A 115,343-nucleotide genomic window follows, 5' to 3' on the forward strand; every position below is an offset into this window, starting at 1 on the left:
GGAGCAGAGCGTGATCCAGCAGATGCAGTTTGGCGGCATTGACTTCTCCCGCGTGTCCCTCAGCCAGCTGGCAGAGTACGAGCCGGCGCTGAGCGTATTGCAGCTGCCGTACCTTTACACCGACGCTGACCAGATGTGGCGCGTACTGGATGGGACCATCGGCGACGAATTTCTCTCCATGCTGGAGTCGCTGGAGCTGACGGGACTGTCGTGGTTTGATGCCGGTGTGCGCAGCATCTACACTCGGCAGAAGGTGACAGGCCTTGCGGATCTGCAGGGTCTGACCATCCGCGTGCAGGAATCGGACATGATGAGCGAAATGATCACCGACCTCGGCGCAAAGCCGGTAAAGGTGGTGTATAGCAAGGTGTATGCCGCTCTGCACAACGGCGAGATCGATGGTGCGGAGAACAACTGGCCCAGCTACGAAGCCATGGGTCACTACGAGGTGGCACCGTATTTCCTGAAGGACGAGCACACCCGCGTGCCGGAAGTGCAGCTGGCAAGCCCCATGGTGATGGAAAAGCTGGCCGAACTGGGTGAGAGCTATCCGGAGATGATCCGCATGTGCGCCCGGGAGAGCGCCAAGGTGGAGCGGAAGCTCTGGGCGCAGCAGGAAGCGGAATCCGAAGAGAATATGCGTGCGGTCGGTATTGAAGTGACCGAGCTGGATGAAGCGGAAAAAGAAAAGTTCCGCGCGGCGGTTCAGCCCATGTACGACCTGTTTGCGGAGCAGAGCGGGCTTATCGCCCGCATCCAGCAGGCATGAGCCTCACAGCAAAGCCCGGAAAAGATGGGCAAAGAAATCAGGAAAACAGAATAAAGAACCGGCAAAGTGCTGTGTGCTCTGGACCCAAAAGGGGAGGGCATCCAGCACTTTGTTTTTCTATTGAATACAGGAATGTATCCATCTATTAGGAGAAGGTGCACAAATAAAAAGTAAAGCGTTTGGCGTTTTTCACAAAAGAAATTCTGACATTTTTTCAAAAAACAGGACATTTTTTGAAAGCCCTTGTTTCAGTTAAAAAAATTTGCTAAAGTGTGTACAGTAAATGAACAGCATCCGGGCCCTGTGCAGGCCGTGCTGTTCGGGAGATTTAAGGAGGACTTACTTATGAAAAAGATTTCTCGTCGTAGCTTTCTGGCAGTTGCAGGTGCAGCTGCCGCTGCTGCCGCTCTGACCGCATGCGGCGGTTCCAGCAGCTCTACTGCTGCATCCACCGCTTCTTCTGCAGCTGCTTCCGCTGCCGGTGATGCTACTGCTGCTGCAAACGATCCCAAGGTGACTCTGGTTTACGCCGAGGTCAACCCGCTGGATACCATCGTTGGCCAGACCGCTACCCACTTCAAGGAGAAGGTAGAAGAGCTGACCGGCGGTTCCGTCGTCATCGATGTGCAGGCTTCCGGTGTTCTGGGCTCTGAGAACGACGTTCTGGACGCAATCCTGGGCGGCTCTACCTCCATTGATATGAGCCGTATCTCCGCATTTGCACTGACCAGCTACGGCTGCAACAAGTCCAAGCTGCTGTCCATCCCCTTCACCTTCGAGAACCGCGCACACTTCTGGAACTTTGCCAACAGCGATCTGGCACCTGAGTTCCTGAACGAGCCTCAGGAGCTGGGCCTGCCCGTTCGTGGTGTCTTCTACGGCGAAGAGGGCTTCCGTCACTTCTTCACGGTCAACCCTGTTTCCGGCATTGATGATTTCAAGGGCCTGAAGCTGCGCGTGTCCAACGACCCCGTCATGAACGGCCTGGTCGAGGGTCTGGGCGCTAACCCCACCGTCGTTTCCTTCGGTGAGCTGTACAGCGCACTGCAGACCGGCGTTGTGGATGGTGCTGAGCAGCCCATCGCAAACTACAAGTCCAATGCATTCCCCGAGGTTGCTAACAACCTGATCCTGGACGGCCACACTCTGGGTGCTGTTCAGGCTGTTATCACCGATAACGCATGGGGCAAGCTGACCGAGAACCAGCAGGCTGCCATCATGGAGGCTGGTGCTGATACGCAGGCCTTCAATGCAGACCTGTCCGAGACCGCTGAGAACAAGGTTCTGGATGAGCTGAAGAGCTCCGGCTGCAATGTTGTGGATGTTGACGACAAGGCACCCTGGCAGGAGGCCTGCGCTAAGGTCATCAGCGAGAACACCTCCGATCAGGCTGAGCTGTATCAGCAGCTGCTGGACATGAAGGCATAATTGAAAAAGCCTTTCCTGTTCTGAGATAGTACATAGCCCGGCGGGGGACTACGGGATACGCCCGCAGACCTGCCGGGTTTTTTATATGGAGGAATTCATATGCCGAAAATCTTTACCACTCTGGATAAGATCAAGCCGGCGTACGACATCACCTACAAAGTGGTTCTGTTTATCTGCAAGCTGTTGCTGATCGCAGATATCCTCATCACTACCATGTCGGTCATCGGTCGTTACGTCTCGTTCATCCCGGACCCGGCATGGTCGGAAGAAGTTGTGCTGACCTGCATGAGCTACATGGCTGTGCTGAGTGCTGCTCTGGCCATCCGCCGCGGCGCCCATATCCGCATGACTGCGTTTGACGTGTATCTGCCCAAGATCGCCGTCAAGGTGCTGGATATTCTGGCCGACCTTGCCGTGTGCATTCTGGGCGTCATCATGATGGTGGTCGGCTGGAACTATGCCACTACTCTGGGCGGCCGCGGCTTCTACGTGTCCATGCCCTGGCTGAGCCGTTTCTGGATGTACTTCCCGGTGCCGCTGGCCGGTGTTGCCATGATCATCTTCGAGATCGAGGCACTGTACAACCACATCAAGAGCATTTTTGTAAAGGAGGAAGTGTAATATGACAGTTCAGACACTGGCAATCATTGTCCTTCTTGTCAGCTTCTTTGTAATGATCTTCCTGCGTTTCCCCATTGCATACGCCGTTGGCCTTTCCAGCGTGCTGTGCCTGATGGTGCAGGGACAGGCACTGACCGATGTCTGCCGTCTGATGGTCAAGGGCATCTCTTCCTTCAGCCTGATGGCCGTGCCGTTCTTCATCACCATGGGCGTGCTCATGGGCTCCGGCGGCATTTCTGAAAAGCTGATCGCTCTGGCTGACGCCTGTGTAGGCTGGATGCGCGGCGGCATGGCAATGGTCAACATCGTTGCATCCTACTTCTTCGGCGGCATTTCCGGTTCTGCATCTGCAGATACCGCTTCCATCGGTTCCATCATGATCCCCATGATGGTCGATCAGGGCTACGACGCCGACTTCTCCACCGCTGTTACCATCACCTCTTCCTGCGAGGGCCTGCTGGTTCCTCCGAGCCACAACATGGTCATTTATGCCACCACTGCCGGCGGCATCTCGGTCGGCAGCCTGTTCCTGGCAGGTTATCTGCCCGGCGCTCTGCTGGCCATCGTCCTGATGATCGGTTCCTACATCATCTCGGTCAAGGAGAATTACCCCAAGGGCTCTCCGTTCAGCATCAAGGGCTTCGTTAAGCAGCTGGGCACTTCCATCTGGGCACTGGCCGCTGTTGTCATCGTTGTGTTCGGCGTTGTTGGCGGTGTGTTCACTGCTACCGAATCTGCAGCTATTGCAGTTATCTACTCTCTGTTCGTGTCGGTGTTCATCTACAAGGGTCTGGACTGGAAGGGCGTCTGGCATGCACTGGATGAGTGCGTGAACACTCTGTCCATCGTGCTGATCCTGATCGCTACCTCTGCGGTCTTCGGCAACTGCCTGACCATGCTGCATGTGCCGGATCTGGCTGCAAATGCCATCACCAGCGTCACTGATAACCCCTACATCATTGCTCTGTTGATCGACCTGATCATTCTGATTCTGGGCTGCATCATGGATATGGCTCCCATCATCCTGATCGCTACCCCCATCCTGCTGCCCATCGCAACCTCCATCGGCATCGATCCCATCCAGTTCGGTATCATCGTGGTCCTGAACTGCGGCATCGGCCTGCTGACTCCTCCTGTCGGCGCTGTGCTGTTCATCGGCTCTGCCGTTGCAAAGCGCCCGATGGAAAAGGTCGTCAAGGCGACCCTGCCGTTCTACCTGTGCATGTTCGTTGCACTGCTGCTGCTGACCTTCGTGCCCGATATCAGTCTGGCAATCCCCAAGCTGCTGGGCGGCTACGTCAGCCCCATCACCAACCCGCTGGGCCCTGTGTTCATCCACTGATGGCCTGACGGTGTAAGGCAAAACTGCAAAAGTCCTCTGCATGAAAGTGCAGGGGGCTTTTTGTATGCAAAAAACTTTATTTTCCCTCTTGCATTCTGCCGGAATCGTGCTATAATAGTAAGGCAATCGTTTCCAAGGCCGCTCGACGGGGTAGCCGATATTGAAGGTTGTGATGGGCACATACATTTACAATATGGCCCCGATAAGTCAGAACCAGAAATGAGGTGAAAAGAATGAAACAGGGTATCCATCCGAACTACGTTGACTGCACCATCACCTGCGCATGCGGCAACGTCATTAAGACTCGTTCCACCAAGCCTGAGATCCACGTCGAAGTTTGCTCCAAGTGCCATCCTTTCTACACTGGCAAGCAGAAGCTGGTTGACACCGGCGGACGTGTTGAGCGCTTCAACAAGCGTTTCGGCCGTAAGTAATTATGGTTTTCTGAGCACCGTTTCCTTCGGGAGACGGTGCTTTTTTGATTTGTTTTGCATACAGCGCTGAGGACTTAATGATTCTTAAGAATTCTTTTGGCCTCTCACCACAGGATTGTCTCAATTTTTACACATTTTCCGTCTAAAATATACCAGCACTGAATTAGACGAATAAAGGAGCGTTTGCTGTGATCGAAGTATCTCATCTGAGCAAAAAATACGGCACACACCCTGCCATTGAGGATCTGTCCTTTACAGTGGGGGACGGTCAGATCTTCGGCTTGCTGGGGCCCAATGGCGCCGGAAAATCTACGATTATGAATATCCTCACCGGCTACCTTGCACCCACCAGCGGCGAAGTTAAGGTGGCGGGCTTTAGTCTGCCGGAACAGACGCAGCAGGCCAAGGCCTGTGTGGGCTACCTGCCCGAGCAGCCGCCACTCTATCCGGAAATGACCGTGCAGGAGTATCTGGACTTTGCGGCAGAGCTCAAGGGCGTCAAAAAGAAAGCAGAGCGCAAAGAACAGGTGCTGCGCGCCGCCCGCCGCACCGGGCTGGAGGATGTTCTGCCCCGGCTCATCCGCAGCCTGTCCAAGGGCTACCGCCAGCGTGTGGGCATTGCGCAGGCACTGCTGGGTGCGCCGCAGCTCATCATTCTGGATGAGCCCACCGTGGGCCTTGACCCTGCGCAGGTCATTGAGATCCGCAGACTCATTCAGGAACTGGGCAAGACCCATACGGTCATTCTGTCCAGCCACATCCTCAGCGAGGTGCAGGCGGTGTGCAGTCAGGTACTGATCTTGTCCAAGGGGCATCTGGTGGCGGTGGGCGCACCGGAACAGCTGGCCGGTATGCTGGATTCCGGCAGCTGGCTGCACGCTACCGTGCTGGGCGAAGGCAAGGCCGTGCTCAAAGCAGTGGGGGAGATTCCGGGCATCCGCAGGGTAGCGCTGGAAAGTGAAGCTGACGGTCAGGTGACCTTTACCGCAGAAAGCGTGGATGCTGCCGATCGCCGTGCTGAGGTATCCCGGGCTCTTTCGCGGGCCGGATGCACGGTGCTGGCCCTTGCCGCCGAGAGCAGGACGCTGGAAGAGATCTTCCTTGCCCTGACCGAGGGTGAGTCCGATCAAAACGATGAAGAAGAGGAGGGAAAGGCTGAATGATCGCCATTTTCAAACGCGAGGTCCGCAGCAGCTTTCATGGCATGATCGGCTATGTGCTCACGGCCTTTATGCTGGCAGCAACGGCCATCTATTTTATAGCCCTGAATCTGGGCTATGGCCTGACGGATTTTGGTTACTATACGCTGTGCCGCACGGTTTTTGTGCTGCTTTTGTATATCCCGGTGCTGACCATGCGCTGCTTTGCGGAGGAACGCCGCACCCGCACCGACCAATTGCTGCTCACAAGTCCGGTATCCGTGTGGGGTATCGTGCTGGGCAAGTTTCTGGCACTGTGTGTCATTTTTGCGCTGCCGTGCCTTGTGGATGCAGTCATGATCCTGGTACTGGCTGCACTGGGCGCATCCGGGATTGCTACAGCGGCAAATTTTGCTGCACTGCTTTGCTATTTTCTTATGGGCTGCGCGGCCATTGCCATCGGCGTGTTTCTTTCCAGTCTGACCGAAAATCAGATCATTGCCGCCGTGGCAGGTGTGGCTGCGCTGCTGCTGGCCTATATGATGCCCAGCCTGCGCAACCTGTTTACTGCCGGCAGCGCGGTGGCGTTGGCCCTGTTTACCGCGATCGCGGCAGTGCTCAGTGTGGTGGCTGGTCTGCGCACCCGCAGCTTCACGCTGGGCTGTCTGACCTTTGCAGGCTGCTGTGTGGTGCTGACGGCACTGTTTCTGCTGCAAAGCAGCTGGCTGACCGAAGCCTTCAGCGCAGTGCTCAGCGCGCTGTGTCTGTTCACTCCCTTTGAAGAGTTCGTCAACAACAGCTTTTCCATTCCGACACTGGTGTATTACCTCACCGTGATCGTACTGTTTCTGTTTTTTACGGCGCAGGGACTGGAAAAACGCCGCTGGAACTGAGAGGAGGACAATGATATGAAAAAATTCAAGCTCACTTCCTCCGCAAACGGCAAAGTGTTCCGCAGCGGGCTGTATTCCACGGCCATTCTGGCGGCAGCGATCGTGCTGGCGGTACTGGTCAACCTGCTGGCAGGTGCGATTCCGTCCAAGTACACCGAGTTCGATCTCTCTGCCGCCAAGATGTATACTCTGGGCGACAGCTCCAGACAGCTGATGCAGAGCCTTGATCAGGATGTGACGGTCTACTACCTCTGCGAGACCGGCGGCGAAGACGCCATTGTGAGCAAGCTGCTGGATCATTATGCCGATGAGAGCAGCCGTTTCCACTGGGAACAGAAAGACCCCACCCTCTATCCGGCCTTTGCGTCCCAGTACGGTGCAGAGAATGTATCCACCGGCAGCCTGATCGTGGTCAGCGGCGAGAACAGCGTGGTGCTGGACGCCGCTGAGCTCTACGAATACGACTACTCCGATTACTACACCACCGGCTCTGCAAATGTGACGTTTGCAGGCGAAAAGCAGATCAGTTCGGCCATCTACAAGCTGACCTCTGGGGCAGAAAGCCATGCCTTCTACACCACCAACCACGGTGAGCAGGCCCCTACTTCCTCGCTGACCGAAGCGCTGGAAGCCCAGAACATCGACCTGCAGCCGCTGGATCTGCTCACAGGCACCATCCCGGAAGACTGCGGACTGCTGATCATCAATGCGCCCGCTTCGGATTTTGCCTCCGACGGTCTTGTGGACGAGATCGCGCAGCTGCAGGCCTATCTGGAAAACGGCGGCAAAGTGCTACTGATGACCAGTGCCTTTGTCGATACGCCGAATCTGGACGCTGTAATGACACAGTTCGGCCTTGCCCGTGAGCCGGGCATCGTGGTGGAGGGCGATGCCGGCCATGCACTGTACGGCTACCCGTATTCGCTGTTTCCGGATCACGCCTCCGACGATGACGAAAGCACCGTTCTGGACGGTGTGAGCCAGAATACCCATGTCATGCTTTCGGTGGCACAGGGCATCACCATTGCCGAAACGGACGGCGTTACGGCAGAATCCCTGCTGAACACCACCGGGGACGCCTACAGCAAGCTGAACTATAATGAGGCGGCCACCACTGCCAAAGAATCCGGCGATACGGATGGCCCCTTTGCGCTGGCCGCGTGGGCACGCAATGAGTCTGCCGGTTCGGAGGTGATCTGGGTGGGCTGCCCCAATGTGGACAGTGAGCAGGTATACCAATCCATCCCGGGCAACCTGACCTTCCTGCAGAGCTGCGCCGCTGCGCTGGTGGGACAGAGCATGCTCATCGATACAAAAGCACTGGAAGCAGCCCCCATCACAGTGGCAGCTTCCACTTCCATGGCGCTGGCCATGGTGTTCGTGTTCGTGCTGCCTGCAGCGGTGCTCATTGCGGGTGCCGTGTTCGTGCTGCTGCGCCGCCGCAGATAAGGGGGCCACAGCATGAAAACGAAACAGCGCTCGTTGGCCGTTCTTCTGGCAATGGTGCTTGTGCTGGGCGGGCTGCTGTGGCTCATCACCCGCAGCAATGCTGCAGAAGAAGCAGCGTCCAGCGCTGCCGCAGAAGGCAGCATTGTGCTTTCTTCTTTTGCGGCGGGTGATGCGGAGCAGATCCGGTACACTTATCAGAATGAGACGATTACCCTGAATTGTGATTCCGGAAGCTGGACGCTGGCGGATGACCCGGGCTATCATCTGGATGCATCTGCCTGCAACACCATGGTCACAGCGCTGGCATCCCTGAACGCTAAGCGCCAGCTCACGGCTCAGCCCGGTGAGGACTACGGCCTTGCAGACCCGGTCGTTACTGTCACGGTAACAGCGGCAGGCGAAACAAACACCTTTGCCTTTGGCAGCCAGAACCCTGTCACAGGGGATCTGTACGTGCAAAAAACCGGAGATGATGCCATTTACACCGTCTCCGGCAACAAGGCAGCCTGCTTTGAACAGACCAAAGCGGATCTCTTTGGCGCGTTCAACCCGGCAGGACTCACAGCTTCTGTGCTGGAGAGCGTCTCCATCGCAACAGATGCAGGAACACTCTCGCTGACAGCCGTATCGGAAACGGCGGAAACGGACAGCAATTCAGCAGATGCTTCTTCCGAAAGCGCCGCTGCTTCCACTGCCTACCAGACGGTCTGGCGGCTGACCGATGACCCGGCGGCTGAATTGGACGAAGCCAAGCTGCAGAGCATCCTGTCGGCCCTTGGCGGATACGTCTCGGCGCAGGTGACGAATGCTGACCCTGCCGCTTACGGCTTTGATGCACCCCTTGCAACGGTGCGGGCCGCCTCTGCCGATGGGAGCGTGACCCTCCACTACGCCGAAAATGCAGACGGCTGCTGGATGATGGTGGATGGGGACAGCTCCGTCTATGCGGTTGACCTTGACACTGTACAGGCCCTTCTGATAACAGCTGCCGAGCTGAAAACAGAATGAAAAATCCATGTACGCCGTATGCGGAAACTCCGCTGCGGCGTATGTTTTTTTGCTGCAGCGTGTAAAGTTTCGGCAAACAGCGGCAGAGTGATTGACTTTTCAGCAAAGATTGATTAAGATAGACGGGACAGGGTAGAATAACTGCGCAATGTTTTTGTATTTTTAAGGTTCGTCATGGAGGTTGTGCGGGGTCGAGTCTGCTTTTACCGCCAAAGTGTGATGGTTGGGCAAGCAGACTCCAAGTCGCCCTGGTACGAGGGATGGGGCAGAGCCCTGTCTTTTTTCGTATCTGAGTTACAAGGAGGATGTAGTAAAAAATGGACAACTCGGTGATCGTTTCACTGCGTGATATTGTAGTGGAATTTGATGGTCAGCGCATTCTGGATGGGCTGAATCTGGACATCCATGACAAAGAGTTCGTGACCCTGCTGGGTCCCTCCGGCTGCGGCAAAACCACCACTCTGCGCCTGATCGCGGGTTTTCTGGAGCCGAATGCCGGCAAAGTGCTGCTGAAAGGTGAGGACATCACCGGCGTGCCGCCCTATAAGCGCCCGGTGAACACCGTTTTCCAGAAGTATGCACTGTTCCCGCACCTGAATGTGTTCGAGAACGTGGCCTTTGGTCTGCGTCTGAAAAAGCTGGACGAAGAAACCATCCGCCGCAAGGTGCGCAATATGCTGGAAGTCGTGGGACTGAAAGGCTTCGAGCGCCGCAGCATCAGCCAGATGTCCGGTGGTCAGCAGCAGCGCGTTGCCATTGCCCGCAGTCTGGTGAACGAGCCGGAGAATCCTGCTGCTGGACGAACCCCTTGGTGCGCTGGATCTCAAGCTGCGCAAGGAAATGCAGCTGGAGCTCAAGCGCCTGCAGCGTGAAATGAACATTACCTTTGTTTATGTCACCCACGATCAGGAAGAAGCCCTGACCATGTCCGACACCGTTGTGGTCATGAACGGCGGCAAGGTGCAGCAGATCGGCACACCCGAGGATATTTATAATGAACCGAAGAACGCCTTTGTGGCAGACTTTATCGGGGATTCCAACATTGTGGACGGTGTGATGCACCGGGATTTTCTGGTGTCCTTCTCCGGCGTGGACTTCCCCTGTGTGGACCGCGGCTTTGCCCGCGAGCAGAGCGTGCAGGTGGTAGTGCGCCCCGAGGATATCGAGGTGGTATCGCCTGTGGAAGGTCAGCTGGTGGGCGTTGTGAACGACGTCATTTTCAAGGGTGTCCACTTTGAAATGCATGTGGAATGCGAGGGCCGTGAATGGCTCATCCACTCCACCCGCGCCTGCACACCCGGTGAGACCATTGGTATGCGCATCGGCCCCAACGAGATCCATATCATGGCGCGTTCGGAGGGGTGAGCCGCGATGATGAAGATTTACGATAAAAAACTGGCTTATCCCTACTTCGTGTGGATGGTGCTGTTCACGGTGGTGCCGCTGATTATCGTTGTGTATTATGCGTTCACTGATGCAAACGGTGCATTTACGCTGGACAACCTCACCTCCATCAGCGGCTACGGCTCGGTGTTTGCCCGCAGCCTGCTGCTGGCCCTCATTGCCACGGTCATCTGTCTGGTCATTGCGTTCCCGGTGGGCTATTTTCTTTCCCGCCTGCGGGTGAACAAACAGCACATCATGCTCATGCTGGTCATGCTGCCCATGTGGATGAACTTCCTGCTGCGGACCTATGCATGGATGGGCCTGCTCAGTGTCAACGGCCCCGTGAATGCCGTGCTGGGCGTGTTCGGCCTTGGCCCCTTCAATATGCTCAACACTTCCGGCGCGGTGGTGCTTGGCATGGTGTATAACTATGTGCCCTATATGATCCTGCCGCTGTACACCAGCATGACCAAGATTGACCAGAGCCTTGTGGAAGCTGCGCAGGATCTGGGCGCTTCTACCACCAAGACCCTTGTGCGGGTACTCATCCCCATGAGCGTGCCCGGCATCAGCACCGGCATCACCATGGTGTTTGTCCCGGCGGTGTCCACCTTTGTCATCAGTCGTATGCTGGGCGGCGGTTCCAATCTGCTGATTGGTGATCTGATCGAAATGCAGTTTCTGGGCAACAGCTACAACTTGAACGTAGGCTCTGCCATGAGCCTGGTGCTGATGATCATTGTGCTGCTGTGCATGAGCTTTACCTCCAGCTTTGATGAAGATGAAATGGAGGGCGTGTCCTGATGAAAACGAAACATCTGCGCCTGATGCAGCGTGTCTATATTATTCTGTTTTTCTGCTTCATGTATCTGCCCATCGCATACATGATCGTATTCAGCTTCAACCAGTCCAAGGGCTATTCGCTCTTTACCGGTTTTACCCTCAAGTGGTACTCCAGCCTGCTGCACAACTCCGCTATCCTGCATGCGCTGCTGGTCTCGCTGGAGGTGGCTCTGATCTCTGCGGTCATTGCCACTGTGCTGGGTACAGCGGCAAGTCTGGGCATTGCGTCCATGGGCCGCAAGAGCCGCCTTGTCGTCACCAACATCACCTATATCCCGGTGGTCAACCCGGAGATCATCACCGGCATTTCGCTCATGCTGCTGTTCGTAGCCTACCAGCGCTTCGCCGGCGGCGTCTCATGGCTGCCGGATACCATCATGGGCTTCCCGACATTGCTCATTGCACATATCGCGTTCAATGTGCCATATGTTATCTTCAACGTGACGCCCAAGCTCAAGCAGCTGGACATCAAGCTGTATGAGGCTGCGCTGGATCTTGGCTGCGACCCCAGACAGGCCTTCTTCAAGGTCATTCTGCCGGAGATCAGCCCGGCCATCCTGTCCGCTTTCCTGATCTGCCTGACCTACTCCATCGACGATTTTATGATCTCCTACTTCAACTGTGGCACGGTGGAGACCCTGCCCATCGCCATCTATTCCATGACCCGTAAAAAGGTCAGCCCGGAGATCTATGCACTGTCCACCATTATGTTTGTGGTCATTCTGTGCATCATCCTGTTCTCCAATGCGATGGAAAGCCGCAATTACCGCCGCGATCAGAAGGCGCTGAGAGGGGAGGGCGTGTGATGAAACGTTTTGCTGTTTTGCTGCTGGCGCTGGCAATGACGGTCTGCTGTGCACTGCCCGCCTTTGCTGCCGGCACCATCGAAGTCACGGAGGACGTCTCGGTATCGGATGATTACGATTGGACCCGCTTCAAGGGCCAGAACGTGGCCATCAACGTTTACAACTGGGGCGAGTATATCTCCAACGGTTCGGACGACAGCGTGGATGTGGTGTCTGCGTTTGAGCAGCTCACCGGCATCAAGGTGAACTATACCACCTTTGACTCCAACGAATCCATGTACGCCAAGCTCAAGTCCGGCGCGGCCAACTACGATGTGGTCATTCCGTCGGATTACATGGTGGCGAAAATGATCTCCGAGGGGATGCTCAAGCCTCTGAACTACGACAATATCCCGAACTTCAAAAAGATCGATCCGGAATATGTGGATCCGGATTACGACCCGCAGAATGCATACACCGTGCCCTACATGCTCTGTACCACCGGCATCATTTATAACACCACCATGGTGGACGAAGCACCCACCAGCTGGGCTGATCTGTGGGACGAGCAGTACGCAGGCAATATCCTGATGTTCAACAACAGCCGCGATGCCTACGCCATAGCTGCGTTTAAGAGCGGCCACAACATCAACCCGCAGTCCACCGAAGAAGTGGACGAGGTGGTGGAGGAACTCAAGGCGCAGAAGCCGCTGGTGCAGGCATACGTCATGGACGAGATCTTCGATAAGATGATCGGCGGCGAGGCAGCCATCGGCGTGTACTACTCCGGCGATGCCATCACCATGATCGATGACAACCCCGACCTTGCATGGGTGTTCCCGGAGGAGGGCAGCGTGCTGTCTGTGGACTGCATGGCCATTCCTGCTGCCAGTGAGCATCAGGAAGCTGCAGAGATGTTCATCAACTTCATGTGCGAGACAGATATCGGCAAGGCAAACGCCGAGTACATCGGCTACACCACCCCCATGCATGATGTGTGGGAGGTGCTGGACGAGGATCTGAAGGAGAGCGAGATCGCTTATCCGCCGGAGGAAGCTGCCGCTAAGGAAAAGGTGTTCACCGCCCTGAGCGACGATGTGAACAGCGAACTGGATGTAAAGTGGAGCGAAATGAAGAGCTACGACGAGGGCGGCAGCAGTCTGCTGTTCCTTGCGCTGCTGGCAGCTATGGTGGCACTGGCCTGCTTCAACATCTGGCGCAAGGTGCGCAGGCGTGCCCGCAATCAGTATTGAGGAATCGTTTTCATAAGTATTGCCCACTGCATGAAGGGCCTTTTGAGCCAATACTGCTTACGAAAACAGGTTCTGAATGCAAAGGAGGCTGCTGCACAGAACAAGGTGCGGCAGCCTTTTTTATAGAAAGAGGGAAAACCATGGAACAATATTTTTACACGGAAACGATGACCGTTATGAATGCAGACGCCGACTTCCGCAGCCTGCTCAAGCCCAGCGCCCTGCTGCGCTATGTGGAGCAGATTTCGACAGACCACGCCCGCGCCTTTGGGATGGATGACCAGTTCTTCAAAGATCGCGGCGTGGCCTTTCTGGTGGGCAAACAGGCTCTGAAGTTCAGCCGTGTGCCGCAGCGTGCCGAAACACTGACCCTTACCTCCCGGGCGCAGGTCAGCAAACACGGTTCCGTCAAACGCATCACCACCCTTACCGATGCCGAGGGCAAAGAGGTGGCAATGGTGGATTGCCGCTGGATCGTGGTCAGCCTTACCGAGGGCCACATCCTGCGGGAGCCGGGCTGGACGGTGGAAGGTTTCTGGAACGACACCGTAGAGGACGAACTTCCTTTGCTGCTGCATAAGTGCAAGGACGGTCTGATCAGCGCAGGGGAGTGGACGGCGCATTATTCCCAGTGTGACTTGAACGGCCACCTGAACAATGCCTTCTATCTGGATCTTGTCTGCGACGCCCTGCCGCTGGAAATAGTGCGCAAGGCCCCTGTTACCTTTGCCTCTATCAATTATCACCGGGAAATTCCTCTGGGGGAGACGGTAGAAGTGCTTTACGCGCCCTCCGCAGACGGCTGGTATGTTATCGGCAGGCATAACGGCCAGACCAGCTTTGAGTGCTATCTGGAGGTGGGAAAGACAAACGTGTAAATCGTTGATTTCTCAAGAGAACCGCTGCGTCGCTTTTAGCTGAAAATAAGCGAGCAATGCAAAAAATCGTCACCCGTGCAGAAAAAACGGCGCATTTTGAGAATTGCATCCTCTGAGGAACAGGGAGTACTCTTTTATTAGAAGGATCTTCTGATTGTCCAAAGGAGGATAAACCAAATGAAAAAACATCTCCGAGTCCTTGCGGCCGTTCTGGTACTGTGCTTCAGTCTGCTGTGCCCGGCGGCATCTGCCGCCAGTGTACAGACTGCGGCCTGCAAGCCGTCCACTGCAGCCGTTCAGACCATTTCTGCCGGCAAAAAGACGGAGCAGATGGTCTGGGTCCCAACGCACGGCGGAAAAAAATATCACAGCAAGTCTACCTGCAGCAATATGAAAGACCCGAAAAAGGTTACATTATCGAAAGCAAAAGCGGAAGGCTTCACTGCTTGCAAAAAGTGCTATTAAGAAAATAAATAATGATCCGCAAAGCCCTTGCCGGAAATTTTCTGGCAGGGGTTTTATATGTGTCTACAAAAAGTTAACAAAAGAAATTACAGAAAAATTACAAAAGCCTATTGCAAATTGGTTTCAAAAGAGTTACAATATGGTTACAGCAAGGGCACAAGCCCAGCTGAGTGTGAAATCTTTTTCTTCTTGTTTTAGGGATATCGGGCACAGGTTCTCCTCCTCCGACTGTTCTCCTTCACAGTTCGTGAGCCATGTGCCGCACAGGCGGTATCCCGCTTCGTGTGCAAAAAAGCTCGTCCGTTCTGGACGAGCTTTTTTGCATCCTCTGCACCCTCAAAATGACTTCCCGTGCGGGAAAGTATGACCTTACCTCATTTTGGTGGTCAATTTGTCTGTTTTTCCGCAAAGGACATTTACAAAGTTTGGCGCGGCAGGGGTTTGTATTCTGGCTGGCTTTGTGGTAAAGTATATTCAATCAATTTATACACCGCAAACATGAAATTCGTTTTATGCTTTTGCTGTCTTCCGTTTTTGATGCGTTGAGAGAAAAGGAGTTTGAACATGGCTTATTTCTATGAAGAACCTTCCCGCACTTTCGGTGAATACCTGCTGATCCCCGGCTATTCCTCCGCTGAAAACGTTCCCACTGCTGTCAGCCTCAAGACCCCTCTGGTCAAGTACCGCAAGGGTCAGGAAGAGTGCCCTCTGCAGATGAATATCCCCATGATCAGCGCCATCATGCAGTCGGTCTCCGGCGATAAGCTGGCCATTGCACTGGCTCGTCAGGGCGGTGTGTCCTTCATCTATGGTTCTCAGAGCATTGAAAACGAAGCCGCTATGGTGCGCCGTGTCAAGAGCTTCAAGGCTGGTTATGTCGTGTCCGACTCCAATCTGGCCCCCACTGCCACCCTGCACGATGTGCTGGAGCTGAAGGCACGCACCGGCCACTCCACCATTGCCATTACCGCCGACGGCACCCCGGGCGGCAAGCTGCTGGGCATTGTGGCATCTCGTGACTACCGCATCAACCACACCCCGGATGATGCCCCTGTCACCACCTTCATGACCCCGCTTGAAAAGCTGGTCACCGCTCCGGAGAATACCTCTCTGCACGATTGCAACAACATCATCTGGGACAACAAGATCAACACTCTGCCTCTGGTGGATGCTGAGGGCAACCTGAAATATATGGTGTTCCGCAAGGACTACGATTCCCACAAGAAGAACGCCAACGAGCTGCTGGACGCCAACAAGAGCTATGTGGTGGGTGCCGGCATCAACACCCGCGACTATGCCGAGCGCGTGCCTGCACTGGTGGAAGCTGGTGTGGATGTGCTGTGCATCGACTCTTCTGAGGGCTATTCCGAGTGGCAGAGCCGCACCATTGGCTGGATCCGTGAGCACTACGGCGATACCGTCAAGGTGGGCGCAGGCAATGTTGTGGATGCCGAGGGCTTCCGCTTCCTGGCCGAGGCAGGCGCAGACTTTGTAAAGATCGGCATTGGCGGCGGCTCTATCTGCATCACCCGCGAGACCAAGGGCATTGGCCGCGGTCAGGCTACCGCTGTCATCGAGGTAGCAAAGGCTCGTGACGAGTACTTCAAGGAGACCGGTATCTATGTGCCGATCTGCTCCGATGGCGGTATCGTTCACGATTATCACATCACGCTGGCTCTGGCTATGGGTGCCGACTTCGTCATGCTGGGCCGTTACTTCGCCCGCTTTGACGAGAGCCCCACGAACAAGGTTCGCATCAATGGCCAGTATATGAAGGAGTACTGGGGCGAAGGCTCCAACCGTGCCCGCAACTGGCAGCGCTACGATCTGGGCGGCTCCACCAAGCTGAGCTTTGAGGAAGGCGTGGACAGCTACGTGCCCTATGCCGGCCCTCTGGCTGATGGCGTGCAGACCACTCTGTACAAGGTCAAGAGCACCATGTGCAACTGCGGTGCACTGTCCATTCCCGAGCTGCAGCAGAAGGCCAAGCTGACGGTTGTTTCTTCCACCTCCATTGTGGAGGGCGGCAGCCACGATGTCGTGCTCAAGAATGCTACCCCCAACATCATCAATGGCTAAGCTTTTTTGATTGCAAAGCCGCCTGTGCCGTCTGGCATGGGCGGTTTTTTGCATAAAAACTCTTGAACAAGCCCGCATTTGGTGATATCATGATAGAAACGCACTGTCAAGACAGGCAGGCATGCAAACCTTCCCACAAGGAAGAGGAACGGCAAAGGCCGGAGGAAGCCTTTGTCAGGTGCAAAGAAGAGAGGATACTATTCATGGACGAAATCAAGGTTGTGCCTTATATCCCGGATGAGGACTACGACAACCCCGCAATGGTCGTGGATTTTTACGAATTTACTATGGCCAACTGCCTTTTCCTGCACGGATTCAAGGATACTACACTGGTGTTTGATATGTTCTTCCGCAAGAACCCGGACAATCAGGGTTACTCCATCAGTGCCGGCCAGCGCAAGCTGACCCGTTTTCTGCTGAATTATCATTTCAATGCACAGGATATCTGGTGGCTGCGCACCAAAGGCATGAGCGAGGAATTCTGTGAGTATCTGCGCACGTATCAGTGGAAGGGCGATATGTATGCACTGCCCGAGGGCACGGTGGCCTACCCGCATGTACAGATGGTACGCATTGAGTGCGACCTTGTGGGTGCGATCCTGATCGAGACCTACCTGCTGCAGACCATGAACTTCCACAGCCTGATCGCGACCAAGGCCACCCGTGTCACCGGCCTGAACACCCATACGCCCCGCAGCGTCATGGAGTTCGGAACCCGCCGCGCACAGGGCAAGAGCGCTGGCAACGATGGCGCATACGCTGCTGTTCTGGGCGGCTGTGTCGGCACAGCCAACTGTCTGGCGGAGATGAAGTTCGGCGCAGACGTCAAGGCCGTTGGCACTGTGGCGCACAGCTTTATTGAGTTCTTCCCGACTGAGTTCGACGCTTTCAAAGCATTTGCAGATACCTATCCGGATTCGGTCAGCCTGCTGCTGGATACCTACAATATTATGGAGAGTGGTCTGCCCAATCTCATTAAGCTGGACGATTACCTCATCGAAAAATATCCCAACGACCCGAACCGTCGTGTCAAGAGCGCCCGCATCGACTCCGGTGACCTTGCCCGCGGCTCCAAGCGCCTGCGCAAGGCGCTGGATGCAGCAGGCAAGCCCTACATCAAGCTGGTGGCGTCCAACGGTCTGGATGAGAAGAAGATCGCCAACATGGAGCTGTACGAACACGCTCATTTTGACTCTTACGGCGTGGGCGAAAACCTGATCACTTCCGCTTCCGACCCCGTGTTCGGTGGTGTGTACAAACTGGTGGCAGTCAAGAAGCCGGATGGCAGCTATACCCCCAAAATGAAGTGCTCGGATTCTGCCAGCAAGGCCATCATTCCGGGCAAGAAGATGCCGTGGCGTCTCTACGATGAGAACGGTCAGGCGCAGTGCGACCTGATCGCTATGGATGATGAGGTCATCGAGGCCGGCAAACCCATCACCATGGTCAATCTGGACTCGGATGCCATCGAGCGCACCGTGACCATCACACCCACCAAGGTCAAAAAGCTGCTGGTGCCCCACATCCTGAACGGCCAGCTGGCCATTGAGCTGCCCTCTATTGCAGAAAAGAAGGCCTACATTGCAAAGCAGCTCACCGAGGAGACTTGGGAAAGCGAACTGCGTCTGGAATGCCCGCATAAGCACTATGTGAATATGACGCCGGCTGTGGCCGAGTGCCGTTCCAAGATGTATGCAGAGCTGCATGGCGGTAAGGTATAAAAGCTTTTCTTGACAAAAAAGCAAGCCTGTTGTATTATAAGAGCTGCCGTTTGAAAAGACGGTGGCTCTTCTTATGCCGCTGTGGTGAAATTGGCAGACACGAGGGACTTAAAATCCCTTTCTGGAGACAGAGTACGGGTTCGACCCCCGTCGGCGGCATGGACAAAAAGCACCTGAAATCGCTTGATTTCGGGTGCTTTTTGTTTGCCCAAAACCCGCCGGATAACCCACTTGCAGGAAATGATATACTAAAGCAGCCCCGAGGGACCGTCAGGCTCCCCGGGGCTGCTGCGATGTATGGCTTTTTCGGCCGGGCATTTTACTTTTCCTGCGCTTTCCGCTCTGAAGGGGCGAGGGGTGCTTTTTGCAAGCCACAGTTCTATCTGCCCGGGACAGGCATATACTCATAGCAAGCTGGCAACCCCAAAAAGGAGGAAGAAATTGTGGACGAGTATTACCGTGCAGTACGGCAGCTGCCTTCGTGGCTGGCACAGCCTTTGGGGCAGCTTCCGACATCAACAGCGGCACAGATCCATGAGCTGCGATTCCGGACAGGGCATGGCATTTTTCTTACGATGTCAGGTCGGCAGGTCTGCCTGAAGGAACTTTCTGAGTGTCCGCAGTCACTGCGGGAATGCATACTGGATCAGCTGCAGCTCGAAGAGATCTTTCACACTCTGTGCGGTGGTGCGGTCCATGCACATCAGAACGAACTGACGCAGGGGTTCCTTACCACACCGTCCGGCTGCAGGGTCGGAGTTGCCGGCCGCTATGTGGACCGCGACGGGCAGATGATCCTGCAGCAGGTGCTGGCGTTGAATCTGCGGATCGCGCGTGCAGTTCCTCTGATGCTGCCGGACAGGCTTTGCGAGATCCTGCAAAGGCATTTTATCGGGATGCTTGTAGTCGGTGAACCGGACAGCGGCAAAACAACATTTCTGCGGCAGATCGCTCAAAGCCTTGCCGGAATGCAGCGGAGAGTCTGCGTGGTGGACGAGCGTGGTGAAATTTATCCGCAAGAACTTTCAGGTCCGGATCAGCAGCTACCCGCGGTGGATACCCTGTCCGGCATTCCAAAGGAGCATGCCGTGCAGATGGCACTGCGCACTCTTTCACCGCAGGTGATCGTTCTGGACGAGCTGGGTTCACTGGCTGAAACAGCAGCGCTGGAGCAGGGCTTTTTCAGCGGGGTGGATTTTATTGCAAGCGTTCATGCCGCAAGTGCGGAGGAAGCAGTCAGACGACCGCAGGTGAAGGCTTTGCAGCAGCAGGGAATGCTGCGTGTACTGGTGCTGCTGCAAGGCTGCGCCGAGCCGGGCAGGGTCCGGCAGATCGACGAGTTATGATCCAACTGTTTCATTGGATGGGAGCAGCGCTGCTTCCGCTGTGCGGATGGCTGACCGGAGCAGCCCTTCAGGCAGGAAAAGAGCAGCATATCCTGCAGCTGCGGCATACTGTGGAATTGCTGCGGCGCATCCGGCAGGAAGTGGCATACCGCAGGCCGGATATGGAGCTGCTCTGCCGCTGTCTGATACAGGAAGGGCTGCTGACGCCTGCGGAAAAATTGCAGGCTCTCGCGCCGCCTGCAAGCTTCCGCGCCGAAGAGCAGCTTTGCTTTGAACAATGCTTTTCCGGCCTCGGCCAGTGCGAAGCTGCGCAGGAGTGTGAACGACTGGACTACTATACCGCGCGCTTTGAAGCGTTTCTGCAGCAGGCTCAGCAGGAAGCAGCCGCCTGTGCTGGCCTGTCCTGCAGGCTGGGGCTTGCGGCAGGAGCTGTTCTGGCACTGATTTTTTTGTAAGCGCAGGAGGATGCAGAATTGGAGATCGATCTTGTTTTTAAAATTGCAGCCATTGGCATCATTGTGGCGGTGCTGAATCAGCTGCTGATCCGTTCCGGACGGGAGGATCAGGCCATGATGACCACTCTTGCGGGCCTTGTCGTAGTGCTGTCCATTCTTGTCAAGCAGATCAGCGTCCTGTTTGTCACCATCAAGTCGCTGTTTGCGCTATGAGTACCTCCGTTTCCATCCTTGGGGCGGCAGTCGTTTTTGCGGCAGCACAGCTTTTGCTGCGCAAGGATTCTCCGTCTTATGCATTTTTGCTTTCGATCGGTGCCGCAGTATTTATACTGCTGAGGCTTGGCGCGGCTGCGCAAGATCTGATGCGGGGAGTATGGGCACTCAGCCGCCGGGTGGATGGTACTGCCTTTTCCTGTTTGCTGCGCTGTGCAGGGATCCTGCTGATCACGGATTACGCCCGGACACTGTGTGAAGAAGCAGGCGCAGATTCACTGGCGTGGTGTACAGGTTTGGCGGGGAGGCTCCTTGTTCTGGCAGCGGCATTCCCCTTGCTGGAGGAGATCTGTCAACGGATCTGGGGGCTTGCTGCATGAAATTATTTCAAAAGGCGTCCGCTGCTGTGCTTGCCGTCTGCGGAGTTTTGTCTGCGGTCTCGGGTGCGCAGGCGGCCGGGCTGCAGGTCTGCCCGGGCAGGAGCTCTGGCAGCCCTATCTGAATGCTGCGCCGCAGGATGCGGATTCATTTGTCCACGATCCGGTCGGAGCGCTGCTTTCCCTTTTGCCGGCTTCTCCGCTGGAAATGATCCGGCAGATGGCGCATTGCTATGCAGACGTCCTGCTGTTCCTGCTGCTTTTGATCCTGCTTTCTTTTCTGGTCGGAGAAGCGGCAGACAATGCGCTTTTGGAACTGGCAGCGGCTGTAGGGTGCGGCACTCTTTTATGGGGCGACCTGATGACTCTCGCGCAGCAGGTGTGCGAGCGGATGACAGGATGGAAAGACTACCTTCTGGGGTTCCTTCCGGTCTACAGCGGGGTGCTCACCGCAGGAGGAGAAGCAAATGCCGGTGCAGCGGCAAGCGGTCTGCTGTTGACAGGGCTGTGTTTCCTTGCACAGTGCACGGCTACGGTCGTCAGTCCGCTGCTGCAAAGCTATCTTGCGGTCAGCATGGCGTGCTGCATCAGTACCCAGAGAGGGCTTTCCGACACCTGCCGCGCCACAGGTGTACTGCTGCAAAAAGGGCTGCGCTGGGCCGGCCGCCTTTTTGCAGTTTTACTGGGGCTGCAGCGTGCAATAACGGTGCAGTTGGATCGTTCGGCGCTGCGGCTCGGAGAGCTGTTCACCGGCAGTGTGCCGGTCATAGGACAGGCTCTGAGCGATACGGCAGAGGTCTTTCTGACCGGAATGGGGCTGCTGAAAAGCAGTCTGGGCCTTGCGGCGCTCATGGTGATCGGTGCGGAGTTTTTGCCGCTGTATGTGCAGCTGATGCTCCATCTGGCGTTCCTCACAGTCTGTAGCCTTTTGTGCGGGCTTGCGGCGAACAGCCGCTGTCAGGCGCTGTTCGCCTGTATGGCAGAAGCTGTAAAATGCATGGCTGCCATCACAGCATTGTATTTTGAACTGCTGACGGTGGGCGTCGGGCTTTTGATGATGACAGGAGGCGGATGAAGTGCAGGCATTCCAAAACGCTGCAGCTGTATTTTGCATCGCCTGCATCTGCGCAGAGGTCACTGCTTTGCTGACAGGCACAGGCTGGGCGGGCAGATGCATAAAAGCAGTTGCCGGGCTATATATTCTAGTAGTTCTTTTTCGGCTGGTACCGGGTGTGAAGCCGGAACTGAAAAGCGCCATGGAGGCGGTACCGTCCTCTGTCCGTATCCAGAGTGCCGAAATATCGATCCTGCAGAAAGCGCAGGAGCGGCTGGAAAGCTCCCTGCGGACAGAGTGTATGCAGCGCTTTGGGGTACCGATAGAGCTGGACATCACGCTGACGCAGGAGGGGCAGACCGTACAGGCTGGATCTGCAGGTTTTACCATCCTATCAGAATGTACCGACGCAGAAAAGCAGCAGGTCGCCGCATATCTGCAGGAAGCACTCGGCACGGCATCGGTATGGGAGATTCAGGAGGAAGTCGGATGAAAGAAACAGAGGGCTTTTCCATCCGTCTCTTTGCCGAAAAATGCAAAGGAAAGCAGGGCAGGGCAAGGCTTGCGGCTGCAGTAGGATTGCTGGCGATGCTGTTGATCCTGCTGTCGGAGCTTTTCCCGCAGCCTTCTGCGGCAGGCAGCACCCAGAAAGCCAAAAGCACACAAAGCAGCACCGAATATCAGGCACAATTGGAGGAGCGGCTGGAACGGCTGATCTCTCATATGAGCGGTGCGGGCAAGACCACTGTGATGGTCACACTGGGGACCGGGGAGGAAATGATCTATGCATTGGACACGCAGTCCGGAGATATGCAGTCGCAGCAGACGCATGTCTTGCTGGAGGATGGTTCTGCCCTGACTGAGACGGTCTGCGTGCCGCAGGTCTGCGGCGTGGCAGTGCTGTGCGAGGGCGGCGGTGATGTCCGGATCGCGGCCCGGATCACAGAGCTGGTGAGCGCATTGCTGGATCTGCCGTCCAATCACATTTGTGTGGAGCAGCGCAAGGGCTGAGTCCCGGAAACTTTTATAAGGAGGAACGATCTATGAGAGCACTTTCTGGAAATACCCGCAAAGCTACTGCCGTTACACTGGCCGCAGCGCTGGTGATCGCCGTGTACTTAAACTGGCAGTATGCCCGCAGCGATGTACCTGCGAAGCTGGAAAGCACTGCTGCTGTCGCGGCGCAGGTGGAGGATGTTCCGGTGCAGGCCGATGCCATTCTGGATGAACTGCCTACCGAAGCGGAAGCGGTTTCCAGTGCAAATAAAAATTATGGCGAGGCGCAGCTGGTAAGTGTTGCCAGCGACAGCGGTGCAAAGTTCTTTGAGCAGGCCCGTCTCAAACGACAGAAAGCCCACGATGAAGCGATGGACTCCATTAAAAAGACGATGAAGGCTTCCTCTCTTTCCGCAGAAGAAAAGAAGGAATACACCTCCCAGCTGACAGCGAATCTGGAAGACCTGAATGCAGAAAATGAGATCGAGACCCTGATCAGAGCCAAAGGCTTTGCCGACTGCCTGTGCTTTTTGCAGTCCGGCCGGGCAGATCTGACCGTTATGACCTCCGGTCAGCCGCTCACTGCCGCGCAGGTGGCACAGATCCGCGATGTGGTGCTGAGCAAAAGCAGTGTGACGGCACAGAATATCACAGTGGTGGAGGTCAAATAAGACACAGTCCTGCCATTTTGTCCCAGCATAGCTGCAGAAGGCAGAGTTTTCCCAAACAAGTATTGAAATCACCCCCGCTTTGATGGTATAATAACTCTATCAATCAAGCATGATGTTGTCCTGCGTATGGCATTGATCGTTTCAGGCAGGACCATTTTAAACAGGAAAAAGCAGGCGGACTGCCCGCTTTTGGATGGAGGACAACACAATGGATTTTCAGAATACGAATCTTCAGGGCGGCAGCCTTCAGATCTCCACCGAGGTTATTGGCAAGATCGCACGCTGTGCAGCGTTGGAAATTGACGGCGTTGCTGAGGTCTCCTGCGGCAAGCAGAATAAAAAGCTCAAGGATCTGCTGGAAGCTTCCAGCATCCAGTCTCCGGTCACGGTGGAGATGCGGGATGGTACCGCAAGCATCACCCTGAACCTGATGGTAAGCTTTGGAGCACGAATCCCTGCCGTGGCAGAAAAGGTACAGGAAAACGTGAAGACCGCTGTGCAGAACATGACCAATGTTACGGTGAGCCGGGTCAATCTGGTCATTGCCGGTCTGGCAGATGCTGCAGCAACGCAGGAATAAAACAAAATCAAACAGGAAAGACCGATCCTCTCTGCCGCTTCAGGCAGAGGGGGTTCGTGTTGCGAGAGGAACATTATGGAAAATATTTTGCCCCGTAGAGAAGCCCGCGAGAATGCATTTTTGCTGGCATTTTCGCAGACCTTTGGTGATATCCCGCTGGCAGAAGCCATCATCAACCACGAAGAAAACGATGAAGAACATCCGGTGGATGGCTTCAGCAAGCATCTGCTGAATGCATACTACGATCATTCTGCCGAAGTGGACGACGAGATCCGCGCACATCTGCGCAACTGGACCATGGAGCGTCTGCCCCGGGTGAGCCTGACAGTTCTTCGTCTGGCAATTGCAGAAATGCTGTTTGGCGGTGAGAACAAGCCCGGCGTCGCCATCAACGAGGCGGTCGAGCTGACCAAAAAGTATGGTGCAGACGAAGATTACCAGTTCGTGAACGGTCTGCTTGGCGCAGTGGCCCGGGATCATGGTCTGGATGCAGATGCCGCAGCGGAGCAGGCCGAACAGTGAGCCGCTATACGCTTGGCATTGATACAAGCAACTACGCAACCTCTCTGGCAGTGTTTGATACAGCTGGAGAGGTTGTTTGCGCAAAAAAACGTTTTCTGCCGGTAAAAGAAGGCCAGCTGGGCCTGCGGCAGAGCGATGCACTGTTTCATCATACGGTCGCGCTGCCGGAAATGATGCAGGAGCTTGCGCAGGAATTTGATCTGACAAAGATCGATGCTGTCGGAGTGTCGCAGAAGCCGCGCCCAGTGGAGGGCAGCTATATGCCATGCTTTCTGGCGGGCGTCAGTGCGGCTGCAGCCTTTGCGCAGGCAAAGGGCATCCCTCTTGTGCGGACCACCCATCAGCAGGGTCACGCTGCGGCAGCACTGTTTGCAGCCAAGGGGGAACAGTTGTTTGCTGAAAAAGTTCTGCTGTTCCATATTTCCGGCGGTACGACGGACCTGCTGCTCTGCGATCAGGTGCGTCAGATCACGACTCTTGGCACCAGCACCGATCTCTACGCCGGACAGGCTGTGGATCGTGTGGGGGTCAAACTGGGCTTTGGATTCCCGGCGGGTGCTGAAGTTTCCCGTCTGGCTGCGCAGTGCGGGGAAGAGATCCGGCCGAAGTCCAGTGTAAAGGGAATGCAGTGCAGCCTTTCCGGGCTGGAAAACCAGTGCAACGGTTTGCTGGCCGCAGGCAAAACGCCGGAGTATGTCTGCAAATATTGTTTGCTCTGTGTGGCAGATACAGTGGTCAAAATGACAAAGGCCGCGCAGAAGGAATACCCCGGTCTTCCGGTGGTCTGTGCCGGCGGCGTGATGAGCAGCGATATCATCCGCGCATGGGTGAACAAGCGGCTGCCGCAGGTGTATTTTGTGCCGGGAATGTATTCCAGCGATAATGCCATCGGCGTTTCGATCCTTGCAGCACGGGAGGCCGGATTATGGCTGAAGTGATTACCGTTTCGGCCCTGAACCACTACGTTAAAATGCTGCTGGATGCAAACGACATCCTGTTTGACATTGCCCTGCGCGGTGAGATCGCAAACTTTGTACAGAACGCACGCAGCGGCCACTGCTATTTTTCCCTGCGGGATGAAGCCAGCAGTGTGAAGGCTGTAATGTTCCGTGCAGATGCCCGCCGTCTTGCCTTCCGCCCGGAAGAGGGGATGCGCGTTGTGGTACGCTGCCGTGCGACCCTTTATGAGCGTGACGGTGCCTTTCAGCTGTATGTGAACGATATGTTTCCGGATGGCGTTGGTGCCGCACAGCTTGCATTGGAGCAGCTCAAAGCAAAGCTGGAGCAGGAGGGCCTGTTTGCCCCGGAACATAAAAAGCCGCTGCCGGCATTCCCTAAATGCATTGGTGTTGTCACCAGCAAAACGGGAGCCGCATTGCAGGATATCCGCAATGTACTCACCCGGCGCTGGCCCTCGGTACAGCTGCTTTTGTGTCCGGTAACGGTGCAGGGCTTTGAGGCAGCACAGCAGGTCGCAGATGCAATCCGGAAGCTGGACCAGCGCAAAGAGGTGGACGAGATCATCGTGGCCCGCGGCGGCGGCAGCAGGGAAGAATCTGTGGGTGTTCAATGCTGAAGTGATCGCACGGGCGGCCTACCGCTGCAAAAAACCACTGATCAGCGCGATCGGCCATGAGATCGACTATACGATCCTGGACTTTGTAGCCGACCGGAGAGCCCCTACACCTTCCGCTGCGGCAGAGCTTGCCGTGCCGGATCGGGAAGAGCAGAAACGGATATTACTGGATTTGCAGCAAAATATTCGTAAAAATATGCAAAATCGTTTCGATTTATGCTATAATGGTCTGGAACAATACAACTTTGTGTTGGAGCAGGGGCCTGCACACCAAAGCTGGCAAAAAAAGCATGACCTGCTGCAGCAGGCGAAAGATGAGATCCGGCAGCAGATGCAGACGCAGCAGAATGATGCAGAGCTTCAGCTCCAGCATGCCGCAGCGCTTGCCGGGTCACTGAACCCCTATAAGGTGCTGGCCCGCGGCTATGCTATGGTCACAACAGCAAATGGAGCCATTCTGGATGCAGAAAATCTGCAGCCGGAAAAAACAATATATGTTCGCAGCGTTTCTCACCGGGCAAAATGCCGGGTAGAAGCGGTGGAGGAGATCAATGAGAACACCCAAAAGTTTTGAAGAGGGCATGGAACGGCTGAATACGATCCTTGTTCAGATGCAGAGTGAAGAAACCACCCTTGCAGATTCGGTCAAGCTGTACGCAGAAGCAGCTTCTCTGATGGAGTATTGCCATGCTGCATTGGAAAAGACATCTCTGCAGATCAGCGAGATCGATGCAAAGCTTGCAGGTACAGTGCAGGAGGAAAGCTGATGAATCACAAAGAGCAGTATCAGAGTTACCTTGCACAGGCAATGTCCGCACTGGAACATGCCTGTGCCCACTTTCTGCCGGAAGAGTCTGAGGTGTGCCGTGCAGCACGCTACAGTCTGATGGGCGGCGGCAAGCGGGTCCGCGCCGTTCTGGTGCTCAGTGTCTGTGATATGCTGGGCGGTAATATGCAGGCGGCAGAGCAGTTTGCGGCTGCAGTGGAAATGCTGCATTGCTACTCGCTCATCCATGATGATCTGCCCTGCATGGATAATGATGATCTGCGCCGTGGCAGACCTTCCTGCCATAAAGCTTTTGACGAGGCGACCGCTATGCTGGCCGGCGATGTTCTTTTGACAGAGGCGTTTGAAGTGATTGCCAATGCCCCGGCAGATGCCGATGTCTGTGTACGGGCCGCAGCTGCACTGAGTGCAGGTGCGGGCAGCCGCGGTATGGTCTATGGACAGGAGCTGGATCTGAAGTACGAAGCGCTGGCCGCTACGGAAGAGCAGCTCCGGCTGATCCACCGCAACAAAACGGGCGCACTGATCAATGCGGCGGTTCAGATGGGTGCTGCTGCTGCAAGGGCAGATGACGCTCAGTGCCGGGCGCTGGAGCACTATGCTTACGGTCTGGGGCTGGTTTTTCAGATCGTGGACGATGTGCTGGATGTTACCAGTACTCCGGAACAGCTGGGCAAGCCCATCGGCAGCGACAGCGAGAATGGCAAGACTACTTTCGTGACCCTTTATGGCGCAGAAGGAGCTATGCAGCTTGCACAGGATCTGAACAATGAGACCTGTACAGAGCTGCGCCGGAACTTTGGCGGCAAGGCTGCATTTCTGGAACAGCTTGCACAACAGCTTCTTGTGCGCAAAAACTAAAACGATCCATACAGAATAAAGGAAAAAGACTATGCAGTTTATTCAAAACATCCTGTCGTTCAATCAGATCCTGACGGTTTCCCTGCTTGGCTGGTTTGTGGCCCAGGTGCTCAAAACCGTTATCAATTTTATCCTGCTGGGTAAATTCCAGCTGGAGCGCATGTGGGGCGATGGCGGCATGCCCAGCGCGCACAGCGCAACGGTCTGTGCAATGGTTATTGCTACCGGGCGCTGTGTAGGTGTTGATTCTGCTATTTTTGCCGTGGCGAGCGTTGTGGCGATCATCACGATGCACGATGCAATGGGCGTGCGGCATGAGACCGGCGAGCAGGCCAAGGTGCTCAATCAGATGATCGATCAGTGGATCGACATCAGCGAAAAGAACGCACCGTTCCTTCAGAATATGCATCTGAAGGAAATGGTCGGCCATACACCGCTGCAGGTAGTGGCAGGCGTTCTGGTGGGTATAGCAGTTGGTTTTCTGTATCCGCTGGTGTGATGTATGGCATCGGCCTAGACTCTGCATTTGAAGGACGTGTGATTTTATGGGAGTATTGCTGCTGGACAGCATCAATCAGCCCGCAGATTTAAAACAATTAAATGAAAAGCAGGTAGAACAGCTTTGTGAGGAGATCCGCAGCTTTCTGCTGAAAAACATCTCTAAAACCGGTGGACATCTGGCGTCGAACCTTGGTATGGTAGAGCTTACAGTGGCATTGCACCGCGTGCTGGAGACCCCGCAGGATAAGATCGTATTCGATGTGGGCCATCAATGCTACACCCATAAGATCCTTACAGGACGGCGCGGACAGTTTGAGCAGCTTCGTCAGTTGGACGGCATCTCCGGATTTCCAAACCCGAACGAAAGTGTGCACGATGCATTTATTGCCGGGCATGGCAACACAGCCCTTTCGCTTGCTATTGGCATGGCATGGGCCAAAAAGCTGCATCATGAGCAGGGGCTTGTTGTGGCAGTGATCGGCGACGGCGCCTTTACCGGCGGCATGGTCTACGAGGGCATGAACAACATCGAGCATCTGGACAACCTGCTTGTGATCCTGAACGACAATAAAATGTCGATCTCTAAGAATGTTGGTGCGCTTGCCCGTTATTTGACCCATCTGCGTACGACCACCGCCTATGTGGATGCCAAGGATAATGTGCGCAGTTTTTTGGATGCCGTTCCGCTGGTGGGCACCCCGCTGAAAAAAACCCTCACCGATTGTAAAACGCTCCTGCGCCGTGCGATGTACCACTCCACGATGTTCGAGGATATGGGGTTCCAGTATCTTGGCCCTGTGGATGGCCACAATGTGGAAGAGCTGGAACGCACACTCCGCACGCTCCGCAGTCGGCCGGGACCGCACTTTTTGCATGTTATCACGAAAAAAGGTAAGGGCTATCAGCCCGCCGAAGTGAATCCCGGCAACTATCACGGAGTTTCTGCTTTCGATCTGGACGGGATGCCCGACCCGGAAGTGGCGCCCAAGGAGTCATTCTCAACTGTATTTGGCAAAGCACTCGTGACAGAAGGGGAGAAAAATCAGAATCTCTGTGCCATTACAGCAGCGATGAAATATGGCACCGGTCTTCAGTTTTTTGCACACAGCCATCCAACACGCTTTTTTGATGTCGGAATGGCAGAGCAGCACGCTGTCACCTTTGCAGCAGGCCTTGCAAGTCAGGGAATGCTGCCGGTAGTCTGCATTTATTCCACCTTTCTGCAGCGCTCCTATGATCAGATCATTCACGATGTCAATTTGCTGCAGGAAAATGTGGTGTTTGCGATCGACCGCGCAGGCTTTGTTCCCGGGGACGGCGAGACCCATCAGGGAATCTATGACCCGGCTTTTCTGAGCCAGATCAATATCCCGTTGTATGCACCTTCCAATTACCAGGAACTGACCTACTGGCTGCAGCAGCTGCTGAGCGACCGCTTCCATGGCCCGCGTGCGATCCGTTATCCGCGCGGTGGACAGGACGCTGTGCTGGCAGGATTTGGCTGCAGCGGTCAGGAGTATGATTATCTGCATAAGAACGAGAATGCAACAATCGTTCTGGTGAGTTATGCGGATGAATTGACCGATGTTTTACAGGCTGCACAGGAACTGAAGCAAAAAGATATCGTGTGTGACGTGCTGAAGCTTGTAAAGCTATATCCCTTTACAGAAAAAGTTCTCGATGAACTGATAAAATATCAGAAAATACTGTTTGCGGAAGAATGCATTGCAAACGGAAGCATCGGTGAGCATTTGGAGTGTGCTTTGCAGCAAAAAGGATGGAATGGATGTTTTATCCATCTTTCTGTGCGGGATGTGCGTCTTCCTCATGCCAGTGTGGCGCAGATCAAACAGGCAACAGGACTGGATGCTGCCAGCCTTGTACAGACGGTTCAGATGGCCGTGACGAAAGGAGAAAGTTTATCGTGAAGATTCGGTTGGATCAATATCTTGTTCAGCATGGCCTGACACAGAGCCGGGAGCGTGCAAAGGCATTGATCATGTCCGGCATCGTATTTGTCAATGAACAGAAGGTGGACAAGGCCGGCGAAATGATCAAAGAGGATGCCAAGGTAGAAGTGCGCGGACATGATATCGGTTATGTGAGCCGCGGCGGTCTGAAGCTGGAAAAAGCCATGCAGTGTTTTCCGCTGACGCCGAATGGTAAAGTCTGCATGGATATTGGTGCATCTACAGGCGGCTTTACGGACTGTATGCTGCAGAATGGTGCCACCAAGGTCTATGCCGTGGATGTCGGCTATGGTCAGCTTGCATGGAGTCTGCGCACCGATGAACGTGTTGTGAATATGGAACGCACGAACATCCGCAATGTCACGCTGGAAGATCTGGCAGAGCCCATCGAGTTTTTCAGTGTGGATGTCTCTTTTATTTCACTGCATCACATTTTCCCGGTGGCACAGGCCATCACCACACCGGATGCCATGGGCGTTTGTCTGGTTAAGCCTCAGTTTGAGGCAGGCCGCGAAAAAGTGGGCAAAAACGGTGTTGTGCGCGACCCGGCTACCCACCGTGAGGTTCTGCACAATGCAATGGGTTATGCTGCTGCAAACGGCTTTGTTGTGCGCGGGCTGGATTTCAGTCCGGTGAAGGGCCCGGAAGGCAATATTGAATATTTGATGTTCGTGCAGAAGAGTACAGAGCCTGCCGTGCTGGACGACAGTGCTGTAGAACAGGTAGTAGCTGCAAGCCACAGTACGCTGGACCGCTGAGGGATACGCAAAAAATTCAAATGCAAAAGGAGCTTCCGGTATGACGATCTATATTTCGCCGAACCCCGGCAAAACTTCTGCCAATGAGATCGCGCTGCGTGCGGCACAGATCCTGTTGACGCATGGTGCGGCTGTTCTGATGTGCAAAGAATTGTGTGCGGAATGCAGTACCGCGGGTGTGGTCTATCTGCCGCAGGAGGAATGCCTTGAGCGCTCAGATGTGATCCTGACCATCGGCGGTGATGGCACAATTTTGCATGAGGCAAACCTGTCGCTCCGGTATGCAAAGCCGATCCTTGGCATCAATTTGGGACGCTGCGGTTTTCTGGCAACTTGTGAGGTCAACGAAATGGAGACCAAACTCTCCGCTGTTGCCAGAGGAGAGTTCAGTCTGGATCACCGGATGCTGCTGTATGTGCATGTTCTGGGCCATGATGGCTGGGAGGGACATGCACTGAATGACGTCGTGGTCACAAAAGGCCGGTTGCAGCAGGCGATTGATTTCAGCATCTACTGCGATGATATCCTTGTGGAGCACTACCGCGGGGATGGCGTCATCGTTGCTACGCCTACGGGTTCCACCGCGTATTCACTGGCAGCGGGCGGCCCCATTCTGGATTCACAGACAAAAGGCGTCGTCGTAACGCCGATCTGTCCGCACAGTCTGGCAAGCCCGGCCATGGTTTTTGCGCAGGAGCGTAAATTGAACATCTGTGTCGGGCAGGTGGCAGACGATGAGGTTTTTATCAGCTGTGATGGAGCAGCCGGTTATCCACTCAAAGCCGGCGCAACAGCTGAAGTCCGGCTTTCGGATCAGGTGGTAAAGCTGATCACCTTCGGAAAAGCCGATCAGTTTCAGGCAATCGATCAGAAGCTTCGCAGCAGACGATAAACGGGAGGCGAGTTTGATATGGCGCGCAGCCGCAAAGATGATGTAAGAAGTAAAGGAGAACGTCAGCAGGCGATCCTTCGACTTGTACGGGAGTACCCGATCAGTCGGCAGGAAGTTTTGTTGGACTATCTTTCCAAAGAAGGCTTTGAGGTAACACAGGCCACAGTTTCCCGCGATATCCGGGAGCTGTGTCTGGTAAAAGCCGCGACGGCCGAGGGATACCGCTATGTTTCCAGCCGGAACGAAAGTTTTAACCCCAAGGCACAGGGCCGTTTTGAAACGATCTTTCATGAATCTGTGCTGGGCGTGGATTATGCCGGGCATGTTGTACTGGTAAAGTGCTACTCGGGCATGGCCAATGCGGCCTGCGAAGTTTTTGACGCACTGCAGTGGAAAAATGTGGTTGGCACTCTTTCAGGCGATGACACGTTCCTGATCGTTGCGCGGTCAGAGCGCGACGCAAAAACGATCTGCTCAGAGCTGATCCGGCACATCGTACAAAAATAATGCGGGAGAGAGTATATGCTAAGCAGCCTGCAAATTGAAAATGTTGCAGTTATCCAGAAGGCTGAAGTGCATTTCAAGCCTGGTTTGAATGTCCTCACAGGTGAAACCGGTGCAGGTAAGTCCATCCTGATCGATTCCATCAATGCCATTCTTGGTAACCGCACTTCAAAAGACCTTGTGCGCACGGGCGCATCCAAGGCCGTCATCCGTGCTGCCTTTGAACAGGTGCCGGATGCCGTGCTGAACAGTCTGGAGAAGGCGGGGTACGAACGTTCGGATGCGCTGATGCTCAGCCGTGAGATCACCGCCGAGGGCAAGAGCACCTGCCGCATCAACGGCATGCCCGCGACCGCGTCCGTCCTGCGGGAGCTGTGCGGCGGACTTATCAACATTAACGGTCAGCACGACTCCGTGGGACTTCTGAACCCGGCAAGGCATCTGGGGATTCTGGATGATTATGCACAGAACGACGCAGAATTTCAGGAATACTATGTGCTGTACAGGGAGCTTGTGCGCATCAAGCGAGAACTGGATGCCATGATCACCGACGAGGCCGAAAAGCAGAGAAAAATCGATCTGTTGAGCTATCAGGTACAGGAGATCGAAGATGCCGGGCTGACGGCTGGCGAGGAACAGACCTTGGAAGGCCGCAGAAAAATTCTGGCCAATGCATCGGCTATCCGGGATAAGATCGCACAGAGTTATGCTCTGCTTTCGGGCGATGACGAATCGTCCGGTGCTGTCGATCTGCTGGGCGAAGCCTCCCATGCAATCGACACAGCAGCGCAGCTTGACGATGCACTTGCTGCTGCATCCAGCCAGCTGCTGGATCTTTACTATAATGCAAAGGATGTTGCTGCTGACCTGATCGGCCGTTTGGACTCCTACGATACCAATGACGCTGAGCTGGATGAGATCGAGCAGCGGCTGGATCTCATCTATAAGCTCAAGCGTAAATATGGTGATACGGTAGAAGATGTGATCGAATTCGGACAGAATGCAAGGGAGGAACTGGAACGCATCCAGTCCTCTCAGGAACGGCACGACCATCTGCAGGCAGAAAAGCGGCGTCTTTATGCGCTGGCTCGTGAAAAGGCAGAGGCCTTGACCCAGACGCGGCTGAACGCTTTTGAAGCGCTGAACAAACGCATTTCCGGCACGCTGGATTTTTTGAATATGCCGGGTGTACGCATGACATTGCGGCACACCCGCGGCCCGTTGGCCAGCCATGGACAGGACAGCATTGAGTTCTACATTTCCACAAATCCCGGTGAGGCGCCCAAACCCCTTGCAAAAATTGCGTCTGGCGGCGAGCTGAGCCGTATTACGCTGGCCATCAAGAACGCAATGGCAGATAAAGATGCTGTGCCTACGGTGATTTATGATGAGATTGACAGCGGTGTTTCCGGCAAGGCTGCTGGGCGCATCGGCGAAGTTCTGCGTCAGAGTGCGCAGGGCCACCAGATTTTGTGCATCACCCATACAGCCCAGATCGCTGCACTGGCCGACTGCCATCTGCTGATCCAGAAAAATGTGGCCAATGACCGCACCTATACCGAAATTCACCCGCTGGATGAGGAAGGCCGTGTGGAGGCGCTGGCCCGCTTGATCTCCGGTGACCATGTGACCGACATTTCCCGTGCAAATGCCCGGGAAATGCTGGGTCTCGGAGCGCAGTAAGCCTGTTTCGGCTGCTGCTGGAGACAGGGGTTGACAAGTATCCGGTATTGTGATAAAGTAGCTATTGTTAATGGCGTTGAAGGGAACAAGTACCTTGAAGCGCTCTGCCCAGAGAAGTCCCGGTTGGTGCAAGGGGCTGCAGAGCAGCAGGGGAAATACCTCCCGGAGCTGCAGGTCGAATGCCTTTACAAGGCTAGTAGGCTGTGCCGCGTGCGAGCGTTACAAACGCAGGAGTGTCACTCTACTCTGGGGTGTGCACTCGTGAGGTCGTTTCTGTGAGGGAACGGCAAACAGAGGTGGTACCGCGATTTTTCTCGCCCTCTGCCAAATTTATTTTTGGCAGAGGGCGTTTTATTTTCCCTCTGCCCATACAAACAGGAGGAAATGATTATGACTCTGTACGAAGAACTCAAGGCTCGCGGGCTGGTGGCTCAGATCACCGATGATGAGATCATCGACCTGATCAACAACGGCAAAGCAACCTTCTATATCGGTTTTGACTGCACTGCCGACAGCCTGACCGCTGGCCATTTCATGGCCCTGACCCTGATGAAGCGCCTGCAGATGGCAGGCAACAAGCCCATTGCGCTGATCGGCGGCGGCACTACCATGATTGGTGATCCTTCCGGCCGTACCGACATGCGCAAGATGCTCACCAAGGAAGACATCGCTCACAATGCGGCCTGCTTTAAAAAGCAGATGGAAAAGTTCATCGATTTTTCCGATGGCAAGGCCCTGATGCTGAACAATGCTGACTGGCTGCTGAACCTGAATTATGTTGAACTGCTGCGTGACGTGGGTGCCTGCTTCTCTGTGAATAATATGCTGCGCGCCAAGTGCTACGAGCAGCGCATGGAGAAGGGCCTGTCCTTCCTCGAGTTCAACTACATGATCATGCAGAGCTACGACTTCTACTATATGTTCCAGCACTACGGCTGCAACATGCAGTTCGGCGGCGATGACCAGTGGAGCAACATGCTGGGCGGTACAGAGCTGATCCGTCGTAAGCTGGGCAAAGACGCTTATGCCATGACGATCACCCTGCTGACCGATTCTCAGGGCAAGAAAATGGGCAAGACCGCCGGCAATGCAGTCTGGCTGGATCCCAATAAGACCAGCCCCTTCGAGTTCTACCAGTACTGGCGCAATGTGGGCGACGCCGACGTGATGAAGTGCATCCGGATGCTCACCTTCCTGCCGCTGGAGCAGATCGATGAGATGAGCACATGGAAGGATCAGCGCCTGAACGAGGCCAAGGAAATTCTGGCTTACGAGCTGACCAGCATGGTTCATGGCAAGGAAGAAGCCGAAAAGGCTCAGAACGCAGCCCGCGCTCTGTTCAGCGGCAACGCCATGGATACCGAGCACATGCCTTCCACTCAGCTGACCGAGGCCGACCTGACCGATGGCTCCATCGGCATCCTGACCCTGATGGTCAAGGCTGGTCTGGCTGCATCCAACGGCGAGGCACGCCGTCTGGTGGTGCAGGGCGGTGTGCTGGTGGACGGTGAGAAAGCCGCAGCTCCTACTGTAAGCTTTACTGCTGAACAGCTGGCAAAGGGCATTGTGATCAAAAAGGGCAAAAAGATCTATCATAAGGTCACCCTGTAATGAAAACATCCTGAAAGAATCAGCCTGCATACCGGTAAAAACGGTGCAGGCTGATTCTTTCATAGAACAAAAGGCGCAGGTGAGTTTGTTGACTCATCTGCGCCTTTTCATGTTTACTGTATCAAGAAAACAGCTTACAGCTCATAAGCCTTCTTCAGAGCCTCATAAGCGGCATCCTCGTTTTCTGCATGGACCAGCAGGGAAATGTCCAGATCACTGGTGGTAATGAGCAGGACCTCAATGCCCGCCATTGCAAGAGCATTCAGGGCACGGGCGGCCACGCCGCAGCTGGTGACCATTTCCTCTCCAAACAGGTTCAGCTTGGAGTAGCCCACGCTGATCAGCGGGGAAGCCTTGGCATCCTTGTCCAGGTTTGCAACGGAAATGGCCTTCATCACCAGCGGAAGATCACTGCTGGAAGCGGTAAAGCTGAAATCAATGGTAGTACCATGGGGTGCACTCTGGCTGATCATATCTACGACCACGCCGTTATCCGCAAAAATCTGCAAATACCGTGCCAGACTGTTGCCCTTGAACTCCACGTCCTGCACACTGATCATCATCAGGCTAGTCTCAATGCTGATCTTCGATACTCCGTACATAAAGAACCTCCGTTCTGCCCGAAAAGCGGGCTTCAACAACGTAAAATTCACTCAGGTAAGCTGCAAAAATTCCGGGTCTATATTTTTCCGGGCAACCGTCCGGATCCACTCCAGACTGAAATCCGGGTAGTCATTCCGCACACCGTGCGCTTGAGCAAGCGCAGCAGTGTAGTCCTGAAGCAGATAGGTGCGCACATTGGATTTGCCTGCGTCGTAATGCGTTACAGTCGGCCAGAGTCTGGGATCCAGCACTGTGCAGTGAACAGAGCCATCAGGTTCTGTTGTTTTCTCAAGCTTCACGGTAAGAAGTGCGCCCACCAGTTGATCCGGCTTTGCCTGTGTGCTGATAAAATTTCCCAGAGAATAGGCGGTGAATACCTTTCTGCCATCTGCCGCAGTCAGCCATTGAGCGTTCTGCAATACATGCGGATGCGTACCTACGATCAGATCCGCGCCCCAATCCGCAAGGCTTTGTGCCAATGCACGCTGCGCATCCACAACGGTATGACTGTTTTCCACGCCCCAGTGCACACCCACCACTACAAAATCTGCCAGCTGGTGCGCTGACCGGACCTGTTGTTCGATCACATCCGTCTGACTGGTGTAGATGATGTTGGCCGTCATGGCTTTGCTCTGTGGAATACCGTTCGTATGCTCTGTATAGGAGAGATATGCAATGGTCACACCGTTGACCGTCTGCATCGGGATGCGGCCGTAGTCGCTTTCTCCCTTCCACAAACCGGTCGTTACAACATCCTCCGGCATACTGTCCCAGAACCGCAGCGTAGCAGCAATGCCGGAAGCGCCTTTATCGTAAGTGTGATTGTTGGAAAGGCTGAACACCCGTACACCAGCCCGATAAAGCGCCCGTGCGCAATCGCCCGGAGTGGAAAAGCACGGGTAGGTGGATGGCTCCAGCTCGTCCGTACAGAGCGTTTCCTGATTGATCCAGTTCACGTCCTGCTGCGCGTAGAAGGGAGCGATGTGTTCATAGCAGTAATCAAAGCTGTAGCCTTCTGTTCCGGCAGCCCGGCGCTTTGCCTGCTTGTAAATAGGGGAGTGGATCAGATTATCGCCGGTGGCAGAAAAGTGTACCGTCTGCACGACTGGCTGAGGCTCTGGTTCTGCCGCTGGCGATGCTGCAGCCGGACTGGGAGGCGGCTCTGGGATAGCTGTCACAGAACCGGCAGACGGAAGCAGATCCCGCGGAAATGTCCATGCAAGGAAGAAAATGCAGAGCAGAAACATGGCCAGAACAGAGACCACCATTTGAAACGCATGTTTCCTCATACGCCGCCTTGTAGGAGGCCGTCGCCGATAATGCTGAGCGGGAAGCTTGCTCATTCAGGGCCACATCCTTTCATCTGGGTGAATCGTTGTTTACAGTGCAGCGATCATATCACCCATATTGTACAGGCCTGGCTCCTTTTTTGCAAGGTAAACAGCAGCATTTACCGCGCCGTTTGCAAAAATATTGCGGGAATAAGCGGTGTGCTTGAGAGTGATCACTTCATCCGGACCGCAGAACAGCACTTCGTGATCACCCACGATGCTGCCGCCGCGCACAGAGCTGATACCGATCTCCTTCGGGTCGCGCTTCTGACGGACGGAGGAACGATCGTACACATAGTGATATTCGCCATTATTCTGCTCGTTGATGGCATCAGCCAGCATCAGTGCAGTGCCGCTGGGAGCATCCAGCTTGTTGTGGTGGTGCTGTTCCACGATCTCAATGTCGTAATTCGCGCCCAGAATCGCCGAAGCGCGCTTGCACAGCTCAGACAGCACATTGATGCCCATGGACATGTTCGCGCTTTTGAACACCGGAACGGTGCGGGACAGCTGCACCACCTTGAGCTGCAGCTCTTCCGAAAGGCCGGTAGTGCATACCACAATGGGCAGCTTGTGGGCCTCGCAGTAGGGCAGAGCCTTTTCTACAGCCGCAGGGGAGCTGAAATCGATGACCACATCGCCCTTGCCGTTCAGCTTTTCCAGACTGTCGTACACGGGGATACCGTTCTGATCGCCGTCCTTCAGGTCGATGCCGGCGATCACGCGGCAGTCCTCACGCTGTGCGATCATATCACACAGCACATGGCCCATACGGCCGCCAATGCCCTGAATCACAATATCTGTCATATTTTTTATCCTTTCCTGCCCGCTTTGCATATCGGCATATCGCAAAATGCCCGGACAGAGCGCTCCGCCGGGCATTTTGCAGCCAAAAAACTTATTCCTTAATAAGACCCTCTGCACGCAGAGCCTTTTCAATCTGCTCCTTGTGGGCGTCACTGGGCTCCACCAGAGGCAGACGGCACTCGCCGGCCTCCCAGCCCAGCACGTTCATAGCATACTTCACCGGGATGGGATTCACTTCACAGAACAGCGCATCAGCCAGCGGCAGCATTTCCAACTGCAGCTGACGTGCCTTGGCGGTATCGCCGTCAAAGAAAGCCTTGCAGCAGTTGTGCACCAGCTCAGGCTTGACATTAGAGACAACACTGATGACGCCCTTGCCGCCCAGAGAGAGCAGGGGAACCACCTGATCGTCATTACCGGAATAGATGTTCAGCTCGTCTCCGCACAGCTGGGCGATCTTTGCAACCTGAGAAATGTTGCCGGAAGCTTCTTTGATGCCGTTGATCAGCGGGTGCTTGCTCAGCTCCAGTGCAGTTTCGGGTGCAATATTCAATCCGGTGCGGGAGGGCACATTGTACACGATCACCGGGATACCGCCAGCCTCAGCCATGGCGGTGAAGTGAGCCACCAGACCAGCCTGAGAGGTCTTGTTGTAGTAGGGTGTTACCATCAACAGAGCGTCCGCGCCGCATTCGGCAGACTTTGCGGCCAGTGCGCAGCCGTGGTCGGTATCGTTGGAGCCGGCACCGGCAATGACGGGCACACGATGGTTTACAACGTCCACGGTATACTTGATAGTAGCAAGCTGTTCCTCGTCGGTCATGGTGGAGCACTCGCCGGTGGTACCGCAGATCACGATAGCGTCGGTACCGTGGGCGATCTGGTCCTCAACAATGCGGCCCAGCTCGTCAAAATTGATGCTTCCGTCCTCGTACATCGGGGTGATAATGGCAACACCCGCGCCGGTAAAGACAGGATTCTTCATAGACTAAAAACTCCTTTTGATGCGTTTGCACGCAAAATATACTCAGTCAAAATAGCCCTTTGCGGCCAGCAGCTCGGCCAGCAGAACACCGCCGCCGGCGGCACCGCGCAGAGTATTGTGGCTCATGCAGGCGAACTTGTAATCAAACAGGGTATCCTCGCGCAGACGGCCGATGCACACAGCCATGCCGTTCTCGGTGTTGCGGTCCAGCTTGGGCTGCGGGCGATCCGGCTCGGTAAAGTAATGCAGGAACTGCTTGGGTGCGCTGGGCAGATTCAGCTCCTGTGCGGGGCCGCGGAAGTTTGCCCATGCCTCCAGGATCTGCTCCTTGGTGGGCTTCTTATCAAAGCTCACGAACACGGCAGCCGTGTGACCATCCGAAACAGGCACGCGGAAGCACTGTGCAGTGATGGTGGGCTTCTCGGCGTTGACGATGTGGTCGCCCTCAATGTGGCCCCACAGCTTCAGCGGCTCGCGCTCGCTCTTTTCTTCCTCGCCGCCAATGTAGGGGATCACATTGTCCACGATCTCCGGCATACGGTCGAAGGTCTTGCCTGCACCGGAAATAGCCTGATAGGTGCACACCAGTGCCTTGCTAACGCCGAAGTCCTTCATCAGCGGGTGCAGTGCGGGAACATAGCTCTGCAGGCTACAGTTGGACTTGACTGCAATAAAGCCGCGCTTGGTGCCCAGACGCTTGCGCTGTGCGGGGATGATTTCGATGTGATCGGCGTTGATCTCAGGCACCACCATGGGCACGTCCGGGGTGAAGCGGTTTGCACTGTTGTTGGACACCACCGGGCATTCAGCCTTGGCATAAGCCTCTTCCAGAGCCTTGATCTCGTCCTTGGGCATATTGACTGCACAGAAGATGAAATCCACCTGCGAAGCAACTTCCTCTACCTTGGAAGCGTCCAGAACCATCATCTTCTTCACGCTCTCCGGCATGGGGACAGTCATAGCCCAGCGGGAACCGACAGCTTCCTCATAGGTCTTGCCGGCGCTGCGGCCGGATGCGGCCAGAACGGTCAGCTTGAACCAGGGGTGATTTTCCAGCAGCGTCACAAAACGCTGACCGACCATACCAGTCGCACCTACGATACCCACTTTATACTGTTTTTCCATTTCCAGCACCTTTCCTTTCGTGAAAGCGAACTCAATCAATAAATATTTCTATTACATAGATTCACGGCTTGCAAACCGGACAGCAATGCAATATAATAGATACTGTTTACACAGATTTTATGATATCATTGATACGGTATCCGTGTCAATCATCGGAAAGGCAAATTGCACGCTATGTTAAAAAAAGATTTTTGGTATGATTTACCCAAAGAGCTCATTGCACAGGAGCCGGCTGACCCCAGAGATTCTGCACGGCTGATGGTGCTGAGCCAGAAAGACGACAGCATCCAGCACAAGATCTTCCACGATCTGCCGGAATTTTTAGAGCCGGGCGACCTGCTGGTGGTAAACAATTCCAAGGTTCTGCCTGCCCGCATCGTGGGCGTCAAGCAGCCCACCGGTGCTGTGTGTGAGCTGCTTTTGCTGCGTCAGGTCAAAGGTGACCAGTGGGAATGTCTGGCAAAGCCCGGCAAGCGGATGCAGCCCGGCACCAAAGTGAGCTTTGGCGATGGCTCCCTGACTGCTGTGGTGGATGAGACCATGGAAGATGGCAACAAGTACGTTACATTTTATTACGATACTGAGACGCTTTATGAAAAGCTGGACGAATTTGGCAAAATGCCTCTGCCGCCCTACATCACAAAGCAGCTGGAGGATCAGAGCCAGTATCAGACTGTTTACGCAAAGGAGCTTGGCAGTGCTGCAGCCCCTACGGCCGGCCTTCATTTCACGCCGGAGCTGATGGATACCATCCGTGCCAAGGGCGTGAACATTGCTGAAGTGACCCTGCATGTGGGTCTGGGCACCTTCCGCCCTGTGCAGGAGGATGAGATCTCGGATCACAAAATGCACAGCGAATGGTACTGCATCGATGAAAAGACCGCGCAGATGATTCGTGACACCAAAGCCGCCGGTCATCGTGTGATCGCTGTGGGCACCACCAGCTGCCGCACGCTGGAAGCTGTTGCCGCAAAGTACGGCGAGATCCGCGCCTGCAGCGGCAACACCTCCATTTTCCTGTACCCGGGCGTGAAGTTCAACTGCATCGATGGCCTTATCACGAACTTCCATCTGCCGGAAAGCACCCTTATCATGCTGGTATCGGCCTTGTACGGCTACGAAAAGACCATGGCTGCCTATAAAGTAGCTGTGGAGGAACACTATCGCTTCTTTAGTTTTGGCGATGCGATGCTGATCCTCTGATCCTTTTCCCGGCATTCTGTTGTTGATGAGCCTGATCCCGGGCTTTTTCATGAAGATTGCACGGCTGTTTTCCGTGCACAGAAAGGAATAAAAACTATGCCTTCTTTGACGACCTACAAGCTGCTCAAGCAGGAACATGACGCCCGGCGGGGCGAGTTCAAAACCGTGCATGGCACGGTGCAGACGCCCGCTTTTCAGAACGTGGCTACTGCCGGTGCTATCAAGGGCGGCCTTTCGGCCCATGACCTTAAGGAGATCGGTGCGCAGGTGATGTTGTGCAATACCTATCATCTTCACCTTCGTCCCGGCGACAAGGTGGTGGCAGACATGGGCGGTCTGCACAAGTTCACCCGCTGGAACGGCCCCATCCTGACGGACAGTGGTGGATTTCAGGTGTTCAGTCTGGCCAAGCTGCGCAAGATCACCGAAGAGGGGGTGACCTTCGCCTCCCATCTGGACGGCCACCGCATCTTTATGGGCCCGGAAGAGAGTATGCAGATCCAGGCAAACCTTGGCTCTACCATCGCCATGGCCTTTGATGAATGCGTGGAAAACCCCGCCCAGCACGATTACTCCAAAGCCAGCTGTGAACGCACGACCCGCTGGCTGAAGCGCTGCAAGGATGAGATGGCCCGCCTGAAGCATGAGGGCATCTCCGTAAATCCCGATCAGCTTCTGTTCGGCATCAATCAGGGCTGCACCTTTGCGGATCTGCGTGTAGAGCACATGAAGCAGATCGCAGACCTCGATCTGGACGGTTACGCCATCGGCGGTCTGGCTGTGGGCGAGCCCACCGAGGTGATGTATGAAATGATCAGTCAGGTGGAGCCCCACATGCCCAAGGATAAGATCCGCTACCTGATGGGCGTGGGCACGCCGGGCAATATCATTGAGGCAGTTTCCCGCGGCGTGGATCTGTTTGACTGCGTGATGCCCAGCCGTAATGCACGCCACGGCCACTTGAACACCTGGGGCGGTATCATCAACATCAAGAATGCAAAGTATGAGCGCGATGAACGCCCCATCGATCCTGCTTGTGGTTGCCCGGTCTGCCGTAGCTATTCCCGCGCTTATATCCGTCACCTGTTCAAAGCAGAAGAGATCCTGGGAATGCGCCTTGCTGTCATGCACAACCTGTGGTTCTATAACCATCTGATGGAGCGCATCCGCGATGAACTGGATGCCGGTACCTTTACAGCCTTCCACGACAACTATGTAAAGCTTTTGGATACCCGAATTTGAGAATAGCCCTTGCAACCTGTCGTTTAAAAAGGTATAATAATTTTATCTGAATTTTGAGAGGAGATTTTGCCCCATGCAATTTCTGACTACTACGTCCGAAGGCTACATCAGCCTGTTCTTCACGCTGGCTCTGATGCTGGTCCTGCTGTACTTCATGATCTATCGTCCCCAGAAGAAGCAGGAGAAGAAGGACGCTGCAATGCGCAGCAGTCTGGAGATCGGCGATCAGGTCACGACCATCGGCGGCGTCATTGGCCGTGTGGTTGCGATCAAGGACGATACCTTTGTTCTTGAGACCGGTGCCGACCGTGTGAAGATCCGCTTTACCAAGACTGCAATTTCTGCAGTTGAAAAGCTGAACATGGACAAGGCTGACAAGAAGTAAGCTTTTTCTTCAAACAATTAAGAGCATATCAAACGCGTCTTCCTGCATAGATTACTGGCAGGGAGGCGCGTTTTTATGTCTGAGAAAAAGTTTTCCCCGGCGGAACTCCGGTTTCTCTTTCTGGCAGGCGGGACTGCCTTTGTAGTAACGGCGGTATGTCTGGCGGCAATGGCCGCATGGATGGTCGCTCAAAAATGTCCGGGTACAGCCGCCGAACCTCTTGCCGCAGCTGCCGTTGGTGTCGGAAGCTTCTGCGGCGGCTGGGTAGCAGCATTCTGTAAAAAAGAGCGCGGGCTGATTTGCGGGCTTGTGCAGGGCGTGTTTTATGCCGCACTGCTCTGTGTGCTCAGTATCCCATCCGGAGCTATCACCGAAAGTGGTGCACAGATGCGCTTTGCAATCGTGATCTTGTGCGGCAGCATCGGAGGCTTTCTTGGTATGAAGAGCCGTGAGAGCAAGCGCCGCAGCTGACAGGAGAAAGTTCACAGGAGGTTTTGTAATGTGGGTCTATCAGCAGACTGCAGCCGATCAAGAATTTACAGGGCATCCATGCCCGGAGGTCAGCATGACTCCGGCCCTTGGGTCAGCCGAACCCTTGCGGCCGGAATTGCCGGATGAAGGATCACCGTCTCAAACGCGTTCGTCTATACAAAAATCTGCATCCCGGCAGATATCCGGGCAGAAAAATTGCTGGCTGCTCGTCTGTGCATTTTTACTTGGCAGCATGGCTGCCGGAGTGATTGAGGCAATGTGCGCAGCACAGCCTTTGGATTGGACAGCCCACTATTTTCAGGCATGGAGCAAGCTGTTTGCTGTCGCAGGTCCACAGGCGACGATCGATCTTTTCGGTATACAGTATCTTACATTGGTTTTTGCGGCAACGGTCCTTCTGCTGCTGGGGTTTTCTGCACTGGGGCCGGTTCTGATCTTCCTGTTTGCCATGTTCTACGGGCTGGGAAGCGGAATGCTGACCGTCCAGCTGTTTGAACTGCAACGAAACGCAGGGAGATTGCTCGTTGCGCTGCTGCCTGCTGCTGCGGCAGCCGATGGGCTATGTATCTTTGGAGCGGATGCTCTGCGGGTAAGCGGGCAGATACGCGCCTGTTCTTTTTTCACTCCGGATTTTTGTTCGGGGCACGAGAGAATCCGGCTCAATACGCTGATGCGCGCCTATCTGCTCACTGTCGTTTTGTTCCTGCCTCTATGCGGGGTCTCCACTGCGCTTGCCGCTATCAGCAGTCGGCTTTGATCAGGGAGCATCTGAAGATGCTTTTCTTGCGGGTTTGCATGTTGTATGCTACAATAGAGAAAACTAAAACCGATACAATGAAAACAGGAGCTTTTGATGAAAATAAAGACAGTCTATGTGTGCTCCAACTGCGGGGAGACAAGCCCCCGCTGGATGGGCCGCTGCCCCAGCTGCGGCAGCTGGAACACCATGAATGAAGACGTTGTGGCCGAAGCCCCCAAACCCGGCACCGCCGCAGCCAAGCAGGCAGCAGCGGCGCGGCCCGAGGGCGTGACCAGCCTGACAGCCAAGCGCCTTTCTGAGATCAGCACCACAGAAGAAAAGAGCCGCATCCTGACGGGCATTTCCGAGCTGGACCGCGTGCTGGGCGGCGGCATTGTGCTGGGCGGCGTGGTGCTGCTGAGCGGTGAGCCCGGCGTAGGCAAGTCCACCATGCTGTTGCAGCTGTGCGGTGCTATTTCCAACCGGCACAGCGTGCTGTATATCACCGGCGAGGAATCGGTGCGGCAGGTCAAGCTGCGTGCGGCCCGTTTGAAGGTGCCGCAGGACAACATTTTTCTGGCAGCTGAAAACGACGTGGATGAAATCTGCGGCCTGATCGAAAAGGAAAAGCCGGATCTGGTAGTCATCGATTCTATCCAGACGATGCGCTGCATGGATATTTCGTCCTCTTCCGGCACCGTAAGTCAGGTAAAGGAGAGCGCTGCACGCTTACTGGCCGTTGCCAAAAAGCAGGAGATCCCCATGTTTATCGTGGGCCATGTGAACAAGGACGGTGCCATTGCAGGACCCAAGGTCATGGAGCACATTGTGGATACGGTGCTCTATTTTGAGGGCGATAAAATGCTGCCGTACCGCATCCTGCGTGCGGCCAAAAACCGCTACGGCTCCACCAATGAACTTGGCATGTTTGATATGACAGGGCAGGGCCTTGCAGAAATTGAAAATCCTTCGCAGATGCTCTTGGAGGGGCGGCCCTTGGGCGTTTCCGGCAACTGTGTGGCCTGTACCATGGAAGGCAGTCGGCCCATCCTGAGCGAGATTCAGGCTCTCGCCACCAAAACAAATTTTCCGGCACCGCGCCGTGCCTGCAGCGGCTACGATTACAACCGCATGAATCTGCTGATCGCTGTGCTGGAAAAGCGTGCAGGCTACTTCTTTGGCAATCTGGATGTCTATATCAATATCGTGGGCGGCATTGCACTGCGGGATACAGCCTGTGATCTTTCGGTCTGCCTGAGCATGGTCTCATCGCTGCTGGACAGGCCTGTCAGCGATAAGCTGATCGCCATTGGCGAGGTCGGCCTTGGCGGTGAAGTACGCAGCGTTCCCAATTTGGAACAGCGCCTGCACGAGGCAGAACGTATTGGCTTTGAACGCGCGGTGATCCCGAAGCACAGCCTGAATCATCTGAACCCGGCAGATTACCCGGGAATGCAGCTGGTCGGTGCAGCCTATATCGCGGATGCCATCAACGCGCTGAAATCGGACCGTTTATAAATATAAGAGGAAACTATGTCGATCTATCTGGATGAAAAAAATCCTGGCAAGCATAAGCCATTCGATGATGCTTCACAGGATATCGTAGAATATGTCCGCTATCTGGAAGTGATCGCGGGCAAAAGCGCCAATACGGCATTCAGTTATTACTGTGACCTGCGCGGCTTCAGCCGTTTCATGAAGCGTCGCCGCGGCCTTGTTCCGGATGACAGTGAAATGAAGGACATCGACCCGAAAGGTCTGGATACCGCATTCTGGGCAACGGTCACAAAAGAAGATATTTATGAATATTTGTATTTTTTGAGCCGTGAATGCGGCAACAAAAAATCTTCGACCGCCCGGCGGCTGGCCAGTCTGCACGGCTTTTATGATTATCTGGTCAATCAGGTCAACCGGCTGGATGCGGACCCCACAGCCGCCATCCATCCACCCAAGCAGGATAAAGTTCTGCCCAAATACCTGACAGCGGAACAGTCCATTGAACTTTTGGAAAGCACGCAGACACAAAGCGATTTTCCAGAACGAGATTACTGCATGGTCGTGCTGTTCCTGAACTGTGGGATGCGTCTGGCCGAGTTGGTAGGAATGAATCTTGACGATATCGATTTGGAAAACCGCCAGATCCGGCTGTTCGGCAAAGGCCATAAGGAGCGCATGGTCTATCTGAATGACGCATGCATTGAGGCACTGCAGCTCTATTTAAGCAAGCGCAACACGATGGAGGGCCTTTTGCCGCAGGAAAAAGCCGTATTCATCACCCGGCGGCGCAAGGAACGCATCTCAAACCGCAGGGTAGAGCAGCTTGTTACCGGTGCCATGAAGGCTGCCGGACTGAAGGGCTTTTCAACCCATAAGCTGCGACACACTGCAGCCACTCTGATGTATCAGACTGGGAATGTGGACATTCTGACTTTAAAGCAGCTGCTGGGTCACAGCAGCGTTTCTACCACCCAAATTTACACGCATTTGCAAGAATTTCAGGTGCGTGCCGCTATTGAGGAAAACCCTCTGGGTAAACTCAAAAAGCCAAAATCCGAGCCCAAAGTCTTGGATACAACAGAACAGGAAACAGGGGAGAGCAGCGAGAAAACAATGCCGGAGCAAGAGCCTGTGCCGATGGAAGCGTTTGACGGCGCAGCCAAGGATGGCATTGGTCTGGACGCTGCTGCGCTTGCCATGGCGCAGAATGCTGACATTGAAAACCGGAACGACTGATTTTTACTTATAAGCAAGAAACACCTCATTATATAAAATGAATCTGCACCGTCTGTGACAGGTCTAGGACTCGGATCTGTCATAGACGTTTTTATAGGTTATCATGGAATCATAGGCCGGAATCCAGCCAACGAATTAAAATAGCACGAACGAATGGTCATGCACAGAAAAATAAAATGATCAGAATGGTTCTAACACGGATACCATAATGAATGTAAAAGATGCGTGCCTGAAAAAGAACACTGTACGCAGAAAGCGAATGCATGTGCGTCCGGTAAAACCCGTTATAGAAAATGATTCGGAAAAAGAATTACAACAGCAAAACGCAAATGAAATGCATCAAACGATGAAAAACTGCAAAAAGCCGATAAAACAGCACTGCAGTCAGCGAAAGGTCCACAGACTGCCGAAAAAGCCGAATCTGAGAAAAGAGGCTTTTTTCGCTTCCCTGTATTTCACATAACGTGCATTATACGAAATAAATGTAATCAAAAAAGCAGATCTCCTCTCTCTTCCACCTTCGAGTTCAGAGACCCGTTTGTGAGTGCATCGTCTGGAACAGGATCGTTCTGCCGGTACATCTCTTTTTGTTCAATTCAGGGAAAGTCCGGCCAGCTGTTCAGACTGCGGCTGTGTGCCAAAGTATTCACAGATCGCCTCATAATAAATGCGTGCCGCTTTTTTACAGCCTTCTTCGCTGCCGAACCGTGCTGCATCGGCTTCATTTGTTACAAAGCACTGTTCTGCCAATACAGCCGGACAGTTCACGTCTTCTAACAATGTAAAGCTGCGTTCTTCCCGTATTTCGGTATGGGTGCTCTCCACCAGTTGTTTCTGATCGTTTTCCAGATAATAGATGTACCGGACTCCCCCGTGCCCGCGCAATGCTGCGCCTGAGGCCTGCATCCCTTCCGCAAGCAGCTGTGCAAAATAAAAGCTTTCCTGATGCCAGGTGCGGCCCGGTACGGACGGATAGCATTCAAAGCCGGATGCCGTGGAGCCATTTGCAGCAGAGTTGCCATGGATAGAGAGCAGCAGCTGCGGCGACTGCTCCGAAGCCCGGGCCGCACGCTGTGCAGGCGTTGCGGTCTCATCGAAGCTGTTACGGGTCTGCAGCGGGATATAATTTGCATCCTGCTGTAACAATCGGATCAGTTCTGCTGCTGTGGCAGCCGTCATATTTTTTTCTTCAACGACTCCCCTTGCGCCCGGGTCTGCACCACCATGCCCGGCATCGATCACCACCCGGTATGGCGGGTCGCCTACCTGTGGCCGAAACACTTCACCGGCAATGCTTTCAGCGGGGTGAGCCGTCTGCAGCGTCCGTGCTGCGTACCAAAGTGAACAGCAAAACCAGATAGCCGCCCCGCAAAAAATCAGGATGATGACGTTTTTGATTTTGTGAGAAGTTTGTTTGTGTCTTTTTGCATGTGCGGCTTTGGAATATCGTTTTGCCATGTTGGCCTACTTCCTTCTAATATCAGTATTCCTTATAGAATACGATCTTGCGCAGCAAATTCCTGCAGATCAAGAGAAAAAAGCTATCCAGATCATACTCCGGATAGCTTTTTGTTATTTCAGTTCTACCACGGTCACGCCGCTTTCACCTTCGCCGTAGCGTCCCAGACGAAAACTTTTGACCATGCGGTTTCCGCGCAGATGCTTATGAATGGCTGTGCGCAACGCACCGGTTCCATTGCCGTGGATCAGGTAGACCACCGTCTGCCCGTTCAGAATCGCACGGTCAATAAAGGAATCCACCTCCGGCAACGCTTCGTCCACGGTCAGACCGAGCAGATTGCATTCCATTTTAGCAGAACGCTGCACGCGCTCTACCCTGCCGTTTGGACGGTTGGCATCACCGGTCAGACGGGAGTAGCGCTGCTGCGCCTTGGTCTGCGGTTTCTTTTCCTTGACCAGTTTTTCCGGCTGCTTCAATCCCTTGAGCGGGACCTTGGTCTTGATGATACCGGCACGCACCAGCACATCACCGTTTTTATCCGGCAGAGCCAGCACGGTGGCCAGCTGGTTCAGCTCTGCAATGCAGACCTCCTGCCCTACTTTGACCTCTTTCAGCGGCACAAACTCCTTGACGGGATTGTGCACCACTTCTGTGCCGATGAAGAGTTTTTCGGATTCTTTCTTTGCAATCTCACGTGCGCGCCGTGCCTTCTGCTGGGTGCTCATGCGTTCATCTTTCTGCAGCTGGCGCAGCTCATCGGTCAGAGCGTAGGCCTGACTTTCCACCTGCTGAGCCAGTGCGCGGGCCTTGGCACGGGCGGCTTCCAGCTCATTTTCGCCTTGCTGGATCAGCTCATCGCGTTTTTTCTGGGCGGCTTCCAGCTGATGAGAGGCCTCATTTTTCAGCTCTTCCACCTCGTTCTGGCTTTCCTTCAGCTGTAATTTCAAATCGTCCAGCTGCCCCAGAACAGCATCCAGCCGCTTATCCTCTGCGGACAGATGCTGCTGCGCCGCTTCAATGACACGCTCCGGGATGCCAAGTTTTTCACTGATGAGGAATGCATTGGATTTGCCCGGTACGCCGACACTCAGTTTGTAGGTGGGGCGCAGTGTTTCCAGATCGAACTCACAGCTGGCATTGACCACGCCTTTTGTTTCCAGTGCAAACACCTTGAGCTCTGCGTAATGGGTGGTGGCCATCAGCAAAACGCCGCGGCGGCGCAGTTCCTCAATAATGGCAACAGCCAATGCAGCGCCCTCAGCGGGGTCGGTGCCGGCACCCAACTCGTCCAGCAGCACCAGCGTATGCGGCATGGCAAGCTCCAGGATTCCGGTGATCTTTTTCATGTGGCCGGAGAAGGTGGAAAGGCTCTGCTCAATGCTCTGCTCGTCGCCGATGTCTACCAGAAATTCGTCAAATACGCAGATCTCGCTGCGCTCATCAGCCGGGATCAAAAAGCCGCACTGCGCCATAGCGCACAGCAGACCGGCGGTTTTCAAAGTGACGGTCTTACCGCCGGTGTTCGGGCCGGTGATAATAAGCGAATCGTATTCCCTGCCCAATGCAATATCTACCGGCACGCACTTTTTAGGATCGATCAGCGGATGCCGCGCACGGATCAGAGAGAAAGAATTGTCTGTACGCACAGCAGGCTTAAAGGCCTTGAGATCCAGCGCCAGACGCGCTTTTGCCAGCAGAATGTCAATTTCCAGCATGGCCTTATAGCTGTACTGGAACTGCGGTTCGATGGCGGCCACTTGTGCAGTGAACGCCACCAATATGCGTTCGATCTCCTGGGCTTCCTGTGCGCGATACTGCAAAATGCGGGCATTTGCTTCCACAACGGCCTGCGGCTCCACAAAAACAGTGGCTCCGGTGGAGGATACGTCGTGGATAATGCCGCTCACTTCGCCGCGATATTCGCTCTTGACCGGCACAACATATCGGCCGTTGCGCATGGATACCACACTCTCCTGCAGATATTTGGAGGTGTCCATGTTGCGCACCATGCTTTCCAAGCGGTCTCGGATGCTGTTTTCGGTGGCGCGGATCTTCTTGCGCAGGTCATTCAGCGTATGGGAAGCCGTGTCTGCCATGGCATCCGGTGCCAGAATGGCGCTGGAGATCTGCTGTTCCAGACTTGGCTGCGGTGCCAGTGCATAGAACAGATCATCTGTCGGCAGAGCATCGTGCTCTGATGCTCCATACCAGCTTGAAAGATTCTGAAAATTGCGCAGCGCACCGGCTACCATCAGCAGCTCACCCATTGAGAGCACACCGCCCTTGACCGCGCGTGCCGCCAGCTGGCTGACATTTTCTACACCGCCAAAACGAGGCGAGCCATTCTTGATCAGCAGGGTATTGATCGCGTCGGTCTGCTCCAGCGCATAGCGCACTTCGTCCGGGTCGCACTGCGGCTGAAGGGCAAGCAGCATCTCATGTGCTTCCTTGCACACACAGCCTTCTGCTGCACGGGCGATGATCTTATCCAGTTCCAGTGTTTTTAAGTAACTTGTTTCCATAGGGTTTCCTTTATGCTCAGGGCAGCAGCGATTTTAAAAAGTCATAGCTTTTCAAGGGCTTATCCAGATGGACCAGAGCATACCGCTCTGCCACCGCAGCAAGCTTTTCCAGACTGCCCACAGATATTTTAAATGCAAATATTTTTTTGTCGTCTACAAGACAGATATGCCGCAATGCATACAAAGCGCCCTGATCCAGATTGCAGGTCTTACCCTGCTTTGCGGCACAATCCGCACAAAGCAGATGCCCCTCCTGCACATCCAGATAAAAGGCGGCTCCATCGTACACACCGCAGTCACGGCAGCATACGATCTGCGGCATAAAGCCGCATTCACTCATTGTGCGCAGCTCAAAAACGGCTTTGACCACCCGCAGATCTGTTTTGCTCTCACTGACCATATAAAAGCAGTTTAACAAAAGCCGGAGTTCCCGCTGTGCTTCCTGCCCGGTGGGCGAAAGAGTCATTGCCATTTCAGCCATATACATCGCAAGGCTCATGCCTTCAATGCTGGCCGAAATGCCGTGAAAGACGTTTTTCACTTCGGCTTCCCGCACGGTATACATGTTGCGGCCCGGCACCAGCGTAAACTCTGAATAGCAGAACAGCCCGCAGGCGCTGAACAATTTGCTTTTCAGCCGCAGGCTGCTCTGTGCAGAGGCTGAGATCACACCCAGCTCCGGCGTCAGGATCGTCAGGATCCGATCCGATTCCTTATAGCGGGTCTCCTTCAGTACCAGACCCGTGGTTACAAAGGCTTCCATTTTCCCTGTCCTCTGCTGTGGCTTCTTCCGGCTGCTTTTGCTTATAATCGAGATAGCGAAGGATATTGCCCGTGCAGGCAAACGCCTGCCAGCTTGTCTGCGCATCCATCTTACAGCACCTCTTCCCTTTTGTGGATAGTTTCAGTTTTATTCTGCTCCTTCATCCAAGGGAAATCTGTCCTGATCTGGAAAGTGTCAGCGATTGTTATTGTTCTGCTTAAAACCAAAGTTGTTCAGCAAAAACTCGTTATCCCGCCAATCTGACTTTACCTTGACCCAGCACTGCAGATTGACCCGGCAGCCAAGAAACTCCTCGCAGTCTGCACGGGCTGCACTGGCGATCTTTTTCAGCATTGCACCGCCCTTGCCAATAACCATGCCCTTGTGGCTTTCACGCTCACAGTAAATGTTCACATCAATATCGATCAGGTCTGTGTCCGGGCGCTCTTTGAAACGTTCCACCACAACGGCGATGCCGTGCGGGATCTCGTCCCGCATGAACAGAAGTGCCTTCTCACGAATGACTTCTGCCACCAGCTCTTTTTCCGGCATGTCGGTGTAGGCGTCATCATCAAAGTAATGTGGGCCCTCCACGGCATAACGGCTCAGTGCATCGAACAACACCTCGCAGCCGTTGTTATCCCGTACACTGACTGTGTAGATATCATCGAACACGCCCAGCGCTTTCAGCTCTTCCCTGCGGGCCTCCAGATCGGCAGGCTCCTTGACAAGATCCGTCTTGTTGATGACGGCAATAGCCGGGCCGCCACTGCTGCGCAGCATATCCACCAGCACCATTTCGGATTCGTTCAATGCGCCATAGGGCTCAAACAGCATCATGGAAACGTCCACATCTGCAATGGAGTCGCTGGCCGTCTTGTCCATCCGCTTACCCAGTTTGTTGCGTGCCTTGTGCACACCGGGCGTATCCAGCAGAACATACTGCAGCGGCCCGCGGGTAATGACGCCCGTGATGCGGGTACGGGTGGTTTGAGGCTTGGAGGTGACGATCGCCACCTTTTCGCCGACCAGAAGGTTGGTCAGGCTGGATTTGCCTACATTGGGACGGCCAATGACCGCTACAAAAACGGACGACGTATCATAATGCCCCTGAATAGGTGTTGCGTTACTCAAAATTTAGCTCCTGTCTGTTTTGTGCGGCAGCCGCACGGTGATAAGTGAATTACTCGGTATAGCTGACGGTGCGCGGCAGACCCAGCTGCAGCAGAACGGCCTCTTCTTTTTCCCGCATATGCATCGCTTCCAGACCGCCATTCTCGTGGTCATAGCCCAGCAGATGCAGCATGGAATGCACGGTCAGGAAAGCCACCTCACGCTGCAGCGGATGGCCGTAAAGGTTGGCCTGCTCCTGTGCACGCTCCATGCTGATGACGATATCTCCCAGCATCTTGCAGCCGTTGTTCTCGTCCACATCGTATTTGCCATCCACCCCCAGAGGGAAACTCAGCACATCAGTGGGCATGGGCTTGTTGCGGTACTGGTTGTTCAGCTCTGCAATGGCAGCGTTATCCACAAAGGTAACGCTGATCTCTGCAGGTGCTTCAAAGTGTTCATATTCCAGTACAGCATTGCAGGCACGGCGGATAAGGATACGCAGACCAGAAGGAACCTTGACGGCCTTCTGTGAATTGGTGATCAAAACTTTATTGGACATAAATCAGTCCACTCCTTTCTGCTTTTGATAATTATTTATCTCAACTCTGAGGATCTTATTTTTCAGGGTGTGCAGCTTTTTCATAGGCCTTGATGATCTCCTGCACAAGGCGATGACGCACAACGTCCTTTTCCGTGAAGTAGCACTGCGCAATGCCGTTCACATTCTTGAGCACATGTAGTGCGTCTACAAGGCCGCTGCGTGTTCGCTCCGGCAGGTCGATCTGGGTCACATCACCGGTGACCACGACCTTGGAACCCACTCCCATGCGGGTCAGAAACATTTTCATCTGCTCGGGCGTAGTGTTCTGCGCCTCGTCCAGAATAATAAAGGAATCGTCCAGCGTGCGGCCTCGCATATAGGCAAGAGGCGCCACCTCAATGATCTGTTTTTCCACAAGACGCTCATAGGTCTCGGCACCCAGCATATCAAACAGGCCGTCATACAGTGGGCGCAGATAGGGGTCTACCTTCTGCTGCAGGTCACCGGGCAGGAAGCCCAGCTTCTCGCCTGCTTCCACTGCCGGGCGGGTCAGCACAATGCGGGATACTTCCTTGGCCTTGAACGCTTTCACTGCCATGGCCACAGCCAGATAGGTCTTGCCTGTGCCCGCCGGGCCAACGCCAAAGGTGATGGCATTGCTGCGGATCGCATTCAGGTATTCTTTCTGTCCCAAAGTCTTAGGCCGGATAGGACGGCCCTTGACCGTCACCGTTACAAAGTCCTCGGTCAGTTCCTTGACCCGCTTTTCCGCACCGTCGTGAGCCAGACTGATGCAGTAACGCACCGTCTGATCCTCCAGCGGCGTATGATTTTCCATCAGAAGCAGCATCCCTTCCACGGCACGGTTCGCAGCGGCAACGTTAGCAGGCTCGCCCGAGAGCCGCAGCTGCGTGCCTCGGCAGACTGCCGTAACCGAAAATTCGTGTTCCAGCAGACGGATGTTGCGGTCACAATTGCCAAAGACCGCCGCAGCCACCTCTACGCTATCCAGTTCAATGTTCTTTTCTGCCATGTGCTCCTCCTGAAAAGACCTATTTTAATGCTTCTATTGTACCACCAAAACATCATTTAGAAAACTATGAAAATTGCACAAAATATTTTTATTGTATCCAGCGTTTTTCCATGGAGCCTCTCGCAGCACAGCCAGATGATGTGCCGGTTCTCTTTATTTGCAGCCCAAAACAGTGACCGCCGGCCGCACGGATATGCAGTCGGTGGTTCGTGTGTCGGCAAACTGCGTTCCTACGTTGTCAAGTGACATCCGGGAGAAAAAAGCAGCGAATCTTTGGGCAAAACGGCAATGGCATATTCTCTCCTGCCGTGCTACAATAGCAAGCGTTGTGTGCTTACCGCTGATCGCTGCAAAAAAGGAGAATGGACTATGGAACAACTTTTTCTGATGCCCGGACAGGAACGCTGTGAACGCTTTAAGGATGCCAATGGTGCTCCCCGTGTCCATTATTCTTACTGCTCGATGCGCGGTGCTTTCTTTGATTGTGAAAGCCGCAGTCTGGAAGAAGCGCAGCGCCTGTGCGAGGACTGGCTGGTTGGTCAGGATCGCTGTTATCGCAATTGAATTTCGGAATTTTTGATAGCGTCTGTAAACAAAGAAAAGCCTCTGCTTCCCTGCTGGTGACACCGCCGGGAAGCGGAGGTTTTTCTCTTTTCAGTTATTTCCACAGCTGGGCACAAACCAGTTCCAGCACGCTGCCCGCAATGCAGCGAGCTTTATCTGAGATCAAAAAGCAATTAGAGAGTTCCTCTTTGCGCGGGTCTACGTCTGCTACTTTGAAGCCGGACGTTACCGGGTAGCCGCTGCGCAACAGTCCGCGAAGAATGCCTGTGATCTGTGTGGTCACAGGAGTGATGGTTCCATCTGCCGTTCTGATCTGAGCGATGGTCTCTCCTTCTGCTACAATATCGCCGATCCTGCGTACATCCTCAAACACACCCGCTGCAGCGGCATGGATCACGCGCTCTTTGCCATAGCCTCCGATGATCCCCGGGATGCCGGTGTTGGCAATGGCTGAACCCTCCCAGATGATACGTCCCAGCCGATGGCCTCGTTTTGTTTCCACTACTGCATCCACGTCCTGCCCGGCAGTGAAGCCCGGGCCAAGCGCAATGGTAAGGGGTGCCATATCCCGGGCAGTGCCGAGATTTTTCTTTGCAAGGATCGCATCCACCAGAACATCCGGTCTTGCCTGTGCAATACTCTCGCCTTTCGGGTCTACCAAAACAGGAACCGCATTCTGGTTCCAGACCTCTTCTGCCTGCGCCAGCGCTTCAATGCGCACAGCACGCAGACCTTCCACGGTTGCTTCACCTTCATAGACTGCCTCACACAGCGAGACCTGCCGCCGGATCGCCGCCGGGTGCTCTGTTTCCAGTACAAGGACACGCAGACCGGCAGACCACAAGCGGTGGATCGTACCAGTGGCAAGATCGCCGCCGCCGCGCACAAGGATCAATGCATCCTGTTTCATTTAAGCTCCTCTCCTGCCTGCAGAATGGCCAACCATATTTCCATCGAACCGCCGCAGGCAGCGGCTGCAGCGTCTTCGTCTTTTCCATCTGCCGAAAAATGCATCAGCTGCTGTGCCGGAGTATTTCCCGCCAGCATTTCCTGCGCGGCCAGAATCGTGCGGTGCTCCATAATACCGCCGCCCACGCTGCCAACGACCGTGCCGTCCGCAAGGACCAGCATTTTTGCCCCCGCTTCTCTGGGAGTGGAGCCATGCCGTGCCGTGATCACAGCCAGCACAGTCCGCTGTCCCGTGTGGTCTGCCTGAGCCATTGCATCCAGAATTGCGGAAGAAAATCCCTCGGTCTGTGAGCGGGCGTTCTTGATCGAAACGACCTGTGCCAGAATAGACAGTGCGATCTCCTCTGCCGTCTGAGACCCGATGGACAGCCCAATGGGCGCATACAAGGCTTCCACCCGCTTTTCCTCAAGCCCCTTTTCCAGCAGCTGACGGCGCACCAGTGCAGAACGTCCCCGGCTGCCCATCATCCCAACATAGGCCGCAGGCTTTCGCAGGATCTGCTCAAGGCAGATCATGTCAAAAGCATGTGCGCGTGTAACGACAATAAAATAAGTTTCCGCGCTGCCGGGCACCTGCTTCAACGCCTGTTCAAACGGCAGGCAGAGCACAGTATCGGCTCCGGCATCCCGCAGCTGCTGTGCGTATTCTTCGCGGTCGTCTATCGCAAGGACCGGCAGACCCAGCAGGCTGGCAAGCCGTACCGTTGCAGCTGCCACATGACCACCGCCGCAGACGACCAGCTGAGGTACTGCACCAAAGCGCTCCACAAATACATGCTGTCCCTCGATCAGCTGTACACCCGTGGCGGTGCAGCTCTGCAATCCGGACAGATCTCTGCGCATAAAGTCAGCCGGGCCTGCCTGCCATACCGGTTTACCCGCCTGCAAAAGCAGCTGACTGCCGGAAACGCTGCCGTCCAGCAGGGTCGCCAGTGTCCAGCCGCCTGAGGACGGAACGTCCTGAAGCATCTTATAAAGCGGTGTTTTGCTCATGTGTCATTCTCCTGTTTTGCTCTTATTGTTCCACCGCTGCTGCACGGTCATACCCAGCTGCATCCAGCCTGTGCTGCCATTGCTCAAACTCTTCCGGCAGCATCCGCCATGCAAGACCGCAGCCCGCGGATATTTCGCGCGGCAGTGGGATCAGTCTGCCCGGAACGCCTGCTGCAAGGCACTGCTTCTCCCATTCCATTGCCTGCAGCGTAGTGCGGAACGAGAGCACGATATAAGTCTTTCTTACACGCATGTCATAACTCCTGCGCAAGCTCGCGTACCGCACCTGCAGCCAAAAGCACCTCTGCCTCGGTATTGAAGTGCGAAAAGCTGAACCGTACCACGCCCTGCCGGACGGTGCCAAGAGCTTTATGCATCAGCGGCGCACAATGCGCACCAGCACGTACGCAGATGCCGTAGTCCTCCCACAGGATGTCCGCAATACGGGCCGAATCCTCGTTTCCGATATTGAGTGCAACAATGGGGGCGCGCGGTGCCATTTCCGGGTCACCGTAAAGCGTTATATTCGGCAGATCACGGATGCGCTCATAAAAAAGTGCTGCCAACGCAGATTCCTGCGCACACAGCGTTTCCACGCCCTGAGCCAGGATCCACTCCACACCGGAACACAGGCCCGCCAGACCCGGAACATTGAGGGTGCCCGCTTCCAGCGCAGTGGGCATCTGTGCCGGATGACGCTCATCGAAACTGTGCACACCGCTTCCACCCACTACCAGCGGACGGACAGAAAGTCCCGGACGCACATACAGGCCGCCTGTTCCCTGCGGGCCAAGCAGTGCCTTGTGACCGGTAAAGCACAGCACGTCAATGTCCAGTGCCTGCACATCTACAGGCTGAGCCCCGGCTGTCTGAGCAGCATCCACGATCAGAAGCAAGCCGTTCCGGTGTGCAAACTCTGAGACCCGGGCAAGGTCGGTGCCATTGCCCGTCACATTGGAAGCGCACGTAACAACGACCGCCTTCGTATTAGGCTGGATCAACCCTTGCCAGCCGTCATATTGCAGGCGTCCTTTCTCGTCCACCCCGGCAAAACTGAGCTGAACCCCCTCCTGATCCCGCAAACGGTAGAGCGCCCGCAGAACGGAGTTGTGCTCACAAACTGTCGTGATGATGTGGTCTCCCGGCGCGAACAGCCCGCCCAGCGCCGTATTCAGCGCCTGAGTGGCGTTCGCTGCAAACGCGATGCAGGATGGGTCCGGTGCGTTCAAAAGCCTTGATATTGCGCACCGTGCTGCATAGACAAGGCGGCTTGCGTGCAGGGTGGGTTCGTGGGCACCTCTGCCCGGGTTGCCTGCTGTGCGCAGAGCATCCAGCATGGCTTGCTCCACCTGCGGCGGTTTGTGCAAAGTGGTAGCAGCATTATCCAGATAGATCACGGCTTCACCACATTGCCTGCCTGCGTCAGCTTTTCCACGATCACATACATGTTGGTCACGCTGCCAACAGCCAGCTTTTCCGTCAGGCCATAGAAATTCAGACAGGTCCCGCAGGTCATGATCTCCACGCCCTGTGCCTCCAGTGCCTTCAGGTCTTCCAACATAGGCGAGCCCTCACAGGTAAGGGCTGCGCCGCCATTGTAAAACAGGATCGTTTTGGGCAGCTTGTCCTGCTGAGTGAGCGCAAACACAAAGGCCTTGAGCAGGGCCCTGCCCAGCTCTTCCGAGCCTGCGCCCATTTTATCTGAGCTGACAGCCACCACTGTATCGGTGCGGAGATCCGGTGCACAGACAGGCACTTCCTCGGTCGGTGCTTCCGCAGCGTTCCCCACTGTGAACAGCACACGGTATTCCTGCTCCGCCAGCTTTTCAGCACTGTACTGATAGCCCTTCTGCTGGGCCATCTTGGTCAGGTTCTGCACGGCGATCTCGTTATCCACCAGCACTTCCACCTCACCGGCACCTTTCAGCTCAGCAATCGCTTTTTTTGCCTTTACAACAGGCAGCGGGCAGGCATCACCGCGGGCATCTACTTTCAGCATCGTTTTTTTGTCCTCCACTGATATTTTTAATATTTTACGGTAATTTCGTGTTCCGTTTTAGAAATGATCTCCCCCACGATCTTTGCAGGCAGACCGGCCACCTGCAGCTCTGCTTCCAGCGCAGATGCATCTTCCGATGCAGCAGCCAGCAGCAGGCCGCCGGAGGTCTGAGGGTCGAACAACACTTCCTCCATGGCAAAGGGCAGATCTTCAAATGTGACATAGGGCCCGGTGTGGTTGCGGTTGCGCTGCCCGGCGGCAGTGTACAGAAACTCGTCTGCCGCCTTTTCAGCCCCCGGAAGGACAGGAATCGACCGTGCATCAATGACGCAGGAAAGCTTTCCTCCCATCATTTCATGCAGATGGCCCAGAAAGCTGAATCCTGTCACATCAGTAGCAGCGTGAACAGAATAGCGGCGGCTGATCTCAGCAGCTGTTTTGTTCAGCGTCGTCATGGACGCGATGGCACCTGCCATATGTTCCGGAGCGGCTTCGCCTACGCGGTTTGCCGTGCAGAGCAGACCTACACCCAGAGCTTTTGTCAGGATCAATTTGTCGCCGGGCTGGCCGGAATCATTGGTATACATCTTTTTGGGGTTCACAAGACCGGTGACGGACAGACCATATTTTACGCCTGTATCGGCAATGGAATGACCGCCTGCCAGGCTTCCTCCTGCTTCGGCAACTTTTTCTGCACCACCGCGCAGGATCTCCCCCAGAATGTTCAGATCCATATTTTCAGGAAAGCAGACCAGATTCAGCGCAGTTTTTACCTCGCCTCCCATGGCATAGATATCACTCAAGGCATTGGCAGCAGCGATCTGCCCGAAGGTATAAGGGTCGTCCACCATTGGCGGAAAAAAGTCCACCGTCTGCACCAGCGCAATATCATCTGTTATGCGGTACACGGCGGCGTCATCCCGGCTGTCGTAGCCCACCAGCAGGTTCGGGTCTTTTTCCCCGCGCGGCAGTTTTTCCAGAATGCGGCTCAGTACACCTGCTCCCAGCTTTGCAGTGCATCCGCCGCCGGTACAGAACACGATTTTTTCTTCTTTGCTCATGCACGCTCTCCTTTTTCAAAATGCGTCAGAATGCAAGGCACGCCGTAACGCTTTTTCAGGATATCGGCGGTCTGGCAGGCCAACGCGGCCTGCTCTTCGGTGTCCACCTGATTGAGCACTGCATAAAAGCTGCGCTCCCCCACCGCTTTCTTCCCCCCGGACTCGCTGACAAGCAACTTTGCCAGCAGTGTTGGCGTCAGTACAGCATTTCCCGGGACACGCAAAATCTGCTGTGCCAGTTCTGCCCGGAAGCATCCTTTTTCCAGTGATTCCCCCAGTGCAGAAACGCCTGCAACCGCAAGCACGATATCGCACTGCGGCAAGAGCACCGGCTCATGTGCAGCCGGGGCCTTGCAGGGCATCCGTCTGGAACCATCCGCTTCGATGAGAACAATATCGGCCAGCTGCATCCAATGCTCCAGCTGTTTCTGCGGCGGAGTTGTCATTTTCCCGCCGGGAGCCGCCGTTCCGGCAACGGCATAGCTGCCGTGTTCCCACAGACGGAAAAGGTCCGCGTCCGTCCGCGCCCAGACAGCGCCGGGCGGCCGCATGATATGGGTGGTGGTGGTCACCAGCACATGCCAGTTCTTACGGACACAGTGCGCAGCCATGGCGTACATCAGTGTCGTTTTGCCGCCGCCGCCCACAAACGATACAATGTGGCCTTTTTCCGTCAGAAACGGAAAGTCATTTTCAATCGGCATACAAACGCTTACTCTTTTTTGGCAACAGCCATGGCGATCTGTTCCGGCGTAATGGGCAGCTCATAGAACCGGGTACCAATGGCATTATAGATCGCATCGGAAATGGCCGGCAGCGGCGTATTGATGACGACCTCGCCGATGGACTTTGCGCCAAAGGGACCGTTGGGTTCGTAGCTGCTCTCAAACTCCACCTTGAGTTTTCCCACATCGGTACGGGCAGGGATCTTGTACTGGAACAGCGAGTTTTCCTGCGGATAGCCATTCTTATCGTAGGTAATGTTTTCGGTCAAAGTCATGCCGATGCCCTGCAGCAGTCCGCCTTCGGTCTGCACACGGGTCAGGTTCGGGTTGATAGGCGTACCGCAGTCCACACAGGCATCAAACTCCAACAGCTTTACTTCACCGGTCTCGGTATCCACTTCCACCTCAGCAGCACCAACCATGAACGGCGGCGGCGACAAAGGCGAAGTATGCGTTTCGGTGGCTTCCAGCGGTACCATGTGGCCGAACTGAGAAGCATACGCAATCTCCGACAACGTTTTTTTCTGTGCAGGGTCCTTGCTCATAAAAACATCCCTGCCGTCAAATTCCACCTCGTCCTCAGCACATCCCAACAGCTCTGCGCCCAGCCTGCAGATCTGAGTGCGCAGCTTCATGGCACATTTTTCAGTGGCCTTGCCGGTAACATAAGTGGTGCTGGACGCATAGGAGCCAGAGTCATAGGGCGAGGTATCCGTATCGGCTCCAAAGACCGTGATATTGTCCAGCGGGCAGTCCAGAACCTCGGCAGCGATCTGCGCCAGTGTAGTGTCACAGCCGGTGCCCATGTCGGCCGCACCGATCATCAGGGTATAGAAGCCGTCGTCATTCAGTTTCAGGGTGGCACTGCCCACATCCATGCCGGAAATGCCGGAGCCCTGCATCGCCATGCCCATACCGACAGCGCGCACCTTGCCGTTGCCCATATCACGGGCAGGATACTTGTGCTCCCAGTCGATCATATCCCGCACCTTGACAAGGCAGCGATCCAGTGCACAGCTGGTATTGACGGCGCCATAATAGGCAGGCATCACATCGCCCTCCTGCACGGTGTTTTTCAAACGCAGCTCAAAGGGATCCATGTTCAGCTTGTGGGCCAGCTCATTGACGGCAGATTCTACCGCAAACAGGCCCTGCGTTGCACCATAGCCGCGGTAAGCACCGGCAGACATGTGGTTCGTATACACCACATCACTGATAAAGCGGAAAGCCTCTGCCTTGCCGTACAGTGGGATGGATTTGTGGCCGGAAAGGCCTACCGTTGTGGGGCCGTGCTCGCCGTAGGCGCCGGTATTGGAAAGGGTGTACAGATCGATACCCTTCACAATGCCGTCCTTCGTAGCACCCAGCCGCACATGGACCTCCATTTCATGACGAGGCGAAGAGGCCGTCTGGCTTTCCACACGACTGAAAATGATCTTGGAGGGCTTTTTGGTCTTCCATGTTACAAAAGCCGGATATACTTCACTGACCGCTGTCTGCTTTGCGCCAAAGCCGCCGCCAATGCGGGGCTTTGCCACGCGCACCATGCTTTTGGGAATATGCAGTGCGTTTGCAATATTGCGCCGTGCATGGAATACGATCTGGGTGGAGCTGAGCACGTTCAGGCGTCCATAGGTGTCGATCGAGCAGTAAGTGCGGAAGGTCTCCATCATGGCCTGCTGGCAGGCCTTGGTGTGGTATACATGGTCGATGACCACATCGCTGGCTGCAAGCACTGCGTCGATATCGCCGTCTCCGCATTCGTCATGGGCGCAGAGATTGCGCTTGTTATCGGCTCCCACCGGGCACAGACTGGCCCAGTTGTCCTCCGGATGCACCAGAATGGGGTTGTCCTTGGCAGTGTGATAGTCCAGCACTGCTTCCAAAACCTCATATTCCACCTTGATGAGCTTGAGGGCCTTATCCACGCACTTTTCGTCTTTGCCGGCCACGATGGCCACCACATCGCCCACAAAGCGCACATGGCGGTCGATGAGCAGGCGGTCATGAGGACTGGCTTCCGGATAGGTCTGGCCTGCCTGCGTGTAGCGCGGCGCATCCTGCGGCACATCCTCCCATGTAAAGATTGCTTCAATCCCGGGCACTTTTTTTGCCACAGCGGTGTTGATGGTTTTGACGATGGCATTCGCGTGCGGAGAGCGCAGCAGCTTCACGGTCAGGCAGTCCTGCGGGATCACATCATCCATATAAACGGGCTGGCCGGTGACCAGCTGCATCGCATCCTTTTTACGGAAGGGTTTATTGATGGTACTCATTCTGCGGCCTCCTTCTGCTTTTTCCATGCCAGAAAGTTCATGATGCCGCGCAGCTGGCCCTCATAGCCAGAGCAGCGGCAGAGGTTGCCGGAGAGATATTCCTTGACCTCTTCCTCACTGGGGTACGGATTCTCGCGGAAGAGGGCCAGTGCATTCATGATAAAGCCCGGGTTGCAGAAGCCGCACTGCTCTGCGCCCTGATCCGCGATAAAACCGCCAAACTCCGCTGCTTCTTCCTGCAGGCCTTCCAGTGTGGTAATGCTGTGGCCGCTGGCACGTGCTGCCAGCACCGAGCAGGACAGCACCGGTTTCTCGTCCAGAAACACCGTGCACAGACCGCAGTTGGAAGTCTCACAGCCGCGCTTGACGCTCTTGCAGCCGTGGGCACGTACAAAATCGATCAGCAGCATATCTGCGGCCACATCCTCTGTGACCTTGACGCCGTTCAATGTAAGAGTGATCTGCATTTAATTTTCCTCCTGTGCCGTGCGTGCTTCCAGCTCCACAACAGCACGCTTTGTCAGAACGCCCGCCAGATGGCGGCGATATTCCGCACTGCCACGCATATTGGAGCCGGTAATGATATCGTTCTTTACTGCATCGGCGCATTTCAGCGCCAGCTCCTGTGCAGGCACACCGTTTTCCGCCGGGAACTCATACAGCACCGCTTTAAGCGGGCGCGCGCCGATCGCAATGCGGTAGCACCCATCTGCAAGACGGGCGGCGGCACAGGTGAGCACCGGGATATCGGTCTGGCTGTTGCGCACAGACTGATAGAAAAACTCCGCGTTTTCCTTTTTGACGATCAGCCGCACAAGGATGTCCCGGTCATAGGGACGCTCGGCGTACTCCCGCAGGGACACGATGCCACCCTTGTACAGCTCTACCGAACAATCCATGGCCATAAACAGTGTGAGCACATCGGAAAAGCCGAATCGGCTGTAGATGCTGCCGCCCACAGTGGCCAGATTGCGCAGCTGCACGCCCACGATATGCCGCAGCGCTTCTTTTACTGCGCCGCGGGTATAGGCGGCAAGGCCGGGGTGCTCTTCCAGCTGCCGCAGTGTGACCATAGCACCGATGGAAAAACTGTCCTCGGTCTCCTCTATGGTGTCCAGTCCCAGACCGGACAGGTCGATGGCTGTGCCGACATTGATGTTCTCCATTTTGAGCCAGATCATGCCGCCCAGCACACGGTTGGCCTTTTTCTGGTTCAGCTGCCACGCTTCTTCCAGAGTTTCGGCCCGCTTATATTCTCGGATCGTCATCATAGCTGCAGGTTCCTCTCTTTTTTTCTCTGTTCTTTTATTTTAACACAGATTTCGATATAATACTATTGTCAATTCGTTTCAGAAGGAGTGGTACTATATGAAAGAACTTCTTTCGGTGGGCTGTGTCATCATGGCGTCCGGGGCAAGCCGCCGTTTTGGTTCCAACAAGTTGCTGGCAGATTTCTGCGGGGAACCGATGCTTTGCCGCGCATTTGCGGCGACCGATACTCCAAAACTTTCGGCCCGCATCGTGGTGACACGCTCGGACGAAGTTGCGCAGCTTTGCCGCTCCCGCAATGTTCCGGTGCTGCTGCACGATCTGCCCGACCGAAACGATACGGTACGGCTGGGACTTTCCGCGCTGCTGGAACAGGTGCCGGAGCTTTTTGGCTGCATGTTCCTGCCGGGAGACCAGCCACTTTTGTGCCGCAAGACAGTGGAAGCCATGGCAGGCATCTCTGGGCGGGACCACGGGACTCGGCTGGAACGGCAAAAAGAAACAGAACGGGAGATCTTCCGTCTGGGATTCCGGGTCCGTAACGACCCGTCTCCCCTTACCGGAAGCCCCGTTCTGTTTGAAAAAGGACTTTTTCAGGAACTGCTCACCTTGCCGCAGGGCATGGGCGGCAGCGTTCTGCTTCGGAAATATCCCGCACATGTTCACACCGTTTACATTGCGGATCGGAATGAACTGGCCGACGCCGACACGCCCGAAGCACTGGCACAATTGGAAGCACTGGCCCGGCAGAAGCTTTGAGCTTTATACTGCCTTGTCATCCTTCGGCAGCAGCACATTCAGCAGGATCGCCACAAACGCAGCCGGAACGATGCCGGACTCGCCGCAGATCAGCTGGAAAGCGTGCGGAGCCTGTGCCAGAATGCCGCTATTGGCACCCATGCCGTAGCCAACACCCAGAGCCACCGAGACGATGGTAAGCTGACGCGGGGTCATCTTTTCCTTGGTGATGAGCTGGATGCCGCTGACCACGATGGAAGAGAACATCATAACGGCAGCACCGCCCAGAACGGCCTGCGGCATAATGGAGATCAGTGCGCCGAGCTTGGGGATCAGGCCACACAGGATCAGGAAGATGGCACCGGAGGCCAGAGCCATGCGGTTGACCACTTTGGTCATGGCCACCAGACCCACGTTCTGGCTGAAGGAAGTGTTAGGCAGTACGCCGAACAAAGCCGCAAAGGAGGAGCCCAGACCGTCACAAATCACACCGCCGGACAGCTCTTTATCGGTGGGTTCACGATTCATGCCGCCCTCCATGACACCGGAGATATCGCCCACAGTCTCAACAGCGGTAACAACGAACATGATCATCACCGGCATAATGGCGCGCATGTCAAATACGATCTTGACCGGCATCAGTTTGGGAATGGCAAACCAGGAGGCCTGTGCCACTTTATTCCAGTTGAGCACCCATGCCTTGGTAAACTCTACACCATCGGCAGTGACACCGGTGGTGGGCAGCACCAGACCCATGACAAAGGCCGCAACGTAACCGGCCAGAATGCCGATCAGAATCGCGGAAGAGCTGAGGAAGCCCGTGGTCCAATGCTTGAAGATCAGAATGACCACCAGAACGAACAGGGCCAGCAGCAGATTTTCCATGGAGCCGAAGTCTTTTGCGCTGTTGCCGCCGCCAAAGGAATTGATACCCACCGAGATCAGCGAAAGACCGATGGAAAGCACAACCGTACCGGTGACGACCGGCGGGAAGAACTTGCGCAGGGGCTTGAGGAAGAAGCCCAACACGCTTTCAAAAATGCCGCCGATGATGGATGCACCCATAATGGCACCATAGGCCAGCACACCGCCGCCCATACTGCCGACAACACTGTTGAACACGCCAATAAAGCCGGAACTGGTACCCATGATGATGGGCACGCCACCGCCCACGGGGCCGATGGTGAACAGCTGCACCAGCGTGACCACGCCGGCCACGAACATGGCACTTTGCAGCAGCGTGACCTGCAGATCTGCGAACTCACCACCCGCAATGCCGCAGGCACTGGTGATGATCAGCAGCGGGGTCAGGTTGCCCACAAACATGGCGCAGACATGCTGCAGACCCAGCGGGATCGCCTGTTTCAGGGACATTTTTGCGTCGAACTGATACGCCGACTCTTCGAGCTTGACTTCCTTCAAATGTTCCACTCTCCTCAAATCTTGACAAAAATCATTCTTTTCGACTGCTTTACCAAAAAAGCGGATTTATTATAGCAAAACTGTGAATTCTTGTAAATTAAGTATGACTTTTCCATGAACGGCTGTTTCCCGCTGAGAAACACAAAAAGCAGGGCGTTTTGTGCGCTTTTTCCGCTTTGGTCGGAAAAATTTCGCGCAGAACTCCTGCTTTTTTGTTCCGTTTTATTTGATTTTTGTGCGATATGGAAATTTTACAGATCCGAAAGTCCGTAATCCTGCAGGCAGCACCGGATCCCCTGCTGCGTGGCAGCAAACCGGATGCCGGAACGCTCCAGCTTTGCAGCGTCCATCACAAGGTTCCGCTCCCAGCTTTCTTCGGCGATCTTTACGGTAATGCCCAGTGCTTTGGCAAACTGCCGGGCCGTGCACACCATGTCCTCTGCATTTCCGCTGCCAAAATTGTATACGCCGCCGGGCAGGTCCATGGCGGGTTCCAGATTTTCGATCACCTGCCGCACATAGGTCACGCCGCGGAAGTCGTTCCGGGAGAAACGAACAGCCTCCCCCTTCAGCGCGGCACGCAGAAGATTCAGCGGCAGATTGCCCCGGATGGGCAGCCCATAGCCGGGCAGGTCATACATCCAACTGGCACGCAGATGGACCGAGTCCGGGCAGAGCTCCAGCACGCGCTGCTCTGCTTCCAATTTATACTGGCCATAAATGTTTGTCGGATGCAGATCCAACGCTTCTGACAACGGGCCCTGCTGCTTCGTTCCCGCATAGACCTGATCTGAGCTGAATGCCACCAGCTTTGCCTTCGTCTGCTGCGCGGCCCGTGCCAGCCAGACCGGCAGCTCAACATTGGCACGGTAAGCTTCTGCCGGATGCTGTGCGCAGTATCCGGTATCGGAAAGCGCAGCAGTGTGCAGGATCACGTCCGGATCCCGCGCCCTCGTCTGCGTAAGGACTTCCGTTTCGGTGGCGGTGCACAGAAAGCCCTTAGGGAAAGTGCAAAGTTCGTATTTTCCCTGCCACTGTTGTAATACACGAGAGCCCACAAAGCCGCCTGCACCTGTGATCAGAACCCTTTTCATCGTCATCTTTCCTTTCGTTTTGAGAATGTGAACCCAGCACAAAAAACGCCCGGCGGCACGATGCCTCCGGGCACAGAAGTTTTAAAGGAACAGCTCCAGCACGAACACAACGGCACAACAGATCACCGATACCTGAAACAGGCTTGCACCGAGCCATGCAGCCGCAATGCCGGCCACCAGCGCCATGGCACCGGCAGCCGGGTTCTGGGTCGCGTTGACAATGGCTGGGAAGGTCATGACCGCCAGCGTCACATAGGGCACATAATACAGAAACGACTGAATAAAGCGGTTTTTGATGGGCTTGCGGATCAGTGTGAGCGGCAGGATGCGGATGGTGTAGGACACCAGCGCCATCACAGCAATATAGATGTAATTGTTATGCGTCATGCTCTGCCTCCTGCTCGTCTGGATTTACCGGAAAAAGCACCGCCGCTGTACCGGAGATCAGCACGGTGAGCAGAATGGTACGGGTGCCTTCCGAGAGAGCGGATATTCCCGGCAGGTAATTGCACAGAAAGCTCAGCGCAAAGCTGATGGCCACAAGTGCAGCTACCACCCTGCTCTTACGCGCCGGAGGAATGATGATGGCAAGGAACATGCCGTAAAGGGCAACGCTCAGCGCACTGACAGCCCGCAGCGGCAGCAGATTGCCCGCAATGATGCCCAGTGCCGTACCGATGGCCCATGCGGGAGCAGCCAGCAGAATGGCACCGTAAGTATAATATGGGTTCAGGCTGCCGGGCCGTGCAATGGTGATGCCAAAAAGCTCGTCTGTCACATCATAGCCGATGACAAGCCTGTGCCAGAAGGGCGTGCCCGGTGCAAAGCGCTGGGCCAGCGCGCAGCTCATGAGCAGATAGCGTGCATTTGCGATCAGGGTAATGACTGCTACTTCCAGATAGGTTGCGTTTGCCATGATGATGGCGAACGCCGCATACTCACCGGCCGAAGCGTTGTTCAGCAGGCTGACCAAAAAGCCCTGAAATGGGGTGAATCCCGCTCGGCGGGCTGCAATGCCCAGCGAGAAGGAGACTGCAAAATATCCCAGTGCGATGGGCACGCCATCCCGCATGCCCTCACAGAAGATCTTTTTGCTGAAAGCCCAAACCGGCCTTTCTGCATTGACAAGCTCCGGGTCAAGGAGCTTACTTTTGGAATTCATCTTTGTTTTTAACTCCTTTCCTATTTCAAACACCGCTTCTTATTATACTCTCCCGCACACAGAGAAGAAAGGGCTTTTTCACTTTCTTTTCGGCATAAAAAGAGAACGCCGCCTGAAAAGGCAGCGTTCTTCGTCGATTTATGCGCCCGGCACCAGAAAATGCATCGCCTGCGGCAGGGTCTGTGTTCCTGCATCCAGACCGTTTGCGGCCAGCATCTGTGCCGGTGACACATGGAACCGTTTTGCAATGCCGAAAAGCTCTTCTCCGGCCTGCGCGTAGTAAATGCGCAGTGCGATCTCCGGATCTGGCACGGTCAGTGGCTCACCCAACTCCGCGCCGCCAATGCCCTGATGGGTGCTGCGGCAAAGGATGGCTCCCTCTGCGCGGGCTGTCACTGTGACCTCCAGCGTGCCGCCGGTGCAGCTGCACTGGATGTTCTCAGTGCTCAGCCAGCACTCCGGGCTGAGCTGTGCACCCTGTGGTGCATCCACCGCAAGCGGAAAGACCAGCTCCAGCGTTTTTTCGTAACTTTCCAGCTCGGCAAGGCTGTTTTCTGCAAAGGCTGTGGCAACAGCACGCACGGTAAACGCCCACCCGTCCCGGTAAGGAACCACCTGTGCCGGTCCGTAGGCCACAAAGCAGGCCCGGAGCTGTGCACCGGCATCCGGCAGAGATCCGGCAGCGGTGGCGGAAGCCGTCTCGTTCAGCATGCAGGCAAGATCCTCCACCACCAGCTCCTGCGGCGTGACGGTGGTCTCAAACCGGGTGGAAAACGCATCCGATACGTACTGCAGCTGGCAAGAACGCCATGCGTGCAGATGCATCATCACACTGGCTGTCAACTGACCACCGGCTTCCTGTTCCCCTTCCGTCAGCGCAAAACCAACCGGTTCCAAAACACACAGGCACTTGCAGTCCTCGGCCACGCCGTCCAGATCTACCACCTGATTGAATGGCAGGGATGCCGCCTGACTTTGCAGGCTGCTATCGCCTTCCGCGCGCCAGGCGCATTGGACACGTACCTCGCCCTTGACAACAGCCTTGCCCGCCAGAAGCTTTATCTCCCGTACAGATGCCGTGCCGGTAATATCCAGAATGGCGGCAGGAGGCTTTGCGAACACCATTTCTCCCTCTACTGTGACCAGTTTTTCCAGCACCGCCGCACTGCGCACCCCGGTCAGGGTTTGCAGCTTCTGCTCAATGCCGCCGTCCGCCAGCGCAGTGATTAACTCTGCCTTGTCCTGTGCATGAAGCGTGGCCACCAGACCATAGGCTCCGCGCACCTCAATGCGGTGCGGGTTCACGGCCCGGCAGTTAAGATATTCGGTCTGGCCTTCCACCATGGCCGTCCAGCTGGTGAAGGAAAATTCCGGTACTTCCAACTGTTTTGTAAAGGGCAGTTTCTGTTCGGTCTGGCATAGGCCTGCGCCATCCTCGCCCTGATAAAACACGGTGCAGCGCAGATAGCCTTCCAGCGTCAGCCGCCCGGGCTGCAGCTGTTTCTGCAGCACCACCGGTTTTGCAAAGCATTTGACCAGCTTGAATACCGGCGGCAGATAGTCCGAGATCAGGATCTCGGTTTCCAGCGGGAGTTCTGCCTTCACGGTGCAGCTTGCGCCCGCCTGCGGCAGGGTGTCCCGAAAGATCTTCAGTTCCATGCAGTGTGCTCCTTTCCCTGTCCGTTTCTACTGGAAAGGTATGCGGCTGCCGGGCTGGATATGCCCGTAAAAAAGGCACCGTGCCAGACGCACGATGCCTTGGGAAAGGTTATTGGGGTTCACGGATGACCGAGACCTCTTCCACATGATAGCGCTTCATCCATGCTGCTGCAGCCGGTGTGATCTGTTCGCCGCTTACCACGATGGGAATGGCCGGCGGGCAGGAGACCGTAGGCATGGCACAGATGCGGCCGACTGCCTGCTCTGCGGGCAGCTGTTCCTGCGGTGCGAAAACGGCCTGCCGGATGGTACAGCGGCGGTGCAGGCCGCGCTCCAGCTCCGCAAATTCACCGGCAGTTTCTTCCGGGAGCGTCACCGGGCCAGCAAGTTCTTCCGCAATGCGGAGAACGGCTGCGGAAAGCCGCTCGAAGTCCTGCGGCGGATTATCCGGTGTGAACATCAGCACCAGATAACGCGGGTCGGCGTACTCGCACTCGATCTTTGCAGCGCGCAGCTTTTCAGCAAGCTCTGTTCCGGAAAGACCCAAAACCGCAGCATCCAGCGTGACCTTGAGAGGTTCGCTTTCCAGTGCCAGCGGCCCCGGGCAGTGTTTTGCAGCAGCAGCTTCGTTCAGCTCCCGGCGCAGGCGGGTCAGATGACTGCAGCACTGCAAAAGCCGCAGCGGATAACCCTCCGACAGGATCTGGTTGCATTTGTCCAGCGACTGCAGGATCAGATAGGACGGGCTGGTGGAGCCAAACAGCGCCAGCGCATTGCGCACAGCAGCCTCATCCTGAACAGGAGCGTTTTTGCCCAGATGCAGGTATGCGCCCCCGGTGACAACAGGCAGCGTTTTGTGGCCGGAATCGCAGCACATGGCTGCGCCCAGTGCAATAGGATGCTGACCGCCCTGCGGCAGAAAACGCAGGTAAGCACCGTGGGCATTATCCACCAGAAGCGGAACGTCAAAATCCTTGCACACTTCGGTCAGCGCTGCAATATCCTGCACACCGCCGAGATAATCCGGACTGGTGATGTAGACGCCAAAGGGCCTTTTGCCCTGCTGTGCCAAACCCTGCAGAGCACCTGTCAGCTTTGCAGCTGACACCGGGCAGCTACAAAGCGAACCGGCATCCTGCGGCGCAGGCCAGAGCCACTGGATATCAAAATCCAGCAGTGCCGCCGCATACAACAGCGCTTTGTGAGCGTTGCGCGCTGCCAGCAGGACCGGGCGCTGTCCGGCTGCGGGCGCAGCCTGTAGTGCAAGGCACAGCATTGCACGGATGCACTGGGACGAGCCCTCTGTACTGTAATAGGTATGCACCGTGTCGAACAGCCGGGTAGCGTTGGCTTCGCTCTGGGCAATGATGCCGTCAGCCCCATACAGTTCATCCGCACCCTTTATTTCGGTAATGTCCCACGGCTCAAAGCCCAAAAGGCTCTGGCCCTTGTGGCCGGGCATATGCAGCCGGGAGGTGCCGGATTGGGCGTACCGGCGCACAAAATCCACAATGGGCGTGGTCATGCTCATTCGCAGGCTTCGCCGTCTGCGCAGGCGCTGCAAGTGGAGCCCAGCTCAATGGGAACTTCGATACCCTTGGCGGCAAGTTCCTGATTCTCAGCCACCTTGATCATGATGGCGCACTCCATGCGCTTTTTGAACAGCTCACAGCCGTACTCGTACACGCCGGTGATATTGCCGGTGGCATGGTAGGAGTTGGCTGCACAGCCGCCGGAGCAGTACAGCTTTGCCCAGCAGTCCTGACACTCCTTGCGGGCATAGGCGTTGCAGTGCTTGAACTCATCCCGCACAGCGGTGTTGGTAACGCCCTTCCAGATATCACCCATCAGATACTTGGGGTCACCCACGAACTGGTGGCAGGGATACAAATCGCCCCAGGGAGTGACGGCCATATACTCGGTACCGGAACCGCAGCCAGAGATGCGCTTGTAGATGCAAGGACCGCCGGTGAGATCGATCATGTAGTGGTAGAAGGTAAAGCCGCGGCCCTCACGGTCGCGCTTGATCATTTCCTTGGCCAGGATCTCGTACTGTTCCTTCAGGATGGGCAGATCTTCCTCGGTCAGGGCACTGGGGTCGCCAGGCTTAGACACCACAGGCTCCATGCTCAGCTCGGTAAAGCCGAGGTCGGCCATGTGGAAGATATCGTTGGTGAAGTCGGTGTTGTAGTGGGTGTAGGTGCCGCGCATGTAGTAGTTCTTGTCGCCGCGCTTCTTCACGAACTCCTGGAACTTGGGCACGATGGTATCGTAGCTGCCATGGCCTGCATAGTCCTTGCGGAAGCGGTCATTGACCTCTTTGCGGCCATCCAGACTCAGAACGACGTTGTGGCACTCCTTGTTGCAGAAATCGATCACATCGTCATCGATCAGCATACCGTTGGTGGTCATGGTAAAGCGGAAGTTCTTGTTGTGGATCTTCTCCTGCTCACGGCAGTAAGCCACCAGCTTTTTGACCATGTCAAAATTCATCAGCGGTTCGCCGCCAAAGAAGTCCACCTCAAGGTTGCGGCGGGTGCCGGAGTTTTCGATCAGGAAGTCCATGGCACGCTTGCCCACTTCAAAGCTCATCAGCGCACGGTCGCCCTGATAGCGGCCCTGAGATGCAAAGCAGTAGGAGCAGTTCAGGTTGCAGGTATGTGCAACATGCAGGCACAGGGCCTTGACCACGGTATTGCGGTTTTTAAAGTCGAAAGCCATGTTCTCATAGGTATCCGGCGTCCACAGCTTGCCAGCCTCCTTCAGAGAAGTAACATCATCGATGCACTGGCGCAGATCTTCCTCGGTCACATCCTCGCGGTCGCCATACTTTGCCAGCATGGCAGAGACGATCTCATCGGCAGAATGCTCCGGGTACATGGCAATGATATCATATGCCACATCGTCCACCACATGCACCGAGCCGCTGCAGGTATCCAGCACGATGTTATAGCCATTCAATTGATACTGATGTACCATTTTACTCTCCATTCCAATTACACAAAAAAATGCCGCCCGGCAAAGGCGGCATGGGGTTTGCAAAAATTACTTGTTGCTGTTCTCGCACTGCTGGTTAGCCACGCCGCAGGAGGTCTTGCAAGCGGACTGGCAGGAAGTCTGGCACTCGCCGCAGCCGCCGGTCTTAACGCTCTTGGTCAGGTCACGAGTAGCAATGGTCTTAATACGTTCCATAATAGAAAACCTCTCTAGCTCTCAAAATTTCATCGCGCCGGGCAAAGCCCGGTACTCATTTATCTTTGCCTATGATAACACGCAAGGAGCTTTCTGTCAAGATTTTTATGCCGCTAACCTGTTTAAAGCTGCCCGGCAGGCTGATATTTCGTCAGGACAGTATGCAGGCCAAGCTCCCGCGCCCTGGCCAATAAGTACCGGTAGCGGCACAATAGTGCCTGCCTCTCATAGATGCGCTGTTCGATCAGATCGGTGTCTACCTCCAGATCAAACATCATTTCGTTGCGTTTCAGACAGAACAGGCATTCCTTGAGCTCTTCTTCCAGTTCCGGGTGGTAGCGCTCGTGCTCGGTGTCCCGCGGGATACGGCTCGAAAGCAGGGTCTGCGTAGTTTGATTGTGGGTTCGTTCCAGCATAAGCCATCCTCCTCTTTGTGCATCTGAAAATCTGTACATTTCATTCTATGAGGAGCGGCGTGCGGAATATGCCGGTTTATTGGTGGATGCAAAAAATGCCCTGCCGGGTGTGCCGGGCATTGAAAAACTTCTGCGGTTTTGCGTGAATTTTGAAAAAGTCTGAATTTATTTGAAAAATATGCTTGACAAAGCCTGCTTTTGTGCGTATAATAGCACACGTTGAGCGGCTCGCGAGCCAAACAACACCAAAGATTTTGGGGATTTGCATAGTGGTAGTGCGGTAGACTCTGACTCTACTTGTGGGAGTTCGATTCTCTCATCCCCAACCAGAAGCCATCCGGTTTATATCGGATGGCTTTTTTGTTCTATTTCGTTATACAAAAACAGCGCACCGCCCTGCCGGACGGTGCGCCTTTTTATGCAGTTGTTACAGGATGCTGATGCGGCCTGCGCCGTAAGGATCTTCGTAATTCAGCAGGTAGCCCGGGTAATCTGCCAGCGGGCTGTTGGCTGTTGTCAGATGCGGCAGACCCTCAGCATCTACGCCGCCAAAGGTCATTGCATAGGTGGACATCACAAGGTAATCCTCAGACACATAGTCCTTGATCAGCTCTGCGCCATCGAACATGGCAAAGCCGTCGCCCAGATTGCGCAGCGTGTAATTCATGCCAGCTAGTGCATAGGTCTTGTTCGGGTCCAGCGGCAGATAAGAACCGGAAGCCTTGTCATAGATCTTCACGTTCTGCACGCGCGGAGTTCCGGTAGCGCTGCCGATCCAGACATTCTTTTCGTCGGTCTGCACCGTGTTGGGGAGATCGGTGTGAATCTCGTAGGTAGCACCGGCCACATGCAGGAAGCCGCCGTTCTCCTTGCCGCCCTCGCCTGCAAAGCGGGCTGCAAATTCCAGTGCATCCTGGATCTGCTTGCCGGTAACAGACATCAGACAGGCCACATTGCCGAACGGGCTGACCTGCTTGCAGGTCTTGAAGGTCCAATAGCCTGCGTTCACATCTGCACGGATGCCGCCGCCGTTCATGATGGCGATATCGCAGTGCAGCTGCTCTACCTCGTTGAAGTAGGTGTAGATGCCATCGGCCACAAAGTCGCCCAGATTGGTCTCGGCTGTGCGGATGCGGCGATTGCCGGTCTCCGGATCGGTGACATAGAAGTTGATCTCGGAAGCAGCGATCTTCTCGCCCAGCATATCATCCACAGAAGCGACCCACGCAGTCTGGATGCCTTCCACCACACTGTCGGAGCCTTCGTAAGAGGAGATCAGACGGGTAGCAATGGAACCATCGGTCTTGATGGTCATTTCGCCCACATTGGCAAAATAGGAACCGGTCTGGGTCAGAGCAACTGCCTTGCCGGACAGATCCTTCACCCACTCACATTCCATCTTGGTGTGAGAGTGGCCGTCGATGAATGCATCAAGGCCGGAGGTGTGCTGAATGACTTCCCTGCTGGTCCAGGGCGAAGAGGACGGGTCAACACCCAGATGGCCCAGACCGATCACGTAATCTGCCAGCAGCTTTGCCTTATCGATGGATTTCTGCACAGCCTTATACAGCTTCTGACCATCGTCGCCGCCCAGAATATCATAGATGTAGCGCTTCTGGCTCTTATCCATGAAGTAAGCCGGAGTAGACTTGGTGAAGGTCTCGGGCGTGGTAATGCCCACAAATGCGATCACGCGGCCGCCGATGGTAAAGTACTTGACATCCGGCAGAACGCGATTGCCCAGCGGCAGATTGACCCAGTTGCTGGAGAGGTACGGGAAATCTGCCTCATCCATCGCCTCTTTTGCACGGGCCATGCCGTAGTCGAATTCATGGTTGCCGGGCGTAGCAACATCATAGCCTGCGGCATTCATCAGCTGGATGATAGAGGCACCTTCGTCCATGGAACCATAAGCAGTGCCCTGAATATGGTCGCCTGCGTCCACCAGCAGAACGTCCTTGCCTGCATCCTGATAGCTCTTTTTCAGGGCGGCAATAGCGGCATAGGTCAGTTCCGGAGACTTTTTGTCGATGTAGGTGTGGACATCGTTGGTGTAAAGAATGGTGATGTCCTTCACGCTGCCCGGGAAGCAGGCAGATGCAGCGGGAGCACCAAGGCTCACGGCAGCAACGGCTGTGGTGACGCCTGCGGCCTTCATAAAGCTGCGGCGGGAGATAAGTTGTTTCATAGAAAACGACCTCCTCTTAGAACTTTCTTGTTTTCATCGGGCGTACAGATCCAGCCCGACACTTGTTGCATTAAGCATAACATATATGCCGCCCGAGAGCAAGCCGAAATGACACAATTTATTCAAATTTGATATTTGCAAGTCATACTTTTTATGCAAAAAGTCTCATTTTTTAACAAAAACCAAGCCCGCACTTGCAGTCAGTCGCTGACTTACAAATGCGGGCCTGATTTTAGGGGGATCCAAAAATGAAACGGAGAACCGGATCAGATGGCATTGTATTCCTTGAGGAATTTTTCAAGGTCAGTACCCTCGATTTTTTTCAGAGCTTCCTTCATAGCAAGGCGCGGGATCAGCGGCAGATCCATGTCGGTGATCTTCTTGCCGTCGCGCAGCTTGACCGTTGCATCGATCAGAGCGCGCACGTCGTAGGTGCTGCCCCAGACCTCGGGCACGCCGCGGTCGATGTTCAGCAGGGTGTACACAGCCTCCATACCGGTGCGCATGGAGTATTCGGTGGTGAAGATGGTGTCGCGGGCGGTTTCGGCAAACTGGCCGAGGAAGGCAAAGTTCACAGCGCCCTCGGGCACGATATCGGGGCGGTCGCCCATGGCACGGGGCATAAAGAAGGCGTCGATATAGGGCATCATCACAGGTACGGTGTTTGCGCTGTGCTCTGCCAGCTCCTCGATCTGGTCCTCGGGCACACCGATATGGTACAGCCACTCCATGCACAGTTCCTTGCCGGTGCAGTCACGCATAGCTTTCTTGACATAGTTGCCGGGCTTGTCGCTGAACAGGCCGTAGACCCAGACACACAGCTGGTTCTTAGGCTGGTCGCGGAACTGCTGCTGGCGGTTCAGTGTCCAGCTGAGCAGCCAGTTGGAGTCCTTAACAGTGACGATGCCGCCGGTGACGGTGTGGCCGCTGAACGGGTCACGCTTGCAGATCTTCTGGATATACTGCGGGATCTTGTCGTCCAAGGTGGTGATGGTAGCGCTCTCCCAGTTGGAATGTTCCGGATCGGAGCAGAACTTCTCGGGATGGCCGAAAGCGGGATCCTGTGCAGCGATCTTTTTCCACAGATCCCAGCCGTTGCCCGGCTTGATGGTGGGGTCAAAGCCTGCAGCCTTGTCCTGCGCACCCACGGTGCTGCTCTCCACACAGCCACCGTTGGTGATGAACAACAGATCGTTCTCGGTCAGGTCGATGGTGCTGGTCTCCCCCGCATGCTCCACGACCACGCTGCTTGCCTGCTTGCGCTTGCCATTGATATCAAATTTCACGTCCACGACCTTGGTCTCATAGTGGAACTGCACGCCGTGATCCTTCAGGTAAGTGACCATAGGCAGGATGATGGACTCGTACTGGTTGTAGCGGGTAAAACGCAGGGCGGTGAAATCCGGCAGACCGCCGATATGGTGGATATAGCGCTTGAGATAGAGCTTCATTTCCAGAGCACTGTGCCAGTTTTCAAAGGCAAACATGGTGCGCCAGTACAGCCAGAAGTTGGAGTTCAGCACCTCATCGTCAAAGAAGTCGGTGATCTTCTTATCCTGCAGCTGCTCGTCAGGGGTAAAGAACAGCTTCATGATCTCCATGGCACCCTTATCGGACAGGCCGAACTTACCATCGGTGTGGGCGTCCTGACCGCGGTCCACGGTAGCGCGGCAGAGAGAGTAGTTGGGGTCTTCCTTGTTCAGCCAGTAATATTCATCCAGCACGCTGGCGCCCTCGGTCTCCAGAGACGGGATGGAGCGCAGCATATCCCACATTACCTCAAAATGGTTGTCCATCTCGCGGCCACCGCGCATCACATAGCCGATGTCGTACTTATAGCCATCACAGGCACCGCCGGGGATGGGGTCTTTCTCGAACACATGCACATGCTCGCCCTTCATCTGACCGTCACGGACCAGATAGCAGGCAGCCGTCAGTGCTGCCAGACCGGAGCCAATGATATAAGCGGATTTATGATCGACACCCTCCGGCTTTTTAGGGGTTGCAAAAGCTTCATAGTTGCCACTGGAATAGTACATAGAAAAGCCTCCCTGCTTTTTATTGCGTTTTTCGGCATCCTTGCGCCGTCCTTATGGCAACAGTATACCCTGCGCAGGCGCAGCAAACAACAAACAAATTTTCATTCGTGTATAAACTTTATACAATCATCCTGTTTTGCTGGAAATACGTCTAAAATGTGACAAAAAAAGAAGGAGGAAGAACCGGACTGGTCCTTTCTCCTTCGGAAAAAACAGCTTATTTTGCGTTTGCCGGAGCAACTTCAAAATCGATCTTGCCCAGATTGACGTCTGCGCGCACGATGGTGATCATCATGGTGTCGCCAAGGCTCCAGTTTTTGCCGGAGACCGGGTCGGACAGGCGGATGCCCTCGGTGAGCATGGTGCCGGAAGGGGTCAGGCTGGAAGCGGGCACAAAGCCCTCCACGCCGTTTTCCAGTTCGATGAACAGGCCGCGCTGGGTCACGCCGGAAATGCGGCCTTCGTAGCACTCGCCCAGATGGCGGCGGGCGTATTCGGCCTTATAGCAATCCTCTGCCTTGCGCTCGATCTGCATGGCGATGATCTCACGTTCGCTGGACTGCTTGCTTGCTTTTTCGGCAAAGTCGCTGTAGCGCAGCACCATGGTCTCCTTATCGATGCCCTTGAGCTGAGCCGTCATGATGCGATGGATGGCCAGATCCGGATAGCGGCGGATGGGGCTGGTAAAGTGTGCGTAGTCCTGCAGGACCAGACCGTAGTGGCCTTTGGGCTTTTCCTCATACACAGCCTTGGACATGCAGCGCAGCATCCCGGTATTGATGATCTGCTCATACGGGCCGCCGCGCACACCTTCCAGGATCGCGCTCAGTTCCTTAGGGGTGGGCACATCCTTGGCAAAGTGGTCGTTGATGCCGCAGGCCTGCAGCAGGGTGTGCAGGCGTTCCAGTTTTTCGGCATTGGGCTCCTCATGCACACGGTACACAAAGGGGATCTGCTTCACGCGGGCAAAGTGGGCGGCGCACTGGTTGGCCAGCAGCATGAACTCCTCGATCATGGCTTCGCTCTCGCCGGAAGTGCGCTTTTTCACGTCGATGCAGTGGCCATCCTCGTCCAGGATCAGCTTTACCTCGCCGCTCTCAATGTCCATGCAGCCGCGCTCCTTGCGCAGGCGGGCACGGTGGCCATACAGCTCCTTCATGGCAGGCAGCTGGCTGAGCACCTCATGGTACTTGCCCTTCAGCTCGTCGTCTGCGCTGCCGGCAAGCAGAGCATTGATCTCGGAGTAAACACCCTTGACGCGGCTGCGGATGACCGTTTTCGCAAAGCGATAGTCGGTCAGGTTGCCATCCTTGTCCAGACGCATCAGGCAGGAGAACGCCAGACGCAGCGCACCCTCGTTCAGGCTGCAGATGCCGTTGGAGAGCTGCTTGGGCAGCATGGGAACGACCTGATCGGCATAGTAGACGCTGGTAGCACGGTTGAATGCCTCGTTATCCAGCTCGGTGCCGGGCTTGACATAGTTGGAAACATCCGCGATGTGGACACCCAGCTCAAAGCCGCCTTCCGGGGTCTTGGTCAGGCTGATGGCATCGTCGATATCCTTGGTCTCGGCACTGTCAATGGTGAAGATGGGCAGTGCACGCAGATCCATGCGGCCCTCGGTGTCCTTTTCAGAGACCTCGGCATTCTCCAGCTTCTTGGCTTCATCGCGGACTTTATCCGGGAAGCGGCTGCGGATATCCTGCGCATAGAGCAGGGCCTTGGCGCAGCGCTTGGCTTCATCCGAATTGCCGAACCGCATGGCAACGCCCACACGGTGATCTTCCTGACGGTTGCCGCGCTGCAGGATCTCCACGGCCACCTTGTCGCCGTCCTTTGCGCCGCCCTCGCAGTCACGCATCAGCTGCATGGAGATGGCCGGGCAGTCATCCGGCACGAATTTCAAGCGGCCCTCGATACGGCGGGCAGTGCCCACCAGAGAATTTTTCTCTTCCAGAATGGCAAGGATCTCGCCTTCATCGCTGCCCTCCACACGGGGATGCTCAAACTTTTCCACAAGCACCATGTCACCGGGCATTGCACCGCGGGTAAAGCGGCCCGGGATAAAGATATCGCTGGTGCCGTCCTCCAGCATTACAAAGGCAAAATTTTTGCCCAGTTTGACCACCTTGCACAGCAGAGCCTTGTCTGCACGGCCAGAACGCACCGTAAAGAACACGCCCTGACGCTGGCAGATGACTGCCTCGTGCACCAGCTGGTCCACAGCCTCCATCACCTTGCGGTCCGCACTGCGGTCCCCGCCGAACTTTGCCTTGAGGTCTTTAACTGTGCACGGCTGATTCTGGATCGCGTGCTCAATTTTATCGCGCATTGCCATAATAATCTTTCTCCTTGCTCTTCCATGGCCGCAGCCTCCAACGTGCCGCAGCGCTGCCGGTTGTGGGCCAACTGCCCCACCCTGCCCGGCGGTCAGACTGCCGCCGACATCCTATCATAATACAGAAAAACAGCCCCGTCCTTTACACGGGGCTGCACGAACCTTTTCAGCCTGCCAGACGGCCTGCAAACAGACATGCCAGAATAGCGACCACAAAGAAAACGACACCTGCAATGCGGGTCACCTTGGCCAGCATCTGGTCAGCCGGGGTCAGGCGGGCATTGTTTGCACCGCCCACGCTGCCATTGATCGCACCGGAAAGGCCCTGACCATGCGTGTGCTGCATCAGAGTGAGAAGGACGATGACGAGCGAAGCGACCAGCAGGATCACACCGCCAACAATTTCGATAACAGACATGGATTGAAACGCTCCTTTATTGTAATTCAATGAAAACCACGCAAAAATACAAATATATAGTAGCATAACAAGCGTGAAAAAGCAAGCAAAAACCGCGCATTTTACGCCAGAGTACGAAGCATGGCGCACAGCCGGGCAAAGATGGCTGCACTGGAATAGGCCGTTTCGGTCTGCCCGTCCTGCAGCACGATCACCGTCCAGCGGGGCTTTTCTGCCGGGTAAAAGCCCGCAAACCACAGATTCTTGCGTTCTGTTCCGTCAGCATCAAACTGTCCGGTCTGAGCCGTGCCGGTCTTGCCGCCCGCACCGCCTTCCAGCTCTGCAGCATCCTGTGCAGTGCCCTCTTCCACCACCTGACAAAGCATTTCACGCAGAAGCGCTGCATTTTCCGCGCTCATCACCCGCCTCGACTGCGGATGCGCAAGCGTTTCCAGCGGTGTACCGTCGGTTTCATCAACCGTGCATTCCAGAAAGAACGGCATGCGGTACACCCCGCCGGAGGCGATGGCATTCATCATGGCGGCGATCTGCACCGGTGATGCCAGCAGGCTGCCCTGCCCAAAGCTGAAATTGGCAAGCTGACCGCTCTGGGCGAGTTCGGCTGCGTCCGGCAGGTTCCCGGATGCAGCATGCAGATCGCCTGCCAAGCTTATCTCCTGCCCAAATCCAAAACGCTGCGCCGCTTGCAGCAAGTTTTCCGCACCCAGCTGCTGCCCCAGCCGTACAAAATAGCCATTACAGCTTTTTTCCAGTGCTTCTTCTAGTCCGATCTGCCCATGCGGCACCCCGCCTGCGCAGCGGAAGATCTGTCCATCTATCACTGCGGCACCCGTACATTCATATTCCGGAAAAACGCCCTGTTCCAGTGCCGCCGCTGCCAGCACCGGCTTGAACACCGAGCCGACGGTATAGCATTCCAACACGCGATTCAGGAATGGACTGTCAGGTGCGTCCAGACTGGCGGCAAGGTTATCCGGGTCATAGCCCGGCATGCTGACGCTGGCCCGCACGGCGGCAGAAGCTGTATCCAGAACCAAAATGCACCCGCTGGTCATAGTCTCCGCTGCTACCGCTTCCGCTGCGCGCTGCATTTGACGCGAAATGGTCAGCTGCGCCCCCACAGCCTTGCTGTCCTGCCGGAGATACTGCGGTGTTTCTCCGGCTCGCAGCTGTCCCTGAGCGGTGACAGCGCACAGCAAGACGTCATGTTCCCCCGTCCCGGTCAGCAGCTTGTCCAGTGCTTTTTCCAGTCCGGCAGCTCCATGGCCTTCGCCATCCAGATATCCGATCAGCTGCTGGCACAGCGGTGCGGACGCATACCGCCGGGCAAACGGATAGCACGACACTCCCTGCCAGTAAAGATCACGCTCCACCCTTAGCAGAAATGGCATGGAACGATTCCGATTCTGGTACAAAAGCGCCTGTCCGTCCTCATCGGTATAGGCATACAGGCGGGAATAGCTGTTTTCGCCCGGGAAGCAGAGGGCCAGATATTGCGTTTCCAGCCCGGTGAGCAGTGCACCGGTATGGTCATAAAAATTCCCCCGCCGTGCAGGCAACGCAAGCCGAACCGCGCTTTGCGCTTTGGCGCGGGCTGCATAAGTCTGGTTCTGTGCCAGAAAATACAGGCGGCACAAAATCACTGCAAAGCTGAACAGAATGGCCGCATACAGCGCCAAGACTCTCTTGCCGGACATAAAATTCCGCCTCCTCTTTTTATAAGGGTGAGCAGAACAGCAGATGAATATGCGATCACACCATCTTGGGCCGTCTCCGTTTCTGACGCAGAGATGCTGTTTTATGCCAACTGCGAATGCAATCCGCAGCAATTTTTAACTAAAAAAGGAGACGGACCCTCCAAAGAAGATCCGTCTCCTTCATGCTGTTTATTCGCGCAAGACGCTTTTGAGGCTTAGTACATGCCGCCCATGCCGCCCATATCACCGGCAGGAGCTGCGGGTGCCGGAGGTTCCGGCAGATCTGCAACCAGGCTCTCGGTGGTCAGGACCATTTCTGCAACAGATGCTGCATTTTCCAGAGCGGAACGAGTGACCTTGGTGGGGTCAACGATGCCAGCAGCAATCATATCGTCCACAAAGACCTCATTCTGCGCATCAAAGCCGTAGTTAGGCTTATTGGCAGAAATAATCTTGTCGATGATGACACTGCCTTCCAGACCGGCATTCTTAGCGATCTGGCGCAGAGGAGCTTCCAAAGCCTTCAGGACGATCTTGGCACCGGTGCGCTCGTCGCCTTCCAGCGTGTCGCACAGCTCACGCACAGCGGGAATCGCATTGATGGAGCAGTACCGCCGCCGGCAACGACGCCTTCCTGAACAGCAGCCTTGGTTGCGTTCAAAGCATCCTCAATGCGCAGCTTCTTGTCCTTCATCTCAACTTCGGTGGCAGCACCGACCTTGATGACGGCTACGCCGCCAGCCAGCTTTGCCAGACGCTCCTGCAGCTTCTCACGGTCGAAATCGCTGGTAGCAACCTCAATCTGGCTGCGGATCTGAGAAATACGGGCTGCGATCGCATCCTTGTCACCTGCACCGCCCACGATGGTGGTGTTCTCCTTGGTGACCTTGACCTGACGTGCATGGCCCAGCATCTGGACGGTAGCGTCCTTCAGCTCATAGCCCAGATCGGAGGAGACTACGGTGCCGCCGGTCAGAATGGCGATATCCTGCAGCATTTCCTTGCGGCGGTCGCCAAAGCCGGGAGCCTTGACAGCGGCCACGTTCAGGGTGCCGCGCAGGCGGTTGACGATCAGGGTGGACAAAGCCTCGCCCTCGATATCCTCAGCCACGATCAGCAGCTTCATACCATTCTGCATGACCTGCTCCAGCAGGGGAACCAGATCCTGAATCACGCTGATCTTCTTATCGGTGATCAGGATGGCGGCATTGTCCAGAACAGCCTCCATCTTATCGGTATCGGTGACCATATACGGGGTCAGGTAGCCGCGGTCAAACTGCATGCCTTCCACGATCTCGTTGTAGGTCTCAGCAGTGGTCTTGTTCTCCTCGATGGTGATGACGCCGTCAGAGGTAACTTTTTCCATTGCCTCAGCGATCAGGCGGCCGATCTCGGGATCACCGGCAGAAATGGTGCCGACGCGGGCGATATCGTTGCTGTCCTTCACCTTCTGGCTGTGTGCCTTGATGGTCTCAACAGCCTTGGCAACAGCCTTGCTCATGCCGCGGCGGATATCCATGGGGTTTGCACCGGCGGTGACATTCTTCATGCCCTCGGTGACCATAGCCTGTGCCAGAACGGTTGCAGTGGTGGTGCCGTCGCCTGCTGCATCGTTGGTCTTGGTGGCAACTTCACGCACCAGCTGTGCGCCCATGTTCTCAAACTCGTCCTTCAGCTCGATCTCCTTGGCAATGGTCACGCCATCGTTGGTGATGACCGGTGCGCCGAACTTTTTGCCCAGCACCACATTGCGGCCCTTGGGGCCCAGGGTGATCTTAACGGTATTTGCCAGGGTGTCGATACCGGCACACAGTGCCTTGCGGGCGTCCTCGCCCTGCTTGATCTGCTTAGCCATAATCAAATCGCTCCTTTAAAGCTCAATTTCTTAATACAGAGGGGGCTGTGCTCAGTCCTCAACGACTGCCAGGATATCACCCTGACGGACGATGGTGCACTCCTCACCGTCCACCTTGACCTCGGTGCCGGAATACTTGCTGGTGAGGACCTTGTCGCCGACCTTAACGGTCATCTTGACTTCCTTGCCGTCCACAATGCCGCCGGGGCCTACAGCGATGACCTCAGCCACCTGAGGCTTCTCCTTGGCACTGCCGGTCAGGATCAGGCCGCCCTTGGTGGTCTCCTCGACCTCAACAGTCTTGATAACAACACGGTCTGCAAGAGGAATGATCTTCATAGTTCTTGCCCTCCTATAATAAAATATAATTTAAACTTTGCCATGAACCGGAAGCCTCGTGTGCGCCCTTCCGATTGTTTAGCACTCCTTTTCTCTGAGTGCTAAGAGTATTGTACTCATCTTGACCCGAAAAATCAAGACTTTTTTTGCAATTCTTTATTAACAATTTGTGACGACTCGTTCAATCAACGTATCATCAGCAAAACCTGATTCAAAACCTTCCGGATCTCCTTTCTTTTTTCTGCAAAATAAAGGGCCGGAAACCCTGTTTTAAGGCTTCCGACCCTTTGACTGCTCAGGAGATCCTGAAGGCTGAATTTTTTCGCGTCCGGTCAGGTCGCACTCTGTTCGGACCGCTGCGCTGCAAAGCGCTCAAAAGCAGGCTTTGGCAGCAGAATACGGCCAGCCAGCGGCTGTACCTGCACAGTGATCTGCTCCTTGGGCACACACTCACCGTCTGCCGTAGCAACGATAGGCCCGCGGCCATCCACGGCGCGCAGAGAGACCTGCTTTGCCCGCCGGTAGATAAAGTACGGCTCTGCCGCCCTGACCAGCTGACCATTCCGGAAGTGCCCTCCGTTTTTGTACATTCCCAGAAGTTTTGCAATGGTCAAACGGCTCACCTTGCGGATGATATACACATCCAGCCAGCCGTCGTCCGGCTGGGCTTCCGGCGCTGCACAGAAACCACCGCCATAGGTGCGGCCATTGCAGACGGCACACATAAGGCAGTCCACTGTCAGGGTCTCGCCGTCAATGGTGTACTCTACTCTTCGGCCAATATGCCCGCACAGCTGTTCTACGATGGAAAGCGCATAGGCCGCTTCGCCGCCGCAGAGCGGGATGCGCCGGAACTTCGGGATACCGTAGGCGACCTGCGCATCCAGACCGGCAGCGCAGATGGTGGCCGAAAGACCGAGACTGGTCTGCATCAGGTCAATGGCGACCGGCCCGCCTGCAAGCTGGGCGTCCAGATCCAGAAATTCCGCTTTTGTGCCAAAAGTACGCAGGAAATCATTGCCGCTGCCATAGGGCAGGCAGCCTACAGCCGCATTTTCAAACCCATAGACGCCGGTGAGGGCTTCATTGAAGGTGCCATCGCCGCCTGCTGTATAGATGCGGAGCTGCTCCCCTGCCTGCCGGGCCTGTCGGGCTGCGGCATTGGCAAGCTCCCGGGCGTGGCCTGCGTGGGCAGTGAATCCGAATGGTATATTCTCCCATGGCAAGACCGGCCCGCGCCGCGGCCGCATCGATCTGCCGCGGCAGAGCACGGGTACAGTCTGCCTTGCCGGCAGCGGGGTTCAAAAGAAATAAAGTGCGCATGAACTTCCTCCTGCAATTCTGTTTTTCAGATACACCCTGATTCTATGATAACAGAAAACCAGCAGGTTGCAAGATGCATTTTTACTTGGCAGGACGGCGGGGAAGCCACTACTGTCCAATTTTTACATGGTTACGGTTTCATCCTCCCGCAGGATGATAGAGCCATCAGCCGAGCAGTCCGCTGTCCAATGCTGGCCGGTATTGGCTGTGCCGGAGGCAATGCGGTCTGCAAGGGCTTGCTCTACTGCCCTGTCCACGGCGCGGCGCAGTTCCCGGGCACCATAGGCTGACCGCGCCTTTGCCGCCAGTGCCCTGCCCACCTGAGGCGTATGGTGCAGCTGATAGCCACTGTCTGCTGCACGCTGTTCCAGCTGGCAGAGCAGTTTTTCCGCAATGGCGCACAGGCTGTCATCTGCCAGCGGACGGAACACGATCATTTCATCCAGACGGCCTGCCAGTTCTGGCCGGAACCACTTTTTCGCTTCCTCAACGGCCTGCGCCGACTGCTTTTCAAATACGGCTTCACTGCCCGCAGCAAAGCCCAGCGGAGCGCTCTGACCCGCCAGAAAGCGCGCGCCAAGGTTGGATGTGAGCAGCACAATGGTGTTGCGGAAATCTGCTTTTCGCCCCATGGCATCGGTGAGCTGCCCATCCTCCAGGATCTGCAGCAGGATGTTCTGGATATCCGGGTGGGCTTTTTCGATCTCATCAAACAGGACCACGCTGTATGGGCGGCGGCGCACGGCCTCGGTAAGCTGCCCGCCCTCATCATGGCCCAGATAGCCCGGCGGGGCACCCAGCAGCCGGGCAGCGGTGTGCTGCTCCTGATATTCCGACATGTCAAACTTGAGCAGTGCCTTTTCGCTGCCGAACCAGCTGACGGCCAGCGCCCTGGCAAGGGCTGTTTTGCCAACGCCGGTGGGGCCAAGGAACAGCATGGCTCCTATGGGCCTTCCCGGTTCCCCAAGGCCGGTACGGCTGCGACGGATGGCCCCTGCCACGGCAGCGACTGCGCGGCTCTGCCCGACGATCTCCTCGTTCAGGCGCTGTTCCAGCTTTTCCAGCCGTTCCCGTTCCTGCTCTCCAACGCGCTCTGTGGGCACGCCGCTGGCCTGTGCCACCACATGGGCGATATCATCCGGGGTCAGCACGGGCTGGGGCTGCTTTTCCCGTTCCGCACGGATGCGTGCCGCTGCGCATGCTTCATCCACAAGGTCGATGGCCTTATCCGGCAGAAAACGCCCCGGCAGATACCGCACCGAGAGTTCCACTGCCGCCTGCAGGGTCTCCTGCGGAAGCTTTACGTTGTGATAGCGTTCGTAGCGCGGGGCCAGACCGCTGAGGATATCGACGGCCTGTGCAGGCGTAGGCTCCTCCACCTGCACCTTGCCGAAACGGCGTTCCAATGCAGCATCCTTCTGGATATGGGTGCGGAATTCCTCGGTAGTAGTGGCACCGATCATCTGCAATTCTCCACGTGCCAGTACCGGCTTTAAAATGCTGGCTGCATCAATGGCACCTTCCGCTGCACCGGCACCTACAATGGTATGGAATTCGTCCACGAACAGGATGGCACTGCCGTCCCGGACCAGTTCTTCCAGCAGGTTTTTGAATCGCTCTTCAAAATCGCCGCGGTATTTTGTGCCTGCCACAAGGCTGGCCATATCCAGTGCCAAAAGACGGCGCCCCTTGAGCGCGCGCGGCACGCGGTCCCCGGCAATGCGCTGGGCAAGACCCTCCGCCAACGCCGTCTTGCCAACGCCCGGTTCCCCCACCAGACAGGGGTTGTTTTTCTGGCGGCGGCATAAGACTCTACCATGCGGTCCAGCTCCGCCTCCCGGCAGAACACCGGGTCCAGTTCCCGTTCTGCGGCGCGGCGGGTCAGATCACGGCAGTATTTATCACTGGCCCGGCTGCCGCGTGGTGCACCGGCTGCCGCCCGTGTCTGGTATGGCAGGACGAATTGCCCGGACAACTGGCGGCATTCTCTCACAGCCTCTGTGAGCTGCAGCCCCATGGACGCCAGCAGCACGCCTGCCGTGCAGCCATCATCCTCCAGCATCGCGCAGAGCAAGTGTTCCGGTTCAGCACGGTTCAGGTGAGCGTTCTGCGCCCCGATGATGGCATAGTCCATGGTGCGTCTGAGATCCGGTGCAAGGTCATGGCGGTCCAGATGCAGAGCCGGGGCGCGGCGGGTCTGAGCCAGTTGACGGCGCACTTCCGGCTCACAGATCTGTTTGCCTGCCAGAAACCGCGCTGCTGCGCCCTGATCCTGCTGCAGGATCGCCAGCAGCAGATGGCTGGTATCTGCCTTTTCGCAGCCCAGATTCCCGGCAAGCTCCACTGCACTGCGCAGCAGTCTGTCCGCCTCATGCGAAAAGCCCTTGTAACCGCCAAAGCCCATTTTTTCCCAGATGCTCATTTGCCTGCTCCTTGCTGAAAAATTCGTTTGCATAAGAAGTATAGTCCCAAAGCACCGAAAAAAATCAGTCGTTTGTGTCGGGATGGGAAAAGCAAAGAGGAGATACCGGTGTGGCATCTCCTCTTTGGCAGATCATGTTCAGTTCATTTCAGCCAGAGCCTTTTTCAGGTTCTTTGCGATCTGATCCGGGCAGCTGGTGCTGCGGAAGCCGCATTTCACATTCTCAAAGCGTTCGATGACCTGTTCGGCCTTCATGCCGCGAACGATGCTGCAGATGCCCTTCAGGTTGCCATTGCAGCCGCCGATGACTTCCATGCTCTCAATGGTGTGGTCATCGTTCAGTACAAAGTTGGTCTGCTTGGAGCAGGTGCCGCTGTTCAGGAAGCTGAATTCCTTGCTCATAGTTCAAAATCCTCTCTTTTTGACAGACATTCCGACGGTATTCGTCTTCATTTATTATAGGCCGGTCTGTTGGAATGTCAATGTGACCTGCTGCACGGTCATACATCGATCCCACGGCGCTGGTGGGCCAGTTCCAGAATACGGGCGATCTGATCCTCCTCTGTGGTGCAGGTGCCCACCGGGTGCGGCACCTTGTGGTTAGCTCCGTGGAAGTCGGTGCCGCCCGTGTGGATAAGGCCGTACTGCTCGCACAGCGCCGCACACTCAGCCTTGTCCTCCGGGCTGTTGCGGGGATGCTCCACCTCGATGCCGTCGATCATTCCCTCTTTGGCAAGCTGGCGTACCAGCGGCATGCTTTTGTAAACGGTCGGGTGCGCAAACACCACCACCGCACCGGCTGCCTTGGCTGTGGCAAGCACCTCCTGCACCGAAGGATACTTTACCTGATGCAGTACCACGCCGCGCGGCTCCCAGCCAAAAAGGTAACTGTACAGCCTGCCATATACGGCATCGCACAGGCCCAGCTGATGCAGTGCCTCCATAATGCCGCTTTTGAACAGTACACCGCTGTCTTTTGCGTATTCCAGTGCCTGTTCCGTGCGGAACTGCGGATACAGCGCTTCGATCTCCTTTGCGCTTTGCAGACCGCACTCGTTGCGGCGCTGGCGCAGGATGTCGCAGTGCTCCCTCAGCTCCCGGCTTTCCGGGTCCGGGTAATAGCACAACAGGTGCACCCGGTGATGATGCTCATGGTCGTAGCCGGTGAGCTCAGCCGCCGGGAGCAGATGCACCCCGTCCTGCACCGGGTGCTCATAGCAGTAATTCACACTGAGCAGGGTATCGTGGTCGGAAATGGCCATGGTGTCCAGACCCGCCCGCGCCGCCATGAGCGGCAGACGGTGGATGGGCACCGAGCCATCGGAACAGGTAGAATGATTGTGAAGATCGCCGGGCATAGAAATTGAAACCTCCATGAAAACCCCCTCAGCCGCCTGCGGCGTCAGCTCCCCCGAGGGGGGCTTTTCTTTTGCCAAATGCTTTTTATCCGCAAAAGCTGCCGTGCTCCGTTCCGCTAAAAAGCTCTCCCTTTCGGGAGAGCTGGCATTGCGAAGCAATGACTGAGAGGATCTTTATTAGTTCTTATAGAAATTGATCAGGCAGCCATCTGCCAGGATCTTGCGCTCATCGGCGGTCAGCGGGGCCATGTACAGGCTGAGCTCCTTGACGGAATCGCCCAGCACATAGGCCTTGATGTCCTGCAGATCGCCCTTGAGAGCTTCGCGGACGTTGGGGATGAACACATAATCGCCCAGACCGAAGGGCGTTGCGCCCACCAGCTGCAGCGGCAGCATACCCCAGTTGATGAGGTTGGAGCGGTAGCGCTTGGTGGCATACTCGGTGACGATGTTGGCCCCGGCACCCAGCACGCGCTGACAGCTGGCAGCCTGCTCACGGGCAGAACCATCGCCGGGCTTGACGGCAAAGATGGTGGATGCGATCTGCACATCATCCCATGTCAGGGCCTCGCAGCCGGGCACTTTGTGCAGCTGCGCCAGCACCTCAGCGCTGCCCTCACCTGCACGGCGGGCCTTTTCCTCAGCCTGCACAGCCTTGGCGCGGCCCACATACTCCGGGTCCTTGCGGCTGAGGGTGAACTCTGCCAGACCCAGCGGATTGGAGCGGAAGGACGAGGTCTCGCCGGAGGGGATGAGCTCGTCCGTGGTGGTAACAGGATCGGTGATGTAGGAAGCTACCTTCAGCAGCAGATTCTCGCCCAGCGGTGCAATCTCGGGCCAGTCCTTGATGTTGGGGCCCAGCTTGAGCAGTGCATCGTAATCGCCTTTGCCAAAGCCCTGATACACGCGGGTATTGTAGCTGGAAGGATCGTACTGATACTCAGGCACAGTGGGATCATAATCAATGTCGGTGGCCGGGGTCAGGATGCCGCCGTTGGCCGTGGTAGCTGCAATGCTGCGGGCATCCATCAATGCTACGCCGGAAAGCTGGCCGTTGCCAGGCTTGGAGCCCTCACGGCTGGGGAAGTTGCGGGTGGTATGGCGGATGGACAGCGCGCCGTTTGCGGGCACATCGCCTGCGCCGAAGCAGGGACCACAGAAAGCCGTGCGGATGGTTGCACCGCTTGCCATCAGGTCGCTGATCACGCCGGTGCGCACCAACTCCATCATGATCGGCTGGCTGCCGGGGTACACGCTGAGTGCGTAGTCGCCGCAGCCGCCGGTATGGCCCTTGAGGATGGAGGCTGCCTCATAAATGCTGTCGTAAAGGCCGCCTGCACAGCCTGCAATGACGCCCTGATCCACACGCAGCTTTCCGTTCTCAATCTTGCTGCACAGGTCAAGGCTGACGTCCTTGCGGCCGATGAGCTTCTGCACATCCTGTTCGCAGGCGTGGAGGATATCCTCAAGGTTTGCGTTCAGTTCTTCAATGGTGAATGCATTGGAGGGGTGCATGGGCAGTGCGATCATCGGGCGGATCGCAGACAGATCCACTTCCACCACGCCGTCATAGTAGGCCAGATCCGCCGGGGCCAGCTTTTTATAGTCGGCAGCGCGGCCGTGCACAGCAAGGAAGCGATGGGTGGTCTCGTCTGTCTCCCAGATGGAGGACAGGCAGGTGGTCTCGGTGGTCATCGCATCGATGGCATTGCGGGTATCCTGACGCAGGGACGCAATGCCGGGGCCGACGAACTCCATGACCTTGTTCTTGACGTAGCCGCTCTTGAACAGCTTGCCCACCAGTGCGATTGCCACATCGTGGGGGCCGCAGCCTGCGGGCAGAGAACCGGTGAGGTAGATTGCCACGACGCCCGGGCGGGCAACATCATAGGTGCGGCCCAGCAGCTGCTTTGCCAGCTCGCCGCCGCCCTCGCCAATAGCCATGGTGCCCAAAGCGCCATAGCGGGTGTGGGAGTCGGAGCCCAGAATCATTTTGCCGCAGCCCGCAAACTTTTCGCGCATGTACTGATGGATGACTGCAAGGTGCGGGGGCACAAAGATGCCGCCGTACTTTTTAGCAGCGGACAGTCCAAAGCGGTGGTCATCCTCGTTGATAGTGCCGCCCACAGCACACAGGCTGTTGTGGCAGTTGGTAAGCACATACGGAATGGGGAATTTCTCCAGACCGGATGCGCGGGCCGTCTGGATAATGCCAACAAAGGTGATGTCATGGCTGGCCATGGCATCAAACTTGATCTTCAGGTTATCGGCATCGCCGCTGGTGTTATGGGCCTGCAGAATGCTGTAAGCCATGGTACCGGTCTTTGCATTTGCAACGGCTGCTGCATCAAAGCCTTTTGCGGTCAGCGCGGCAGATGCATTGCCGTCTGCCGGCACCCACTCCCCGCGGGCATAGTATGCACCGCCGGTGCTGCACTTGATCATATCCAACATCTCGATTCGCCTCTCTTTTTGATTTTCCCGCCCGCCCTCTGTTGCGGGCACTGCCCCGGCAGAACGGTACACCGTCTGATCTGCCCTATCCTGCCGCACTGCCAAAGCAGGCGGCGACGGCCCCAAAGCCGTGTTTGAATATTATTATAGCATGAAACGCCGGAAAGAAAAAGCACTTTTTTCAAATGAACTGTGAAGGGAGGATGAAGAGACGGACTCTGCGCCACTCTCTCCCCTCGTCCGGCACAAAAGAAACAAGCCCGAACTGCCGCAAAACAGCCCCTGCAAAAAATGAGACAGGCTTTCCCGAAAAGGATCGCCTGTCTCGTTGTCAGGTATTTTCATCCCGAAGCATTGCCAGAAATTCTGCCTCGGTCAGAACGGGGATCCCGAGTGTCTGTGCCTTCGTCAGCTTGGAGCCCGCCGCAGCACCCGCCACAACGTAAGCCGTCTTTTTGGAGACGGAGCCGCTGGCCTTGCCGCCATTTTTCACGATCAGAGCCTCGGCTTCGTTGCGGGAAAGCGATTCCAGCGTACCCGTGACCACCAGCGTTTTGCCTGCCAGCTTATCGCCTTTCGGCTCGCCCTTCCACTGCATGTTCAAGCCGGCATCTGCCAAGCGGTGCACAAGATCGGTGGTGCCTTCTTTTGCAAAAAATTCTACTACGCTTTGTGCCATCACGCCGCCAAATCCGTCAATCTCGCTGATCTTCTCCACGGTGGCTTCCCGGAGGGCCTGCAATGTTCCAAAATGCTCCGCCAGCAGAGCTGCTGCCTTGTCACCAATGTTGCGGATGCCAAAACCGAACAAAAGCTTATCCAGATTATTCTGCTTGGAGCGTTCGATCGCGCTCAAAAGATTCTCAGCACTTTTCTCCTTGAATTTGTCCAGCGTCAAAAGCTGTTCCCGGGTCAGAGTGTAGATATCCGCAGCAGAATGCACCATATCCTTTTCCACCAGCTGAGTGGCAACAGCCGTACCAAGGCCCTCAATATCCATAGCATCCCGGGATGCAAAGTGGATGATATTGCGCAGCGCCTGTGCCGGACATTCGGGGTTCACACAGCGCAGAGCCGCTTCATCTTCCAGATGAACGACCGGTGCGCCGCAGGAAGGACAGACGGTTGGCATTTCGTAGGGCTGCGCATCCTCTGCATGGCGGGTGACACCGATCACTTCCGGGATGATATCACCAGCCTTGCGCACCTGAATGGTATCGCCGATGCAAAGACCAAACTGATGGATAAAATCTTCATTGTGCAGCGTTGCGCGGGCAACCGTGGTACCTGCCAGAAATACGGGATCAAAGCAGGCAGTCGGCGTCAACACACCGGTGCGGCCCACTGCGACCTCAATGCTGCGCAGCGTAGTTTCTTTGACCTCCGGCGGATACTTGAAAGCGATCGCCCAGCGCGGAAATTTGTTGGTGGAGCCCATCAAATCACGCTGTGCAAAACTGTTCACTTTTATAACAGCACCATCCATATCAAAGTCCAGCTTTGCACGGTTCTGCCCGATCTGCTCGATCTCTGCAATGGCCTGCTCAATATCATGCACCACATGATAACGCGGCGACACCGGCAACCCCAGACTCTTGAGATAGTCCAGACTTTCCGAATGCTTTGTGAGAGTTTTGCCGCGGATCTGCTGCACATTAAAAATAAAAATAGAAAGCCCCCGGCTGCCGGTTATTTGGGCATCCTTCTGACGCAGGGAACCGGCAGCAGCATTGCGCGGATTTTTGAAAGGCGCAGCGCCCTGCAGCTCCTGCTCTGCGCAGAGCTTCTGGAACGCTCCGTGCGGCATATACACTTCACCGCGCACTTCCAGAAACTCTGGTGCATTCTTCAATTTTTGGGGAATGCTGCGAATGGCACGGACATTGGCTGTAACGTCTTCGCCTACTACGCCATCGCCGCGGGTGGAGGCACGAACCAGCTCACCATTCTCATATTCCAAGCTGCAGGAAAGACCATCGATCTTGATCTCGACCACATACTCCGGCTCTGCGCCTGCTTCGCGCACACGGCGGTCAAAGTCGCGCAGTTCATCATACGAAAAAGCATCCAGAAGGCTCTCCATTTTGACCGTGTGGGTCACCTTTGGCAGTTTGCTGCTGGCGGTACCGCCCACCTTCTGCGTGGGAGACGATGCCGTTACCAGCTGTGGAAACTGTGCTTCCAGCGCTTTCAGCTCCCGGGTCAGGGCATCATACTCAAAATCTTCCAGTTCCGGCGCATCCTGATCATAATAAAGACGATTATTTTTTTCAATGATCGTTCGCAGCTCTTCCACGCGCTGCTTTGCCTGTTCCAACTCCAAAAAATCCACTCTCCCGCTCTCCGACTTTTCCTGCGCTGCATTCCAGACTTGTTGGCTGGACGATGCTGCAGCACAGGCTCAATTTTTATTAGTATACCACATTTTTCCGCCCTCTGCAAAGGAATACGGTTTGTATAGATCATTTATCCATCACAGTTGAAATCGGTTTCATTTTACTTTTTTGGTTGATTTATAATCAATCAGGTGGAGATACTCTTTGTTGAATAGCGTAAATTTAATACGCATTATCGCATTATTTTTGCTGAATCTTTCATTGGATTTCCAGCAATTGCAAGAGACTTTCTCGGTCAAATCTGCAATGGAGGATGTGAGCACACTCCTCCGTTCACGCCATAAAAAAGAGCTGCCCTCCCGATCCCTCGAGAGAACAGCTCCATGGTATTGACTTTATGCACCTTTCTTTGCATTCCGCTTGATAATCCGTATGACGCTTTTTACCAGCACTGTTTTTGTATGTAACACTTGCGGCGCTTCCAGTGCTAATGATTGTGTCAGGTCTCCACCGGTTTTCACGGTGCGATTTTCTCGCCTTGTCCAGCAGGCTCTCTTTCTCATTTGTTGCAGCACCAGCATGGCTGCTCTTGCTCCTCCGGTACGAAGCATACTCTTCTGCCGAGTAAAAGTAGTGGTAAACGTTCTTTCCGTCCCTGTTGCCCACCAGCTCGCGGGCATAGTACCGGTGGTCGTCCCGCTCGGCACCTTTCTGGCCGTGCGCAAGGTATTCCCAGTAATCCATTTTGAAAAAACTCCTCCTTTTCTTTTTCTGTGTTTTTCCGGCCATCAACAACTTTCTTTTACAGCCGGTTGCTTTTATCCACGGTTCCGTGCTATACTGGCTTTAACAGCTTTTGTTTGTAAGGAAAGGAATGAAAAACATGGCAACGATCACCTGTCCTGAATGCGGTAAAAAGCTCCATATCACAGATTCCAGACGTGATTTTGCGTTCTGCGAGTATTGCGGTACCAAAATCGAAATTGCGCCTTTTGTCCGCAATGCGGCAGAACATTCCGAGCCTGCGGAACCAGCGGAAAAAAGAGATTGCGGACATACTGCCGCAGATGTCGCATATCGCCTCGTCGATGCTTTCGCTTCTCCATTTGAAGAGCGGCGTACCAAAAAGCGTGCCGAGGAAGAACGCAAACGGCGTGAGGCAGAAGCAGCCGAGCGCAAAAAACAGGAGCAGCAGGCACGCGAAGAAGCCGACGCCCGTGCCTATGCAGAATACCGTTCTGCTCAGAACGAAAAATACGCCCGTCAGGTTGGCAAGTCTGTCGCCAAAGCCATCAACTATTACAGAGCTAATACCCAAAAATGCCTCATTGCCGGCGGTCTTGTTCTGGTTCTTCTAATTTCGGCGGGTGTCTCTTCGTCAAACAGCAAACAGCATGCACAGGAACAGGCAGCTCATAGTGCCGAGCTTGCCAGACTGGAAGAGGAGCGTGTTGCCAATTCCCACCTTGCAATGGGTGAAGTTATGATGCCTGTCATCTCGGATTACAGTGATTACCGCAATGTTGTCAAGCAGCTGAAAGATGCCGGCTTTATCAATGTTACAGCCGAAGGCAAAGGCGACATGATCCTCGGGATTTTTGAAACCGAGAACGACGTTATTGAAATCACGGTCGATGGCGCCCCGGACTTCAAAGAAGAGACATGGTATCCCATGGACATTCCCATCGTCATTTTGTACCACAGCTTCTATTCTTCCAGTAGCTCATCTGATTCTTCTCAGGAAACCGCAGTTGCAGAAACCACTGAAGAAGAACTCTGCTACGGAGCCGAAAGTTCCGAGTACAGCGAGTGCTATTGGGTCATGCCTTCTTCTGGTATCGTCCGCTATTTCCTCAAAGCGCCGGACTCCTACGCTGCAGGCATCACTGGTCGCATCACGTCGGGCAATGCAAAAAGCGGCTATAAAGTCCACTTCAACTACCTCAACGGCTGGGATGAAACAATTACTGTAACGGACGATGGCCTCCAGGTTACCCGTTCTGATGGCACTGATGGCTCTTATACCATTCCACGCACTTCAGATTTCATTCAATCCTCCTACGACGGCCCCGTTTCCGATATCCCCGAGGGCGTCGACATGAACCAATATGTTGAGGAACAGATGGCTGCATATGGGATCGAAGCATCTTCGGATACAACCGAACAGAGTTCCTCAACTGCTTCTAAATCCACTTCCGGTGAAGAAGATACAGCTCTCGGCTATGTCATGAACACGGGAAGTTATCGTGTTTATTACTACATTGACTTTGCGAACCATGAGGTTTACTATTTTGCCCACGGAAACGGCGACGAAACAGCCATGAGAGCTAAAATTGTTTCTGGCAGTTTCAAAGACGGCATTACTATTCATTTTAGTTATGACCGTGGTTGGGACGAGCAAATCAGTTTTTCTAAATATGACATGAGTTTAACTGACGGAAATGGCTATACTTATTCGTTCAGCAAAGCTCCAGCAGGAGCTGTCAAGCAAATTCTCAGCACCAAAACTGTAATCAAGTAATCGCTCAAACGCATCCCGGTTCACCTTGTAACTTACATACGCATCCATCATAGCGGCAACCGCATCGATCTTCTGGTCATACCTCTGTTTCAGAAGCTTGCGGTTGCCGTTTGTGTCTTCCAGCGTAATGCAGTTGCCCATGGCAAATTGCATTAGCGCTTCGTCAAACAACAGCTTCCTCTGTTCGCTCAGCTTCTTCAGCTCACCCAGCGGCACGCTCTCGGTCTTTGCGCCCTGTATCACCTTTTCAATGCCGTACTCGCCGTTCTCTCTGGCCCACCGCTCCACAAAGTCCTTTGCATTATTGTAGGGATTGTAGCCAAAGCACCGCACATCGTACCGGCTTTGCTCAATAAAGGCGTCAAGGTCGTCGTAAACTTCCATCATGTCCAGCACGGTGCCTTCCATCACGGCCAGCGTCCCCTCCCGCATGAACTCGTCATATTTCTGGCGCATGGACTGCGGCAGCTTCGAGAGGGTGCAGCCAAGAAAGCGGAGATGGACGAATATGCTCTCAAGCGAATCGTTGGTCATAAAATCGATGACCTTACTGAGCGTGTTTACACTAGGCGTACCGTCGAATGGCTCATCAGCGAGCTTGATAAGATCCCCTGATGTTCTAGCACCAATCCAGCACCGGGTCGAAATATTACAATTCGAGCCACGGTTTCTTCCATATATTTCTATTTATGGTTATGCACTTTTCATTCACAATTTTTCTTTTTTAAAATGCAGAAAACTCCAGTCAGTTCATGTATTTTTTGCGTCAAAACGTAAAAAAGAGCTACCCTCTCGATCCCTCGAGAGAACAGCTCCATGGTATTGACTTTATAAATATCAGATAGAAATGGTGTTGCACACGTCCAACAGCACCGGGTCAAGCGTCTTGGTCATTTCAAGGGCTTCATCCACCGGATAGTCCACCAGCTTTTCGCCTTTCATGCCAACGATACGGTTATACTTGCCCTGCTCCAGCAGACAGACAGCGTGATAGCCCATTGCAGACGCATTCACGCGGTCACGCAGGGTGGGAGAACCACCGCGCTGGACATGACCCAGAATCGTTGCACGGGAATCAATGCCGGTACGGGCCTGGATCTCGTTTGCGATCTCCTGCGCATGGCCGACGCCCTCGGCCACGATGATGATGAAATGACGCTTGCCGGTCTTCTGGGTCTCTGCGATCTTATCCAGAATATCGCGCTGCATGTCGAACTCTTTCTCCGGCAGCAGAACAGCCATAGCACCGGAAGCGATGGCCACGTTCAGTGCAATATAACCGGCATTGCGGCCCATGACCTCGACCACACTGCAGCGGTCATGGCTCTGGGTGGTGTCGCGCAGCTTATCGATCATTTCCAGCGCGGTATTCATCGCAGTATCGTAGCCGATGGTATAATCCGTGCAGGAAATATCGTTATCGATGGTGCCGGGCAGGCCGATCATCGGGATGCCGCGGTGGGCCAGCTCACGAGCGCCGCGGTAAGAACCATCACCGCCAATGACCACCAGGGCATCGATCCCCAGCTCGCGGCATTTCTCGGCACCCTTGTCCTGACCTTCCTTGGTCTTGAACTCCAGGCAGCGGGCAGTGTAAAGGATCGTACCGCCTGCAGAAATGATGTTCGAGACACTGCGCAGGTTCATTTCAAAGCATTCACCGTTCAGCAGGCCGTTATAGCCGCGCTGAATGCCGATCATACGGTAACCCTTATGCAGGCCGGTACGGACTACGGCGCGCACAGCAGCGTTCATGCCGGGAGCATCACCGCCGCTTGTCAACACACCAATCGTTTTGATCTGCTTTTCCATACGAGAGATTCCCTCCAATTTTGTCTTCATTTACCCAGTAATATCACAGCGCTCTCCATTTCAACGCTGCTCAGAGCACTTCACTTGCCTTGAATCATTATAACACAAACGCTCCGTTTTGAAAACATTCTGCCTGTTAAGATTCGCGCACAGAAATGTCATTTTGTTGCAATATTGTCTGTGCCGACCAGTCTTTCCAGTTCTTCAAACAGCAGCGGATGGCCGGAAGTGTAAAGATGACGCGGCACCTGCAGATACTGCTTGGTGTCCATCAGGTACAGAAGCACCGGCATATCGCCATCGAAAATATGCAGAAGATTTACCACCTTTGCATATTCCCTGCTGCTGCGGGACGGCACACGGATATAGAGTTTTTTTGCAGCCTTCCGCATCGGGTCCGGGCGGCCCTTGTCCGGCCGGGAGGGATCATAGCTTTCAATGGGGACAACACTCTCTGCCAGCAGCTTGGAGGCTTCGTCCTCTCGCACAGAAAGCTTGCCGTCGATCACAACGACCGCATTTTCGTGCAGTGAATCGCGGAAGGTATCCAGCACTCTGGGGAACACGATCACCTCCATCGTACCGGTCAGGTCTTCCACACTGGTAAAGGCCATCATGCTGTTGGACTTGGTGGTCATCATGCGGCTTTTTACCACTGCACACACGATGCGCACCCTTTCGCCGTCCTTCACATGGGCATCCTCGCCGGTCAGATCCTTGATGGAGTGGGACGCGATCCGCGCCGACTGCTCACGGTAGGCGTCCAGCGGATGGCCGGACAGGTACAGGCCGCTGACATCCTTTTCCTGCTGCAGCAGCTCCTTGTGGCTGTATTCCGACAGCTGTTTGATCTCATAGCTGTCCGCAGATGCTTCATCCTGCGCTTCCCCGCTCATGACCGAGAACAGGTCCAGCTGGCCGTCCAGATTGCGGCGGGAGTCTGTTTCGATGCTTTTCAGTATGCCTTCCACCGCCTCCACCTGACTGTGGCGGTTGCTGCCCATATGGTCAAAGGCACCGGCCTTGATCAGGCTTTCGACCGCCCGGCGGTTCAGTTCTGTGCCATGCATCCGCTTGCAGAAATCGTACAAGCTGGTGTAGGGCTTATTCTGCCGCTCTCTGACCACATTCTCAATAAGGTTGCGGCCCACGTTCTTGACCGCGTTCAGTCCAAAACGGATCTGACCGTTGTTATCTGCCGTAAATCCGCCGTTTGAAACATTCACGTCCGGCGGCAGCACCTTAATTCCAAGCCGTGCGCACTCACCGGAGTACTCGATGACTTTATCGGTGTTGTCCAGCACGCTGGTCAGCAATGCAGCCATGAATTCGCTGGGGTAATGGCACTTGAGATAGGCTGTCTGAAATGCCACATAGGCATAGCAGGCAGCGTGGCTTTTGTTGAATGCATAGGAGGCAAAGCTGGACATTTCGTCGTAGATCTCGTTTGCCACTTTTTCCGAAATGCCGTTTGCCACACAGCCCGGGCATTCGTTGCCGGGGTCGGTGCAGCCGTGCACAAAGTGCTCACGCTCTGCCTCCATAACAGCATGCTTCTTTTTGCTCATGGCACGGCGGACATTGTCTGCCTGTCCGAACGAGAAGCCTGCCAGCTCACGGAAGATCTGCATCACCTGTTCCTGATACACGATGCATCCGTTGGTCACGTCCAGAATGTGCGCCAGCTGCGGGGTCTTGTAGCTGATCTTATCCGGCTCGTGGCGGTTGCGTAGATAGGTCGGGATGGAGTCCATGGGACCGGGACGGTACAGGCTGATGAGAGCGATGACATCTTCAAGGTTCTGTGGCTGCAGGCCCACCAGGACCTGCTTCATGCCGGAAGATTCCAGCTGGAACACGCCCTCGGTATCGCCCTGCCCCAGCATCCTGTAGGTGTCCGGGTCGTCATAGTCCAGCTTCTGGACGGAAAATTCCGGGTCGTGCTTCTGCACGGCAATTTCCGCATCGCGGATGACCGTCAGGGTGCGCAGACCAAGGAAGTCCATCTTCAGAAGTCCAAGCTCCTCGATCTCGGTCATGTTGAACTGGGTCACGGGCAGGCCATCATTGGTGGCCAGCGGCAGATAGTAGTCCGTAGGCTCCGGGGTAATGACGACGCCCGCCGCATGCGTGGATGCATGGCGGGGCATTCCCTCCACCTTCAGGGCCGTGTCGATCAGCTCCGTGACCTGCGGGTCGGTGTCGTACATCCGCTTCAGCTCTGTCGAGACCTCCAGCGCACGCTTCAGGGTCATTTTCAGTTCCATGGGGACCTGCTTTGCCACCGCATCCACCTGCTGATACGGGATCCCCATTACACGGCCGACATCGCGGATGGCGTTGCGGGCTGCCATGGTGCCAAAGGTAACGATCTGCGCCACATGGTCAGCACCGTATTTGCGGTTGACGTAATCAATGACTTCCTGTCGGCGTTCGTAGCAGAAATCCACATCGAAGTCCGGCATGCTGACACGCTCCGGGTTCAAAAAGCGTTCAAAGATCAGATTATAGCGGATGGGGTCGATATCCGTGATGCCCACACTGTAAGCCGCAATGCTGCCTGCGCCGGAGCCGCGGCCCGGGCCCACCGGGATGCCCTGACTCTTGGCGTAGTTGACGTAGTCCCACACGATGAGGTAGTAGTTTGTGTAGCCCATCTTTTTGACCACGCCGATCTCGTAGCTCAGACGGTCTTTGTTGGCCTGCGGTACATCAGGCCCATAGCGGCGTTCCAGACCCTCCCAGCAGAGCTTTTCAAAAAACGCCTGATTATCCATCCCGTTCGGTGCTTTATAATAGGGGATCTTGGTGTGCCCGAAATCAAAATCAAAGCTGCACCGCTCCGCAATTTTGGCCGTATTTTCGCAGGCTTCCGGCACCATGGAGAACAGATCATACATTTCGTCTGTCGTTTTGACATAGAACTCGTCGGTCTGGAACTCCATCTTATCCGCATCCTGAATGGTCTTACCGGTCTGGATGCACAGCAGGATGCCCTGCATCTTGGCATCCTCCCTGCGCAGATAGTGAGAGTCGTTGGTGGCTGCCATGGGGATGCCTGTTTCCCGCGCAAGCTTGATGAGCTGCGGCAGAACGATGTTGTCCTCTTTCAGGCCATGATCCTGCAGCTCAATGTAATAGTTACCCTCGCCGAACAGGTCGCGGTACCACAACGCGCTGGTTTTGGCACGCTCATAGTCGCCTGCCAGAATGGCCTGCGGGATCTCACCGGCCAGACAGGCAGACAGGCAGATCAGTCCCTCGTGATACTGCTCCAGCAGCTGCTTATCGATGCGGGGCTTGGAGTAAAAGCCCTCCACAAAAGAGGCCGATACCATTTTGATAAGGTTTTTGTAACCGGTCTCATTTTTGCACAGCAGGATCAGATGGTTATTGCCATCGATCTTGTTCACCTTATCAAAGCGGGTGCGGGTGGCAACATAGACTTCGCAGCCGATAATAGGCTTGATGCCCGCCTTTTTAGCCGCCTTATAAAACTGCACGCAGCCGTACATAACGCCATGGTCTGTGCAGGCAATGGCGGTCTGCCCGCACTCTTTTACGCGCTCCATCAGCTGGTCGATGCGGCAGGCACCGTCCAGAAGGCTGTATTCCGTATGGATGTGCAGATGAACGAAGTCCCTTCCAAGACGGTTGTTCTCACTGATCTCGCTCACGCTGTGCCTCCTGTTCCAGATTCTTCCGCAGATTTTCGGCCAACGCCTCCAGTTTCTTCATCCGGTGTGACAGGCCGGATTTGCTCACCGCAGGCTCAAAGCAGCCGCACAGTGCCGTGAGCGAAAGGTCCGGGTACTGCATCCGTTTGGCGGCAGCTTGCTGCAGCACCTCCGGCAAGGTGGAAAGGGCATCCTGCTCTTCCAGAAATCGGATCGCCTTCAGCGTCTGCGCATTGGCGCGGGCCGTTTTGCCGAGGTTTGCGGTGTCGCAGTTGGTCTGACGATTCGTCTGGTTGCGCACCTGCTTGAACGCCTTCTGTGCGTGCATCTCCTCAGCGGCATTCACTGCCCCCATAAAGCTGAGCAGCCGTTCTACATTGGCTCCCGTTTTGACGTAGATCAGGTTCACACCGTTGCGCCGGGTGCGGTGCGGTGCAAACTCATGCTCTGCCAGCAATGCTTCAAAGTCCCGTGCAAGGTTGGTGCGGGAGGTAAGGAACTCCAGATTATATTCCTTCTGCGGATCAATGACCGTTCCACTGCACAAAAAAGCTGCGCCAATGTACGCACTGACGCAGGTCTGGCAGCGGATAAGGCAGGGGTCGATCTGCAGACTGGTTTCACTGCCGGTGGTGCCGAACAGCTCATGCATCCGGGCCACCTGCTCCGGCGCACGGATGTTGAACTCGTACAAAACACCGCTGGGCCGCTGCTTTTGCAAAATTTCGCCCTGCACGCCGCAGCGGGCAAACAGCTGCTGTGCCGCCTGCACCGTCTCCTGCTGTTCGGTCTGCACCACAAGGCCCCTGGCATCAAAATATTTGGCAAAGCACGCAATGCCATAGGCCGCCGCACGCACGCAGCAATCCTTCTGGATGCTGCGCGCAGCGATCTCCTCCCGCGCACGGGACGCAAAACTACTCATATTTCCTCAATTCTGTCAACGCATGGCATCACGATGCTGCACGCCCGGCTCGTAGCCGAGTGCCGTGCAATACTCCGCGATCTTACGCGCAAATGTAATGGAGCGGTGCTTGCCGCCGGTACATCCCACCGCAATGGTCAGCTGGCTTTTGCCCTCCTTGACGTAAAGCGGCAGTGCATACTGTAAAAAGCTTTCGTAGCGCTTGAGCAGCTCCTGCGCTTCCGGGTGCGACATGACAAAGTCCACCACTTCCTGATCCAGTCCCGTCTTGTGCTTGAGCTCCGGGACATAGAAAGGATTGGGCAGGCAGCGCACGTCCAGCACGAGGTCTGCTTCCGGCGGAATGCCAAACTTGAAGCCAAAGGACATCACGGTCAGGCGCATTGCACTTTTTGCTCCGCCATTTTTCACAAACAGGTCGCAGATGCGCTCCTTGTTCTGCGCAGTGGAGAGCAGTGCCGTATTGATGGTATAGTCTGCACGCTCCTGCAGCGGCTTCAAAATCTTGCGTTCCTTTGCAAAGGCCTCCCGCGTGGAAATGCCCTCCGAAATGCTGATGGGATGACGGCGGCGGGTCTCGCTGTAGCGGCGCATGAGAACATCATCCGGGGCATCCAGAAACAGGACCTTATACAGGATCCCCTGCTCGTCCAGTTTATGAAGTGCCTGCTCGATCTCCTCGCTGGTGCGGCAGCCGCGCACATCCATAGAAAGTGCCACCCGCTCCAGCTGGCTGTCGCCTGCTTCCGAGAACGCAGTGATGCTGGGCAGCAGTCCGGCCGGAACATTATCGATGCAGAAAAAGCCGATATCCTCCAGTGCATTCATGGCGACCGATTTGCCTGCACCGGAAAGTCCGCTGACGATCAACAGCTCCATAATTGATATCCCGCTCCTTTTATCTTGGCCAATGTTTTTATTTTACAACACGGATCTCTTTTTCCAGTTCATAGCCGGTCTTTTCCTTCACGATGGCACGCACTTCATCGCAGAGAGCCAGCACATCAGCACAGGTGGCACCGCCGAGGTTGACCACAAAGCCGCAGTGCTTATCGCTGACGGCGGCACCGCCGTGACGGAAACCGCGCAGGCCGCACTGGTCGATGAGTGCAGCTGCAAAAGCACCTGCCGGGCGCTTGAAGGTGCTGCCGGCGCTGGGCTTATCCAGCGGCTGCTTGTCCACACGCTTTGCCATCAGTTCATCCATTTTTGCACGGATGTCCGCTGCATTCCCGGGCTGCAGCGCAAACTGCGCCGAAAGGATGCAGCCGCCATTTTCTTCAAAAATGCTGTGGCGGTAGCTCAGGTCCAGCTCTGCTGCCGATGCCTGCACGACCTCTCCTTCTGCGGTCAGGTACCGCACCACGGTGAGGACATCCTTCATTTCGCCGCCATAGGCACCCGCATTCATATACACTGCACCGCCCACCGTGCCGGGGATGCCGTAGGCAAATTCCAGACCGGACAGGCCGTGTTCCAGCGCAGCCCTGCACAGGGCTGCGAGCCGGACGCCCGCACCGGCTCGCAGCATATTACCTTCAACGGCAATATCGCTGCCCAGTGCAGAAATGTCGATCACCACACCGGCAAAGCCCTCGTCCGCAAACAGGATATTGCTGCCGTTGCCCAGCAGATAATAGCGGACAGCCTGCTCTTTGCACAGCGCAACCGCACTGCAAAGCTGCTGTTCCGTCTGCGGCTGCACAAACAGCTGTGCGGGACCGCCGATCTTAAAGGTACAGTGTGCCGCAAGCGGCTCGTTCTCCCGAAACGGGATGCCTGCCTGCAGCAGCTTCTGTTTGAATCGTTCCATAGTGGATAACTCCTAAATCAGTCCATTTTGTCATCCAGACCCAGACGGATCAGCAGCTCACGCGCTGCATTGTAGCCCATCTTCTTCTGGCGGTTGTTGATGGCGGCAGTTTCCAGCACGACAGCCAGATTGCGGCCCGGTGAGACCGGAATGCTGGTGCTGGGGATGCTGACGCCCAGAATGTCGTAGTACTCGTTTTCCAGTCCGGTGCGCTGGTAGTTTTTGGTGGGGTCCCATGTCTCCAGCTGAACAACAAGGTCCAGACTTTCGCTCAGTTTGACCGCACCAACACCGTACACACGGGCCACATTGACGATACCAATGCCTCGCAGCTCAATAAAGTGGCGGATATTTTCCGGTGCGGTGCCCATGATCTGGCGGTTGGACACCTTGCGCAGCTCCACAGCATCGTCTGCTACCAGACGGTGGCCGCGCTTGACCAGCTCGATGGCAAGCTCACTTTTGCCGATGCCGCTGTCGCCCAAGATCAGGATGCCCTCGCCATACACCTCCACCAGCACGCCGTGCCGGGTGATGCGGGGAGCCAGTTCCAAGTTCAGCACACTGATCAGGCTGCCCATCAGCGTACAGGTCGTCTCGTTGGAGCGCAGCAGCGCTACGCCATGCTTCTGGGCCAGTTCCTGCATTTCCGGGAAGGGAGTCAACTCCTCGCTGCGGCAGACGATAACAGCCGGCGGCTGCTGACGAAACAGCTGATCCAGTGCTTCGTAGCGTTTTTCTGCCGAAAGGCCGGACAGAAAGTTCATCTCTGCCAGACCCATGATCTGCAGGCGCAGCTTATCAAAATAATCGTAATAACCCGCAAGAAATAGACCGGGACGGTTGACCTCGGCGATCTCCACACAGATCTGATCCAGTTCCTTTGGCGTATAGACAACTTCCATACTGACACGGTCGGTCAGCGTTTTGAGCGAGACATTGAATGTGCCCATCCTTGTTTCCTCCTGTGCTCCCTTTTGCCGTGCAGCACCGCCATTCCGCCGGGCGGGCACAGCATTCTTTCCTTTTATTATAATAGAATGATTCCTAAAAAACAATACAGCCGCTCTTTCTTTTTCCTTTGCCGGAAAGAAACCTGCGCAGCAGCGTGTCCATGCACTTTATTTTTACATTTTTCTTACTTTTACACGGATTTTACATTCCGCGGATTTTGGATTTTACATTGCAACAGTATACTCTCAGACAGGAGAGAACCATCAAAACACGCAGGATGCTCTTTCTGTAAGCAGAGCGCCGCTGTTCAAGCGGTGTGCGCTGCGGGTGAAAGCAGCTTCTGAAATCAAAAGTGAGGAAATCTTTATGACCATTTTCAATGTCTTTTCCCTGCTTGGCGGCCTTGCCCTGTTTTTGTTCGGCATGGACATCATGGGCAAGGCCCTGGAAAAGCAGGCCGGCGGCCAGCTGCAGAAGATTCTGAGCAAGCTGACCGATAACCCTCTCAAGGGGTTTTTCCTTGGCCTGTGCGTCACCGCTGTGATCCAGAGTTCCAGCGCTACCACCGTGATGGTGGTCGGCTTTGTCAACAGCGGCATCATGGAACTGCATCAGGCCATTGGCGTCATCATGGGCAGCAATGTGGGCACCACCGTCACCAGCTGGATTCTGAGCCTTTCCGGCCTGCAGGGTGACAGTCTCCTCATCAATCTGCTCAAACCCACTTCTTTCAGTCCTTTGCTTGCATTTATCGGCATTTTGCTGTATATGTGTAAGAGTGAGAAGAAAAAGGGCATCGGCACCATTCTCATCGGCTTTGCTGTGCTGATGACCGGCATGACTGCCATGTCCAACGCCGTCCTGCCCCTGCAGAACGAGGCATGGTTCACCAGCCTGTTCACCCGCTTCTCCAACCCCCTTCTGGGCGTTCTGGTCGGTGCCCTTGTCACCGGCATCATCCAGAGCTCCAGCGCCAGCGTCGGCATCCTGCAGGCATTGAGCGCCACCGGCGTCATTACCTACGGCAGTGCCATTCCCATCATCATGGGCCAGAACATCGGAACCTGTGTCACCGCGTTGATCTCCTCTGTGGGCGCCAACAAGAATGCACGCCGTGCTGCCATGGTCCATCTGTACTTCAACATCATCGGTGTAAGCATCTTCCTTGTCGGTTTTTACGGCCTGAATACAGTCTGCCACTTTGCTTTTGTGAACACCACCATCGAGGCATGGGGCATCGCTGTGGTGCACTCGGTGTTCAATATCGTGGCAACGCTGGTGCTGCTGCCCTTTGCAAGCCTGCTGGAAAAGCTGGCCATCCTCACCATTCCGGATTCGCCGGAAAAGGAAAGCTTTGCGCTGCTGGATGACCGCCTGCTGAACACCCCTGCTGTGGCTGTGGAGCGCGCCCGCTCTGCTACGGCTGAAATGGCAGAGCTTGCCCGTGTGGGCGTGATGCAGGCCATGAGCCTGACCCATGAGTGGAACGACACACTTGCGCAGAAGGTCCGCGAGGAGGAGACGCAGGTAGACCGTTACGAGGACGCCCTCGGCACCTACCTTGTCAAGCTTTCCAGCCGTGAGCTGAACCACACCGACAGCCAGAGCGTGAACACCCTGCTGCACACCATCAGCGATTTTGAGCGCATCAGCGACCATTCCGTAAACCTGCTGGAATCCGCCGAGGAGATGCACACCAAAGACATCCAGTTCTCGCAGGATGCCCGGGACGAGCTGCAGGTGCTGGAGGATGCCGTGCAGGATATCCTGAACCGCACCACCGATGCCTTCCATAAAGGCGACCTGCATCTTGCCAGCAAGGTGGAGCCGCTGGAAGCCGTGGTCAATGAGCTGGTGCGCGCCATCAAAGCCCATCATATCGCTCGCCTGCAGGCCGGCAACTGCTCCATCGAGTACGGCTTTGTTCTGGATGACCTGCTGACCAACTATGAGCGCGTGTGCGACCACTGCAGCAATGTTGCCGTTGCACAGATCGAGGTCGCACAGGACAGTTTTGATACCCACGCTTACCTCAACGAGCTGCGTCACGGCAGTGACACCAAGGAAAGCGAGGAATTCCATCGTCGTTTGGACCGTTACCGTGAGCGCTATCTTTTCCCTGAAAATCAGTCTGCGGAGGATTTTGACAAATGATCTATATTGTGGAAGACGATGCCGCCATCCGGGAGCTGGAGCAGTATGCCCTGCAGTCCAGCGGATACGAGGTGGCCAGCTTTGAGAGCTCGGAGCCCTTCTGGCAGGCCATGCACGCTGCAGAGCCGGAGCTGGTGATTCTGGACGTGATGCTGCCCGGTGAGGACGGCTTCTCTATCCTGAAAAAGCTGCGCAACACCCCTTCCCTGCGGCGGCTGCCCATCATTATGGTCACGGCCAAATCCAGCGAGCTGGACACGGTGCGCGGGCTGGACTGCGGCGCAGATGATTACATCACAAAGCCCTTTGGCATCATGGAGTTTCTGAGCCGGGTGCGTGCTGCCCTGCGCCGCTCGGCTCCGGAAGCACGTCCCAATGTGCTCAGCTTTCACGAGATCCTGCTGGACGATGCCCGTCACAACGTGACTGTGAGCGGAACGCCGGTAGAGCTGACCTACAAGGAGTACAGCCTGCTGCGTTTGCTGCTGGAGAACACCAATCTGGTGGTGACACGCGAGACCATTCTGCAGGTGGTGTGGGGCACCGACATTTCGGTGGAGAGCCGTACTGTGGATATGCATATCCGCACCCTGCGCAAAAAGCTGGGGGATGCCGGCAAATACATCTGCACTGTGCGCAAGGTGGGTTACAAACTGACCGATGAAGAGGAGGCTGGTGAAGAATGAAGCTGCGCAGCATGGAAGAAAAGATCAGCTACCGACTGTTTCTGATGGGTTTCTTTGGTCTGTTGTTTACAGCGGCACTGTGTATCTTTGTGTTTCATAAAGCCTTTACTGCACAGGCATGGACCGGCCTTGAGCGGGAGGCGGAACTGGTCAGTGCCGGATACGATCTGGTGCAGGATCCGCAGCAGCTTACTTCTTTTGTTTCCAATGATCTGCGCATCACTCTGATCTCGCAGGATGGCAGCGTGCTGTTTGAATCCGCCACGGATCAGCCCATGGAAAACCATCTTTCCCGGCCGGAGATCGGCAGGCTATGGCCGGCGGCATCGGCCGTGATATCCGGGACTCGCAAACCATGGGATATGAGACCTACTATTATGCAGTGCTGCTGCCGAACGGCGAGATCCTGCGCACTGCACAGGACGCCGAAACGGTGTGGTCTATCTACGATTCCTCCATTCCCGCCATCGTGCTGAGCTGTGTTGCGCTGATGCTGGCTGCCGCTGTGCTGGCCACCCTGCTGACGCGTGCGCTGGTGCAGCCGGTGCTGAGCATGACCGAAGACCTTGACCATATTCAGGACAATGTGCCCTACAAAGAGCTGATCCCCTTTGCAGAGAGCATCCATTCCGACCGCATCCTGCGCGAAAACAATGAGAAGATGCGGCAGGAATTCACCGCCAATGTCAGCCATGAACTCAAGACCCCTCTGACCAGCATTTCCGGCTACGCCGAGCTCATTGAGACCGGCATTGCAAAGCCGGAGGATGTGCCGGGCTTTGCGCAGAAGATCCATGTGGAAGCCAGCCGCATGATCCAGCTGGTCAATGATATCCTGCAGCTCTCCAGTCTGGACAACGCAAGCGAGACCGGCTCGGAGCCCGAAATGGAAACGGTCGATCTGCTGAGCGTTGCAAAGGAGTGCGTGGAGCGTCAGAAGCTGAATGCCCGCCGGGCTTATATCTCACTGACCTGTCTGGGGGAAAGTGCTCTTGTACACGGCAACCGTCCTCTGCTGGATGAGCTGTGCCAGAACCTGTGTGATAACGCCATCCGCTACAACCGGCCCGGCGGAAAAGTGCAGATCACCACTGCCTGCAATCGGGACGGCCATTGTACCCTGACCGTGACGGACAATGGCATCGGCATTCCGAAAGAAGCACAGACCAGCGTGTTTGAGCGCTTCTACCGTGTGGATAAGAGCCGCAGCAAAGCGACCGGCGGCACCGGTCTGGGACTGGCGATTGTCAAGCATATTGCGCTGATCCATGGTGCCCGCATCAAGCTGGAAAGTCAGGTGGACGCGGGTACCACCATTACCGTCACTTTCCCCACTGCAAACTGAGGAGCGGAAGCTTCTGCACTATTCCGGTAAAAATCTCACGACTGTCTGTAATTGCGGACAGTCGTTTTTTATTGTGATCTTTTCCCTGCCCACACCATACTGCAACGCGCTGCGCTGCTGCAGATGCACAAGGTCTATCCCCTGCTGCCAGAAGCTCTGCACAGTCTGTGTGCACAGCCGGGCCAGCTGGGCGCACTGTGCGGCACCGGGCTGCGGGGCCTCATCTCCGCGCTGGCAGTCCAGACGCAGGAGCACCGATTCGCCTTTTAACGTGAACGAAACGCTGCACCGGCGGATCGTCACCGGTTCCTCCGCAAGCCAAAGCGTATGCGTCCCGCGCATCCCGGACAGAAGCTGAACCACTGCCGTCTGCTGGGCGTCCAGCTTGATGCGCTGCTCCCCTTTCCGGAAAACACTTGTTCCGGCAGCGGAAAGCTCCTCATCTTGCAAGGTAAGCTGCGGCCAGAACATTCCATCCCGATGCTGGTACAGGCGTGGCATCCGGCCCGATTCCTGCTTCAATTCATTCAGGAGTCTGTCCGGAAGCCCTTCTGCAGCTTCAAGCTGTTTTTCCAGTTCTTCCGTGGAAACTGCAAGGATGGAAGCTTTTGCCGCCGCACGCCCCCGCCCGCTTTCCAGAACGATGGACTCATAGGCAGAAAGCAGTTCTTCTGAGGTGTTCTCACTTATTATGAGAAAGTCGCACAGGCGGTAGTCTGCCTTCTGCGGCAGCTTTTTTTGCACGGACGAAAGTGCCTTTTCCAGCGTACTTTCTTCGGCCAGCCGCATCTGCATTGCGGCCGACGCTTCGGATGCATCCGCAGATGCTTCCGGTGCCTGATACAAAAGCCCGACTGTCACCGTTGCCTCGTTTTGTGCAAGATAGAGTGCTCTTACCATGCTTTTCTCCGTGGTCTCGCAGCGGAGAAACAGCAGGCACCAGCCTACCAGCAAAAGCGTGCCGATTGAATGCCGGAGCCGCCGCCTCATCCTGCTGCTCCTTTCCTGCAGTTTGCAGCTTTTTTCCACAGCTCACCTGCCGCTGCGCAGAGGAATCCGATGCGGAAAACAGCGCAGGTAAGCCAGATCAGAAGCAGAAGCGCATCCATACGTGAGAAGATGCCCACGCTCCATGCACGCAGCAATTCCTGCTCCGGATAGTCCGTTTCGCCAAACACAAGGCAGATGCCGGCGGCAAGACACACCTGTGCCAAAAAAGTCAGCCACGGAAGAAAAAGAACGCGGCGCGGCGCAGGTTCTTCTATCAGAAGGGGCCAGAGCAGATACTCCGCGTACAGCGGCACACGCGGCAGCCGGGCCAGCTGCACCGCATCCGGTTCCAGCAGATGGGACCATTCCATCTGGCCTGCAATGCCTGCCAGACAGAGTCCCTCCCCCAGCAGCACAAACCACCACAGCACCCTTGCCGGGGCATCCCAGCCGGAAAGCGGAATGCGGCATCCCGCCCAGAGCAGCAGCGGGAGCAAGCCGATCAGTGCCATGGAATGAAACTCCTGCCGACAGACGTTCTGCGCCTGCATTGCCGTCCTGAACGCCTCTGCCAGAAGCCCGAGGACTGCCGCAAAAAGCCAGACCTGCCGCACCGCCGTCTGCTGCCAGCAGACATACAGCACCGCGCTGATTCCGGTCAGCAACAGTGCCCCGAGCACTCCATAAAGAAGCATCCCGCGCAGGGAAACGCCCGGTTCAAGGCTCTCTGCCAGAGCTGCCGTCCATACACTCAATGCCAGTGCGGAAAAAGAGAGTTTCTTCTGCCCTTGCATTCCTTTTCCTCCCGTCTTTGCCAAATGTTAAAGCCCTTCTGCGAAAGGCGGCGGTAGTTGCGGCGGATTACGCCATCCTCTGCCATGGGCCGCTGCGGAAACGGGTGCGCCGCCAGATACGGCACCTGCAGACAGGCCGTACCGGATAGGCTGAGCAGAAACGCAAAAAAAGCCCCCGCAAGACCCACCGGCCCGGCAAGACCTGCAGCCAGCACCACACCCAGACGCAGCAGCGTCGCAGGCTCGTACAAAGAGGGCGTGACGAACACCGCAATGGCCGTGATGCTTGCCACAAAGATCACCGGCGTGCTCATAAGCCCGGTGGCAATGGCGGCATCTCCGATGATAAGGGCCGACACCAGACTGACCGAGTGCCCCAGCGACTGAGGCATCCGCAGACCCGCTTCCCGGATGACTTCCAGAATAAGCATGACCAGCAGCATTTCTGCAAACAGCGGCAGCGGCGTTGCCTTTTCTGCCGCTTCGATCCTGTACAGCAGCTGCGGCGGGATCAGTTCCGGCAGATAGACCGCCAGACACACGAACACCCCCGGCAGAAATACGGTCAGGTAAAACGAAATATATTTCAGGACGCGCAGAAAAGAGGAAAACACCGCGGTGGATGCATAATCATCCAGACATTCAAAGTTTTCGCAGAAGAGGGCCGGAAGCACCATGGCGGAAGGGCTGCCATTGACCAGAACCACGATTTTTCCCTCACAGAGCTTTGCTGCCGCCACGGCGGGCCGCTCGGTATAGCTCACCGGCGTGAACAGCCGCGCCTTGCCCGGCAGCAGCCACGGTACAAAGTAGCTGGAATCCAGCAGAAGCTCCGGTTTTGCCGCCGCAAGCGTTTTGCGCACACGCTGCACCATGGCAGGGTCTGCTTTGTTTTTGCAGTAGCAGATGGCATATTCCGTCCGCATTCCGGTGTCTGCCTGTGCCGCTTCCTGTACCAGCTGTTCACTGCGGATGAGCCGCCGCAGCAGGCTCAGGTTGACCCGCAGCAGATCGGCAAAGCCCTCGCGGGAACCGCGCAGATTTCCCTCGCCCGAGGGTTCGCCCACCGAGCGGAACTTGAGACCCTGTACCGAGAACGCAATGCCCTTTGCGCAGCCGTCCAAAAGCAGCACCGCCATGCCTGCTGTCAGCCGTTTGGTCAGTTCGTCCATATCCTCTACCGGCGCATTCTCTGCCGGAAAAGCCGAGTCGTGCAAAATCAGCTCGTAGGCCTGCATCCCGGTGCAGCACTGTCCGGGCTGCACCGGCGGGGCCTGACGGCTGGCCGCATCCAGCAAAAGCGTCCAGAGTGAATCCAGACTGGCCATGCCGTCAAACAAAAGAATGACGGCTTTGCAATGATAAATCGTGATCTCTTTGGCATAATAATCCGCAGAAGGGCCAAACATCCGGTCCAGTGCCGCTAGATTTGCCGACAGACTCTGTGATAACTGCTGCATCCATGTCCACTCCTTTGCACAGCAGTATGCCCGTATGATGCACATTCCATTCCCTTTGCAACCGACAGGAGGTCTTGTTTTTTGAAGCTTCTGATCTGCCGAACCATCATCATTTATCTATGCGTTCTGTTTGCCATGCGGCTGATGGGCAAACGCCAGCTGGGTGAATTGCAGCCGGAAGAGCTGGTGTCCACCATCCTCATTTCCAATCTGGCGTCCATCTCCATCGAATCGGAAGAGGTGCCCATCACATCCAGCCTCATTCCCCTGTTCCTTATTGCGGCGCTGGAACTGCTGGGTTCTGTGCTGAGCTTCCGCAGCCAGAAATTCTTCAATTTTCTATCCGGCAGGCCCAAAACGGTCATACTGGATGGAAAGATCGACCAGAATGCTCTGCGGATGCTGCGCCTGACCACCGCCGATCTGATGGAGGCGCTGCGCGGCAAAAACATCTTTGACCCGCGTGAGGTCTCCTACGCCGTGATCGAAACAAACGGGACCCTCTCGGCGGCCCTGCGGCCGGAGAAAGAACCTGTCCGACTTTCCGACCTGCAGATCAAGGTAAACCATGCCAACGCCATCATCCCCTTTGTGCTGGACGGTCAGGTGCTGGAGGACAATCTGCGCTGGTGCGGCAAAGACCGCGAATGGCTGGAGCGGACTGCACAGGCCAACACCCTGCTGCCCGAGGAGATCCTGCTGTTGATCGGCAGCGAGACCGAAGACTATTTTCTGTTAAAAAAAGAGGACCGCCATGGAAGCGGTCCCCGGTGAGGTGAGTGGATGAAGCGGATCTATGCATGTATCGCCATTGTGGCCGTGCTGCTGGGTGTGGCTTTTTACAGCAGCTGGAAGGTGCAAAGCTTTGCCGAAGTGATCTCGGCAGACCTTGACGCAGCTGCCGAGGCCATCCGCAATGCGGATCATCCTGCTGCGCGGCAGGCCCTTGCCGACGGTGCCGCCCGGTGCGACCA

The 115,343-nt window shown here is 55.5% G+C and carries 107 protein-coding genes, 2 tRNA genes, 3 pseudogenes and 1 other annotated feature (2 of these 113 running past the window's edge); of the genes and pseudogenes, 57 read left to right on the plus strand and 55 right to left on the minus strand.

Annotation, left to right across the window (positions count from 1 at the left end; translation table 11 throughout):
* The 40 genes and pseudogenes from ACKXF7_RS11855 to tyrS form a co-directional block, all read left to right on the plus strand.
* Nucleotides 1–769, plus strand: the 3' portion of a protein-coding gene (locus ACKXF7_RS11855; RefSeq protein ID WP_423741400.1) for a TRAP transporter substrate-binding protein. Its footprint begins 242 nt before the window's first position; 769 of the gene's 1,011 nt are visible here — the last part of the coding sequence; its start codon lies beyond the left edge, outside the window; its stop codon occupies nt 767–769.
* Between the two features lie 345 nt (nt 770–1,114).
* Nucleotides 1,115–2,197: a TRAP transporter substrate-binding protein gene (locus ACKXF7_RS11860; protein ID WP_339394906.1), complete on the plus strand. Its 1,083-nt coding sequence runs from the start codon at nt 1,115–1,117 to the stop codon at nt 2,195–2,197.
* Between the two features lie 99 nt (nt 2,198–2,296).
* On the plus strand, nt 2,297–2,818 hold the full coding sequence (locus ACKXF7_RS11865; RefSeq protein ID WP_097774911.1) for a TRAP transporter small permease: 522 nt from the start codon (nt 2,297–2,299) through the stop codon (nt 2,816–2,818).
* Between the two features lies 1 nt (nt 2,819).
* On the plus strand, nt 2,820–4,160 hold the full coding sequence (locus tag ACKXF7_RS11870; RefSeq protein WP_339394905.1) for a TRAP transporter large permease: 1,341 nt from the start codon (nt 2,820–2,822) through the stop codon (nt 4,158–4,160).
* A gap of 233 nt (nt 4,161–4,393) precedes the next feature.
* Nucleotides 4,394–4,594, plus strand: coding sequence for a 50S ribosomal protein L31 (gene rpmE, locus ACKXF7_RS11875; RefSeq protein WP_005926533.1), 201 nt, complete (start codon nt 4,394–4,396; stop codon nt 4,592–4,594).
* 188 nt (nt 4,595–4,782) lie between these two features.
* Complete coding sequence (locus ACKXF7_RS11880) at nt 4,783–5,757, plus strand: ABC transporter ATP-binding protein (protein ID WP_423741401.1); 975 nt, start codon at nt 4,783–4,785, stop codon at nt 5,755–5,757.
* Complete coding sequence (locus tag ACKXF7_RS11885; protein ID WP_423741402.1) at nt 5,754–6,626, plus strand: ABC transporter permease; 873 nt, start codon at nt 5,754–5,756, stop codon at nt 6,624–6,626. Before ACKXF7_RS11880 ends, ACKXF7_RS11885 begins: the two co-directional genes overlap by 4 nt.
* A 15-nt stretch (nt 6,627–6,641) precedes the next feature.
* Nucleotides 6,642–8,075 (plus strand): Gldg family protein, encoded by a 1,434-nt coding sequence (locus ACKXF7_RS11890; RefSeq protein ID WP_423741403.1) that lies wholly within the window; start codon nt 6,642–6,644, stop codon nt 8,073–8,075.
* 12 nt (nt 8,076–8,087) lie between these two features.
* Nucleotides 8,088–9,083: a DUF4340 domain-containing protein gene (locus ACKXF7_RS11895; RefSeq protein ID WP_423741404.1), complete on the plus strand. Its 996-nt coding sequence runs from the start codon at nt 8,088–8,090 to the stop codon at nt 9,081–9,083.
* A gap of 317 nt (nt 9,084–9,400) precedes the next feature.
* Nucleotides 9,401–10,448, plus strand: a pseudogene (gene potA / locus ACKXF7_RS11900) (spermidine/putrescine ABC transporter ATP-binding protein).
* A gap of 9 nt (nt 10,449–10,457) precedes the next feature.
* Nucleotides 10,458–11,273, plus strand: a complete 816-nt coding sequence (locus ACKXF7_RS11905; protein WP_249238708.1) for an ABC transporter permease — start codon at nt 10,458–10,460, stop codon at nt 11,271–11,273.
* A complete protein-coding gene (locus ACKXF7_RS11910; RefSeq protein WP_249236667.1) occupies nt 11,273–12,118 on the plus strand; it encodes an ABC transporter permease in 846 nt (281 codons plus the stop codon). The genes ACKXF7_RS11905 and ACKXF7_RS11910 overlap by 1 nt, the downstream gene beginning before the upstream one ends.
* On the plus strand, nt 12,118–13,350 hold the full coding sequence (locus ACKXF7_RS11915; RefSeq protein ID WP_423741405.1) for an ABC transporter substrate-binding protein: 1,233 nt from the start codon (nt 12,118–12,120) through the stop codon (nt 13,348–13,350). Before ACKXF7_RS11910 ends, ACKXF7_RS11915 begins: the two co-directional genes overlap by 1 nt.
* 140 nt (nt 13,351–13,490) lie before the next feature.
* Nucleotides 13,491–14,228 carry an acyl-[acyl-carrier-protein] thioesterase gene (locus ACKXF7_RS11920; RefSeq protein ID WP_423741406.1) on the plus strand — a complete coding sequence of 246 codons (738 nt, stop codon included), beginning with the start codon at nt 13,491–13,493 and terminating at the stop codon, nt 14,226–14,228.
* Nucleotides 14,229–14,405: 177 nt separating this feature from the next.
* Nucleotides 14,406–14,693: a hypothetical protein gene (locus ACKXF7_RS11925; RefSeq protein ID WP_423741407.1), complete on the plus strand. Its 288-nt coding sequence runs from the start codon at nt 14,406–14,408 to the stop codon at nt 14,691–14,693.
* Nucleotides 14,694–15,257: 564 nt separating this feature from the next.
* Nucleotides 15,258–16,772, plus strand: coding sequence for an IMP dehydrogenase (locus ACKXF7_RS11930; RefSeq protein WP_348583480.1), 1,515 nt, complete (start codon nt 15,258–15,260; stop codon nt 16,770–16,772).
* Nucleotides 16,773–16,975: 203 nt separating this feature from the next.
* Nucleotides 16,976–18,493, plus strand: coding sequence for a nicotinate phosphoribosyltransferase (locus tag ACKXF7_RS11935; RefSeq protein ID WP_339394896.1), 1,518 nt, complete (start codon nt 16,976–16,978; stop codon nt 18,491–18,493).
* A gap of 75 nt (nt 18,494–18,568) precedes the next feature.
* Nucleotides 18,569–18,652: transfer RNA gene (locus ACKXF7_RS11940), tRNA-Leu, on the plus strand.
* Between the two features lie 284 nt (nt 18,653–18,936).
* Complete coding sequence (locus ACKXF7_RS11945) at nt 18,937–19,839, plus strand: ATPase, T2SS/T4P/T4SS family (protein WP_423741408.1); 903 nt, start codon at nt 18,937–18,939, stop codon at nt 19,837–19,839.
* Nucleotides 19,836–20,294 carry a hypothetical protein gene (locus ACKXF7_RS11950; protein ID WP_423741409.1) on the plus strand — a complete coding sequence of 153 codons (459 nt, stop codon included), beginning with the start codon at nt 19,836–19,838 and terminating at the stop codon, nt 20,292–20,294. Before ACKXF7_RS11945 ends, ACKXF7_RS11950 begins: the two co-directional genes overlap by 4 nt.
* A gap of 18 nt (nt 20,295–20,312) precedes the next feature.
* The gene (spoIIIAC, locus tag ACKXF7_RS11955; RefSeq protein WP_249236660.1) at nt 20,313–20,507 is read left to right on the plus strand and encodes a stage III sporulation protein AC; all 195 of its coding nucleotides are present in this window, start codon (nt 20,313–20,315) and stop codon (nt 20,505–20,507) included.
* Complete coding sequence (locus ACKXF7_RS11960; protein WP_339394893.1) at nt 20,504–20,887, plus strand: SpoIIIAC/SpoIIIAD family protein; 384 nt, start codon at nt 20,504–20,506, stop codon at nt 20,885–20,887. The genes spoIIIAC and ACKXF7_RS11960 overlap by 4 nt, the downstream gene beginning before the upstream one ends.
* Nucleotides 20,877–21,959, plus strand: coding sequence for a stage III sporulation protein AE (locus tag ACKXF7_RS11965; protein WP_423741410.1), 1,083 nt, complete (start codon nt 20,877–20,879; stop codon nt 21,957–21,959). The genes ACKXF7_RS11960 and ACKXF7_RS11965 overlap by 11 nt, the downstream gene beginning before the upstream one ends.
* Nucleotides 21,960–22,116: 157 nt before the next feature.
* The gene (locus ACKXF7_RS11970) at nt 22,117–22,431 is read left to right on the plus strand and encodes a hypothetical protein (RefSeq protein WP_423741411.1); all 315 of its coding nucleotides are present in this window, start codon (nt 22,117–22,119) and stop codon (nt 22,429–22,431) included.
* Nucleotides 22,428–22,949: a stage III sporulation protein AG gene (locus ACKXF7_RS11975; RefSeq protein ID WP_423741412.1), complete on the plus strand. Its 522-nt coding sequence runs from the start codon at nt 22,428–22,430 to the stop codon at nt 22,947–22,949. The genes ACKXF7_RS11970 and ACKXF7_RS11975 overlap by 4 nt, the downstream gene beginning before the upstream one ends.
* 32 nt (nt 22,950–22,981) lie before the next feature.
* On the plus strand, nt 22,982–23,605 hold the full coding sequence (locus ACKXF7_RS11980) for a SpoIIIAH-like family protein (RefSeq protein WP_423741413.1): 624 nt from the start codon (nt 22,982–22,984) through the stop codon (nt 23,603–23,605).
* 193 nt (nt 23,606–23,798) lie between these two features.
* Complete coding sequence (locus tag ACKXF7_RS11985; protein WP_423741414.1) at nt 23,799–24,185, plus strand: Asp23/Gls24 family envelope stress response protein; 387 nt, start codon at nt 23,799–23,801, stop codon at nt 24,183–24,185.
* A gap of 75 nt (nt 24,186–24,260) precedes the next feature.
* The gene (gene nusB, locus ACKXF7_RS11990) at nt 24,261–24,707 is read left to right on the plus strand and encodes a transcription antitermination factor NusB (protein ID WP_249236654.1); all 447 of its coding nucleotides are present in this window, start codon (nt 24,261–24,263) and stop codon (nt 24,705–24,707) included.
* Nucleotides 24,704–25,645 (plus strand): glycoprotease, encoded by a 942-nt coding sequence (locus ACKXF7_RS11995; RefSeq protein WP_423741415.1) that lies wholly within the window; start codon nt 24,704–24,706, stop codon nt 25,643–25,645. Before nusB ends, ACKXF7_RS11995 begins: the two co-directional genes overlap by 4 nt.
* Nucleotides 25,633–26,283: an exodeoxyribonuclease VII large subunit gene (gene xseA, locus ACKXF7_RS12000; protein ID WP_423741416.1), complete on the plus strand. Its 651-nt coding sequence runs from the start codon at nt 25,633–25,635 to the stop codon at nt 26,281–26,283. The genes ACKXF7_RS11995 and xseA overlap by 13 nt, the downstream gene beginning before the upstream one ends.
* Nucleotides 26,270–26,857, plus strand: coding sequence for an exodeoxyribonuclease VII large subunit (locus ACKXF7_RS12005; RefSeq protein ID WP_423741417.1), 588 nt, complete (start codon nt 26,270–26,272; stop codon nt 26,855–26,857). Before xseA ends, ACKXF7_RS12005 begins: the two co-directional genes overlap by 14 nt.
* Nucleotides 26,835–27,050: an exodeoxyribonuclease VII small subunit gene (gene xseB / locus ACKXF7_RS12010; RefSeq protein WP_249236651.1), complete on the plus strand. Its 216-nt coding sequence runs from the start codon at nt 26,835–26,837 to the stop codon at nt 27,048–27,050. The genes ACKXF7_RS12005 and xseB overlap by 23 nt, the downstream gene beginning before the upstream one ends.
* Nucleotides 27,050–27,931: a polyprenyl synthetase family protein gene (locus ACKXF7_RS12015; RefSeq protein ID WP_423741418.1), complete on the plus strand. Its 882-nt coding sequence runs from the start codon at nt 27,050–27,052 to the stop codon at nt 27,929–27,931. Before xseB ends, ACKXF7_RS12015 begins: the two co-directional genes overlap by 1 nt.
* 31 nt (nt 27,932–27,962) lie before the next feature.
* Entirely contained in the window at nt 27,963–28,430 is a 468-nt protein-coding gene (locus ACKXF7_RS12020) for a divergent PAP2 family protein (RefSeq protein WP_249236649.1), read from the plus strand.
* Between the two features lie 46 nt (nt 28,431–28,476).
* On the plus strand, nt 28,477–30,360 hold the full coding sequence (dxs, locus tag ACKXF7_RS12025; RefSeq protein ID WP_423741419.1) for a 1-deoxy-D-xylulose-5-phosphate synthase: 1,884 nt from the start codon (nt 28,477–28,479) through the stop codon (nt 30,358–30,360).
* Nucleotides 30,357–31,160 (plus strand): TlyA family RNA methyltransferase, encoded by an 804-nt coding sequence (locus tag ACKXF7_RS12030; protein ID WP_249236647.1) that lies wholly within the window; start codon nt 30,357–30,359, stop codon nt 31,158–31,160. Before dxs ends, ACKXF7_RS12030 begins: the two co-directional genes overlap by 4 nt.
* A gap of 40 nt (nt 31,161–31,200) precedes the next feature.
* Nucleotides 31,201–32,052, plus strand: coding sequence for an NAD(+)/NADH kinase (locus tag ACKXF7_RS12035; RefSeq protein WP_249236646.1), 852 nt, complete (start codon nt 31,201–31,203; stop codon nt 32,050–32,052).
* Nucleotides 32,053–32,070: 18 nt separating this feature from the next.
* A complete protein-coding gene (locus ACKXF7_RS12040; RefSeq protein ID WP_339394883.1) occupies nt 32,071–32,559 on the plus strand; it encodes an arginine repressor in 489 nt (162 codons plus the stop codon).
* Nucleotides 32,560–32,574: 15 nt separating this feature from the next.
* Nucleotides 32,575–34,239: a DNA repair protein RecN gene (gene recN / locus ACKXF7_RS12045; RefSeq protein ID WP_423741420.1), complete on the plus strand. Its 1,665-nt coding sequence runs from the start codon at nt 32,575–32,577 to the stop codon at nt 34,237–34,239.
* A gap of 67 nt (nt 34,240–34,306) precedes the next feature.
* Nucleotides 34,307–34,564 (plus strand) — a binding site (T-box leader).
* A 65-nt stretch (nt 34,565–34,629) separates the two neighbouring features.
* Nucleotides 34,630–35,850 (plus strand): tyrosine--tRNA ligase, encoded by a 1,221-nt coding sequence (gene tyrS, locus ACKXF7_RS12050; protein WP_423741421.1) that lies wholly within the window; start codon nt 34,630–34,632, stop codon nt 35,848–35,850.
* A gap of 134 nt (nt 35,851–35,984) precedes the next feature.
* Here tyrS and ACKXF7_RS12055 read toward each other — a convergent pair whose 3' ends face one another.
* From ACKXF7_RS12055 to asd, 5 genes are all read right to left on the minus strand, one after another.
* Entirely contained in the window at nt 35,985–36,452 is a 468-nt protein-coding gene (locus tag ACKXF7_RS12055) for an ACT domain-containing protein (protein WP_423741422.1), read from the minus strand.
* A 51-nt stretch (nt 36,453–36,503) separates the two neighbouring features.
* A complete protein-coding gene (locus ACKXF7_RS12060; RefSeq protein ID WP_423741423.1) occupies nt 36,504–37,556 on the minus strand; it encodes a CapA family protein in 1,053 nt (350 codons plus the stop codon).
* A gap of 276 nt (nt 37,557–37,832) precedes the next feature.
* A complete protein-coding gene (gene dapB / locus ACKXF7_RS12065; RefSeq protein WP_423741424.1) occupies nt 37,833–38,591 on the minus strand; it encodes a 4-hydroxy-tetrahydrodipicolinate reductase in 759 nt (252 codons plus the stop codon).
* A gap of 91 nt (nt 38,592–38,682) precedes the next feature.
* Nucleotides 38,683–39,576, minus strand: coding sequence for a 4-hydroxy-tetrahydrodipicolinate synthase (dapA, locus tag ACKXF7_RS12070; protein ID WP_339394879.1), 894 nt, complete (start codon nt 39,574–39,576; stop codon nt 38,683–38,685).
* 42 nt (nt 39,577–39,618) lie between these two features.
* Nucleotides 39,619–40,701, minus strand: coding sequence for an aspartate-semialdehyde dehydrogenase (asd, locus tag ACKXF7_RS12075; RefSeq protein WP_423741425.1), 1,083 nt, complete (start codon nt 40,699–40,701; stop codon nt 39,619–39,621).
* A 174-nt stretch (nt 40,702–40,875) separates the two neighbouring features.
* Between asd and queA the strand changes: the two genes are divergently transcribed.
* The 7 genes from queA (at nt 40,876) to ACKXF7_RS12110 (ending at nt 47,495) form a co-directional block, all read left to right on the plus strand.
* Nucleotides 40,876–41,904: a tRNA preQ1(34) S-adenosylmethionine ribosyltransferase-isomerase QueA gene (gene queA, locus ACKXF7_RS12080; RefSeq protein ID WP_423741426.1), complete on the plus strand. Its 1,029-nt coding sequence runs from the start codon at nt 40,876–40,878 to the stop codon at nt 41,902–41,904.
* A gap of 96 nt (nt 41,905–42,000) precedes the next feature.
* Nucleotides 42,001–43,146 carry a tRNA guanosine(34) transglycosylase Tgt gene (tgt, locus tag ACKXF7_RS12085; protein ID WP_423741427.1) on the plus strand — a complete coding sequence of 382 codons (1,146 nt, stop codon included), beginning with the start codon at nt 42,001–42,003 and terminating at the stop codon, nt 43,144–43,146.
* A 73-nt stretch (nt 43,147–43,219) separates the two neighbouring features.
* Nucleotides 43,220–43,531, plus strand: coding sequence for a preprotein translocase subunit YajC (gene yajC / locus ACKXF7_RS12090; protein ID WP_005942086.1), 312 nt, complete (start codon nt 43,220–43,222; stop codon nt 43,529–43,531).
* Between the two features lie 75 nt (nt 43,532–43,606).
* Nucleotides 43,607–44,002 (plus strand): TIGR04086 family membrane protein, encoded by a 396-nt coding sequence (locus ACKXF7_RS12095; protein WP_423741428.1) that lies wholly within the window; start codon nt 43,607–43,609, stop codon nt 44,000–44,002.
* A 28-nt stretch (nt 44,003–44,030) separates the two neighbouring features.
* Nucleotides 44,031–44,780, plus strand: a complete 750-nt coding sequence (locus ACKXF7_RS12100; RefSeq protein WP_423741429.1) for a hypothetical protein — start codon at nt 44,031–44,033, stop codon at nt 44,778–44,780.
* 96 nt (nt 44,781–44,876) lie between these two features.
* Entirely contained in the window at nt 44,877–46,280 is a 1,404-nt protein-coding gene (radA, locus tag ACKXF7_RS12105; RefSeq protein ID WP_423741430.1) for a DNA repair protein RadA, read from the plus strand.
* 15 nt (nt 46,281–46,295) lie between these two features.
* The gene (locus ACKXF7_RS12110; protein ID WP_423741431.1) at nt 46,296–47,495 is read left to right on the plus strand and encodes a tyrosine-type recombinase/integrase; all 1,200 of its coding nucleotides are present in this window, start codon (nt 46,296–46,298) and stop codon (nt 47,493–47,495) included.
* A gap of 591 nt (nt 47,496–48,086) precedes the next feature.
* Here the strand turns inward: ACKXF7_RS12110 and ACKXF7_RS12115 are convergent.
* The 6 genes from ACKXF7_RS12115 to ACKXF7_RS12140 form a co-directional block, all read right to left on the minus strand.
* On the minus strand, nt 48,087–48,776 hold the full coding sequence (locus tag ACKXF7_RS12115; protein ID WP_423741432.1) for an N-acetylmuramoyl-L-alanine amidase family protein: 690 nt from the start codon (nt 48,774–48,776) through the stop codon (nt 48,087–48,089).
* Nucleotides 48,777–49,067: 291 nt separating this feature from the next.
* A complete protein-coding gene (locus ACKXF7_RS12120) occupies nt 49,068–51,479 on the minus strand; it encodes an endonuclease MutS2 (RefSeq protein ID WP_423741433.1) in 2,412 nt (803 codons plus the stop codon).
* A 16-nt stretch (nt 51,480–51,495) separates the two neighbouring features.
* Nucleotides 51,496–52,242 (minus strand): DNA repair protein RecO, encoded by a 747-nt coding sequence (gene recO, locus ACKXF7_RS12125; protein WP_249236630.1) that lies wholly within the window; start codon nt 52,240–52,242, stop codon nt 51,496–51,498.
* A 195-nt stretch (nt 52,243–52,437) separates the two neighbouring features.
* On the minus strand, nt 52,438–53,376 hold the full coding sequence (era, locus tag ACKXF7_RS12130; RefSeq protein ID WP_423741434.1) for a GTPase Era: 939 nt from the start codon (nt 53,374–53,376) through the stop codon (nt 52,438–52,440).
* Between the two features lie 49 nt (nt 53,377–53,425).
* Nucleotides 53,426–53,917, minus strand: coding sequence for an rRNA maturation RNase YbeY (ybeY, locus tag ACKXF7_RS12135; RefSeq protein WP_249236628.1), 492 nt, complete (start codon nt 53,915–53,917; stop codon nt 53,426–53,428).
* A 55-nt stretch (nt 53,918–53,972) separates the two neighbouring features.
* The gene (locus ACKXF7_RS12140) at nt 53,973–54,932 is read right to left on the minus strand and encodes a PhoH family protein (protein WP_249236627.1); all 960 of its coding nucleotides are present in this window, start codon (nt 54,930–54,932) and stop codon (nt 53,973–53,975) included.
* A 369-nt stretch (nt 54,933–55,301) separates the two neighbouring features.
* Between ACKXF7_RS12140 and ACKXF7_RS12145 the strand changes: the two genes are divergently transcribed.
* Entirely contained in the window at nt 55,302–55,496 is a 195-nt protein-coding gene (locus ACKXF7_RS12145) for a DUF3873 family protein (RefSeq protein ID WP_249236626.1), read from the plus strand.
* A gap of 94 nt (nt 55,497–55,590) precedes the next feature.
* Here the strand turns inward: ACKXF7_RS12145 and yqeB are convergent, their stop codons facing one another.
* From yqeB to ACKXF7_RS12195, 10 genes are read right to left on the minus strand one after another with little or no spacing between them, the layout of a single operon-like run.
* Nucleotides 55,591–56,406, minus strand: coding sequence for a selenium-dependent molybdenum cofactor biosynthesis protein YqeB (yqeB, locus tag ACKXF7_RS12150; protein ID WP_423741435.1), 816 nt, complete (start codon nt 56,404–56,406; stop codon nt 55,591–55,593).
* Nucleotides 56,403–57,458, minus strand: a complete 1,056-nt coding sequence (locus tag ACKXF7_RS12155; protein WP_423741436.1) for an XdhC family protein — start codon at nt 57,456–57,458, stop codon at nt 56,403–56,405. The genes yqeB and ACKXF7_RS12155 overlap by 4 nt, the downstream gene beginning before the upstream one ends.
* Nucleotides 57,459–57,480: 22 nt before the next feature.
* Nucleotides 57,481–57,711, minus strand: coding sequence for a DUF3343 domain-containing protein (locus ACKXF7_RS12160; RefSeq protein ID WP_339394867.1), 231 nt, complete (start codon nt 57,709–57,711; stop codon nt 57,481–57,483).
* Between the two features lies 1 nt (nt 57,712).
* Nucleotides 57,713–58,855, minus strand: coding sequence for an aminotransferase class V-fold PLP-dependent enzyme (locus tag ACKXF7_RS12165; RefSeq protein WP_423741437.1), 1,143 nt, complete (start codon nt 58,853–58,855; stop codon nt 57,713–57,715).
* Nucleotides 58,852–59,457, minus strand: coding sequence for a sulfurtransferase-like selenium metabolism protein YedF (gene yedF, locus ACKXF7_RS12170; RefSeq protein WP_423741438.1), 606 nt, complete (start codon nt 59,455–59,457; stop codon nt 58,852–58,854). The genes ACKXF7_RS12165 and yedF overlap by 4 nt, the downstream gene beginning before the upstream one ends.
* 26 nt (nt 59,458–59,483) lie before the next feature.
* Nucleotides 59,484–60,518, minus strand: coding sequence for a selenide, water dikinase SelD (selD, locus tag ACKXF7_RS12175; protein ID WP_423741439.1), 1,035 nt, complete (start codon nt 60,516–60,518; stop codon nt 59,484–59,486).
* Nucleotides 60,515–61,222, minus strand: a complete 708-nt coding sequence (gene yqeC / locus ACKXF7_RS12180; protein ID WP_423741440.1) for a selenium cofactor biosynthesis protein YqeC — start codon at nt 61,220–61,222, stop codon at nt 60,515–60,517. Before yqeC ends, selD begins: the two co-directional genes overlap by 4 nt.
* A gap of 8 nt (nt 61,223–61,230) precedes the next feature.
* Nucleotides 61,231–63,519, minus strand: a complete 2,289-nt coding sequence (locus ACKXF7_RS12185; RefSeq protein ID WP_423741441.1) for a xanthine dehydrogenase family protein molybdopterin-binding subunit — start codon at nt 63,517–63,519, stop codon at nt 61,231–61,233.
* Nucleotides 63,516–63,986 carry a (2Fe-2S)-binding protein gene (locus ACKXF7_RS12190; RefSeq protein WP_249236617.1) on the minus strand — a complete coding sequence of 157 codons (471 nt, stop codon included), beginning with the start codon at nt 63,984–63,986 and terminating at the stop codon, nt 63,516–63,518. The genes ACKXF7_RS12185 and ACKXF7_RS12190 overlap by 4 nt, the downstream gene beginning before the upstream one ends.
* Nucleotides 63,987–64,790: an FAD binding domain-containing protein gene (locus tag ACKXF7_RS12195; RefSeq protein ID WP_423741442.1), complete on the minus strand. Its 804-nt coding sequence runs from the start codon at nt 64,788–64,790 to the stop codon at nt 63,987–63,989.
* Between the two features lie 97 nt (nt 64,791–64,887).
* Between ACKXF7_RS12195 and ACKXF7_RS12200 the strand changes: the two genes are divergently transcribed.
* On the plus strand, nt 64,888–65,547 hold the full coding sequence (locus ACKXF7_RS12200) for a nucleotidyltransferase family protein (protein WP_423741443.1): 660 nt from the start codon (nt 64,888–64,890) through the stop codon (nt 65,545–65,547).
* A gap of 3 nt (nt 65,548–65,550) precedes the next feature.
* Here the strand turns inward: ACKXF7_RS12200 and ACKXF7_RS12205 are convergent, their stop codons facing one another.
* The 9 genes from ACKXF7_RS12205 to ACKXF7_RS12245 all read right to left on the minus strand — a co-directional run bounded on the left by ACKXF7_RS12205 (nt 65,551) and on the right by ACKXF7_RS12245 (nt 74,471).
* Entirely contained in the window at nt 65,551–66,900 is a 1,350-nt protein-coding gene (locus tag ACKXF7_RS12205; protein ID WP_249238705.1) for a uracil-xanthine permease family protein, read from the minus strand.
* Nucleotides 66,901–67,199: 299 nt separating this feature from the next.
* Nucleotides 67,200–68,042 carry an SDR family oxidoreductase gene (locus tag ACKXF7_RS12210; protein WP_348583514.1) on the minus strand — a complete coding sequence of 281 codons (843 nt, stop codon included), beginning with the start codon at nt 68,040–68,042 and terminating at the stop codon, nt 67,200–67,202.
* An 81-nt stretch (nt 68,043–68,123) separates the two neighbouring features.
* Nucleotides 68,124–68,429 (minus strand): AzlD domain-containing protein, encoded by a 306-nt coding sequence (locus ACKXF7_RS12215; RefSeq protein ID WP_423741444.1) that lies wholly within the window; start codon nt 68,427–68,429, stop codon nt 68,124–68,126.
* Nucleotides 68,419–69,204 (minus strand): AzlC family ABC transporter permease, encoded by a 786-nt coding sequence (locus tag ACKXF7_RS12220; protein WP_423741445.1) that lies wholly within the window; start codon nt 69,202–69,204, stop codon nt 68,419–68,421. Before ACKXF7_RS12220 ends, ACKXF7_RS12215 begins: the two co-directional genes overlap by 11 nt.
* Nucleotides 69,205–69,342: 138 nt before the next feature.
* Complete coding sequence (locus ACKXF7_RS12225) at nt 69,343–70,863, minus strand: SPOCS domain-containing protein (protein WP_423741446.1); 1,521 nt, start codon at nt 70,861–70,863, stop codon at nt 69,343–69,345.
* Nucleotides 70,864–70,972: 109 nt separating this feature from the next.
* On the minus strand, nt 70,973–72,394 hold the full coding sequence (locus ACKXF7_RS12230; protein WP_423741447.1) for an amino acid decarboxylase: 1,422 nt from the start codon (nt 72,392–72,394) through the stop codon (nt 70,973–70,975).
* Entirely contained in the window at nt 72,391–73,842 is a 1,452-nt protein-coding gene (gene scfB / locus ACKXF7_RS12235) for a thioether cross-link-forming SCIFF peptide maturase (protein ID WP_423741448.1), read from the minus strand. Before scfB ends, ACKXF7_RS12230 begins: the two co-directional genes overlap by 4 nt.
* Nucleotides 73,843–73,908: 66 nt before the next feature.
* Nucleotides 73,909–74,055, minus strand: coding sequence for a six-cysteine ranthipeptide SCIFF (gene scfA / locus ACKXF7_RS12240; protein ID WP_005926683.1), 147 nt, complete (start codon nt 74,053–74,055; stop codon nt 73,909–73,911).
* 122 nt (nt 74,056–74,177) lie between these two features.
* The gene (locus ACKXF7_RS12245; RefSeq protein ID WP_249236608.1) at nt 74,178–74,471 is read right to left on the minus strand and encodes a DUF2508 domain-containing protein; all 294 of its coding nucleotides are present in this window, start codon (nt 74,469–74,471) and stop codon (nt 74,178–74,180) included.
* A gap of 255 nt (nt 74,472–74,726) precedes the next feature.
* On the opposite strand from ACKXF7_RS12245, the gene ACKXF7_RS12250 reads away from it, so the two are divergent.
* A tRNA-Gln gene (locus ACKXF7_RS12250) sits at nt 74,727–74,800 on the plus strand.
* A 98-nt stretch (nt 74,801–74,898) separates the two neighbouring features.
* Here the strand turns inward: ACKXF7_RS12250 and ACKXF7_RS12255 are convergent.
* The 15 genes and pseudogenes from ACKXF7_RS12255 to ACKXF7_RS12325 form a co-directional block, all read right to left on the minus strand.
* Nucleotides 74,899–76,659, minus strand: coding sequence for a bifunctional metallophosphatase/5'-nucleotidase (locus ACKXF7_RS12255; RefSeq protein ID WP_423741449.1), 1,761 nt, complete (start codon nt 76,657–76,659; stop codon nt 74,899–74,901).
* A gap of 266 nt (nt 76,660–76,925) precedes the next feature.
* Entirely contained in the window at nt 76,926–78,698 is a 1,773-nt protein-coding gene (locus ACKXF7_RS12260; RefSeq protein WP_423741450.1) for an oleate hydratase, read from the minus strand.
* 217 nt (nt 78,699–78,915) lie between these two features.
* A complete protein-coding gene (gene rnr / locus ACKXF7_RS12265; protein WP_339394853.1) occupies nt 78,916–81,036 on the minus strand; it encodes a ribonuclease R in 2,121 nt (706 codons plus the stop codon).
* A 166-nt stretch (nt 81,037–81,202) separates the two neighbouring features.
* The gene (secG, locus tag ACKXF7_RS12270; protein WP_249236604.1) at nt 81,203–81,454 is read right to left on the minus strand and encodes a preprotein translocase subunit SecG; all 252 of its coding nucleotides are present in this window, start codon (nt 81,452–81,454) and stop codon (nt 81,203–81,205) included.
* Between the two features lie 101 nt (nt 81,455–81,555).
* Complete coding sequence (locus tag ACKXF7_RS12275) at nt 81,556–83,151, minus strand: peptidoglycan D,D-transpeptidase FtsI family protein (protein ID WP_423741451.1); 1,596 nt, start codon at nt 83,149–83,151, stop codon at nt 81,556–81,558.
* A gap of 215 nt (nt 83,152–83,366) precedes the next feature.
* A pseudogene (gene groL, locus ACKXF7_RS12280) lies at nt 83,367–85,006 on the minus strand (chaperonin GroEL).
* 51 nt (nt 85,007–85,057) lie between these two features.
* On the minus strand, nt 85,058–85,345 hold the full coding sequence (locus ACKXF7_RS12285) for a co-chaperone GroES (RefSeq protein WP_249236594.1): 288 nt from the start codon (nt 85,343–85,345) through the stop codon (nt 85,058–85,060).
* A 332-nt stretch (nt 85,346–85,677) separates the two neighbouring features.
* Nucleotides 85,678–86,571: a diacylglycerol/lipid kinase family protein gene (locus ACKXF7_RS12290; RefSeq protein ID WP_423741452.1), complete on the minus strand. Its 894-nt coding sequence runs from the start codon at nt 86,569–86,571 to the stop codon at nt 85,678–85,680.
* A gap of 219 nt (nt 86,572–86,790) precedes the next feature.
* Nucleotides 86,791–88,443 carry an AAA family ATPase gene (locus tag ACKXF7_RS12295; protein WP_423741453.1) on the minus strand — a complete coding sequence of 551 codons (1,653 nt, stop codon included), beginning with the start codon at nt 88,441–88,443 and terminating at the stop codon, nt 86,791–86,793.
* Nucleotides 88,444–88,928: 485 nt separating this feature from the next.
* Nucleotides 88,929–89,207 (minus strand): annotated as a pseudogene (locus ACKXF7_RS12300) (hypothetical protein); the annotation flags it as partial.
* Nucleotides 89,208–89,228: 21 nt separating this feature from the next.
* Nucleotides 89,229–89,492: a TIGR03905 family TSCPD domain-containing protein gene (locus tag ACKXF7_RS12305; protein ID WP_423741454.1), complete on the minus strand. Its 264-nt coding sequence runs from the start codon at nt 89,490–89,492 to the stop codon at nt 89,229–89,231.
* 98 nt (nt 89,493–89,590) lie between these two features.
* A complete protein-coding gene (locus tag ACKXF7_RS12310; protein WP_249236590.1) occupies nt 89,591–90,448 on the minus strand; it encodes a PHP domain-containing protein in 858 nt (285 codons plus the stop codon).
* Nucleotides 90,449–90,625: 177 nt separating this feature from the next.
* On the minus strand, nt 90,626–92,893 hold the full coding sequence (locus ACKXF7_RS12315) for a hydratase (RefSeq protein ID WP_423742633.1): 2,268 nt from the start codon (nt 92,891–92,893) through the stop codon (nt 90,626–90,628).
* 340 nt (nt 92,894–93,233) lie between these two features.
* A complete protein-coding gene (gene ligA / locus ACKXF7_RS12320; RefSeq protein WP_423741455.1) occupies nt 93,234–95,234 on the minus strand; it encodes an NAD-dependent DNA ligase LigA in 2,001 nt (666 codons plus the stop codon).
* 337 nt (nt 95,235–95,571) lie between these two features.
* Nucleotides 95,572–95,982 (minus strand): hypothetical protein, encoded by a 411-nt coding sequence (locus tag ACKXF7_RS12325; RefSeq protein WP_423741456.1) that lies wholly within the window; start codon nt 95,980–95,982, stop codon nt 95,572–95,574.
* A 139-nt stretch (nt 95,983–96,121) separates the two neighbouring features.
* On the opposite strand from ACKXF7_RS12325, the gene ACKXF7_RS12330 reads away from it, so the two are divergent.
* Nucleotides 96,122–97,759 carry a hypothetical protein gene (locus tag ACKXF7_RS12330; protein ID WP_348583533.1) on the plus strand — a complete coding sequence of 546 codons (1,638 nt, stop codon included), beginning with the start codon at nt 96,122–96,124 and terminating at the stop codon, nt 97,757–97,759.
* Here ACKXF7_RS12330 and ACKXF7_RS12335 read toward each other — a convergent pair.
* From ACKXF7_RS12335 to hprK, 7 genes are all read right to left on the minus strand, one after another.
* Nucleotides 97,667–98,293, minus strand: a complete 627-nt coding sequence (locus ACKXF7_RS12335; protein ID WP_423741457.1) for a terminase TerL endonuclease subunit — start codon at nt 98,291–98,293, stop codon at nt 97,667–97,669. The genes ACKXF7_RS12330 and ACKXF7_RS12335 overlap by 93 nt on opposite strands.
* A gap of 303 nt (nt 98,294–98,596) precedes the next feature.
* A complete protein-coding gene (gene pfkA / locus ACKXF7_RS12340; RefSeq protein ID WP_249236585.1) occupies nt 98,597–99,571 on the minus strand; it encodes a 6-phosphofructokinase in 975 nt (324 codons plus the stop codon).
* 158 nt (nt 99,572–99,729) lie between these two features.
* Complete coding sequence (locus ACKXF7_RS12345; RefSeq protein ID WP_423741458.1) at nt 99,730–103,248, minus strand: DNA polymerase III subunit alpha; 3,519 nt, start codon at nt 103,246–103,248, stop codon at nt 99,730–99,732.
* Entirely contained in the window at nt 103,232–104,173 is a 942-nt protein-coding gene (whiA, locus tag ACKXF7_RS12350; RefSeq protein ID WP_339394837.1) for a DNA-binding protein WhiA, read from the minus strand. The genes ACKXF7_RS12345 and whiA overlap by 17 nt, the downstream gene beginning before the upstream one ends.
* A gap of 15 nt (nt 104,174–104,188) precedes the next feature.
* Complete coding sequence (gene rapZ, locus ACKXF7_RS12355; protein WP_423741459.1) at nt 104,189–105,052, minus strand: RNase adapter RapZ; 864 nt, start codon at nt 105,050–105,052, stop codon at nt 104,189–104,191.
* A gap of 37 nt (nt 105,053–105,089) precedes the next feature.
* A complete protein-coding gene (gene murB / locus ACKXF7_RS12360; protein WP_423741460.1) occupies nt 105,090–105,986 on the minus strand; it encodes a UDP-N-acetylmuramate dehydrogenase in 897 nt (298 codons plus the stop codon).
* Between the two features lie 17 nt (nt 105,987–106,003).
* Nucleotides 106,004–106,939, minus strand: a complete 936-nt coding sequence (gene hprK, locus ACKXF7_RS12365; protein ID WP_249236580.1) for an HPr(Ser) kinase/phosphatase — start codon at nt 106,937–106,939, stop codon at nt 106,004–106,006.
* A 367-nt stretch (nt 106,940–107,306) separates the two neighbouring features.
* Here hprK and ACKXF7_RS12370 point away from each other — a divergent pair, with 367 nt between their 5' ends.
* The 4 genes from ACKXF7_RS12370 (at nt 107,307) to ACKXF7_RS12385 (ending at nt 111,125) form a co-directional block, all read left to right on the plus strand.
* Nucleotides 107,307–109,094 carry a Na/Pi cotransporter family protein gene (locus tag ACKXF7_RS12370; protein WP_418266190.1) on the plus strand — a complete coding sequence of 596 codons (1,788 nt, stop codon included), beginning with the start codon at nt 107,307–107,309 and terminating at the stop codon, nt 109,092–109,094.
* Nucleotides 109,091–109,780 carry a response regulator transcription factor gene (locus tag ACKXF7_RS12375; protein ID WP_423741461.1) on the plus strand — a complete coding sequence of 230 codons (690 nt, stop codon included), beginning with the start codon at nt 109,091–109,093 and terminating at the stop codon, nt 109,778–109,780. The genes ACKXF7_RS12370 and ACKXF7_RS12375 overlap by 4 nt, the downstream gene beginning before the upstream one ends.
* A complete protein-coding gene (locus ACKXF7_RS12380) occupies nt 109,777–110,256 on the plus strand; it encodes a hypothetical protein (protein WP_423741462.1) in 480 nt (159 codons plus the stop codon). Before ACKXF7_RS12375 ends, ACKXF7_RS12380 begins: the two co-directional genes overlap by 4 nt.
* A gap of 185 nt (nt 110,257–110,441) precedes the next feature.
* Nucleotides 110,442–111,125: a sensor histidine kinase gene (locus ACKXF7_RS12385; protein ID WP_423742634.1), complete on the plus strand. Its 684-nt coding sequence runs from the start codon at nt 110,442–110,444 to the stop codon at nt 111,123–111,125.
* Nucleotides 111,126–111,143: 18 nt separating this feature from the next.
* Here the strand turns inward: ACKXF7_RS12385 and ACKXF7_RS12390 are convergent, their stop codons facing one another.
* The 3 genes from ACKXF7_RS12390 to ACKXF7_RS12400 all read right to left on the minus strand — a co-directional run bounded on the left by ACKXF7_RS12390 (nt 111,144) and on the right by ACKXF7_RS12400 (nt 114,369).
* A complete protein-coding gene (locus ACKXF7_RS12390; protein WP_423741463.1) occupies nt 111,144–112,025 on the minus strand; it encodes a hypothetical protein in 882 nt (293 codons plus the stop codon).
* Between the two features lie 86 nt (nt 112,026–112,111).
* Nucleotides 112,112–112,909, minus strand: coding sequence for a hypothetical protein (locus ACKXF7_RS12395; RefSeq protein WP_423741464.1), 798 nt, complete (start codon nt 112,907–112,909; stop codon nt 112,112–112,114).
* Nucleotides 112,867–114,369 (minus strand): spore germination protein, encoded by a 1,503-nt coding sequence (locus tag ACKXF7_RS12400; protein WP_423741465.1) that lies wholly within the window; start codon nt 114,367–114,369, stop codon nt 112,867–112,869. Before ACKXF7_RS12400 ends, ACKXF7_RS12395 begins: the two co-directional genes overlap by 43 nt.
* 81 nt (nt 114,370–114,450) lie before the next feature.
* On the opposite strand from ACKXF7_RS12400, the gene ACKXF7_RS12405 reads away from it, so the two are divergent.
* Both ACKXF7_RS12405 and ACKXF7_RS12410 read left to right on the plus strand, forming a co-directional pair.
* Nucleotides 114,451–115,143, plus strand: a complete 693-nt coding sequence (locus ACKXF7_RS12405; protein WP_249238685.1) for a DUF421 domain-containing protein — start codon at nt 114,451–114,453, stop codon at nt 115,141–115,143.
* Nucleotides 115,144–115,152: 9 nt separating this feature from the next.
* Nucleotides 115,153–115,343, plus strand: partial view of a DUF4363 family protein gene (locus ACKXF7_RS12410; protein ID WP_249238684.1) — the 5' portion only. Its footprint extends 178 nt past the window's final position; only the first 191 of its 369 coding nucleotides appear in the window; the start codon lies at nt 115,153–115,155; its stop codon lies beyond the right edge, outside the window.

Origin of the sequence: Faecalibacterium sp. 7 (assembly GCF_049562865.1) — a bacterium.
In the GTDB taxonomy this organism is placed as follows: domain Bacteria; phylum Bacillota; class Clostridia; order Oscillospirales; family Ruminococcaceae; genus Faecalibacterium; species Faecalibacterium wellingii.

Bases quoted from the DNA above. Each gene is read 5' to 3' on its own strand.
- ACKXF7_RS12100 (WP_423741429.1), top strand. From the start codon at position 44,031: ATGTGGGTCTATCAGCAGACTGCAGCCGATCAAGAATTTACAGGGCAT.
- tyrS (WP_423741421.1), top strand. From the start codon at position 34,630: ATGACTCTGTACGAAGAACTCAAGGCTCGCGGGCTGGTGGCTCAGATC.
- ACKXF7_RS11885 (WP_423741402.1), top strand. From the start codon at position 5,754: ATGATCGCCATTTTCAAACGCGAGGTCCGCAGCAGCTTTCATGGCATG.
- ACKXF7_RS12120 (WP_423741433.1), bottom strand. From the start codon at position 51,479: ATGGAAACAAGTTACTTAAAAACACTGGAACTGGATAAGATCATCGCC.
- radA (WP_423741430.1), top strand. From the start codon at position 44,877: ATGAAAATAAAGACAGTCTATGTGTGCTCCAACTGCGGGGAGACAAGC.
- ACKXF7_RS11920 (WP_423741406.1), top strand. From the start codon at position 13,491: ATGGAACAATATTTTTACACGGAAACGATGACCGTTATGAATGCAGAC.
- dxs (WP_423741419.1), top strand. From the start codon at position 28,477: ATGGGAGTATTGCTGCTGGACAGCATCAATCAGCCCGCAGATTTAAAA.
- ACKXF7_RS12305 (WP_423741454.1), bottom strand. From the start codon at position 89,492: ATGAGCAAGGAATTCAGCTTCCTGAACAGCGGCACCTGCTCCAAGCAG.
- selD (WP_423741439.1), bottom strand. From the start codon at position 60,518: ATGAGCAAAGAAGAAAAAATCGTGTTCTGTACCGGCGGCGGATGCACT.
- ACKXF7_RS12275 (WP_423741451.1), bottom strand. From the start codon at position 83,151: ATGTCCGGCAAGAGAGTCTTGGCGCTGTATGCGGCCATTCTGTTCAGC.
- ACKXF7_RS12095 (WP_423741428.1), top strand. From the start codon at position 43,607: ATGTCTGAGAAAAAGTTTTCCCCGGCGGAACTCCGGTTTCTCTTTCTG.
- ACKXF7_RS12225 (WP_423741446.1), bottom strand. From the start codon at position 70,863: ATGGAACTGAAGATCTTTCGGGACACCCTGCCGCAGGCGGGCGCAAGC.
- ACKXF7_RS12145 (WP_249236626.1), top strand. From the start codon at position 55,302: ATGGAACAACTTTTTCTGATGCCCGGACAGGAACGCTGTGAACGCTTT.
- ACKXF7_RS12285 (WP_249236594.1), bottom strand. From the start codon at position 85,345: ATGAAGATCATTCCTCTTGCAGACCGTGTTGTTATCAAGACTGTTGAG.
- ACKXF7_RS12400 (WP_423741465.1), bottom strand. From the start codon at position 114,369: ATGCAGCAGTTATCACAGAGTCTGTCGGCAAATCTAGCGGCACTGGAC.
- ACKXF7_RS12205 (WP_249238705.1), bottom strand. From the start codon at position 66,900: ATGTCCCTGAAACAGGCGATCCCGCTGGGTCTGCAGCATGTCTGCGCC.
- dapA (WP_339394879.1), bottom strand. From the start codon at position 39,576: ATGAAGAATCCTGTCTTTACCGGCGCGGGTGTTGCCATTATCACCCCG.
- scfB (WP_423741448.1), bottom strand. From the start codon at position 73,842: ATGGTACATCAGTATCAATTGAATGGCTATAACATCGTGCTGGATACC.
- ACKXF7_RS12140 (WP_249236627.1), bottom strand. From the start codon at position 54,932: ATGGCAGAAAAGAACATTGAACTGGATAGCGTAGAGGTGGCTGCGGCG.
- ACKXF7_RS11935 (WP_339394896.1), top strand. From the start codon at position 16,976: ATGGACGAAATCAAGGTTGTGCCTTATATCCCGGATGAGGACTACGAC.
- ACKXF7_RS12155 (WP_423741436.1), bottom strand. From the start codon at position 57,458: ATGAGCAAAACACCGCTTTATAAGATGCTTCAGGACGTTCCGTCCTCA.
- xseB (WP_249236651.1), top strand. From the start codon at position 26,835: ATGAGAACACCCAAAAGTTTTGAAGAGGGCATGGAACGGCTGAATACG.
- hprK (WP_249236580.1), bottom strand. From the start codon at position 106,939: ATGGGCACATTCAATGTCTCGCTCAAAACGCTGACCGACCGTGTCAGT.
- ACKXF7_RS11975 (WP_423741412.1), top strand. From the start codon at position 22,428: ATGAAAGAAACAGAGGGCTTTTCCATCCGTCTCTTTGCCGAAAAATGC.
- ACKXF7_RS11895 (WP_423741404.1), top strand. From the start codon at position 8,088: ATGAAAACGAAACAGCGCTCGTTGGCCGTTCTTCTGGCAATGGTGCTT.
- pfkA (WP_249236585.1), bottom strand. From the start codon at position 99,571: ATGGAAAAGCAGATCAAAACGATTGGTGTGTTGACAAGCGGCGGTGAT.
- ACKXF7_RS12110 (WP_423741431.1), top strand. From the start codon at position 46,296: ATGTCGATCTATCTGGATGAAAAAAATCCTGGCAAGCATAAGCCATTC.
- ACKXF7_RS12200 (WP_423741443.1), top strand. From the start codon at position 64,888: ATGAAAGAACTTCTTTCGGTGGGCTGTGTCATCATGGCGTCCGGGGCA.
- ACKXF7_RS12230 (WP_423741447.1), bottom strand. From the start codon at position 72,394: ATGAGCATGACCACGCCCATTGTGGATTTTGTGCGCCGGTACGCCCAA.
- ACKXF7_RS11925 (WP_423741407.1), top strand. From the start codon at position 14,406: ATGAAAAAACATCTCCGAGTCCTTGCGGCCGTTCTGGTACTGTGCTTC.
- ACKXF7_RS12395 (WP_423741464.1), bottom strand. From the start codon at position 112,909: ATGCAAGGGCAGAAGAAACTCTCTTTTTCCGCACTGGCATTGAGTGTA.
- whiA (WP_339394837.1), bottom strand. From the start codon at position 104,173: ATGAGTAGTTTTGCGTCCCGTGCGCGGGAGGAGATCGCTGCGCGCAGC.
- scfA (WP_005926683.1), bottom strand. From the start codon at position 74,055: ATGGAACGTATTAAGACCATTGCTACTCGTGACCTGACCAAGAGCGTT.
- ACKXF7_RS12385 (WP_423742634.1), top strand. From the start codon at position 110,442: ATGCGGCAGGAATTCACCGCCAATGTCAGCCATGAACTCAAGACCCCT.
- ACKXF7_RS12255 (WP_423741449.1), bottom strand. From the start codon at position 76,659: ATGAAACAACTTATCTCCCGCCGCAGCTTTATGAAGGCCGCAGGCGTC.
- ACKXF7_RS12215 (WP_423741444.1), bottom strand. From the start codon at position 68,429: ATGACGCATAACAATTACATCTATATTGCTGTGATGGCGCTGGTGTCC.
- ACKXF7_RS12325 (WP_423741456.1), bottom strand. From the start codon at position 95,982: ATGGATTACTGGGAATACCTTGCGCACGGCCAGAAAGGTGCCGAGCGG.
- ACKXF7_RS12390 (WP_423741463.1), bottom strand. From the start codon at position 112,025: ATGGTAAGAGCACTCTATCTTGCACAAAACGAGGCAACGGTGACAGTC.
- ACKXF7_RS12220 (WP_423741445.1), bottom strand. From the start codon at position 69,204: ATGAATTCCAAAAGTAAGCTCCTTGACCCGGAGCTTGTCAATGCAGAA.
- ACKXF7_RS11870 (WP_339394905.1), top strand. From the start codon at position 2,820: ATGACAGTTCAGACACTGGCAATCATTGTCCTTCTTGTCAGCTTCTTT.
- ACKXF7_RS12185 (WP_423741441.1), bottom strand. From the start codon at position 63,519: ATGAGTACCATCAATAAACCCTTCCGTAAAAAGGATGCGATGCAGCTG.
- ACKXF7_RS11890 (WP_423741403.1), top strand. From the start codon at position 6,642: ATGAAAAAATTCAAGCTCACTTCCTCCGCAAACGGCAAAGTGTTCCGC.
- ACKXF7_RS11985 (WP_423741414.1), top strand. From the start codon at position 23,799: ATGGAGGACAACACAATGGATTTTCAGAATACGAATCTTCAGGGCGGC.
- rnr (WP_339394853.1), bottom strand. From the start codon at position 81,036: ATGGCAATGCGCGATAAAATTGAGCACGCGATCCAGAATCAGCCGTGC.
- ACKXF7_RS12245 (WP_249236608.1), bottom strand. From the start codon at position 74,471: ATGCTGGAACGAACCCACAATCAAACTACGCAGACCCTGCTTTCGAGC.
- yqeC (WP_423741440.1), bottom strand. From the start codon at position 61,222: ATGCCGATTGAAAATGACTTTCCGTTTCTGACGGAAAAAGGCCACATT.
- dapB (WP_423741424.1), bottom strand. From the start codon at position 38,591: ATGACAGATATTGTGATTCAGGGCATTGGCGGCCGTATGGGCCATGTG.
- ACKXF7_RS12020 (WP_249236649.1), top strand. From the start codon at position 27,963: ATGCAGTTTATTCAAAACATCCTGTCGTTCAATCAGATCCTGACGGTT.
- ACKXF7_RS12040 (WP_339394883.1), top strand. From the start codon at position 32,071: ATGGCGCGCAGCCGCAAAGATGATGTAAGAAGTAAAGGAGAACGTCAG.
- ACKXF7_RS12370 (WP_418266190.1), top strand. From the start codon at position 107,307: ATGACCATTTTCAATGTCTTTTCCCTGCTTGGCGGCCTTGCCCTGTTT.
- ACKXF7_RS12330 (WP_348583533.1), top strand. From the start codon at position 96,122: ATGGCAACGATCACCTGTCCTGAATGCGGTAAAAAGCTCCATATCACA.
- ACKXF7_RS11915 (WP_423741405.1), top strand. From the start codon at position 12,118: ATGAAACGTTTTGCTGTTTTGCTGCTGGCGCTGGCAATGACGGTCTGC.
- ACKXF7_RS12160 (WP_339394867.1), bottom strand. From the start codon at position 57,711: ATGCGTGTAAGAAAGACTTATATCGTGCTCTCGTTCCGCACTACGCTG.
- ybeY (WP_249236628.1), bottom strand. From the start codon at position 53,917: ATGTCCAATAAAGTTTTGATCACCAATTCACAGAAGGCCGTCAAGGTT.
- secG (WP_249236604.1), bottom strand. From the start codon at position 81,454: ATGTCTGTTATCGAAATTGTTGGCGGTGTGATCCTGCTGGTCGCTTCG.
- ACKXF7_RS12190 (WP_249236617.1), bottom strand. From the start codon at position 63,986: ATGCAGATCACTCTTACATTGAACGGCGTCAAGGTCACAGAGGATGTG.
- ACKXF7_RS12035 (WP_249236646.1), top strand. From the start codon at position 31,201: ATGACGATCTATATTTCGCCGAACCCCGGCAAAACTTCTGCCAATGAG.
- ACKXF7_RS11910 (WP_249236667.1), top strand. From the start codon at position 11,273: ATGAAAACGAAACATCTGCGCCTGATGCAGCGTGTCTATATTATTCTG.
- ACKXF7_RS11930 (WP_348583480.1), top strand. From the start codon at position 15,258: ATGGCTTATTTCTATGAAGAACCTTCCCGCACTTTCGGTGAATACCTG.
- recN (WP_423741420.1), top strand. From the start codon at position 32,575: ATGCTAAGCAGCCTGCAAATTGAAAATGTTGCAGTTATCCAGAAGGCT.
- yajC (WP_005942086.1), top strand. From the start codon at position 43,220: ATGCAATTTCTGACTACTACGTCCGAAGGCTACATCAGCCTGTTCTTC.
- nusB (WP_249236654.1), top strand. From the start codon at position 24,261: ATGGAAAATATTTTGCCCCGTAGAGAAGCCCGCGAGAATGCATTTTTG.
- ACKXF7_RS11980 (WP_423741413.1), top strand. From the start codon at position 22,982: ATGAGAGCACTTTCTGGAAATACCCGCAAAGCTACTGCCGTTACACTG.
- rapZ (WP_423741459.1), bottom strand. From the start codon at position 105,052: ATGGAGCTGTTGATCGTCAGCGGACTTTCCGGTGCAGGCAAATCGGTC.
- ACKXF7_RS12310 (WP_249236590.1), bottom strand. From the start codon at position 90,448: ATGCCCGGCGATCTTCACAATCATTCTACCTGTTCCGATGGCTCGGTG.
- yqeB (WP_423741435.1), bottom strand. From the start codon at position 56,406: ATGAAACAGGATGCATTGATCCTTGTGCGCGGCGGCGGCGATCTTGCC.
- ACKXF7_RS12315 (WP_423742633.1), bottom strand. From the start codon at position 92,893: ATGATCAAGTGCAGCACCGGCGGTGCATACTATGCCCGCGGGGAGTGG.
- ACKXF7_RS12055 (WP_423741422.1), bottom strand. From the start codon at position 36,452: ATGTACGGAGTATCGAAGATCAGCATTGAGACTAGCCTGATGATGATC.
- queA (WP_423741426.1), top strand. From the start codon at position 40,876: ATGTTAAAAAAAGATTTTTGGTATGATTTACCCAAAGAGCTCATTGCA.
- tgt (WP_423741427.1), top strand. From the start codon at position 42,001: ATGCCTTCTTTGACGACCTACAAGCTGCTCAAGCAGGAACATGACGCC.
- ACKXF7_RS12380 (WP_423741462.1), top strand. From the start codon at position 109,777: ATGAAGCTGCGCAGCATGGAAGAAAAGATCAGCTACCGACTGTTTCTG.
- ACKXF7_RS12335 (WP_423741457.1), bottom strand. From the start codon at position 98,293: ATGACCAACGATTCGCTTGAGAGCATATTCGTCCATCTCCGCTTTCTT.
- ACKXF7_RS12210 (WP_348583514.1), bottom strand. From the start codon at position 68,042: ATGAAAAGGGTTCTGATCACAGGTGCAGGCGGCTTTGTGGGCTCTCGT.
- murB (WP_423741460.1), bottom strand. From the start codon at position 105,986: ATGGAACGATTCAAACAGAAGCTGCTGCAGGCAGGCATCCCGTTTCGG.
- rpmE (WP_005926533.1), top strand. From the start codon at position 4,394: ATGAAACAGGGTATCCATCCGAACTACGTTGACTGCACCATCACCTGC.
- ACKXF7_RS12195 (WP_423741442.1), bottom strand. From the start codon at position 64,790: ATGATGACGATCCGAGAATATAAGCGGGCCGAAACTCTGGAAGAAGCG.
- ACKXF7_RS11905 (WP_249238708.1), top strand. From the start codon at position 10,458: ATGAAGATTTACGATAAAAAACTGGCTTATCCCTACTTCGTGTGGATG.
- asd (WP_423741425.1), bottom strand. From the start codon at position 40,701: ATGGAAAAACAGTATAAAGTGGGTATCGTAGGTGCGACTGGTATGGTC.
- ACKXF7_RS11860 (WP_339394906.1), top strand. From the start codon at position 1,115: ATGAAAAAGATTTCTCGTCGTAGCTTTCTGGCAGTTGCAGGTGCAGCT.
- xseA (WP_423741416.1), top strand. From the start codon at position 25,633: ATGGCTGAAGTGATTACCGTTTCGGCCCTGAACCACTACGTTAAAATG.
- recO (WP_249236630.1), bottom strand. From the start codon at position 52,242: ATGGAAGCCTTTGTAACCACGGGTCTGGTACTGAAGGAGACCCGCTAT.
- ACKXF7_RS11960 (WP_339394893.1), top strand. From the start codon at position 20,504: ATGAGTACCTCCGTTTCCATCCTTGGGGCGGCAGTCGTTTTTGCGGCA.
- yedF (WP_423741438.1), bottom strand. From the start codon at position 59,457: ATGCTGAAAGTAGATGCCCGCGGTGATGCCTGCCCGCTGCCTGTTGTA.
- ACKXF7_RS11865 (WP_097774911.1), top strand. From the start codon at position 2,297: ATGCCGAAAATCTTTACCACTCTGGATAAGATCAAGCCGGCGTACGAC.
- ACKXF7_RS12375 (WP_423741461.1), top strand. From the start codon at position 109,091: ATGATCTATATTGTGGAAGACGATGCCGCCATCCGGGAGCTGGAGCAG.
- ACKXF7_RS11950 (WP_423741409.1), top strand. From the start codon at position 19,836: ATGATCCAACTGTTTCATTGGATGGGAGCAGCGCTGCTTCCGCTGTGC.
- ACKXF7_RS12015 (WP_423741418.1), top strand. From the start codon at position 27,050: ATGAATCACAAAGAGCAGTATCAGAGTTACCTTGCACAGGCAATGTCC.
- ACKXF7_RS12260 (WP_423741450.1), bottom strand. From the start codon at position 78,698: ATGTACTATTCCAGTGGCAACTATGAAGCTTTTGCAACCCCTAAAAAG.